This is a genomic window from Aquirufa nivalisilvae (genome assembly GCF_004307455.1).
GTDB lineage: Bacteria > Bacteroidota > Bacteroidia > Cytophagales > Spirosomataceae > Aquirufa > Aquirufa nivalisilvae.
In genome coordinates this window covers 230687-346029 of record NZ_SEWX01000005.1, presented here as the reverse complement: position 1 = coordinate 346029, position 115343 = coordinate 230687, and the positions used below count along the sequence as shown (strand labels likewise).

The 115343-nt window shown below is 36.3% G+C and carries 105 protein-coding genes, 2 tRNA genes and 1 other RNA gene (2 of these 108 running past the window's edge); 47 read left to right on the top strand and 61 right to left on the bottom strand.

Features of this window, described 5'->3' with window-relative positions; all coding sequences use genetic code 11:
* Both ychF and EWU22_RS08340 read right to left on the bottom strand, forming a co-directional pair.
* On the bottom strand, positions 1 to 12 hold the 5' end (the start) of the coding sequence (gene ychF, locus EWU22_RS08345; RefSeq protein ID WP_130925176.1) for a redox-regulated ATPase YchF. It extends 1092 nt beyond the left edge of the window; the window shows 12 of its 1104 coding nt (coding positions 1-12); it begins with the start codon at positions 10 to 12; the stop codon falls past the left edge of the window.
* 90 nt (positions 13 to 102) lie between these two features.
* Positions 103 to 420, bottom strand: coding sequence for a DUF3276 family protein (locus EWU22_RS08340; protein WP_109322876.1), 318 nt, complete (start codon positions 418 to 420; stop codon positions 103 to 105).
* A 176-nt stretch (positions 421 to 596) separates the two neighbouring features.
* On the opposite strand from EWU22_RS08340, the gene EWU22_RS08335 reads away from it, so the two are divergent.
* Positions 597 to 1196, top strand: a complete 600-nt coding sequence (locus EWU22_RS08335) for a septal ring lytic transglycosylase RlpA family protein (RefSeq protein WP_109322875.1) — start codon at positions 597 to 599, stop codon at positions 1194 to 1196.
* Entirely contained in the window at positions 1162 to 2046 is an 885-nt protein-coding gene (locus EWU22_RS08330) for a DUF58 domain-containing protein (protein ID WP_130925175.1), read from the top strand. The genes EWU22_RS08335 and EWU22_RS08330 overlap by 35 nt, the downstream gene beginning before the upstream one ends.
* Here the strand turns inward: EWU22_RS08330 and EWU22_RS08325 are convergent.
* Positions 2039 to 3490, bottom strand: coding sequence for a TlpA family protein disulfide reductase (locus EWU22_RS08325; protein ID WP_130925174.1), 1452 nt, complete (start codon positions 3488 to 3490; stop codon positions 2039 to 2041). The two genes, EWU22_RS08330 and EWU22_RS08325, sit on opposite strands and share 8 nt — an antisense overlap.
* A gap of 41 nt (positions 3491 to 3531) precedes the next feature.
* Here EWU22_RS08325 and EWU22_RS08320 point away from each other — a divergent pair, with 41 nt between their 5' ends.
* Positions 3532 to 4308, top strand: a complete 777-nt coding sequence (locus EWU22_RS08320) for a YdcF family protein (protein WP_130925173.1) — start codon at positions 3532 to 3534, stop codon at positions 4306 to 4308.
* On the opposite strand, the gene pfkA is transcribed toward EWU22_RS08320, so the two are convergent.
* The gene (gene pfkA / locus EWU22_RS08315) at positions 4305 to 5279 is read right to left on the bottom strand and encodes a 6-phosphofructokinase (RefSeq protein WP_130925172.1); all 975 of its coding nucleotides are present in this window, start codon (positions 5277 to 5279) and stop codon (positions 4305 to 4307) included. The two genes, EWU22_RS08320 and pfkA, sit on opposite strands and share 4 nt — an antisense overlap.
* 176 nt (positions 5280 to 5455) lie before the next feature.
* Between pfkA and EWU22_RS08310 the strand changes: the two genes are divergently transcribed.
* Entirely contained in the window at positions 5456 to 6526 is a 1071-nt protein-coding gene (locus tag EWU22_RS08310; protein WP_109322870.1) for a M42 family metallopeptidase, read from the top strand.
* A gap of 106 nt (positions 6527 to 6632) precedes the next feature.
* On the opposite strand, the gene EWU22_RS08305 is transcribed toward EWU22_RS08310, so the two are convergent.
* The 8 genes from EWU22_RS08305 to rhaT all read right to left on the bottom strand — a co-directional run bounded on the left by EWU22_RS08305 (position 6633) and on the right by rhaT (position 16169).
* The gene (locus tag EWU22_RS08305) at positions 6633 to 8783 is read right to left on the bottom strand and encodes a S9 family peptidase (RefSeq protein WP_130925171.1); all 2151 of its coding nucleotides are present in this window, start codon (positions 8781 to 8783) and stop codon (positions 6633 to 6635) included.
* 10 nt (positions 8784 to 8793) lie between these two features.
* The gene (locus tag EWU22_RS08300; RefSeq protein WP_130925170.1) at positions 8794 to 9291 is read right to left on the bottom strand and encodes a YdcF family protein; all 498 of its coding nucleotides are present in this window, start codon (positions 9289 to 9291) and stop codon (positions 8794 to 8796) included.
* A 50-nt stretch (positions 9292 to 9341) separates the two neighbouring features.
* Entirely contained in the window at positions 9342 to 10415 is a 1074-nt protein-coding gene (leuB, locus tag EWU22_RS08295; RefSeq protein WP_130925169.1) for a 3-isopropylmalate dehydrogenase, read from the bottom strand.
* 18 nt (positions 10416 to 10433) lie between these two features.
* The gene (locus tag EWU22_RS08290; protein WP_130925168.1) at positions 10434 to 11984 is read right to left on the bottom strand and encodes an alpha-isopropylmalate synthase regulatory domain-containing protein; all 1551 of its coding nucleotides are present in this window, start codon (positions 11982 to 11984) and stop codon (positions 10434 to 10436) included.
* Positions 11953 to 12543, bottom strand: coding sequence for a 3-isopropylmalate dehydratase small subunit (gene leuD, locus EWU22_RS08285; RefSeq protein WP_130925167.1), 591 nt, complete (start codon positions 12541 to 12543; stop codon positions 11953 to 11955). Before leuD ends, EWU22_RS08290 begins: the two co-directional genes overlap by 32 nt.
* A 20-nt stretch (positions 12544 to 12563) precedes the next feature.
* Positions 12564 to 13967: a 3-isopropylmalate dehydratase large subunit gene (gene leuC / locus EWU22_RS08280; RefSeq protein ID WP_130925166.1), complete on the bottom strand. Its 1404-nt coding sequence runs from the start codon at positions 13965 to 13967 to the stop codon at positions 12564 to 12566.
* A 120-nt stretch (positions 13968 to 14087) separates the two neighbouring features.
* Complete coding sequence (locus tag EWU22_RS08275; RefSeq protein ID WP_109322863.1) at positions 14088 to 15119, bottom strand: GntR family transcriptional regulator; 1032 nt, start codon at positions 15117 to 15119, stop codon at positions 14088 to 14090.
* Positions 15120 to 16169, bottom strand: a complete 1050-nt coding sequence (gene rhaT / locus EWU22_RS08270; protein ID WP_130925165.1) for an L-rhamnose/proton symporter RhaT — start codon at positions 16167 to 16169, stop codon at positions 15120 to 15122.
* Positions 16170 to 16383: 214 nt separating this feature from the next.
* Between rhaT and EWU22_RS08265 the strand changes: the two genes are divergently transcribed.
* Entirely contained in the window at positions 16384 to 18489 is a 2106-nt protein-coding gene (locus tag EWU22_RS08265) for an outer membrane protein assembly factor BamB family protein (protein ID WP_130925164.1), read from the top strand.
* Position 18490: 1 nt separating this feature from the next.
* Here EWU22_RS08265 and EWU22_RS08260 read toward each other — a convergent pair whose 3' ends face one another.
* On the bottom strand, positions 18491 to 19804 hold the full coding sequence (locus EWU22_RS08260) for a D-arabinono-1,4-lactone oxidase (RefSeq protein ID WP_130925163.1): 1314 nt from the start codon (positions 19802 to 19804) through the stop codon (positions 18491 to 18493).
* Between the two features lie 115 nt (positions 19805 to 19919).
* A tRNA-Ile gene (locus tag EWU22_RS08255) sits at positions 19920 to 19993 on the bottom strand.
* A 116-nt stretch (positions 19994 to 20109) separates the two neighbouring features.
* Between EWU22_RS08255 and EWU22_RS08250 the strand changes: the two genes are divergently transcribed.
* From EWU22_RS08250 to EWU22_RS08225, 6 genes are read left to right on the top strand one after another with little or no spacing between them, the layout of a single operon-like run.
* Positions 20110 to 20823: a DUF1003 domain-containing protein gene (locus tag EWU22_RS08250; RefSeq protein ID WP_130925162.1), complete on the top strand. Its 714-nt coding sequence runs from the start codon at positions 20110 to 20112 to the stop codon at positions 20821 to 20823.
* A 5-nt stretch (positions 20824 to 20828) separates the two neighbouring features.
* Positions 20829 to 22073 (top strand): HD domain-containing protein, encoded by a 1245-nt coding sequence (locus tag EWU22_RS08245; protein WP_130925161.1) that lies wholly within the window; start codon positions 20829 to 20831, stop codon positions 22071 to 22073.
* Between the two features lie 46 nt (positions 22074 to 22119).
* A complete protein-coding gene (lpxD, locus tag EWU22_RS08240; protein WP_130925160.1) occupies positions 22120 to 23142 on the top strand; it encodes a UDP-3-O-(3-hydroxymyristoyl)glucosamine N-acyltransferase in 1023 nt (340 codons plus the stop codon).
* Between the two features lie 17 nt (positions 23143 to 23159).
* Positions 23160 to 24554 (top strand): bifunctional UDP-3-O-[3-hydroxymyristoyl] N-acetylglucosamine deacetylase/3-hydroxyacyl-ACP dehydratase, encoded by a 1395-nt coding sequence (locus EWU22_RS08235; protein WP_109322855.1) that lies wholly within the window; start codon positions 23160 to 23162, stop codon positions 24552 to 24554.
* An 8-nt stretch (positions 24555 to 24562) separates the two neighbouring features.
* Positions 24563 to 25333, top strand: a complete 771-nt coding sequence (gene lpxA / locus EWU22_RS08230) for an acyl-ACP--UDP-N-acetylglucosamine O-acyltransferase (RefSeq protein ID WP_109322854.1) — start codon at positions 24563 to 24565, stop codon at positions 25331 to 25333.
* Positions 25334 to 25344: 11 nt separating this feature from the next.
* A complete protein-coding gene (locus tag EWU22_RS08225; RefSeq protein ID WP_130925159.1) occupies positions 25345 to 25962 on the top strand; it encodes an ABC transporter ATP-binding protein in 618 nt (205 codons plus the stop codon).
* Here the strand turns inward: EWU22_RS08225 and EWU22_RS08220 are convergent.
* The 11 genes from EWU22_RS08220 to EWU22_RS08170 all read right to left on the bottom strand — a co-directional run bounded on the left by EWU22_RS08220 (position 25955) and on the right by EWU22_RS08170 (position 40901).
* Positions 25955 to 26674 carry an ABC transporter permease gene (locus EWU22_RS08220; RefSeq protein WP_130925158.1) on the bottom strand — a complete coding sequence of 240 codons (720 nt, stop codon included), beginning with the start codon at positions 26672 to 26674 and terminating at the stop codon, positions 25955 to 25957. The genes EWU22_RS08225 and EWU22_RS08220 overlap by 8 nt on opposite strands.
* Before the next feature lie 4 nt (positions 26675 to 26678).
* Positions 26679 to 27224 carry a DUF4199 domain-containing protein gene (locus EWU22_RS08215; protein WP_109322851.1) on the bottom strand — a complete coding sequence of 182 codons (546 nt, stop codon included), beginning with the start codon at positions 27222 to 27224 and terminating at the stop codon, positions 26679 to 26681.
* A gap of 4 nt (positions 27225 to 27228) precedes the next feature.
* On the bottom strand, positions 27229 to 27750 hold the full coding sequence (locus EWU22_RS08210) for a hypothetical protein (RefSeq protein ID WP_109322850.1): 522 nt from the start codon (positions 27748 to 27750) through the stop codon (positions 27229 to 27231).
* Between the two features lies 1 nt (position 27751).
* Positions 27752 to 29035: a dihydroorotase gene (locus tag EWU22_RS08205; RefSeq protein ID WP_130925157.1), complete on the bottom strand. Its 1284-nt coding sequence runs from the start codon at positions 29033 to 29035 to the stop codon at positions 27752 to 27754.
* Positions 29036 to 29078: 43 nt separating this feature from the next.
* A complete protein-coding gene (gene gcvH, locus EWU22_RS08200) occupies positions 29079 to 29459 on the bottom strand; it encodes a glycine cleavage system protein GcvH (RefSeq protein WP_109322848.1) in 381 nt (126 codons plus the stop codon).
* Between the two features lie 74 nt (positions 29460 to 29533).
* Positions 29534 to 36616, bottom strand: coding sequence for a T9SS outer membrane translocon Sov/SprA (sov, locus tag EWU22_RS08195; protein ID WP_130925156.1), 7083 nt, complete (start codon positions 36614 to 36616; stop codon positions 29534 to 29536).
* Positions 36617 to 36684: 68 nt separating this feature from the next.
* A complete protein-coding gene (gene ruvA, locus EWU22_RS08190) occupies positions 36685 to 37272 on the bottom strand; it encodes a Holliday junction branch migration protein RuvA (protein ID WP_130925155.1) in 588 nt (195 codons plus the stop codon).
* Between the two features lie 2 nt (positions 37273 to 37274).
* Positions 37275 to 38705: a lytic transglycosylase domain-containing protein gene (locus tag EWU22_RS08185; protein WP_130925154.1), complete on the bottom strand. Its 1431-nt coding sequence runs from the start codon at positions 38703 to 38705 to the stop codon at positions 37275 to 37277.
* Positions 38706 to 38709: 4 nt separating this feature from the next.
* Positions 38710 to 40125 carry an Asp-tRNA(Asn)/Glu-tRNA(Gln) amidotransferase subunit GatA gene (gatA, locus tag EWU22_RS08180; protein ID WP_130925153.1) on the bottom strand — a complete coding sequence of 472 codons (1416 nt, stop codon included), beginning with the start codon at positions 40123 to 40125 and terminating at the stop codon, positions 38710 to 38712.
* A gap of 78 nt (positions 40126 to 40203) precedes the next feature.
* A complete protein-coding gene (gene tatA, locus EWU22_RS08175; RefSeq protein ID WP_109322843.1) occupies positions 40204 to 40410 on the bottom strand; it encodes a twin-arginine translocase TatA/TatE family subunit in 207 nt (68 codons plus the stop codon).
* Positions 40411 to 40481: 71 nt separating this feature from the next.
* Positions 40482 to 40901, bottom strand: coding sequence for a YkvA family protein (locus EWU22_RS08170; protein WP_161566815.1), 420 nt, complete (start codon positions 40899 to 40901; stop codon positions 40482 to 40484).
* A gap of 156 nt (positions 40902 to 41057) precedes the next feature.
* On the opposite strand from EWU22_RS08170, the gene mdh reads away from it, so the two are divergent.
* Positions 41058 to 41993, top strand: a complete 936-nt coding sequence (gene mdh / locus EWU22_RS08165; RefSeq protein ID WP_109322841.1) for a malate dehydrogenase — start codon at positions 41058 to 41060, stop codon at positions 41991 to 41993.
* A 47-nt stretch (positions 41994 to 42040) separates the two neighbouring features.
* Here the strand turns inward: mdh and EWU22_RS08160 are convergent, their stop codons facing one another.
* Positions 42041 to 43285 (bottom strand): ABC transporter permease, encoded by a 1245-nt coding sequence (locus EWU22_RS08160; protein WP_130925151.1) that lies wholly within the window; start codon positions 43283 to 43285, stop codon positions 42041 to 42043.
* A 146-nt stretch (positions 43286 to 43431) separates the two neighbouring features.
* Between EWU22_RS08160 and EWU22_RS08155 the strand changes: the two genes are divergently transcribed.
* Positions 43432 to 46392, top strand: coding sequence for an FAD-binding and (Fe-S)-binding domain-containing protein (locus EWU22_RS08155; protein ID WP_130925150.1), 2961 nt, complete (start codon positions 43432 to 43434; stop codon positions 46390 to 46392).
* A complete protein-coding gene (locus EWU22_RS08150) occupies positions 46389 to 46685 on the top strand; it encodes a DUF4286 family protein (RefSeq protein ID WP_130925149.1) in 297 nt (98 codons plus the stop codon). Before EWU22_RS08155 ends, EWU22_RS08150 begins: the two co-directional genes overlap by 4 nt.
* On the opposite strand, the gene EWU22_RS08145 is transcribed toward EWU22_RS08150, so the two are convergent.
* Positions 46680 to 47384, bottom strand: coding sequence for a uracil-DNA glycosylase (locus tag EWU22_RS08145; protein WP_130925148.1), 705 nt, complete (start codon positions 47382 to 47384; stop codon positions 46680 to 46682). The genes EWU22_RS08150 and EWU22_RS08145 overlap by 6 nt on opposite strands.
* A 4-nt stretch (positions 47385 to 47388) precedes the next feature.
* Here EWU22_RS08145 and apaG point away from each other — a divergent pair, with 4 nt between their 5' ends.
* Together apaG and EWU22_RS08135 are read left to right on the top strand one after the other, a co-directional pair.
* Positions 47389 to 47775, top strand: a complete 387-nt coding sequence (gene apaG / locus EWU22_RS08140) for a Co2+/Mg2+ efflux protein ApaG (protein WP_109322836.1) — start codon at positions 47389 to 47391, stop codon at positions 47773 to 47775.
* On the top strand, positions 47775 to 48221 hold the full coding sequence (locus EWU22_RS08135) for a hypothetical protein (protein WP_130925147.1): 447 nt from the start codon (positions 47775 to 47777) through the stop codon (positions 48219 to 48221). Before apaG ends, EWU22_RS08135 begins: the two co-directional genes overlap by 1 nt.
* 50 nt (positions 48222 to 48271) lie before the next feature.
* Here EWU22_RS08135 and EWU22_RS08130 read toward each other — a convergent pair whose 3' ends face one another.
* Entirely contained in the window at positions 48272 to 50068 is a 1797-nt protein-coding gene (locus EWU22_RS08130; RefSeq protein ID WP_109325037.1) for a DEAD/DEAH box helicase, read from the bottom strand.
* Between the two features lie 172 nt (positions 50069 to 50240).
* Positions 50241 to 51491 carry an OmpA family protein gene (locus tag EWU22_RS08125; RefSeq protein WP_130925146.1) on the bottom strand — a complete coding sequence of 417 codons (1251 nt, stop codon included), beginning with the start codon at positions 51489 to 51491 and terminating at the stop codon, positions 50241 to 50243.
* Between the two features lie 120 nt (positions 51492 to 51611).
* Between EWU22_RS08125 and hisB the strand changes: the two genes are divergently transcribed.
* The gene (gene hisB, locus EWU22_RS08120; protein WP_130925145.1) at positions 51612 to 52724 is read left to right on the top strand and encodes a bifunctional histidinol-phosphatase/imidazoleglycerol-phosphate dehydratase HisB; all 1113 of its coding nucleotides are present in this window, start codon (positions 51612 to 51614) and stop codon (positions 52722 to 52724) included.
* Positions 52725 to 52871: 147 nt separating this feature from the next.
* Here the strand turns inward: hisB and radC are convergent, their stop codons facing one another.
* Entirely contained in the window at positions 52872 to 53573 is a 702-nt protein-coding gene (gene radC / locus EWU22_RS08115; protein ID WP_130925144.1) for a RadC family protein, read from the bottom strand.
* Positions 53574 to 53658: 85 nt separating this feature from the next.
* The gene (gene rpsT / locus EWU22_RS08110; RefSeq protein WP_109322831.1) at positions 53659 to 53916 is read right to left on the bottom strand and encodes a 30S ribosomal protein S20; all 258 of its coding nucleotides are present in this window, start codon (positions 53914 to 53916) and stop codon (positions 53659 to 53661) included.
* 102 nt (positions 53917 to 54018) lie between these two features.
* On the opposite strand from rpsT, the gene EWU22_RS08105 reads away from it, so the two are divergent.
* Both EWU22_RS08105 and EWU22_RS08100 read left to right on the top strand, forming a co-directional pair.
* Positions 54019 to 54867 carry a zinc dependent phospholipase C family protein gene (locus EWU22_RS08105; protein WP_231962827.1) on the top strand — a complete coding sequence of 283 codons (849 nt, stop codon included), beginning with the start codon at positions 54019 to 54021 and terminating at the stop codon, positions 54865 to 54867.
* 19 nt (positions 54868 to 54886) lie between these two features.
* The gene (locus EWU22_RS08100) at positions 54887 to 56068 is read left to right on the top strand and encodes a class I SAM-dependent rRNA methyltransferase (protein WP_317127116.1); all 1182 of its coding nucleotides are present in this window, start codon (positions 54887 to 54889) and stop codon (positions 56066 to 56068) included.
* 56 nt (positions 56069 to 56124) lie between these two features.
* On the opposite strand, the gene lepB is transcribed toward EWU22_RS08100, so the two are convergent.
* The 6 genes from lepB to EWU22_RS08070 all read right to left on the bottom strand — a co-directional run bounded on the left by lepB (position 56125) and on the right by EWU22_RS08070 (position 61160).
* Positions 56125 to 57270, bottom strand: coding sequence for a signal peptidase I (lepB, locus tag EWU22_RS08095; RefSeq protein WP_130925142.1), 1146 nt, complete (start codon positions 57268 to 57270; stop codon positions 56125 to 56127).
* 1 nt (position 57271) lies between these two features.
* Positions 57272 to 58054: a phytanoyl-CoA dioxygenase family protein gene (locus EWU22_RS08090; protein WP_130925141.1), complete on the bottom strand. Its 783-nt coding sequence runs from the start codon at positions 58052 to 58054 to the stop codon at positions 57272 to 57274.
* Position 58055: 1 nt separating this feature from the next.
* Positions 58056 to 58775, bottom strand: a complete 720-nt coding sequence (gene dapB, locus EWU22_RS08085) for a 4-hydroxy-tetrahydrodipicolinate reductase (RefSeq protein ID WP_130925140.1) — start codon at positions 58773 to 58775, stop codon at positions 58056 to 58058.
* Positions 58776 to 58779: 4 nt separating this feature from the next.
* Positions 58780 to 59349, bottom strand: a complete 570-nt coding sequence (locus EWU22_RS08080) for a DUF5683 domain-containing protein (RefSeq protein ID WP_130925139.1) — start codon at positions 59347 to 59349, stop codon at positions 58780 to 58782.
* A 97-nt stretch (positions 59350 to 59446) separates the two neighbouring features.
* Positions 59447 to 60367 carry a ParB/RepB/Spo0J family partition protein gene (locus EWU22_RS08075; protein WP_130925138.1) on the bottom strand — a complete coding sequence of 307 codons (921 nt, stop codon included), beginning with the start codon at positions 60365 to 60367 and terminating at the stop codon, positions 59447 to 59449.
* A 13-nt stretch (positions 60368 to 60380) separates the two neighbouring features.
* A complete protein-coding gene (locus EWU22_RS08070) occupies positions 60381 to 61160 on the bottom strand; it encodes a ParA family protein (protein ID WP_109322824.1) in 780 nt (259 codons plus the stop codon).
* Positions 61161 to 61323: 163 nt separating this feature from the next.
* On the opposite strand from EWU22_RS08070, the gene EWU22_RS08065 reads away from it, so the two are divergent.
* Both EWU22_RS08065 and EWU22_RS08060 read left to right on the top strand, forming a co-directional pair.
* Positions 61324 to 62913 (top strand): peptide MFS transporter, encoded by a 1590-nt coding sequence (locus EWU22_RS08065; protein WP_130925137.1) that lies wholly within the window; start codon positions 61324 to 61326, stop codon positions 62911 to 62913.
* Positions 62914 to 62917: 4 nt separating this feature from the next.
* The gene (locus tag EWU22_RS08060) at positions 62918 to 63616 is read left to right on the top strand and encodes a VIT1/CCC1 transporter family protein (RefSeq protein WP_130925136.1); all 699 of its coding nucleotides are present in this window, start codon (positions 62918 to 62920) and stop codon (positions 63614 to 63616) included.
* Here EWU22_RS08060 and ggt read toward each other — a convergent pair.
* On the bottom strand, positions 63613 to 65304 hold the full coding sequence (ggt, locus tag EWU22_RS08055; protein WP_130925135.1) for a gamma-glutamyltransferase: 1692 nt from the start codon (positions 65302 to 65304) through the stop codon (positions 63613 to 63615). The genes EWU22_RS08060 and ggt overlap by 4 nt on opposite strands.
* A 123-nt stretch (positions 65305 to 65427) precedes the next feature.
* On the opposite strand from ggt, the gene EWU22_RS08050 reads away from it, so the two are divergent.
* Positions 65428 to 66681, top strand: coding sequence for an aminotransferase class I/II-fold pyridoxal phosphate-dependent enzyme (locus EWU22_RS08050; RefSeq protein WP_109322820.1), 1254 nt, complete (start codon positions 65428 to 65430; stop codon positions 66679 to 66681).
* A 156-nt stretch (positions 66682 to 66837) separates the two neighbouring features.
* Positions 66838 to 67017 carry a histone H1 gene (locus tag EWU22_RS08045; protein ID WP_109322819.1) on the top strand — a complete coding sequence of 60 codons (180 nt, stop codon included), beginning with the start codon at positions 66838 to 66840 and terminating at the stop codon, positions 67015 to 67017.
* Positions 67018 to 67073: 56 nt separating this feature from the next.
* Here the strand turns inward: EWU22_RS08045 and EWU22_RS08040 are convergent, their stop codons facing one another.
* Positions 67074 to 67478, bottom strand: coding sequence for a MaoC family dehydratase (locus EWU22_RS08040; RefSeq protein ID WP_130925134.1), 405 nt, complete (start codon positions 67476 to 67478; stop codon positions 67074 to 67076).
* Positions 67479 to 67541: 63 nt separating this feature from the next.
* Between EWU22_RS08040 and EWU22_RS08035 the strand changes: the two genes are divergently transcribed.
* Positions 67542 to 68393, top strand: coding sequence for a diacylglycerol/lipid kinase family protein (locus EWU22_RS08035; RefSeq protein WP_130925133.1), 852 nt, complete (start codon positions 67542 to 67544; stop codon positions 68391 to 68393).
* 430 nt (positions 68394 to 68823) lie between these two features.
* Entirely contained in the window at positions 68824 to 70242 is a 1419-nt protein-coding gene (gene dnaA, locus EWU22_RS08030; RefSeq protein ID WP_130925132.1) for a chromosomal replication initiator protein DnaA, read from the top strand.
* A 51-nt stretch (positions 70243 to 70293) separates the two neighbouring features.
* On the opposite strand, the gene recA is transcribed toward dnaA, so the two are convergent.
* Positions 70294 to 71355 carry a recombinase RecA gene (recA, locus tag EWU22_RS08025; protein WP_109322815.1) on the bottom strand — a complete coding sequence of 354 codons (1062 nt, stop codon included), beginning with the start codon at positions 71353 to 71355 and terminating at the stop codon, positions 70294 to 70296.
* Positions 71356 to 71518: 163 nt separating this feature from the next.
* On the opposite strand from recA, the gene EWU22_RS08020 reads away from it, so the two are divergent.
* Positions 71519 to 72307 (top strand): DUF3108 domain-containing protein, encoded by a 789-nt coding sequence (locus EWU22_RS08020; protein WP_130925131.1) that lies wholly within the window; start codon positions 71519 to 71521, stop codon positions 72305 to 72307.
* Here the strand turns inward: EWU22_RS08020 and EWU22_RS08015 are convergent.
* Positions 72299 to 73594: a cryptochrome/photolyase family protein gene (locus EWU22_RS08015; RefSeq protein WP_130925130.1), complete on the bottom strand. Its 1296-nt coding sequence runs from the start codon at positions 73592 to 73594 to the stop codon at positions 72299 to 72301. The two genes, EWU22_RS08020 and EWU22_RS08015, sit on opposite strands and share 9 nt — an antisense overlap.
* 183 nt (positions 73595 to 73777) lie before the next feature.
* Between EWU22_RS08015 and queA the strand changes: the two genes are divergently transcribed.
* From queA to EWU22_RS07980, 6 genes are all read left to right on the top strand, one after another.
* Positions 73778 to 74830: a tRNA preQ1(34) S-adenosylmethionine ribosyltransferase-isomerase QueA gene (gene queA, locus EWU22_RS08010; RefSeq protein WP_109322812.1), complete on the top strand. Its 1053-nt coding sequence runs from the start codon at positions 73778 to 73780 to the stop codon at positions 74828 to 74830.
* Between the two features lie 17 nt (positions 74831 to 74847).
* Positions 74848 to 75537, top strand: coding sequence for a 2-C-methyl-D-erythritol 4-phosphate cytidylyltransferase (locus EWU22_RS08005; RefSeq protein WP_130925129.1), 690 nt, complete (start codon positions 74848 to 74850; stop codon positions 75535 to 75537).
* A gap of 2 nt (positions 75538 to 75539) precedes the next feature.
* Positions 75540 to 77912 (top strand): efflux RND transporter permease subunit, encoded by a 2373-nt coding sequence (locus tag EWU22_RS08000; protein WP_130925128.1) that lies wholly within the window; start codon positions 75540 to 75542, stop codon positions 77910 to 77912.
* A gap of 1 nt (position 77913) precedes the next feature.
* The gene (locus tag EWU22_RS07995) at positions 77914 to 79098 is read left to right on the top strand and encodes an MFS transporter (protein WP_231962825.1); all 1185 of its coding nucleotides are present in this window, start codon (positions 77914 to 77916) and stop codon (positions 79096 to 79098) included.
* Positions 79099 to 79396: 298 nt separating this feature from the next.
* The gene (locus tag EWU22_RS07985) at positions 79397 to 81019 is read left to right on the top strand and encodes an NADP-dependent glyceraldehyde-3-phosphate dehydrogenase (protein ID WP_109322807.1); all 1623 of its coding nucleotides are present in this window, start codon (positions 79397 to 79399) and stop codon (positions 81017 to 81019) included.
* Between the two features lie 106 nt (positions 81020 to 81125).
* On the top strand, positions 81126 to 82517 hold the full coding sequence (locus tag EWU22_RS07980; RefSeq protein WP_130925126.1) for a Gfo/Idh/MocA family protein: 1392 nt from the start codon (positions 81126 to 81128) through the stop codon (positions 82515 to 82517).
* A gap of 191 nt (positions 82518 to 82708) precedes the next feature.
* On the opposite strand, the gene EWU22_RS07975 is transcribed toward EWU22_RS07980, so the two are convergent.
* Complete coding sequence (locus tag EWU22_RS07975; RefSeq protein ID WP_109322805.1) at positions 82709 to 84322, bottom strand: ABC-F family ATP-binding cassette domain-containing protein; 1614 nt, start codon at positions 84320 to 84322, stop codon at positions 82709 to 82711.
* A gap of 118 nt (positions 84323 to 84440) precedes the next feature.
* On the opposite strand from EWU22_RS07975, the gene EWU22_RS07970 reads away from it, so the two are divergent.
* Together EWU22_RS07970 and coaD are read left to right on the top strand one after the other, a co-directional pair.
* Positions 84441 to 85151: a DUF3822 family protein gene (locus EWU22_RS07970; RefSeq protein ID WP_161566814.1), complete on the top strand. Its 711-nt coding sequence runs from the start codon at positions 84441 to 84443 to the stop codon at positions 85149 to 85151.
* A complete protein-coding gene (gene coaD / locus EWU22_RS07965; protein ID WP_109322803.1) occupies positions 85141 to 85611 on the top strand; it encodes a pantetheine-phosphate adenylyltransferase in 471 nt (156 codons plus the stop codon). The genes EWU22_RS07970 and coaD overlap by 11 nt, the downstream gene beginning before the upstream one ends.
* Here the strand turns inward: coaD and EWU22_RS07960 are convergent.
* Complete coding sequence (locus EWU22_RS07960; protein ID WP_130925124.1) at positions 85581 to 86276, bottom strand: NUDIX hydrolase; 696 nt, start codon at positions 86274 to 86276, stop codon at positions 85581 to 85583. The genes coaD and EWU22_RS07960 overlap by 31 nt on opposite strands.
* 100 nt (positions 86277 to 86376) lie before the next feature.
* Here EWU22_RS07960 and pyrE point away from each other — a divergent pair, with 100 nt between their 5' ends.
* Positions 86377 to 87015 carry an orotate phosphoribosyltransferase gene (gene pyrE, locus EWU22_RS07955; RefSeq protein ID WP_109322801.1) on the top strand — a complete coding sequence of 213 codons (639 nt, stop codon included), beginning with the start codon at positions 86377 to 86379 and terminating at the stop codon, positions 87013 to 87015.
* A 1-nt stretch (position 87016) separates the two neighbouring features.
* On the opposite strand, the gene dprA is transcribed toward pyrE, so the two are convergent.
* Together dprA and EWU22_RS07945 are read right to left on the bottom strand one after the other, a co-directional pair.
* Positions 87017 to 88117, bottom strand: coding sequence for a DNA-processing protein DprA (dprA, locus tag EWU22_RS07950; RefSeq protein WP_130925123.1), 1101 nt, complete (start codon positions 88115 to 88117; stop codon positions 87017 to 87019).
* Positions 88118 to 88153: 36 nt separating this feature from the next.
* A complete protein-coding gene (locus tag EWU22_RS07945) occupies positions 88154 to 88483 on the bottom strand; it encodes a MerR family transcriptional regulator (RefSeq protein WP_130925122.1) in 330 nt (109 codons plus the stop codon).
* 126 nt (positions 88484 to 88609) lie between these two features.
* Here EWU22_RS07945 and alaS point away from each other — a divergent pair, with 126 nt between their 5' ends.
* Genes alaS through EWU22_RS07925 form a run of 4 tightly spaced genes read left to right on the top strand, consistent with a single transcriptional unit; the run spans position 88610 to position 94285 of the window.
* Entirely contained in the window at positions 88610 to 91246 is a 2637-nt protein-coding gene (gene alaS, locus EWU22_RS07940) for an alanine--tRNA ligase (protein WP_130925121.1), read from the top strand.
* 8 nt (positions 91247 to 91254) lie between these two features.
* Positions 91255 to 92229: an aminodeoxychorismate synthase component I gene (locus EWU22_RS07935; RefSeq protein WP_130925120.1), complete on the top strand. Its 975-nt coding sequence runs from the start codon at positions 91255 to 91257 to the stop codon at positions 92227 to 92229.
* A gap of 3 nt (positions 92230 to 92232) precedes the next feature.
* Entirely contained in the window at positions 92233 to 92832 is a 600-nt protein-coding gene (locus EWU22_RS07930; RefSeq protein WP_109322796.1) for an aminotransferase class IV, read from the top strand.
* Positions 92833 to 92851: 19 nt separating this feature from the next.
* Positions 92852 to 94285 carry an ATP-dependent DNA helicase gene (locus EWU22_RS07925; protein WP_130925119.1) on the top strand — a complete coding sequence of 478 codons (1434 nt, stop codon included), beginning with the start codon at positions 92852 to 92854 and terminating at the stop codon, positions 94283 to 94285.
* Between the two features lies 1 nt (position 94286).
* Here EWU22_RS07925 and EWU22_RS07920 read toward each other — a convergent pair whose 3' ends face one another.
* Complete coding sequence (locus EWU22_RS07920) at positions 94287 to 94787, bottom strand: MarR family winged helix-turn-helix transcriptional regulator (protein ID WP_130925118.1); 501 nt, start codon at positions 94785 to 94787, stop codon at positions 94287 to 94289.
* A gap of 104 nt (positions 94788 to 94891) precedes the next feature.
* Between EWU22_RS07920 and EWU22_RS07915 the strand changes: the two genes are divergently transcribed.
* From EWU22_RS07915 to EWU22_RS07905, 3 genes are read left to right on the top strand one after another with little or no spacing between them, the layout of a single operon-like run.
* Entirely contained in the window at positions 94892 to 95929 is a 1038-nt protein-coding gene (locus EWU22_RS07915) for an HlyD family secretion protein (protein WP_130925117.1), read from the top strand.
* A 4-nt stretch (positions 95930 to 95933) separates the two neighbouring features.
* Positions 95934 to 97517: a DHA2 family efflux MFS transporter permease subunit gene (locus EWU22_RS07910; protein ID WP_109322792.1), complete on the top strand. Its 1584-nt coding sequence runs from the start codon at positions 95934 to 95936 to the stop codon at positions 97515 to 97517.
* 4 nt (positions 97518 to 97521) lie between these two features.
* Positions 97522 to 98823, top strand: coding sequence for a TolC family protein (locus tag EWU22_RS07905; RefSeq protein ID WP_130925116.1), 1302 nt, complete (start codon positions 97522 to 97524; stop codon positions 98821 to 98823).
* Here the strand turns inward: EWU22_RS07905 and ald are convergent, their stop codons facing one another.
* Positions 98824 to 99909 carry an alanine dehydrogenase gene (gene ald, locus EWU22_RS07900; RefSeq protein WP_109322790.1) on the bottom strand — a complete coding sequence of 362 codons (1086 nt, stop codon included), beginning with the start codon at positions 99907 to 99909 and terminating at the stop codon, positions 98824 to 98826. It abuts the gene before it with no gap.
* Between the two features lie 215 nt (positions 99910 to 100124).
* On the opposite strand from ald, the gene EWU22_RS07895 reads away from it, so the two are divergent.
* On the top strand, positions 100125 to 100598 hold the full coding sequence (locus EWU22_RS07895) for an Lrp/AsnC family transcriptional regulator (RefSeq protein WP_109325031.1): 474 nt from the start codon (positions 100125 to 100127) through the stop codon (positions 100596 to 100598).
* Between the two features lie 40 nt (positions 100599 to 100638).
* Positions 100639 to 101010, top strand: a transfer-messenger RNA (tmRNA) gene (gene ssrA, locus EWU22_RS07890).
* Positions 101011 to 101038: 28 nt separating this feature from the next.
* On the opposite strand, the gene EWU22_RS07885 is transcribed toward ssrA, so the two are convergent.
* Genes EWU22_RS07885 through EWU22_RS07865 form a run of 5 tightly spaced genes read right to left on the bottom strand, consistent with a single transcriptional unit; the run spans position 101039 to position 104493 of the window.
* The gene (locus EWU22_RS07885; RefSeq protein WP_130925115.1) at positions 101039 to 102289 is read right to left on the bottom strand and encodes a DUF3570 domain-containing protein; all 1251 of its coding nucleotides are present in this window, start codon (positions 102287 to 102289) and stop codon (positions 101039 to 101041) included.
* A gap of 9 nt (positions 102290 to 102298) precedes the next feature.
* A complete protein-coding gene (locus tag EWU22_RS07880) occupies positions 102299 to 102511 on the bottom strand; it encodes a DUF4266 domain-containing protein (RefSeq protein WP_109322788.1) in 213 nt (70 codons plus the stop codon).
* Between the two features lie 9 nt (positions 102512 to 102520).
* Complete coding sequence (locus tag EWU22_RS07875; protein ID WP_130925114.1) at positions 102521 to 103462, bottom strand: FAD:protein FMN transferase; 942 nt, start codon at positions 103460 to 103462, stop codon at positions 102521 to 102523.
* Positions 103463 to 103466: 4 nt separating this feature from the next.
* Positions 103467 to 103877 (bottom strand): thioredoxin family protein, encoded by a 411-nt coding sequence (locus EWU22_RS07870; RefSeq protein WP_130925113.1) that lies wholly within the window; start codon positions 103875 to 103877, stop codon positions 103467 to 103469.
* Positions 103878 to 103881: 4 nt separating this feature from the next.
* Positions 103882 to 104493: a Rieske (2Fe-2S) protein gene (locus EWU22_RS07865; protein ID WP_130925112.1), complete on the bottom strand. Its 612-nt coding sequence runs from the start codon at positions 104491 to 104493 to the stop codon at positions 103882 to 103884.
* Between the two features lie 325 nt (positions 104494 to 104818).
* Here EWU22_RS07865 and EWU22_RS07860 point away from each other — a divergent pair, with 325 nt between their 5' ends.
* Entirely contained in the window at positions 104819 to 105772 is a 954-nt protein-coding gene (locus EWU22_RS07860) for a 3-keto-disaccharide hydrolase (protein WP_130925111.1), read from the top strand.
* A 72-nt stretch (positions 105773 to 105844) separates the two neighbouring features.
* Here EWU22_RS07860 and EWU22_RS07855 read toward each other — a convergent pair whose 3' ends face one another.
* From EWU22_RS07855 to EWU22_RS07815, 9 genes are all read right to left on the bottom strand, one after another.
* Complete coding sequence (locus EWU22_RS07855; protein ID WP_130925110.1) at positions 105845 to 106396, bottom strand: hypothetical protein; 552 nt, start codon at positions 106394 to 106396, stop codon at positions 105845 to 105847.
* A gap of 83 nt (positions 106397 to 106479) precedes the next feature.
* Positions 106480 to 107577, bottom strand: a complete 1098-nt coding sequence (locus EWU22_RS07850; RefSeq protein ID WP_317127115.1) for a glycoside hydrolase family 88 protein — start codon at positions 107575 to 107577, stop codon at positions 106480 to 106482.
* Between the two features lie 9 nt (positions 107578 to 107586).
* The gene (rhaM, locus tag EWU22_RS07845) at positions 107587 to 107901 is read right to left on the bottom strand and encodes an L-rhamnose mutarotase (protein WP_109322781.1); all 315 of its coding nucleotides are present in this window, start codon (positions 107899 to 107901) and stop codon (positions 107587 to 107589) included.
* Positions 107902 to 107987: 86 nt separating this feature from the next.
* Positions 107988 to 109004: a threonine aldolase family protein gene (locus EWU22_RS07840; RefSeq protein WP_130925109.1), complete on the bottom strand. Its 1017-nt coding sequence runs from the start codon at positions 109002 to 109004 to the stop codon at positions 107988 to 107990.
* A gap of 4 nt (positions 109005 to 109008) precedes the next feature.
* Positions 109009 to 110157, bottom strand: a complete 1149-nt coding sequence (locus tag EWU22_RS07835; RefSeq protein ID WP_130925108.1) for an Lnb N-terminal periplasmic domain-containing protein — start codon at positions 110155 to 110157, stop codon at positions 109009 to 109011.
* A gap of 6 nt (positions 110158 to 110163) precedes the next feature.
* Positions 110164 to 110835 carry a 16S rRNA (cytidine(1402)-2'-O)-methyltransferase gene (gene rsmI, locus EWU22_RS07830; RefSeq protein WP_109322778.1) on the bottom strand — a complete coding sequence of 224 codons (672 nt, stop codon included), beginning with the start codon at positions 110833 to 110835 and terminating at the stop codon, positions 110164 to 110166.
* A 186-nt stretch (positions 110836 to 111021) separates the two neighbouring features.
* Positions 111022 to 111109 (bottom strand) — tRNA-Ser (locus tag EWU22_RS07825).
* 21 nt (positions 111110 to 111130) lie between these two features.
* Positions 111131 to 111937, bottom strand: a complete 807-nt coding sequence (locus EWU22_RS07820; RefSeq protein WP_130925107.1) for a tRNA (adenosine(37)-N6)-dimethylallyltransferase — start codon at positions 111935 to 111937, stop codon at positions 111131 to 111133.
* A 45-nt stretch (positions 111938 to 111982) separates the two neighbouring features.
* Positions 111983 to 112894 carry a hypothetical protein gene (locus EWU22_RS07815; protein ID WP_145962624.1) on the bottom strand — a complete coding sequence of 304 codons (912 nt, stop codon included), beginning with the start codon at positions 112892 to 112894 and terminating at the stop codon, positions 111983 to 111985.
* 25 nt (positions 112895 to 112919) lie between these two features.
* Here EWU22_RS07815 and kduI point away from each other — a divergent pair, with 25 nt between their 5' ends.
* Positions 112920 to 113750: a 5-dehydro-4-deoxy-D-glucuronate isomerase gene (kduI, locus tag EWU22_RS07810; protein WP_130925105.1), complete on the top strand. Its 831-nt coding sequence runs from the start codon at positions 112920 to 112922 to the stop codon at positions 113748 to 113750.
* A 2-nt stretch (positions 113751 to 113752) separates the two neighbouring features.
* On the top strand, positions 113753 to 115343 hold the 5' portion of the coding sequence (locus tag EWU22_RS07805; protein WP_130925104.1) for a glycoside hydrolase family 88/105 protein. 305 nt of this gene lie beyond the right edge of the window; 1591 of the gene's 1896 nt are visible here — the first part of the coding sequence; the start codon lies at positions 113753 to 113755; the stop codon falls past the right edge of the window.

The window sequence follows — 115343 nt, the reverse complement described above, 5'->3', positions numbered from 1 at the left end:
CGTTAATCCCATAGCTTATTTAAAATGAAGCGCAAAAATACGCTTAAAAATTAAAAAAGCCCCTGTTTATACAGCGGCTTTTTATTAAATATTGTGTATTTCTTATTCCCACTTTAAATCTGAGCCACCAAACTCATCTTCATCGCGATTAAATTGTGTAAAATCTACATCTGGCATCAATTCTGTCTTCACATGATCAACTGCTTCTTTTAATCCATCCATGAATTTATCGAAATCCTCTTTGTAAAGGAACATTTTGTGCTTCTCATACACAAATCCATCTTCTTTCTGGTGACGGCGACTTTCTGTTATAGTTATGTAGTAATCTTGTGAACGAGTTGATTTAACATCAAAAAAATAAGTTCTTTTACCCGCACGAATTCTTTTGGAAAACAATTCTTCTCTGTCTCTTTCTTCCACTTTAAATAAGTATTTAAGTTTTACAATGCGTAAATCTACTATTTATTCTCAATCACTCAAAAAATATATTAGAAATTTACTGTCAAAAAATGTTCATTTTTTGTACAAAAGTTAGATAATCTTAAATTATAAGTATAAAAATTGCACAATAAGCGGGTTATTTGATAAGTTGCATCATGACTTCGTTTAGGATCATATTATTTACCCTAATCTATCACTTCCTATTTCAAGGCCAGGCACAAAACCTTGGAGATGAGAGTTATGGGATAGCATCCTATTATTCTCGAAGTTTTTACAATAAAAAAACAGCTAATCAAGAATTATTAAATAGAAAGGAATTTACTGCTGCGCATCGAATTTATCCATTTAATACCTTGGTGGAAGTAACTAATTTACAAAACAAAAAGTCGGTTATCGTACGTATTAATGACCGAGGTCCCTATAAATCCGGACGAATTATCGATTTAACTGAAATTAGTGCCAAACATCTCAATATTCGAAAAATAGGCCTAACTAAAGTTCGTTTGAAAATTGTAGGATTTGAAAATGAACAAATGCTCATCCCCTACCAGCATTTGGAAATGGAAACAAGTCCAAAATTCAGTACCAAATATTACCAAAAGACACGTTTAAAATACAAGAAGAAGTACCGCCTCAAAAGACATATTCGCAATCGTTCTTATTTAGTAAAAGGTAAAAAGAAAGGAACTGTGAATAAAAACAGAAAAAAGAAATTGACTCATGCTAAGAAAAGTAGCGGAAGAACAAGCAAGTAATACCCTAGCTATCATTGCTGAAGAAATAAGCCATGAATTATACCATGGTAAGCACCGAAGTGCTTTTCATGGATATTCATCAGAATTTAAAGAATATAAAGCCTACCAAATTGGCGATAATTTAAAGCAAGTAGATTGGAAATTATATGGCAGAACAGATAAACTATTCACCAAACATTTCCATGATGAATCTAATATCAGCGCTTACTTCTTCCTTGATTTGTCGTCCTCCATGTTTTTCCCCAGAGAAGATCTAGCGAAAATCAACAAATCGATTCAAATGATTGCTGTGTTATGTAAAATTTTACAGAAGCAAAGAGACAAATTTGGCATATTAGGAATATCGAATGAATTGATTTGGGAAAGTCCATTAAGTAATACTCAAGGGCATTTACATGAAATATATTCTCAATTAGAAGATCTACTAAAAAGAGAATCGGTTGAAGAAATTAGTCAATTACCTTCCATTCTCTCTAATAAAGTATCAGCTATTGGTCAAAGAAAAATCATTTTTATCTTAACCGATTTGTTAATGAATGATAAGGAGTATGCTTTATTTTTACAAAGTCTTTCAGAGATAAAAGCAAATAAAAATACCATTAAAATCCTTCATGTTTGGGATCAAAGTGAAAGACAACAGGAATATAAACCTGGCAATATTCTACAGTACAAAGACATTGAAACAAATCAAGTATTGTCTTTACCAATGGAGGAATGGAATCAATTGCAAACGAAGCAACATCATATTTTCATTGACCAACGGATAAATCCATTACTTAGCAAGGGATATCAATATCAATCGCTTTGTGTGAATGAAAGTTTGTTTGAACTTATAAGACAGGTTATTTAATACCTAATTCCCTTTGTCTATTTTCATAAAATGTGATAAAGTCTTGGATTTTATCTGTTGGAATTTTCTTTCCTATGATCCTTTTATTTTTATCCAAAACATAAATAATAGGTGTAGAATAGATATCAAAGGTTTGCAAGAAGTTGTTAAAATATTCTTCTTTCCCTGTTTTTGCATTCTGATGTATATCGATTCCATTATAAACGGACTCCATTTTATATTCCTTTATAAAATCAGTCCACTGTTGCTTATTCCTGGCAATGGATGTGGCCAAAACGGATATTTTCTTCGATTTAAAGTAGTTAGCTTGCGCCATTAATTTCGGAGTTTCCTCTTTGCAGTGACTGCAGTCTGGATCGTAGAAATATACCAGCGTATATTCTCCTGGAATAGCCGCAGTAGTCAATCTTTTACCAGAAGGGTCCGTTAAATACAATTCAGGAATCCGTTTTCCAATCAATAAAGGTTTCAAAACTTTAATACGATCACGCATTTGTCGTATGGTAGTTGTATCCCACAATGCTGGCTCTCCAACATAATACTTCTCTCCCATGTGTGCAAATGCTGCGTCTGTACCTACAATATTGGAATTTTCATAAGTACTAGAAATTTTATAAATGACATATCGTCTAACATCTCTGTTTTTGATTTTTGCCAACAATAAATCTGCATCTTTGGTGATGGAATCAGGCTGCTGAACGACCAAATCTTCAAAATACTTTTCTAATTTTTTCTGCAAAAATGGCGTACGAATGAAGCGTTCATCATTCAGATCTAAGTTATCAAAGAAATGCTTTTTATAATAGCTAAACTGATATTGGTAAAATTCAGAGCTATCCTTTGGCGTACTAAGCTTCTTTTTGAAAGGAGGTATTTCTGGTTCAAAGGTGGCTTTAACCAACTTAGAAACAAACAATTGCTTATTCTTCTCAAACCAAGATTGTTGATACTGTACAATTTCTTTTCGAATTGCTGCAATTTGACCTAGGTCTTTTCTTTCCATTTCTAATTTCCTCAAATCCACATATCTTTTACCCATTTCCTTTTGAAAGCTGAAAAATGCCTCATTTTCAGCCGAATTTTGGAACTTCATGTGGTTAATTGGATCAAGCGTGTCTGTTTCAAAGGAAAATTGGGTATTACCAATGATGATATCTAGGTATTTATTTTTAGAGAAACTAACTAAATATAAACCTTTAGGTAAATCTTCCTTGCCTTGAAATACAAAATTACCTTGTCCATCAGCTTGAGCTGTGTCTTTAATAACCTGTTGAGTTGATCCAAAATAATGGGCTAAATAGATTTCTCCGGAAGCTATTCCATTAATCTTTCCTTTAATTAAAAAGCCTGCCGATGACGCGGCTTGAGTGTTTGTCTTTTTTACTTGGGCGATTGATCCAAATCCGCATAGTAGAATGCTACATGCCAGAAAAAATACTTTCATATATTTAATTAAATTTACAGACTAACGAATCTAAAATTACAATGTTTTTCATACTATCTAAAATATTAGACATCTTACTTTCTCCAACTATTTGGATAATTATTCCGATGGTCATCGCCTTGCGTTTGAAAAAAGTAAAACAGATAAAAATTGCTATTTTCTCATCCATACTTTTGCTTTTATTTTTAACGAATGGAAGCATTTGCAATGCCCTACTTAAGAGTTGGGAGATTGATGCCCCCGATATTCCAGCAGGTAAAACCTATACTTGGGGAGTCTTATTAACAGGTGGAATGATTAAATATACAGATACTCATCCAGATCGTATCTCTTCAGGAGAAGCAGCTGATCGTATGATTCAAACCTTTCATTTATACCAACAAGGAGCCATTAAAAAAATACTCATTACCGGTGGAGAAACAAGTATTGCAAATTTGATGGTCGACCGATCCAATGAATCAATCAATGTAAAAAGATTACTTATAAAAATGGGGGTTCCTGCACGTGATATATTTGTGGAGAATAAGGCTAGAAATACATATGAAAATGCCTTGTATTCTAGTCAGATGTTAAAGAACTACTTAAAAAAAGATACTATTGTGCTTATTACTTCCGCCATGCATCTTAGACGTTCGATACTATGTTTTGAAAATAAAGGATTTAATGTTAGACCTTACGCTGCAGATATATTAAAAAAGGAGACTCCATTGAGTCTCCTTTCCTATTTTAAACCTAACGAAAAAAGTTTATCCATAAACTTTCAATTAATTCGTGAAGTTGTTGGTATACTTGTTTACAAACTCAAAGGTTATATCTAGGTCGATAATATTTCTACCATTCGAATTAAATCTTCCGAAACAGGTTTCTTTTTCGTGATAGTATCATGGAAAGGAGTGTAAACCAATTGATTATTCACTACACCGGCCATCACATTCTTTTCTCCATGTAAAAGACCTTCTAAAGCTCCCAAACCTAATCGACTAGCCAAAATACGGTCTGCTGCAGTTGGCACACCTCCACGTTGAATATGTCCTAAAGTAGTCACGCGTATATCCAGCTCAATCTTCATTTGATCTTTAATCTTTTGAGCCACTTTTTGAGCATTACCTTCTTCATCTCCTTCTGCTACAATGACAATAGAAGAGGATTTAGCCTTAGAAAATCCCTTTAGTAACGTTTCCATTACTTCACTCACTGGAGTTAAATTTTCTGGAATCATCACGGCTTCAGCGCCACCTGCAATTGCACATTGAATGGCTATATAACCTGAATCTCGTCCCATTACTTCAATAAAAAATACACGATCGTGTGAATCAGCTGTATCTCTAATTTTATCTATAGCATCTAAAGCTGTATTCACAGCTGTGTCATAACCAATGGTATAATCGGTTCCATATAAATCATTATCGATTGTTCCTGGTGCACCTACGCAAGGAATTTTAAATTCATTATAAAAGATTTCGGCACCAGTAAATGTACCATTTCCACCAATTGCCACTAATCCTTCAATTCCTTTAGCCTGCAACTGGTCATAAGCTTTCTTACGCCCTTCTGTTGTTAAAAACTCTTTAGAACGTGCTGATTTCAAGATGGTTCCACCTCTCTGAATTATATTACTAACTGATTGGGAATTTAATGGAATAATATCTCCATTAATCATTCCGTTGTACCCTCTTACTATACCATAAACCTCTACTCCATGATAAGCGGCACCGCGTACTATGGCACGAATACAAGAATTCATTCCTGGGGCATCTCCTCCTGATGTATAAACTGCTATTTTCTTCATCAAATGTTGTTTTACTAATAAAATGATAAAAACAATCCTTAGCCGGATAAATTTTCACTACTAACTACAAATTTAAGCTTTAAAATGGCTCTCCAAAACTCTTAAATTTATTTTTTCGATAAAATTCAAATATAAATTAGCCTTAGTAAATTGCAGCTTCAAAAAATATGTCAATTATGTCTCAAAAATCGAATGACTTTCTGTACGAATATTTAAATAATGCTTCCCCTACTGGTTTCGAAATGTCAGGCCAAAAAATTTGGCTAGATTATTTAAAGCCTTACTTAGATGAAAAAATCATTGATATATACGGAACAGCAGTGGCTGTCATTAATCCAGGGAAACCATATTCTGTCGTTATTGAGGCTCATGCCGATGAAATTTCGTGGTTTGTCAACTACATCGACGAGAATGGATACTTGTTTTTACGCAGAAATGGTGGATCTGATGCCTTAATTGCACCATCTATGCGGGCGAATATTCATACTAAGGACAAAGTAATCAAAGGTATTTTTGGTTGGCCTGCCATACACGTACGAGATACGACAAAAGACAAGGCGCCTACAGTGAGTGATATCTTTATTGATTGTGGTGCATCCAATAAGAAAGAGGTGGAGGAAATGGGCATCCATGTCGGTACTGTTGTGACTTTTGAGGATGGACTCATGGAATTGAATGAAAAATATTTGGTTGGACGTGCTCTTGATAATCGTATAGGAGGCTATATGATTGCTCAGGTGGCCAAACGATTGAAAGACAATAACATTGAATTGCCTTTTACTTTATACGTGGTAAATGCAGTACAGGAAGAAATTGGATTACGTGGTGCCGAAATGATTGTGAAGCGATTAAAACCAGATTTAGCCATTATTACGGACGTTACACATGATACACAATCACCTATGTACAATAAGAAGACTCAAGGTGATATGGCCTGCGGAAAAGGACCAGTGATTTGTTATGGACCAGCCGTTCAAAACAATGTGAGAGACTTCATTATCGATATTGCTAATGAAAACAAGATTGATTTCCAAAGACAAGCTGTTTCTAGATCCACAGGAACTGATACTGATTCATTTGCTTATGCCACAGAAGGTGTAGCTTCAGCCTTGATTTCTTTACCATTGAAATACATGCACACCACAGTTGAAATGATAGCCAAATCCGACATGGAAGCTGTTATTGACTTAATTTATGCTTGTTTATTGAAGGTAAAAGGAAATGAGGATTTTAGATACTTTAGTTAATCAATTTAGAATGTAAAATGTAGAATGTAGAATTATCACTTATCAATTATTAAAAAAACAAATAACATAACAAGTCATTCTACATTCTACATTCTTAATTCTACATTTATCTCAGGTACCGCTCAAAAAATTCATAAGTCCTCAACATCTGATCTAAGCGCTGACGGTTATTGCCAGCTCGAGTGATTTCATGTGTAGCACCTGGATGACGGACATATTCAACTTCACGCCCAATAACTTTTAAGCTTTTATACAACATTTCCGATTGAATCACCCCTGTTCTCAAATCTTGCTCTCCGTGAAATATAATCAAGGGCGTTCTGATATTTTGAACATAGGATAATGGCGACTCTTTGTCCAATATAATCCTAGTTTGTTTTTCCCATGGATAACCTCCAAAATAATTAGGAACTAATCTCCAAGCATTACCTTCCCCAAAAAAAGTGGACAACTCATACACGCCACGCTGTGAACAAGCTACTTTAAAACGGTTCGTATGGCCTAACATATAAGAAATTAAATAACCCGCATATGATCCACCTGTTACGGCTAGTTTAGTTGTATCAGCCCATCCTTCTGAAATTCCTAAATCTAGAGCCTGCATAACATCTGACATAGGACCTTGACCCCAATCTTTCACATTTGCCCCCATAAATTCCGCTCCATAACCACCACTACCTCTAGGATTGGAATAAACAATGCCATAACCTTTAGCCGCAAAATATTGAAATTCATGCCACATACTGGCTTCACCAGTCCCCCACATGGCAGTTGGTCCACCGTGGATTTCTAACAATAAAGGGTATTTTTTCCCAGATTGAAAATCAATAGGCTTCATGACCCAATAATCAACAACCAAGCCTTTCTTATTTTTAAACGATTTCTTGGTGGCTAAACTCAGTACTTTATCTTTCAACCATACAGCATTTAATTGTGTCAAAGCTATTTCGTTGGGATTGTTTTTTGAAAAATAATACAATTCAGAAGGATTCGAAATCTTTGTTTTGGCATAGATAAACTGCCCTTCATTTTGATCAAAGCCTAATACCCCATCTTCAGTATTACTTAACGTATTTAATTTATTATTGGTGATATCATATTCAAAAAGAGGTACTCCACCGTGATCTTGAGCAGTAAAATACAATTTCGATTCATCCTTAGACCAAGACCATTGTGTTATAATCCTGTCTAATGGAATTATCTTTTGATAATAAGCCCCTGGACTTAGGGCAATGATTTTAGCCACAGGACTAGGTATCCCTCCGACTTTTAACTCAAAAAAAGCCAAATATTTACCATTGGGAGAAACAGAGAGATTGCTATAACGATAGCCTGGTTTTTCTACTAAAGTTTGGAAAGATTTCGTGCTAACATCATATAAAGCAATCACGTTATCTAGTACTTTGTCAGGGTGTTTTAAGGTATCCGATGGTATGCATACCACAAATGTATTCCCACCATGTAGCTCTTTCATTTCTTCTACTCTCCGATATGGATTGGATAATAAAGTAGGTTTAGTACTTCCTGATATGGGAACTTTAAAAAATGCAACAACCTCTAACTCACTACTGGTGGTACTTTCTTCTTGAAAATCCAATTGATTAATGACTTTGGCCTTTTTATCTTTTTCATTCTGGATTAAATAAGCTCGTATTTCATCGATATTTCCATTGGGATTAGGCTTAATTGATTTGGTTTGAAAACTTGTCCAATCGTATCCAGGCTTTTCATGGGTCCATGAAGGAATCCATCTTGATTTATTATATAAAGAATCTGATAAAAATTCTTTGACAGATATAGTTGAACTAAAATAGATACTTTGCCCATCTTTTGACCATTCTGGAGCTGCAGCACCATATGGGATGGATGTGATAGAATAAGCTTCTCCCCCTTTTAAAGACAGTAAAAAAACTTGTGGTTTGTTATCAGTAGCAAGTCTGACAAAACTAATAAACTGACCATCAGGACTCCAGGAAGCAGATGCTACAGACAATTTACCTGATGTCAAGGCCCTAGTTTCTTTCGTTAGCATATCCCCAAGAAATAAATGCGTTTGATAGGTATACTCCCCCTTTTTATCGGGATCATCCAAGATGGATTTAACTAAATAAATATACTTTTTCCCATCGGGAGAAAATTGAGGTTGTGAAACTGTTTTGATTTTTAGTAAATCCGTTAATTCAATTTTCTGACTTGTTTGTGCCGTTAATGAGAAAATGGCTAATAAGAAGACAGAGAGAATAAGTAATTTTTTCATATTTGTTGATTTAAAAGTATAATCCGTTCTTTTTTATTTCAGCCAAAGCATGAGCTTCATGTGCAATTAATTGATCTAATTCTGGAATAAAAGATTGATGCTCCACTCCATAATATTTCTTAGAATAGCTTGGTAAAACTTCATCAAAAATCAATTTAACTCGAGGAACATGATATTGAGAAGTTAGAATATTAAGTGATTGAATGGAATAATTTTCGATTACTAATTTGCTTTTGACAGCATCATCAACAGTATTGGAAGATAGTGCCAGAGGTAAAAAATAGTTATCAGCCACTCCTCTTGATGCCAACTCCTGCTTCAATAGAGCTGCATGTGCCCAAGGACTTGTATTAAAGTGAGCACCAAATCCCCCAGTACAAAGTATAGGACGAGCTTGGATTTGAAACAATTCCCAGCAATAATTTACCCGATCCATAGCAATGGGGCCTAATTGACCATTAGGTAAATTGGGGGATCCTAAGATGATAAGTACTTCTTGAAATTGCATAAAAAAAGGTCTCCAAATTGGAGACCTAAATTTATTAAATATTGTTGCAATTAAAGCAATTTCAAAATTTCTTCACCAATTGCATCTGTGCCTAAAATCATGGATGGATCCGTTGTTTTATCAGCGATATCACGTGTGCGGAAACCTTTCTTCAATACTTGATCGATGGCAGAAATAATGGCTTCTGACTCTTCCTTCAAACCAAAGGAAATATCCAACAATAAAGCTGCTGATAAAACAGAGGCCATAGGATTAGCTAAACCTTTACCTGTAATATCATGAGCAGAACCGTGAATAGGCTCATATACGCCAGTTCCATCTCCAATAGATGCCGAGGCTAACATTCCCATAGAGCCTGCAATTTGAGATGCTTCATCTGTTAATATATCTCCAAATAAATTAGCCGTAACTACTACATCGAAACGAGTTGGCTCTTTAATTAATATCATAGCCGTAGCATCCACAAATTGGTATTCTACTTCTACGTCAGGATATTCTAAAGCTAATTTTTGAATTTCTTCTCTCCACAAACGGGATGATTCCAATACATTGGCTTTATCTACCGAAACTAATTTCTTACGACGAGTTCTAGCAGCATCAAATGCTTTACGACCGATACGTTGAACTTCATAGCGGCTATATTCAGCTACGTCATAAGCTGTATCACCATTATTTTTACGTCCTTTTTCACCGAAATAGATATCTCCAGTTAGTTCACGGAAAAACAAAATATCAGCACCTTTTAAGATTTCAGGTTTAATACTTGAAGCTCCTAACAATTCATCAAATAATTTAATGGGACGTAAGTTGGCATATAAACCTAATTCCTTACGCATTTTTAATAATCCTTGCTCAGGACGAACCTTAGCAGACGGATCATTGTCATATTTTGGATGACCTACAGCACCAAATAATACGGCATCTGAATTTTTCATTTTTTCCAATGACTCAGCTGGAAGTGGATCTCCCGTAGCTTCGATCGCTACGTGACCAATTAAAGCTTCATCATAAGTAAACTCATGATTAAATCGAGCTGCAATTTTGTCTAAAACTTTTTTACCTACAGCGGTAACTTCTTGTCCAATTCCATCACCTGGAACAATTAAAATATGCTTCTTAGCCATTTGTATTATTGTATGTTACTAAATCAAATTCAACATTTTTTGAGTTGCCTTAATGGCAGATACCGTTTGATCACAATCCAATCCACGGGTTATTAATTCTTTACCTTGATGAGACCAGGTAATAATGGTTTCACAAAGTGCATCAGAATCTCCTCCAGGTGGAATCCGAACAGCATAATCTTTCAATTGCGCCAATTTCTTACCATTCTTTTGGAATATAATCTCTAAAGCATTCACAAAAGCATCATATTGACCATCACCTTGCGCATGCTCTTCATAAACTTTTCCATCAATGGAAATCTTCAAGGTTACTGAAGGACGTAATTCTTTACTATGTGTTAAGACATAATTCAGTACCTGAACACGCTCTTCGATAGCTGAACTATCTAGAACATCTGAAATAATATAGGGCAAATCATTAGGCGTGACCACTTCTTTACGATCACCTAATTCAATGATGCGTTGGGTTACTTTCTTCAAATCATCATCTGATAATTGAATCCCCAATTGCAATAAATTGTTTTCGATATTGGCCTTACCACTGGTTTTACCCAATGCATATTTACGCTCACGCCCAAAACGCTCAGGCATTAAATCATTGTGGTATAAATTATTCTTTTTATCTCCATCAGCATGTATACCTGCCGTTTGAGTAAATACATTCTCCCCTACAACAGGCTTATTAGCTGGTATTCTGAAACCAGAAAACGTTTCGACTAACTTACTAACCGAGTATAATGATTTCTCCTCAACCGAAACCTCAACATCTTTTTGATAATCATTAATGACCGCAATGACACTGGCTAAAGGTGCATTCCCTGCTCTCTCTCCCATTCCATTCACTGTCAAATGCAGTCCATGAACACCATTTCTAACAGCTTCAAGTGCATTGGCCGTTCCTAAATCATAATCATTATGAGCATGAAAATCAAAATGAATATTGGGGTAACGGGACACTAATTCTGAGATAAATGCTGCCACTTCAGAAGGAATTAAAATACCTAAGGTATCTGGCAACAAAATACGGTCCACAGGTAAGGCACTTAAAAAATCCAAATAGGATAATACATACTCTTTGGAATTACGCATGCCATTGGACCAATCTTCCAAATAAACATTCACTTTTAATCCTTTGGAGATAGCTAGGCGAATGGTGGCTTCAACCTCACTAAAATGTTGCTCGGGTGTCTTTTTTAATTGAAATGTCAAATGGTTTAAAGAACCTTTGGTCAATAAATTCATGACTTTAGCCCCAGCATCCAACATCCAATTAACAGAAGTTCCTCCATCAACGAAAGTCAACACCTCTACCCTATCTAAAAGACCATTTTTATCCGCCCATTCGGTGATTTTTTTCACCGCTTGAAATTCACCTTCTGACACACGTGCGGAGGCAATCTCAATGCGATCAACTTTTAATTCAGTCAAAAGCAATTGAGCTATCGTTAATTTTTCACTGGCAGAAAAGGATACCCCGCTGGTTTGTTCACCATCACGAAGGGTGGTATCCATGATTTCAATATGACGTTTCAAGGAATTATCGATTGGAAGCAAAAGAAACGATTTCATCTTTCATAGCTTGTAAATAATCTATGTCGTCAAAACCATTCAATAAATTATGTTTTTTATAACCGTTGATATCAAAACTTTCAGAAGCTCCTGTGGAAACAATGCTAATACGCTGTTCTTCCAAATTCACTTCTAATTCAGCCTTGGGGTCTTTTTCAATGGCTTCGAAAATCTGATGTAAAAATTCGGGACTAACTTGTACAGGTAAGATACCTACGTTAATGGCGTTTCCACGGAAAATATCCGCGAAGAATGAAGAAACCACACATCTGAAACCATAATCATATATAGCCCAAGCTGCGTGTTCACGGCTACTACCTGATCCAAAATTTTTCCCTCCAACTAAAATTTTTCCTTGATAAGTAGGATTGTTCAATACGAAATCAGCCTTAGGTTGGTCATTTTTATCGTATCTCCAATCTCTAAATAAATTATCGCCAAATCCTTTCCGCTCGGTAGCTTTTAAGAAACGAGCTGGGATGATTTGATCTGTATCTACGTTCTCTATGGGTAATGGAACGGCAGAACTTTTTAATATACTAAAACTATCGTAAGCCATAATGGTCTAATTTTAACAACTTATAAAAACTCTCTAGGATCTGTAACTACACCGGTTACTGCAGCCGCAGCAGCGACTAAAGGACTAGCCAATAAGGTACGAGAACCTGGTCCTTGACGTCCTTCGAAATTACGATTGGAAGTACTCACTGCGTACTTTCCAGCAGGTATTTTGTCGTCATTCATAGCTAAACAAGCAGAACAACCCGGTTGACGTAATTCAAATCCTGCCTCAGTCAGAATATCAAAAATACCTTCATCCTTAATTTGCTTTTCTACAATATGTGATCCAGGAACAACCCATGCTGTAACATGATCTGCCTTCTTACGGCCTTTCACGATAGAAGCAAAAGCTCTAAAATCTTCGATACGGCCATTGGTACAAGAACCTATAAACACATAGTCTACCTTCTTACCAATCATGGCATCATCTTCTGCAAAACCCATGTAATCTAGGGATTTTTCATAGGTAGCAACTCCACCTTCAACATCCGTAGCTTTAGGAATATGTTTTGAAATACCCATTCCCATTCCAGGATTGGTACCATAGGTAATCATTGGCTCAATGTCTGATGCATTGAAATTAATCACTTGATCAAATGAAGCACCTTCATCCGTTTTCAATGTCTTCCAATAAGCTAATTGCTTATCCCAATCAGCTCCTTTAGGAGCTAATTCACGACCTTCGATATAATCAAAAGTTGTTTGATCCGGGGCAATCATACCACCACGTGCACCCATTTCTATCGATAGATTACAAACTGTCATTCTACCTTCCATGGACATATTTCTAAATACATCTCCTGCATATTCTACAAAATACCCAGTGGCACCAGAAGTAGTCAATTTAGATATAATGTATAAAGCTACGTCTTTGGGCGTCACTCCTTTACCTAATGTACCATTTACATTAATGATCATTTTCTTAGGCTTAGGCTGCATGATGCATTGAGAAGAAAGCACCATCTCAACCTCAGAAGTACCAATACCAAATGCAATAGCACCAAACGCTCCATGAGTAGAAGTATGAGAATCTCCACAAACAATAGTCATACCTGGCAAAGTAATACCATTTTCTGGTCCTACTACGTGAACAATACCATTCTTTGGATTTCCTAAACCCCAGTGAGAAATACCATATTTACTTGTATTTTTCTCTAACTGCAACAACTGATTAGCCGATAAAGGATCCTCTACAGGCAAATGCTGATTAATTGTTGGAGTGTTATGATCTGCCGTTGCAAAAGTTCTTTCAGGAAATAATACACCAATACCACGTGTCTCTAAACCTAAAAATGCCACAGGGCTAGTTACTTCGTGAATGAAGTGACGATCTATAAAAAATACGTCTGGACCATCTTCGATCTTACGAACGACATGAGAGTCCCAAACTTTATCAAAAAGGGTACTGGGAGAATTGCTCATTATAATAGAATTAAATAATTACCTAAATCAAGCTACAAAAATGCTACTTTTTTCAGGAAATTCAAAGGTTTAATTGCTCAAAAACAGAGTTTGGCCATATAATATTTGGCATATCAAGCCTTACAGGGAGGCTCGCGAAATCAGGCAGAAAGGATTTTCAATATGAACTTTAGAATTTGTTTTGATTAATTCTGCTGCTGTTCTGCCCAATTGAGCAAAATCCGTAGATATGGTACTAATACCTTTAAACAATAGCCTTTTCAAAGGAGTTTCATTGTAGGATATTAAACCAACATCCTCTCCCAAAACTAATTCTTTTTCTAAAATCTTCTCCAATAACATAATCAAGTCATCTTCCATGACATTGATATATGCCTCTCCAACAGCGGGAGTTATGGCATTAGCAGATGATACGATATCCATATCAAAGGCAAAATCTCGACAAAAATTAGTAAAACCTGTCACAATCTCCTGAGGATAATATGACGTATTCGGGAAAATCATTTTCAAAACATGGTACTTACTTAAATCGTCCTTGGCTTGAATTAATGCAGAATAGATATCTTTTTCAAAGTTTTCATATACTGCACCAAAGTTGCCTTGAATACCGGGTAATAATTTGTCCAATAAAATCAACTTCTCTTTAGGTAATTGATTAATCAATTCTCTGGCACTTTGCTCTCCTTCCATAAAATGAGGAATAATCACGATATGTGAATAATCTCGATCTCTGGATTGAATAATCTTCTTAAATAAGTTAAAGTCGTTGTTATAAATATAAAAGTCAATTGTCGCATTTTCCCCCATAGCTTCTACAAAGGAATCATATACTAATTTCTTGTGACCACTTAACTTATTGAATAACAAGAATATACGAAAATCAACTGGTAGCTTATCGATTTTAATGAAAAATCCTTTTCCTCGCACAGAGTCAATGACTCCTTTTGATTTCAAATAATTATATCCCTTCTCAACGGTGATTCTTGAAATATAATATTCAAAACTAACTTCATTAATGGAAGGCAAACTTTCTCCCTTTTTAATGCGCTTATTACGAATACCTTCAATGATGGAATTCGCCAACTGTTGGTATTTGGGTGTTGATGAAAACTCATCAATATGGATGACATCAAGAATGTTAGAATGACTCATTTATAAAGAATTACCTATACCTACAATGATAACGGACACCAAAATTACAACAATTCCTGCCATTACTGTCCTTAATGTTTGCTTAGAAACTCCTTTCCACTCCTTGAAATACAATCCCCAGAAATTAGAAGTTAAAATAATGGTAGCCATGTGTAAAATCCATGAGCTTGCCCCATTGCCTAATTTACTTTCTCCCATACCATAAAAGAAGAATTGAAGAAACCAGGTAGTTCCTGCCACGGCAGCAAAAGTATAGTTTCTACGTAAAGGAGATTCACTATTCAGGTAATCTCCAAAAGATTTATTGGTATAATTTAAATACATACACCAAATGAAATTGGTAGTAAATCCACCCCAAAGTACCACGATGAATATGACATTATTTTGAAATAATGGATCACAACCTTTAATAATGGCTTCATTCGCCATTAATTTACCTGCTTCAATTCCAAAATTGAAACAAGCACTTAATAAACCCGATATAGTGGCAACAATTAAACCCTTAACCAAATTAAACTCTTTGATACTTTCTTTTTTCTGCTCATCAGAAAGTTCATTCTCCTTCATCATTCCTGCTTTTCCACAGAGATATATACCGAAAATACACACCACAATTCCTAACAATACCAGTCTCCCTCCTGTGCTTCCTGCGATTTGAGAAAATGTAACACCTTCCATTCCAGAGAATTCACGGTAAATAGGAGGAACCAAAGCTCCAAAAATACTACATAAACTTAAGGCGATGGACATTCCCAATGACATACCTAAATAGCGCATAGCTAAACCAAAAGTCAATCCACCAATTCCCCACAAAACCCCAAAAGCATATGTCCAAAATAAAGTGCTCGAGTTAGCTTGTTGGATAATTTGCATGAAATCAGGAATAGTCAAGTAGGCTGCTACAAAGGGAACCAATATCCAAGAAAATACCCCTCCTACAATCCAGGCACTTTCCCATGACCAAACTTCAATCTTGCGATATGGAATATAAAAACTACCCGAAGCAAAGCCCCCTAAACTGTGAAACAACAAACCTAATAATGAACCCATTTGATCTATTTATTAATTATTTTGAAATATTCTTATGAAAGCACAAATAGGAGCATTTCTATCCTAAAAAAGAAATAGGCCTCTCCCATTTATCCATTTAATAAACCAAATTGAGGCTTTTGATTCAAAATTGGTTCGCTAATGTAACAGAAGAATTGATAAAAACAATTCAAGGCAGGCTAATGAAAGTGCTATTTATTATTAAATTAAGCCTATGAAAAATAAAACTGCTCCTCTTGCTGTCTTCTCAGTAGTCATGCTACTTATTGGCTCATCATTTTTCATTCCTCAGTCCAACGAAGACTGGCCATCCTATCTAGGCGGATCTGACAGAAATCATTATTCTAGATTGACCCAAATTAATTTGGACAATGTCAAGCAATTAAAAATGGCTTGGACCTATTCAAGTGGTGATTCAGGTCAAATTCAAGCAAATCCAATCATTGTTAAAGGTATATTATATAGTGTGAATGCTTCTGTTCAAGCTTTTGCATTAGATGCCGCCACAGGAAAAGAAATTTGGCGATTTGGAGATCCATTGAAAAATTGGGCAAGTACGAGTCGTGGAGTCAGTTATTGGTCAAATGGAGAAGAGTCACGAATCCTGTATACTGCTGGACCTAATTTATGGGCATTGAATGCTAAGACTGGAAAACCTATTCCTTCTTTTGGTCAAGAAGGTAAAATTGATTTACACACAGGTTTACCCGATATAGCTAAAGACAAATTTCTCGTATCTAATACCCCAGGTACCATTTATCAGGACTTGATTATTATGCCGCTCCGACTTTCTGAAGGAGAAGATGCTGCACCAGGTGATATTCGGGCATTTGATGTCAAAACAGGAAAACTTGTATGGACATTTCATACAATCCCTTACCCTGGAGAATATGGCTATACAACATTCCCTAAGGATGCTTATAAAAATACATACTTAGGTGCCGCCAATAATTGGGCAGGTATGGCTATCGATGAGCAAAAAGGAATCCTTTTTGTTCCAACGGGTTCCGCGGGATATGATTTCTGGGGTGGAAATAGACCTGGTACTAACCTATTTGCTAATTGTTTGATAGCCCTGGATGCTAAAACAGGAAAACGAATCTGGCATTTTCAAACTACTCACCATGATTTATGGGATCGGGATTTGCCTGCACCTCCCAATTTAATTCGAGTAAAGCATCAAGGGAAATACATCGATGCTGTAGCTCAAATCTCAAAACAAGGTTTTGTATTCTTATTCAATAGAAGTACGGGGAAACCTTTATTTCCTATCACAGAAAGGAAAGTTTCCACACATGGCCTGCCAGGAGAAAAGCCTTGGGGCACCCAACCCTTTCCCAGCAAACCAGCTCCATATGCTCGACAGTCATATGAAATTAGCCATCTTGATGTTAGTCCATACGCTGAAAACAAAGATGAATTAATTCAACAGCTTAAGAAATTCAAAAAAGACTTTTATGCCCCACCTAGTGAAGTCGGGACACTCATATTTCCTGGCTTTGATGGCGGTGGAGAATGGGGTGGAGCAGCGGCAGATCCAGAAAATGGGATAATATACATCAATAGTAATGAAATGGCTTGGGTTCAAAAAATGGAAAATCAAGCAGAAAAAGAAAAATTAAAAATAAGTAATGCCAAGAGGCTTTATCAAAATTATTGTCAAAGTTGTCATGGACCAGAATTGAAAGGAAATAGCCTAAGCGGTTATCCATCATTGATCAATATTTTTCAGCGGCGGGATAAAGCATTTGTCAAACAATTAATACAACAAGGCAAAGGCATGATGCCAGGATTTACTCAATTAAAAAATACAGAAATCGATGCCATTATTTCATTTTTGGGAAATGAAGATAAACAAGAAGTCCTAAGTCAAAATTCAGGTGCTAAAAGTAAAATCCCATACCGGATGGCTGGGTATAATAAATTTCTCGATTCAAAGGGAAAACCGGGTATTAGTCCTCCTTGGGGTACATTAAATGCCATTGATTTAAACACAGGTGAATACTTGTGGAAAATCCCTTTAGGAGAAGATATTGAATTAGCCAAACAGGGAATTAAAAATACAGGAATTGAAAACTATGGAGGGCCGTTGATAACTTCCAATGGTTTACTATTTATTGCAGCTACTAAAGATGGGAAATTCAGAGCTTTTGAATCAAAAACAGGTAAACTGGTTTGGGAAACCCTTTTACCTGCTGCAGGATTTGCTACACCTTCTACTTACATGGTTAATGGAAAACAATATATTGTGATTGCTTGTGGAGGCTCAAAATTGGGAACACCTAAAAACAATCAATATGTGGCTTTTGCTTTACCTTAAATTATAAATTTCGATTCAAAAACTCATTTCTCCAATGTCCTTGAGGATCTAAGCGTTTTGCTAAAGCCTGAAAATCCTTAAATTTTGGATAACGAGCATGTAGTTTCTGGGGACTCAAAGTAAATAATTTACCCCAATGTGGTTTTACTTCATACGGCTCTAAAGCTGCTTCAATTTTAGGTAATACTGCCATCACATTTTTGGTGTCAGGCTTCCATGTAAAATGTATAGCAATAGTATCTTGTTGATAAGCAGGACTTAACCAAAGTTCATCTGCAGCCATACTTCTAATTTCAGTCACAAATAAATAAGGCACAAAAATAGAATGTATAGCTTCTACGGCCATGATGGCTTGATAGGCATATTTTCTAGGAACAAAATATTCTGCCTGTAATTCAGCCCCATTACTAGGCGTAAATCCCATTTTAAAATGCGGAAGTCGCTCATACCAAGGACCCGAAATTCCCATTTGATCCGTGCAATTAATGGGAGAGTTAATTTTGATTGGGTGCAAATGAGTACTAGCTGCAGTGGCGCCAAAATACGTATTTACAGGGTGGATATTTTTCGCATCTGTACGTTTCTTGATCCACAATTGATTAATTAATTTTTTCTCCCAATGTGTAAACATGCTTACTGAATAACCTTCTTGATATATCTCATCAAAATGATCTTTCAATTGGTTCATCGATAAATTTTCAAAGACAAACTGACTAACTTCAAATTTCGGTTGAATTGCTAGAGCCATTTTGGTTACAATACCCAAAGCACCCAGATTCACAACGACACCATTAAAATCGGGATGACCTTGCTCCCATCTTTCCAAAGTTCCATCTGCCTTCATCATTTCAATGCCACGAACTGCCGAAGACAAATTACCATTTTTATCTCCTGAACCATGAGTAGCCGTAGCACATGCTCCTGCAACCGAAATATGTGGTAAGGAGGCTAAATTGTGTAGAGCAAAACCTTCTTTGTCTAATAATAAACCAAGCGTTCCATACTTGATTCCTGATTCAACCCAAACCCACATCTTTTGACGGTCAATGGATAGTAGTTTATCCAATTTTGAAGTAGAAATCAGTGTATCTGTTGAATTAGCAATGGTATTAAATGAATGTTTAGAGCCTAAAGCTTTAGGTTGTTTAGCGGCTAACACTTCTTTTCTTAATTCTTCAATGCTTATAGGGTATACTATCTTTTTTGCTGAATAAGTCAAATTTCCCGCCCAGTTAGTTTCTGAAGTAGCAGGAATATGAATTTGACTGGCCATAAAAAGAATGCTAGATTGTTTAATAAATTCTTGACGGTTCATGTTGCATTATTTTGTTTAATTATTTCTCAAAATATTGCAAAATTTTCAAAATACCATTAAATCAATGAATAAAAAAAGCAACACTCTATTTCAAGGTGTTGCTTTTTACATGGGGTGGACCAGCATGGGCTCGAACCATGGACCCCCTGATTATGAGTCAGATGCTCTAACCAACTGAGCTACAAGTCCGCATTGAATTGCTTCAACGAGCTGCAAAATTAAATAATCAAGAGCTTTTTAACTAATTTCCTTTATAAATTTATAATTTAAGGTTCAAACTAGCTTGGTCCCATCCATTTTCAACCATGAAAACAAAAACGTTCATCAGCGATCTATCCAAGAAAATTTACCCTATTTCAGAATTAGTTAATGGGACTAATATTCAAGAAGGGATTTTACAATTAATTCAAAGAGACTACCCCAAATTCAACTCAGAAAGCAATTTAGCTTTAAGCGAATTGAACATATTTCGGCAAATTTATTTATCAGATTTTCTTAAAAAGGAATCGGGTGATTTAACAGCTTTAGAACAAGTAGTCATCAAAAATGAAGCAGACCACCGTTTAATTACCCAAGCTGTGGACATGGAAGATTTTGGAGATTTAACCACTGGTCAAATAATAGCGGATAAAGTAGCCTCTTTTGGTGGTAGTTGGCGTTTTATCATTTCCTTCTTTGTATTTTTAGCCTTATGGATTTTAGTCAATGTCTATTTATTTATCAATAAAGGTTTTGACCCTTATCCTTTTATTCTATTAAATCTGATTTTATCCTGTATTGCTTCTTTGCAAGCACCTGTGATTATGATGAGCCAAAATAGACAAGAAGAAAGAGATCGAGAAAGGTCTAAAAAAGATTATTTAATCAATTTGAAATCAGAATTAGAAATACGCTTGCTAAATGAGAAAATAGATCATTTAATGATGCATCAGCAACAAGAATTGCTTGAAATACAAAACATCCAAGTTGAAATGTTAAATGAAATAACCAATTTGGTAAAAGATAAGAAAGTCCGCTAAACACTATGTACCCAACTAAAATTATCAATGACCCTATTTATGGCTTTATTAAAATCAATAACCCATTCATATTAAAACTCATTGATCACCCGTATTTTCAACGATTAAAGCGCATCAAACAATTGGGATTAGCCGAATTTGTTTATCCAGGTGCCCATCATACTCGATTTCATCATGCCTTAGGTGCCATGCATTTAATGGATCAAGCACTCAATAATTTACAAGCTAAAGGATACCCAATATCTGACGAGGAAAGAGAAGCCGCAGAAATCGCCATCCTCTTGCACGACATTGGCCATGGTCCATTTTCTCATGTATTGGAATATACCTTATTAGAAAATGTCCACCATGAGGCCATTTCACAAATACTGATGGCTACTTTAAATAAGCATTTTGAAGGAAGATTAGATTTAGCCATTCAAATGTTTTCAGATGAATACCACCGTCCATTTTTTCACCAATTAATTTCTAGTCAATTGGATGTCGATCGATTGGATTATTTAAGTCGAGATTCCTTTTACACAGGGGTTCGAGAAGGATTCATTGGTTCGGAAAGGCTCTTGTCTATGTTGGATTTAGTCAATGAAAAATTAGTTTTAGAAGAAAAAGGAATTTATTCCATCGAAAATTTCTTGATGGCTAGGAGGCTCATGTATTGGCAAGTCTATTTACATAAAACGGCCATTGCAGCAGAGAGCATGTTGATTCAAATATTACGCAGAGCTAAATATTTAATTAATTCTGGCGTACAATTAGAATGTTCTACCCCCCTATTTACATTTTTAAGCAAAGTGTACACTTGGGAAGAGTTTTCTAGTAGAGAATCTTTACTTATAGCCTTTACAGACTTAGATGATCACGATGTTTGGGCAGCCATAAAGAGTTGGAAATCAGCCGAAGATATCATCCTAAAAAATCTTTGTCAGCAATTTCTAACCCGAAAATTATTCACTTGCAAATTAGGAAGTCAACCTATTCCAAGAACTAAAAAACTGGAAATTGAGCAAATGATTCAAAAAAGTTTGGGTATAACTGCTGAGGAAGTGGGCTATTTTGTAGTGGATGGTTCTACAAGTAATGCTGCCTACATACAAGGAGACAATACCATCAAAATGGTCGATAAACAAGGGCAGGTCGTCGAGTTACTCGAAGCATCTGACTTACCGACAATCCAAGCATTAAGTAAGATTGTAAAAAAATACTATTTTTGTTGCCCAAAGAGCGTATATTTGCAAGGCGAATTACGATGATTGCGTACCTAATTCCATTATTACCTGAAAATCAATTCATCCCTGCATGAAATTTACTGTTGATCAAATTGCCGGACTAATTCAAGGAACAGTAGATGGGAATGGAGCTGATATTATTTCAGATTTCAGCAAAATAGAGGAAGGTAAATCAGGTTCAATTTCGTTTTTAGCTAATCCCAAGTACGAGGCTTTTTTATATGATTCGAAGGCGACTGCCATCATCATTTCACAGGACCAAACGTTAAAAAAGAAGCCATTAGCCACTTTAATACGTGTTGCTGACCCATATTTGTCATTCACTATTCTGTTACAAAAATACCAAGAGATGATGGCATCCAATGAAACAGGAATTCAACAACCCTCTTTCATTGACCCAAGCGCTATTTTAGGTGAAAACATCTACGTAGGAACGTTCACGAGCATTAATCGAAATGCTAAAATCGGTTCTGGTACTCGCATTATGAATAATGTTAGTATCGGTGTCAATGTGAAAATCGGAGAAAACTGCATGATCTATCCTGGAGTTATTTTATATCCAGACACGATCATAGGTAATCATTGTACTATACATGCCAATGCGGTCATTGGTTCTGATGGATTCGGTTTTGCACCTCAACCAGACGGTACATTTACAACCATTCCTCAGCTTGGTAATGTGATCATTGAAGACCATGTGAGTATCGGTGCTAATACCACCATAGATCGAGCAACCATGGGCTCAACCAAAATAGGTAAAGGCTCTAAAATAGATAATTTAGTACAAATTGCTCATAATGTGGAAGTTGGCCAAAATACAGCCATAGCTGCCCAAGTGGGTGTTTCAGGCTCTACAAAAATTGGAGATCATTGTTTAATTGGTGGTCAAGTAGGAGTTGCTGGACATATCAGCATTGCTCCCAATACCATTGTAACTGCGCAATCTGGAGTAACTAAAACTGTTAAAAATCCTGGACAAACACTTGGAGGTACACCAGCCTCCCCTAATGTAGATTATTTAAAAAGAAATGCACTTATTCGTCAATTACCTGACTTGTTTGAAAAAATCAATCAAACAATAAAAGTTGAGTAATTTGACATTAGATTCGTATGAACAATAAGCAACACACCATTAGTAAATCTGTCACTCTGAGCGGAGTGGGTCTTCATACTGGCGTTACAGCCACTATGACTTTTTTACCAGCACCAGCTAATCATGGTATCAAATTTCAACGTACCGATTTACCCGATCAACCGATTGCAGATGCTGATGTTGATTACGTAGTAGATACTTCTAGAGGTACCACCATCGAACATAACGGTGCGCGTATAAACACGGTAGAGCATGTTTTGGCTGCCATGGTGGGGATGGAAATTGACAATATTTTAATACAATTAGATGGCCCTGAACCTCCTATCATGGATGGAAGTTCCATCAAATTTGTAGAAGCATTAGAAGAAGCTATTCCCTTAGAACAAGAAGCTCATCGTAAATTCTTTGAATTACCTGAAGAAATCCGTTTTAAAGATTTAGATAAAGGCATTGAGTTAGCTGCTCTTCCTTTAAACGATTACCGGATTGCCGTAATGGTGGATTATAATTCTAAATTCTTATCCAGCCAGCATGCTAATTTAACGCACGTTTCTCAATTTAAAGAGCAATTTGCCATGTGCAGAACTTTCTGTTTTGTACATGAATTAGAAGTACTTTACAAAGCTGGCTTAATTCAAGGTGGAGATTTAAGTAATGCCATCGTGATTGCTGATCGTGATTATTCAGAAAAAGAGTTATCCCATTTATCTGAAGTTTTAGGAAAACCTAAAGTAAGTATTTCCAAAGAAGTGGGAATCTTAAATAATACCAACCTGCATTACAATAATGAAATGGCTCGCCATAAATTATTGGATGTAATGGGCGACTTAGCCTTAGTAGGGAGACCTATTAAAGCTCAAATTCTTGCTTCTAGACCTGGTCATGCGTCTAACGTAGAACTAGCTAAAAAGATCAAGAAATTAATGCTTGAAACGGAGAAAAACAAGGTTCCAGTTTACGATCCTAAACAACCTCCTATTTGTTCACACGAACGTATATATGAGTTATTGCCTCACCGTTATCCGTTCCAAATGATTGACAAAATCACTTATTTGGATGAAAATAGCGTGGTAGGAATTAAAAATGTCACCATGAATGAAAGCTATTTTATGGGCCATTTTCCCAATAACCCAGTTATGCCAGGTGTCATGCAAGTAGAAGCTATGGCTCAAACAGGTGGCATTTTAGTTCTTAGCTCCGTTCCTGATCCAGAAAACTATTGGCCATATTTAGTCGGTATTGAAAATTGTCGATTCAGAAAAAGCGTAATTCCTGGAGATACTGTTATCTTTCGTTGTGAATTAATTTCACCTATTAGAAGAGGAATTGCTAAAATGACAGGTAAGGCCTATGTAGCCGGACAAGTTGTTTGCGAAGCAGAAATGACCGCTAGTTTAGTTAGAAAATCATAATCTTACCCATGACATATCCGCTCACACATATAGATCCATCCGCAAAAATTGGCCAAAATGTGACAATTGATCCATTTACCATGATACACGGAGATGTTGAGATAGGTGATGGTACTTGGATTGGGTCAAATGTAACCATTTTCCCTGGTGCTCGAATTGGGAAAAATGTTCGTATTTTCCCTGGTGCAGTTATTTCTGCTATCCCCCAAGATTTAAAATTTGGTGGTGAAAAAACAACTGCAGAGATTGGCGACAATACTACCATTCGTGAATGTGTAACCATCAATCGAGGTACTGTTGATAAAGACCGTACCGTCGTGGGCAAAAATTGCTTAATCATGGCTTATGTTCATATTGCACATGATTGTCAAATTGCCGACAATTGTATTTTAGCCAATTCGGTTCAAATGGCTGGTCATGTTACCGTAGGAGAATTTGCCATCATTGGAGGCTCTACCGCAATACACCAATTTGCTAGTATTGGTAAACATGTCATGATCTCTGGTGGATCCCTTGTTCGTAAAGATGTTCCTCCCTACACCAAATCGGGAAGAGAACCTCTAACCTATGCAGGAATCAATTCCGTTGGTTTAAGAAGAAGGAATTTCTCCGATGAACAAATCGCTGATATTCAAGAAATATATCGATATATCTACCAGAAAGGATTGAATATCCAGACTGCCTTATCAGAAATTGAAGAACAGATTCGTCCATCTTTAGAAAGAGATGAAATACTTTCTTTTATTCGTAACTCCGAACGCGGAATCATGAAAGGATAAACCGTCAATTCATGAAAATTCTTGCCGAACATGTTGAAAAAAAATTCCGTCAAGAATGGGTTGTTCGCTCCTTTTCCTATTCCTTTGAATCTGGTCAATCATATGCATTAACTGGACCCAATGGTTCTGGAAAATCTACCCTATTACGCATATTAGCCCAATACTCATTACCTAGCAAAGGACAAGTATCATTCCTACATGATAATCAATCTAAAATAGAAGCAGATCAATGCCATGCTTTAGTTTCCTATGCAGCCCCATATGTAGAGCTAATTGAGGAATTTACCTTAACTGAACTATTGAATTTCCTCGTTCAATTGAAAGCTTTACCTAGTCAAATTTCATTGTCTCAATTTCAAGATTACATAGAATTACAGCCAGACAAATCTAAGTTCATAAAAAACTATTCTTCTGGGATGCGTCAAAAAATCAAATTGGGCTTGGCACTTTTGGGCGAAAGACCATTTCTATTTTTAGATGAACCTACCACCAATTTGGATGAAAAAGCAAAAAAATGGTTTTATCAAAAAATACAAGAGAATAGAGATCGATTGATCGTAATAGCATCCAACGAAGAAGCAGAAATTACTCTATGCGAACAAAGAATATCGATCTTAGACTTTAAATAAATTTCCGTTTCAATCGAAACAACAGTAGCCCGATGACTACTAAATTGAACCCCACAAAATAAGCCACATCAGCTAAGCCTAATACCCCCTTGGAGATATTCCGATAGTGGAAATTCAAACTATATAGATCAATATCGAAATTGGCAAATAAAGGAATTAAAGCCAGTTCTTGAGGACCTTGCCAACATATAAAGTTAAATGCTACACCAAGCACAAAGGCTAAGGCTTGTTTATTCGTTAAGGACGAAGCAAAAGCACTTAAACAAACAAAGGATAAACCTAATAAAATTAGGGAAATGTAGCCCCCTAGAATTAATGTTGAATCGTAATTATTTAGAGGACTTCCTAAACTTCCTAAAGAATACACAAAGAAGAGCGTAGGAATTAGTGATGTCAATACTACTGCAAATGTACCTATCACTTTCCCCAGCAGGATATCCCAATCTGAAACTGGCAGAGAACGAAGTAGATCAAAGGTTTTCAAAGCATATTCCTCAGAAAACAAGCGCATGCTTAATGCAGGAATAAAGAATAAGAAAAACCAAGGGGCTAATTCAAAAAAAACGCTTAACTCAGCAAATCCAAAATCCAAGACATTCCCTTCAAATACCCAAGTATAAAGGCCTGTAAGCAAATAGAATGCTAACATAAGCCCTAAACCAATAAATGAACTAAAAAATGATTGGTATTCCTTTTGAACAATAGCCCACATAGATTTATTCAAAAAATGGTTTCTCCTTCTTTAAAATGGCAGAAACAATTAATCCCAATAAAAAGATAAATAAAGTAGACATCAATACAATCAATACAAATTGAACTCCTGGGCCCATCATCATGGAAGAAACTTTCATTGCTTCTGTAATTTGACTTTCACTCAATCCTTGCTCTTCCATCTTCTCACGAGCTATATCCAATTGCTTTTGAAGTACAGTGGTATCGATGAAATTTAAATAAATGTAATTATACGCTCCCGAAGCTAATCCCCAAATTGCTCCTAGTAAGGTGGAAACTCCTAAACCCTGGCTATAACCTAAATATCCAGCATTTTGCTCTCTAAATTCTTTTAAAGTCAGGAATAAAATCGATGTATCAATTAATAAAGTAGCCAAAAAAGTAATCCAGCCAAGTGACTCTGAAAATTGATCTTCTAATCCTGTGTACTTGGTTAATAAGGTAAATAAAAAGCTTAATGTCCCCCCAATCAAACCCCATTTTAAGGCAATTAAGGATGATGAAGGTGTAGCATCGGATTGATTTTCCATAGTTTTAAGAACGTTTGTAGTATAATGATATAAGTAGATTGGGTAAAAAGGATAATGCTAACTTTTGAAAAAAATCATCTTTCGCAATGCTGAAGGCATTAATTTGAGATATGTTATTTTTCAATTCCAAAAAGTAGGATTGTCCTTCTTGCTGAACGATAACCTTTTGATATTGAGCCAATTCACTTAAGCTCAATCGAATATATTCATTTAAAATGTTTAAACCTTCACTTGATTGATAAAACCAATAAAAAAAACTATAAGTCAATATACTTACCAAAATGACAAAAACATATTGGTAAACAAATAAATGCAAAAAATGAACCGACTGTGTGTCGCGTCGTTTCATACCTCTTTGCACCAAAAACCACTGAAAAAACAAAACAATTACATAGCTTGGAGCCTTTTTCCCACCAATCGGAATAGTCCCATTTTGGTACAAAACATAGCAATAAACTAAAATTAACCCTAAAACCAATAAAGCTGCGATGACCAATTCTGGTATGCGTTTGAGGTTTAAAAACATATTAAAATGAGGTATAAATGGAACCGTTTACGACTCCTACAATCTGGTGATCAAAACGATGATTCAAAAATACTGAGTTCTTAGATTTGCTAAGCATCATGGATTCCTGAAACTCCATGGACTTATTTTCAACTAATACTCCTTTAGAAATATGTCCAAGCCCTAATTGGGAAGCTTCAATTCCTAATAATTTTGCAGGTCCGTGATGAATCCAAGAATCAATTGATGAAATATTTCTTTGTTTGGCAGCCTGCAAAAGTGCCAATAATAAAGTTTCTAACCCAACTACACCAAAGCTTGCTTGATCAAACTCAATCTCTTTTAATTCTATTTCCACAGGGTGATGATCTGATACAATGGCATCAATGGTACCATCTTTCAATCCATTCCAAAGTGCATCTTGATCTTCTTGTGTTCTAAATGGAGGATTAACCTTTTTATTGGTATCAAAATCAGCTAAATCTGATTCTGTAAATATCAATTGATGAATAGCTACATCCGAAGAAACAGATAATCCTTCTTGCTTCGCTTGTCTAATTAATGCCACAGATTCCTTACTAGACAAACAAGAAAAATGAAGTTTAAAACCCCCACTCCCATTTCCAAAACTATGACTTTGAACATAGCGTAACAAATCTAAATCGCGCTTTATGGAAAGAGTTTCCGTTAAAACAGGAATACCTTTTAAACCCATTAATGTACTTTGAAGTCCTTCATGAATTTGACCGTACATCGATAAACCCTCCGTGTCAGGTCTACTCACCATGGTAACCGGTAAAGTCTGAAGGTATTGCAAACATTTGACCATTAAATCAGTATTCTGTAAAGAACCTGAACCATGGCTAAACCACTGTGCTCCTGCCAGCTGTAAATCGTATAAGTCAGTGAAATTTTCTCCTTTATTATCGATAGTTAATGGAGCAATAGGATAATAATTTACTCCTTGAGATTGATTCCTGATGAACTTAATAGCTTCCGATTGCTGAGGTACAGGATTTCCTGTCGGTAAAAGAGCCAAATCTAATACACCTCCACGTAAAGCCGCTGCTTGTAAGGAATTCCAATCTTCCTTGAATTCACCTCCAGGTAATGTATGATGAACTCGTAAATCAACAACAGAAGGATACCAGCTTAGGTTTTCGCAATCAACAATCGTATCTGCAGAACTTGAAATGGAACTAGCAATTTCCTTCCAAATACCATTTTCAGCCAATAAGTCAACTTTTTGTTGAAAATACGACGAAGTACTATCTAAAATTAAAACGGATTTAAATAAAATGCGCATGGCTTTGGTATAAAAAAAAACCCTGAAAATCAGGGTTTTAAAATCAATGTGCTACAAAAGATTTATAGGTGGCCACATCCATTAATTCGGATAAATCACCTACATTACTTGGTTTTATTTTGACAATCCATCCTTCACCAAAAGGGTCAGAATTGATTAATTCCGGACTATTATTTAAGGCTGTATTAAATTCGATCACTTCACCCGCAACAGGTAAAAACAAATCTGATACCGTTTTAACAGCTTCCACCGTTCCAAAAACAGCATCTTTAGCAATACTCTTACCCACTGTTTCCACTTCAACAAAAACAATATCTCCCAATTCACTTTGCGCAAAATCTGTAATTCCTACTACTGCTACATCTCCTTCTAAACGAATCCACTCGTGTTCTTGGGTATATTTTAATTGTTCTGGAAAATTCATGTCTTTAGTTTAATTTGTTACGCAAAGGTCAATAAAGTTCTCATTTTTTGCAAATCGAATTTTCATCCATTTAGCTAATCCGATAAACTATATCGAATCTGGAATCCACCTGCCACAGTAGAACGATAGAATGAATTAGAAACCAATGGATTATTCATCATCTTATCAAAATAAGCCGTAACAGATAATTTATTATTAATCGAATAAGTAATCTGAGGTCTAAATTGGAAATTGATAAATCCCTGTGTTACGATGGTCTCAGCATCCAATTTTCTTTGCAATGTTCTCGTATCACGAATAGTTAAATTCATATTAAACCTCAAATCATTGGGCAATCGAACAAATGCTCCATTGATCTTAAATGGTATCAACATATTGGCACGAGTAAATCCTACAGACACCGTAAAGTCTTTATTTGACAGTTCTGCTACTTGTGAATTAGATAAATTCAATCCCACATTACGATCTTGATTATATTCTAAACGCAAGGATACACGACTTTTAGTAATGGCATTAAAACCAATCAATGGAGAAAATCTCTCAGAGAATGATATGGTACTCATCACATAAACAGGAATTAAAGTACCCGTTTTAGCATCAAAACGAGAAGATAATGGATACAATAAACTATTTAAAGTGAGGTTCAAATAATCATTCTCAAACTGACCATATTCTAAAGAAGAAATGAAATTACCTACATTATAGGTACTTGAATACATGTGAGTAATGGTAAATGAACTGAATTTCTTTTTCATCCAAGGCATTAAATTAATTCCATTATAATCCACTTTCCAGTTAGGTAGAGGAATATCATAAAATGGAGAATATTTAACGGTTTGAGCAGACACACCTGAATAAGCTGCAAAAAACGATGGAATTAATACATCTTGTGAATTGATATTATAACTCCCATCTGCTGCCTTAGCCCTATTCAATCGAGCTAATAACACATCTCGGTTAGATCTAAATTCATCAAAAACCAATTGAGGATCTTTAAAGGCTGTCAAAAAGGATAAGAAAGACATGGAATAATTTCCAGAACGCAAGGGATTCTGACTCACAAACTTCCCTCCTACGCTGGTTGGCCTAAAAAACTCTTGGTAATTATCTCCTCGATTGTAATTTCCTTCTAACTGAATTCGTAAATCTTTGTTAGGCTCCAATTGGGTGATATAACTGAATTTCGTATTCCTTAATTGAGTAAATGGTACATTTTGAACGGTACTCTTTGTCAACCAACCTTCCTGTGCCGCTTTAAATCGAATTCCATCATCTTGCCCACCAGTAACAAAATCTAGTCCTGGAGCAGAAGTATTACCATTCATACCTAATAAACCTGGCTGTTGTAAGAAACCTGGCAAGGTAGTTGATTCAATGACAGAATAATTAACTTGAATTCCTCGAAGTGTTAAAAACAATCGAGCAAACGTTTTTAACAATGATTTACTTGGAATAGCTATCTCCTCTTCATCACCAGGGTTTCTTGCTACATTTTTACCAATTGCCGCAGGAGTATTAGCCCATCTCAACGCTCTTATCCGATTATAAAGCGAGACAAAATCCACCTTTCCACTAATGGCTCTTTCTCTCGTATTTTTAATGATATTTCCAAAAGGCAAATCTAGAGAATCTCGTATATTAAATGAATTGGCATAATAATTATATCCTATTCGGTGGGTATAATCAGCATTCATCCAATCTGTTAATGGAAGTTTTTGTAATGGTAAACGCCAAACGATTCCTGCTTGCTGATCGAAGTTCTTAGCTCGTCCAAAAGATTTGATATTATTCATCACCGAATCTTTCTTGGCTTGTGTATCAATATCTCCAAAAGGCTCATCAATGATGGCATTCACCATCGTGTTATAATTGAAAATGACACTTTTTGTTAAATTCCAATTTAAGGCATACTGACGATTAAAGAACCAATACTTTTCAAATTGAGGTGCTACTCCAACAATATTTAAATCTTGATTTCTCAATTGAGTTTTAACGAAGCTACGATCCATCTCTGCTCTTACAGTAAAGGAGCTCGGTTTCCAATTGAAATTAAAATCTTTGATAATCTCCAACCAAGAAGAACTCGTATTCCATTTATTAAATGGTTCCCAAAAAGAACTATTGGTCGTAAATGAATACAATATACTTCCTCTTTGACTATACTGTTGATAAGCATGAATCATCGTGCTTGAGCGCAGCATTTCAGAATAAGCATAAGAGAATGTGAAATTTGAAAAATCCCACAAATAAGCTCGCTTAGACAAATTGCTCTTGACTTTACGTACATTGGTAAAGTTAAAACCTCTTCGTTCTGTATTATCTTCCACCAATTTTGCATAACCCGCTCCTTTAGTTTCTAAAGAATTAGACAAGAATATATCAGGATCTAATGGATCAAACTGTGGAGAAATATTTCGTATATCATAGGTGATAAAAAACGGAATACGGAATCCCCAACTTGCTGGCAAAAACTTCTCTAAATTTAAATTTGCCGTAATTCCATATTCTACATAATTTTCTCGAGAGCGATCGGAAATTTTGGATTGTACCCCTCCAAAACCATAATTCTTGAAACTACCATTCATCATGATTGTACCTAAATCCGCTAATTTCAAGCCCAATTTACCAACAGCAGCCTCTCCAGAAGTCTGATCAAAATCCGATGCGCGCAATTCATTCACCCAGATGCAAAAACTCTTTGGCCCATCTGTACTGATATTTCGCATACCAATTATCATGGTCATACTGGCACTTTGATCTGGACGCCCCATCACAGTCACTTTATATTGCTTACCAGATGAACTTGTCATCAAAATAGAAAAGCGTTCATTCAAGGATTTTCCTTGCTTATCGCGCTCCATTTTGGCTCGCTTAAGTAAGTCAAATTCAATATCAAACTCATTTTCCATCGGCCAAATTTCCAAATCCAAACTTTGTCCTTTTTGAGTTTGAGTTAAGCCCGTCGATTGAACTTCATAGTAGTTATCTGTCAAATCTGTACCGATTCGGATAAATGCAGCCACTTTTCCATTAATCTGATCTTGACTTTGCATGGAAACAAACATGCGAAGACGTTTGTAATTGATGAAATCAAAATTGGTATTTTTAAATACAGCACGGGCATCACCTGGACGTAGATTATCTACACATAAGCTCATAGATTGCTCATTTAATCGAGCATTATTGATGGTTGTAATGTCTTGATCTCGAACAAATCCTGGAGGAACTACATAAGGTATGGTATTCGTACCCTTGGAGGCTGGACCATTTTCTTCAATATTGACCGATGACACTTTGAATTTGGCATCATATGGCTCTGGAATATCCACTCCATTTTTCTTATCTAAATCACCCAAAAACTTACGATATGAATAACCCGACAATTGTAATTGAGCAAAACGTAATACTACAGGCTCTTGGAATTGAGTCAATAACATTCGGAAAAAGCGAATGGATTTAAAACTATTCATCCCTCCTACTGAGGTTGGCTTGTCCTTAATCGGTATCCTAAATAAATACCAATCTACCCCGTTTTCAGTAACCCGATCCACAATATATCCTTTACCTACTTCCAATTGACCAGGCTTCAAATCAATTTCATATTTGAAATAAGATTCTACTTCGTTGACAGTATTATCAGTATTTAAATCCTCCCGGTCAGGAACCATACTGTTAGCCTCCGTAAAATTGGTATTACTTGGGTTGGCAGTCGTAGGTGAATTATTCTCAAGACCCATAAAGTTCTTATATCGCTCAATCAAACTTTCAGTACCATTGAACTTTTCATTCAAATAATATTCAAAGTCGTCTCCAGCAGGGTCTTTTACTAATTTAGTGAGAGCTGTTTGATCGGTAACTTTCGTCCGTATTTGATTCAAATATTCTTTAAAATATGTTTCTTCCGAAACACTGGTACCTTCTGAAATTTGATTGGACAAGCCATCCAATCCAACATCTTGGGTCGACCTACCTGCTTGATTATCAAAGGCATTGATTACAAATTGTCTTTTCGGAGCTATTCCCCAAGGAGTAACCTCTACATTTTGAGATGGTCCCGAAGTTATTTTCTCTCCAGCTGGAATACCATTTTCAAAGTTGGAAAAACCATCAGGAATAAAGTCCTCTGAAATGTCCCCTAAGTGAAATACTAACTTACCTCCTGTTTCATTATTTTTATTCAAAATACCATCACGCACTTTTCCTTGCTCCCCTGCCACAAATGGATTCATTAACCAAAATTCAATTTGTTCAACATTCGCATTATCAAAATCCGTATCCGAATTAATAGCACGTGTGATGGCTCCAAAATTGTTTTTAGGATCACCTGCTAATAAACCTTTGTTAGTCAAATTCGTATTGAAATTATAAATACCTCTTTCTTGTGGAAAATAGGCAACGTCTAATACGCCTAATGGTAAATTGGTGATATTATTTGCAAAATCTTTATTGGGGAATAATCCCTTGGGAGTAACTACTCGCTCATAGGCATATGCATTCACCTTATTGGGATCAATACCTGGTATATCTAAGCCAAAACCTCCTTGTCCATAAATACTTGCATCAACGTTATAAGCAGAAATTTTAGCTCGTTTGAAATTAGAGCTTAAGTCTCTAGGATTGCCTAGGATAAATTCCTTTGGTGTTGAGGCTGGCTTCCAGAGGGTTGGTTGAGAAGAAAAATTATAAACTACCCGAGCCGCTTCAAAATCATCAATAAAAGCATTTCCTTGAACGCGATCATTCACATTGGGAATTAATTTGGCCACTTCTCCTTGAAAATCAATGACCGATGCTTCTTTAGTAGATACAATCGGTAAAGCATCTAAAGCACGGGTAAGGGCCATCGATTTACGAAATAAACTAGCATCAAAACCTATCAGGGTATTATTTACAGGTTCATTTCCGATGGCAACTCGACGAAAAAATGCAGGAGGGCTTTCACTCATATTTTGGAACGTAGCTCCCAAGTGAAAATCCGCACCTAAGTTATAATCCAAACGAGTTCCCAATAATGTTCGAACTTGATTGGAAAATAAATCAGGTTTCTCATAACAAATCTTTAATTCTCGTCCAGAAGAAAAAATACTCTCATTGATTATTTTAACCCTCCCAGACATTCCCTCCACAATAAAATCTGTACCAGAAGTCAACAATTGTCCACCTGCTGAAACAGTCACCGATTTAGCTTCCACACCAAAAGGCAACATGATATCACTGCCCATACCCGATTGGAAAGATCCTTTCAAGAAAAATTTATTTTTACCTGCTAACTGTAAAGCATCAGATTGCGTTTTACGGTATAATTCATCAAAGACATATTTATTAACCAAATTAGTCTCCGAAGGACCAAAATGAGATTTTAGATCTCTTCCAAAAGGCTCTAATACTGGGAAAATTATCCTTCCATTTTTTGCATCTATGGTCAAGTCTTCTACAAAGTCAAAGTTACCATCAGGTTGAGGGTCACCTGCAAAATTTAATTTATCCAAGCCCAATACCTTCACTAAAGGGATGTCTTTCAATTTCTCTCCTTCAATCAAATTGGAATTATCAATACCCGTCGCATCATCTTTATAAACAATCCGTAATTGGAAATTTTGCTTAGCTAAACCATTGGTATTCAATGAATAAATATTCTTCATCATTAAATCCCACATTGGATGGTACAAATTATTACGGATAGTAGAAGATTTAAGCATCTTTAATACCAATACTTCGTCATCTCTTCTTGCCTGATAATCTTCGGTTAACTCACCCACTTTATACTTTCTACCATTCAAGGTATACTCATAGGCAACTGCCAAAACTTCATCATTTCTCAAAGGAGAAACCAATGATAAATAACCTAAAGTAGGATGAAACTTAAATTCTCGTTCATTTAATCGCTTGGCGCCTTTTAACATATCAAAATCCGTACCTCTTTGTAAATTATAGGTAGATTCCAAACGGTAAGAAGCTTGATCTGATTTCCTTATTTCAGAATCATTCACCAATTTATCATAGAGCCCATTGTTTTTATTATCTACGGGTTGGTTGGGAATGATAGGGCTTAAGGTAGGGTTATTCGCACTATATGGAGCCGATTCCCCTAAATCTGAGAGAGAAATAAGGTTACGTAGTGTCTCTGTACTCTGCGTTCTATTGGTAACATACACTTCAACACGGGTAATGGTAATACCGGAGGAAAGCATGGGCACATTCTTCAATGCCTGTTCGTACTGATTTCTAAAATAGCTCGACAAGAAAAAATGTCGATTTTCGTCATATTGATCCGCTCGTATTTCAAATGATTTACCTTGTGCTCCACCTTTTAAGGTAATACAATCTTGTTTGGAACGTTGCTGGGCTGCAACAACTGTCACATCTAAATTTCCAAACCTCATTAAGGTCTTTAAACCAAATAAATTTTGGACACCAGGTATCAATTGCGAATTCAGTGTCCAAGAAGTATTTCCTAATTCAATATTTTGTAAAATATCTTCTTCCTGGGTTTTCCAGTTTAGTTTTAATTGGTTTTGAAAGTTGAAACTAGCTTTCGTATCAAAATTGGTATTCAAATTCAACTTCTCGCCAATCTTTCCTTGAAAGTTAATCTGAGCTTGCTCATTAAAAAACAAGTTTCCTACATACCGTAATTGAACTGGAATGGCTGGATTATCTACAAATTGGCCCATGTATCCAATGTCAAGCAACAAACTTCCATTGGGTTTAAAGTAAACTTCATTACCCCCAAAAATTCGGTCAATAGCAGGAGGTAATTCGATCTTGGGGAAAAGTCCACGAGATTGCAAAGAACTACTGCCATCTAAACTCTTAGAATAGGCATTCCAAAAACTTCGATTAACCTGTCGGTCTTGTTCTCGCGCATATTCTTGAAAAGAAAAAGGCCTAACAGGCTGAACTGCTATATTACCCAATTGCTGGGATTGAACTAATTGATTTTGGTCTTGAAATGATAAAGCACTTTTGGCACCTTTAATAGAATAGATGGAAAAAGGAGATTTCGGACTTTGTTGATATATACTAAATGGAGCAGGTGATTTGAGACTAAACCTTGGTCTTTTTCCACTTTTTTCTAGCGTAGAATCCTCCTCTAAAAACGTGTTCCTAAAAGCAGGAGTACCTTCTACTACTCCAATAAGTAGCAAAAATGCCATGCTTGTAATCAGAACACGAGATGCAAAATGTTTATGCACAATTATCTGGGAATCAATTTTAAACCAATTTAACGAAGAGCCAACTTAATTAATTGCTCAATAGAAGCATCTGGATTACTTTTTATTAAACTATCCAGACTTTTCTCAGCAACTCCTCTAGCAATTCCTAAGGTAACAAGTGCCGCTAAAGCCTCTTGTTTAACACCATATGATTGATCGTGAGAGGCTAAACCTGCCTCTACAAACATGGCATCCTTTTTACATTTGTCTTTCAACTCCAAAATGACACGTTGGGCTGTCTTAGAACCAATTCCTTTAATGGATTGAATCAAACCAATGTTTTCATTCATGATGGCAGCTCTAATTTCTCCAGAAGAAAAAGAAGATAACATCACTAAGGCTGTACTCAAGCCTATTCCAGAAACACTGATTAAATCTAAAAACAGGAATTTCTCATCCATACTATGGAAACCCACTAAAGTGTGTGAATCTTCCTTGATTTGAAGATGAGTGAAAAGCTTAATGGATTCAAGCCCATTTGCCAAACTATCATAAGTTTGTAACGAAATTTTGACCTCATAACCTACACCATTCACATCTATAATGACATGAGTCCGATCTTTATGAGCTAATTTACCTTGCAAATATGCAATCATCTTTAGGATATTCTTAGTCGCATTCCAGGTTTTAAGACCGCGGAACGCAAGCGATTTAATTTTTTAATTTTAGCCACTGTCAATCCATCATGCTTATCAGCGATATCAGACAAGGTATCACCTGAACGAACTAAATAATATTTTACTTTCTTCTTTTTAGAAACTAATTGTTTACTGGTCAATTTAACAACTGAAGTGTCAGCTACTTTAGCAATTGATTTAACGGGAAACCATTGCTTTTCCAAAACAAACAAATTTTGACCTTTTTTCAAGCGATTTCTTCTTAAACGGTTAATCCTTTTAAGTTCAAATACAGAAATCTCAAATTTTCGTGCTACTTCATAGATGGTCTCACCTTTTTTAACTTTATACCGAACTTTGACCATGCGCATTTGCATAGTAGCACTTGTATCAGTGGATAAAAGTGGTTGGATTGAAATAGCCGCCAATCCAGCAGAATCTAGTATCTGCTTTCTATTTAATTGAAAATATTCAGCTCTATTTTTAGGGATCTTTAAAACAAATGATTTAGAATCCTTAGGTAAATAATGAGTTAAAACATGCGGATTTAATTTTTTCAAGGTATCCATGGATATCTTGGCCAAAGAAGCAAAAACACTTAGGTTCAAATAACCATTGATTTGTAAGGTATCAGATGGTACATGGCTGGCCCAAGTTTCTGGATGAATAGCATGATCCCAATGATAATTCATCATGTAGGCCATAGCGATAAACTGAGGTACATAAGCTCGGGTTTGCTTGGGTAAACAAGGATAAATTCCCCAGAAATCATCCGACCCCTTACAGTTTCTAATCGCTCTTTTTACATTACCCGGGCCCGTATTATATGCTGCCAAAGCTAAGTGCCAATCCCCAAAAATGCGGTATAATTGCCTTAAATATTTGCTTGCCGCCTCTGTTGCTCTTTCTGGATCAAACCGTTCGTCAATATAAGAATCTACCCGAAGACCAAAATCTCCACGCGCCGTATAAGGCATAAATTGCCAAAGTCCGCCTGCGCCTTTATTAGATAATGCTTTGGGGTCAAGACCTGATTCTATCAAAGATAAATACTTCAATTCATCTGGAAGATTATATTGTTTTAAGTATTTCTCATAAATAGGAAAATACAAATCACGCTTTTCCAACATCCTTTGGGTAAAGTCCGACTTCCTAAAGGCAAAATATTCAACAAATTGATGTACGTAGAAATTATATGGTAAAGGAATTTGATTCCTCATTTGCTTCAAACGCCCTTCGATCAAAGCTGGATCAATCATCCAAGCTGTAGGAGAACCTTGCTCATATTGAGCCAAAGAATCAATTACTCGTTCATCTAAAATGGGCTTAAATGAATTCCATACCTGAGCTCTACTTATTGAATTAACAATAAGCAACAGGAACAATACACTATATAGGCTCTTCTTATTCAAGATATTAAACTAATTCTGTAGCTAAATTGAGTATGGCTTCTTCTTGAAAGACATCTGCCATAATTTGAAAACCCATAGGTAAAGATTGTGCATCTACTCCCATGGGAATAGAAATGGCTGGTAAACCCGCCACATTGGCCTGCACAGTAAATAAATCCCCTAAATACATCTGTAATGGATCTAAAGTCTTCTCTCCCAAACGGTAGGCTGTTGAAGATGTTGTCGGGGAAACTAAAAAATCATATTCCTGCAATAAGCTTTGGGTAAATTCTTTGATCAATCGACGTACTTTTTGTGCTTTTGTATAATATGCATCATAATAATCTGCACTTAAAACAAAGGTACCTAGCATAATTCTTCGCTTAACTTCCTCTCCAAATGCCTCATCTCGCGTTTTTTTATACATATCTAAAAGATCTTTGGTTGGAACTTCGGTTCTATGACCGAACTTAACCCCATCAAATCTTGATAAATTAGAACTCGCTTCTGCTGTTGTTAAAACATAGTATGTCGGCAATAATGCTTCCACATATGGAAAATCAACTCCTACCACCTCATATCCTTTCAACTTCAATTGTTCAAGTCGCTCAAAGAATGCCTTTTTTATATCCAATTGAAGACTTGGATGTTCAGCCATTTCTTTGATATATGCGATTCTTTTTCCGCTTGTAGGCTTCTTTTCCTTGAATTCATTTGGGGAAACCACGGTGCTATCTTGTCCATCAGCACCAGAAATATATTTCAATACTAAAGCTAAATCATCTACTTGAAGAGCCATGGGCCCAATGGTATCAAAAGAAGATGCATAAGCTATCAATCCCCATCTAGAAACACGACCATAAGTCGGTTTCAGGCCAGCTACACCACAAAAAGCGGCCGGCATACGTATTGAACCGCCTGTATCTGTTCCTAAGGAAATATGACACATATTGGCTTGAACAGCGACTGCTGACCCTCCTGAGCTTCCTCCAGCAACATGGGCCGTATTTTTAAAATTTAATACTGGGCCATAAGCTGAATTTTCGTTCGTGGATCCCATACCAAATTCATCACAATTTTGTCGTCCAATAACAATCGCATCTTGATCCAGCAATCTTTGTACGGCTGTTGCAGAAAAGGTAGATTTAAATGTGTCTAAGATTTTACTCCCTGCATAAGATCGATGATTCTCATAGCAAAGTAGGTCTTTAATCCCTATGACGAGTCCCGCTAATTCTCCAGCAGTACCTGATTGTAATTTCTGGTCTATAAGAGCAGCTTTCTCTAAAGCTTCTTCAGCATATACTTCCAAAAAAGCGTTCAACTTGGAATTATGTGCCTCAATTTGAGACAAATAATACGTTACTATGTCCACACAGGTCAACTGACCTTGGTCCAACAAATTTCTTAAATCACGGTATTTTAACTGGGATATATTCATCCAAATGGGGTATTCAATAAAACACAAAAGCATAGTTGGACAAGTCCAACTATGCAGATAAATAAGTCAAACAAAGAATTACTTCTTAGTCTCGTCTAGTTCTTTATTGATTTGATCTTTTACTTCATTTTTAGCATCCTGAAATTCACGGATACCTTTACCTAGTCCACGCATTAACTCAGGTAACTTCTTTCCACCAAAGAACAATAGTATGGCTAAACCTATTAATAAAAGCTCTCCACCACCTAAACCGTTCAAAAACAACAATATACTTGCTATGCTCATCATTTTCTGTATTTAAAAATTTTGTAAATATATTCAATACTAATTAAAAATCCTTCTTCTAAGGCCAAAGATTACATTTGTTTTTCAAATTCATCCAGTTCTTGTTTGATTGATTTACCTACCCATAAAACCAATGCCAAATCATCTGTAAAACCAATAATTGGCAATAAATCAGGTATGAAATCAAAAGGTGATATAAAGTAAATCAAAACGGCAGCAATTTTTGCCAGAGTTACCGCAGGTAGTTTACGGTAAGTTCCTTGAACATACGCCTTAATCAATTGACTAAACAATACAATGTAGTGATTTAACAAACGAACAACCGACAAATTACTTTGTGCAGCCGTTTCATTCACTTTTTGCAAAGCTCTTTTCACCAAATTTAACAAACCATATTTATTGTTAGCCATTAAGTCCTCCCCTTTATCCAAAGCTTCTTTGAAAAATTGGGAGCTCAAAATCCGATCAATAAAAGTGATTTTTCTAGTCATAAACATTGAATTATCCATAAATATACAAATTGGATACCAAAATCTAGCAGGTCTTATCCTTATTTATATAATCCTGATAGTTTTACAAATATTTAACTGTTTTGTCGTAATTTAGGGGAGTTTTTTGCTCATAAGAATCATTAAAATCACACAACAATGAAAATTACCGTAGTAGGAGCTGGTGCCGTAGGTGCTACATGTGCTGACAACATCGCTAGAAAAGAATTAGCCGATGAATTAGTTTTATTGGACATCAAAGAAGGTATTGCTGAAGGCAAAACTTTAGATATGTTCCAAACCGCCTCGCTTTTAGGTTTTGATACCAAATTAGTAGGTTCTACCAATGATTATTCAAAAACAGCTAATTCAGATGTAGTTGTCATTACTTCTGGTTTACCTAGAAAGCCAGGTATGACTCGTGAAGAATTAATCGGAGTTAATGCAGGTATCGTAAAGAGTGTTGTAGAAAATATTTTAAAATTCTCTAAAAACCCGATCATTGTGATCATTTCTAACCCTATGGATACTATGACTTATTTAGCTAAGTCGGTAGCAGGATTAGATAAGCACCGTATTATAGGTATGGGTGGAACTTTGGACTCAGCACGTTTTAAATGCTATTTAGCCAAAGCTATGGATGTGTCAATCAATGATATTCACGGAACTGTTATTGGTGGTCATGGAGATACAACCATGATTCCTTTGAAGCGTTTAGCTACGTACAACGGTGTTCCAGTTAGCCAATTCTTATCTGCAGAAACGCTAGATAAAGTAGCTGCTGATACCATGGTAGGTGGAGCTACGTTAACAGGTCTATTAGGTACATCAGCATGGTATGCTCCGGGTGCTGCAGGTGCTGCTTTAGTAGAAGCGATCGTACGTGACGAGAAAAAAATCATGGCATGTTGCGTTTCTCTTGATGGAGAATATGGACAGTCTGACATCTGCTTAGGTGTTCCAGTTGTTTTAGGTAAAAACGGTTGGGAGAAAATTGTTGACTATCAATTAACTGATGACGAGCAAGCTGCATTCAATAAATCAGCTGATGCCGTTCGTAATATGAATTCGGTATTAAGCACTTTGAGTTTATAATTCAAATTTGCCCCATACTAAAAAGGCCATCTTTCGATGGCCTTTTTCTATTTAGAGCGGATTGCAATAACTGGATCCATCTTGGCAGCGACCCAAGCTGGAATAATCCCTGATAATATTCCAATAAAACTAGATATCATTAAACCACTCATGATGTTTTTAAAACTAAGACTTAAAGGCAAAGCTTCTTGAGGTATAAGCGTAATCAAAACGACGAGGCCTATTCCAACTAAGCCTCCAATCAAACTTAAAAATACAGCTTCAAATAGAAACTGGAACATGATAAAATAATTCTTTGCTCCTAATGATTTTTGAATTCCAATAATATTAGTTCTCTCCTTTACTGAAACAAACATAATATTAGCGATACCAAACCCACCTACAAGTAAGGAGAAACCAGCAATCAAAGCTCCTGCTATATTAAGAACTGAAAATATCCCATCAAAAAACTGATTTAATCCATCCATTCGATTGATCGAAAATGAATCCTCTTGTTTAGGTTTAATAGAACGCAAACTACGCATCAAACCTGAAATATCTCCTTCTAAGTTTTGCTGGTTGACATCATCCTCAAATGCTTTAATGGAAATATCAGGCTGTGGTCTATCCTTTTGAAATATAGTAGCATAAGTGATATAAGGGATAATTACTTTCTCATCTGGTGTACCACCAAAACCCAACATATCATTTCCCTTCTTTTCAATTACCCCAATCACGGAAAACTTAATTCCATTCAATTTAATCACTTGACCAATCATAGATTCGCCATTAGATAGATTTTCTGCCACTTTAGAGCCAATTATGGCTACGTTTAAACCATTATCCGATTCAATAGGCAAGAAATACCTTCCTTCATTAATTGGACAACTCGTTACTTGATTATAATCATAACTTGCACCCGTAATATTGATATCCATACTACTACTTCCTCGATTAACAGAGGCAGTTCTACCTCCATCTATTATAGCAACAGCTTGTGCTGATGTTAGATTTTCTTTTAAATATTTAAACTCAGAATATTTCATCTCAGGACGGTTCAAATATTTCCACCAAGGGTAATTGTTTTGCATTAACCAAGGCCATTTTCCAACATATAAAACCCCTGATCCAGCAAAAGAATCGATCTCAGAACGAATCTTTCCATTCAATGAATCAACTGCCGTAAAAACCGCAACAATAGCAAAAATACCTACACTTACACCTAATAAGGATAAGGTGGTTCGCATGATGTTGGAACGAAGTGCTTGGTAGGCGAAAACTAAACTTTCAAATACTTGTCTTAGAAATTTCATAGCTATGAATTTGGGCAATAAGCTTAAAGTTACTAAGCTAATTCTATTTATATTCTTCTAATTATATGAATAGATGGTATAAACTTTGAATGGCAATATGTAGGTAAGACTGGATTTTTGTAATTTTATCATCTTAAATTAGACGCATGGCTTGGAGTCAACGAGAATATCACCTATTATCTGCTCATTTTGAGGGGAAATTATTTTTTGATGCATCTCAATCATCTCAAATAGCCAGAAAAATTTATGCAACTGATGCCTCAGTGTATCAAGTACAACCACAAGCTGTTGCAATTCCAGCTTCACAAAAAGACATCAAGCGTTTAATTCAATTTGCCAAAAACAACAAATTAGGCATTATACCCAGAGGAGCAGGAACATCATTAGCTGGCCAAGTTGTTGGTGATGGCATCGTGATGGAAGTATCTTCTGCCATGAGTAAAATCATTTCATTAAATAAGAAAGAAAAAACCGTTTGGGTAGAGCCAGGCATTGTGCGAGATGATTTAAACACATTCATCAAAAAAACCGAATTATTCTTTGGTCCTGAAACCTCAACCGCCAACAGAGCTCTATTGGGTGGAATGGTAGGAAATAATTCTTGTGGATTACATTCCATTGTTTGGGGTAACGTACGTGATCATTTAATTGAAACCAAGGCTATATTGGCTGATGGCACCGATATTTACACGCACCCCTTAAGCAATGAAGAATTTTACAAAAAAACGAGTCTTCAGAATTTAGAAGGTAAAATATACCGTGAATTACATCGCATTTTAAATAATCCTACCCTACAGGAATTAATCAGAAGCAAATTCCCTAAACCGAGTATAAAACGCAGAAATACTGGTTATGCCTTAGATGCCTTGGTGGAAATGCAGCCCTTTAATCCATTAGGTAAGCCATTTAATCTATCGGCACTCATCGCAGGATCAGAAGGTACATTGGCGGTAGTTCATTCACTTCGGTTGCAGTTGTTAGACATCCCCTCTCCCGACGTTTCTTTAGTTTGCGTCCATTGCCATTCCATTCAAGAATCGCTGCAAGCTAATTTAGTAGCTTTAGCTTGTCAGCCTACAGCGTCCGAATTAGTGGATGATTTTATCCTTTCATTTACGGAAGGTCATCCTCAATTCCAAAAAGACCGTGATTTTATTCAAGGTAAACCAGCTGCCATTCTAATGGTGGAGTTCCGAGGTGATGAAGCATCCAACAGTGAAAATAAAGCCAATCGATTTATCGAACAATTGAATGCTCAAAGTATTGGATATGCTTCACCTACATTGACTGGTGAAGAAATTTCCAAAGGTTGGGATATTCGTAAAGCAGGTTTAGGGTTAATTAGAAATATTATTGGTAAAAAACAGGCTGTAAATTTAATTGAAGATTGTGCTGTAGACCCCGAGGACTTACCTCATTACGTAGCTGATATACAAGAATTACTTCAAAAACATCAAGTACAAGCGGCTTTTTATGCTCATGCCGGAGCTGGGGAACTGCATATTGAACCATTCCTAGATTTAAAATCAGAAGATGGCAAAAAGCTTTTCCGTTTATTATTAGAAGAAACAGTCAAAATCCTTAAAAAATATCAAGGTTCTTTAAGTGGTGAACATGGAGATGGAAGACTTCGGGGGGAATTTATTCCTGAAATCATGGGAGCTGAAATTTATGATCTATTTCAAGAGATCAAGCATATCTTTGACCCAAACAAAACACTAAATCCTGGGAAAATAGTACATACGCCTCCCATGGATGAAGCATTCCGGATTCAAGATAAAAGCCCTCAAAAACAAAGCTATTTTTTCAATTATGGTGCATTAAACAATCCCCTTACCCTGGCTGAAAAATGCTCTGGTTCAGGAGATTGTAAAAAAACAGCTTTATCTGGGGGAACCATGTGCCCCAGTTATATGGCTACTCTCCAGGAAAAAGATAGCACTAGGGCAAGAGCCAACATGTTGCGGCAAATTCTAAGCTCTGATGTTGAAAAACCATTTTCTGAACCACAATTAAAGGAAATATTGGATTTATGTCTTTCATGCAAAGGTTGCCAAACCGAATGTCCTTCTGGAGTAGATATCAGTAAACTAAAAGCGGAAACACTTCAACAGAGTTATATTGATCATGGTACTCCTTGGAGAACCCAATTGATTGGCCATTTTCCTAGCATTCAAAATTGGGTAAGAAAAATATCCCCTCTCTACAATTTTGCCATCGAATTCCCACTTAGTAGTGTCATTATTAAAAGCTTTATGGGATTCTCATGGGAAAGAAGTCTACCTAGGGTTTCATTTACAAGCCTTGAAGAATGGTTTTCACAGTACAAAAAACGAATTAACCAAAGTGAGAAGCCTTTGGGCATGGTTTACTTTTTTGCTGATGAATTTACCAATTATAATGATGTAGCTATAGGCAAAAAAGCCATTGCTCTCTTAAATGAACTTGGGTATGGAGTAGAAATACCTAAAGGAATTATCAGTGGAAGAAGTTATTTATCAAAAGGAATGCTCATTGAGGCTAAGAAATTAGCCAATCATAATGTGCTTTCCTTAAAGAATATAATAAGTTCAGAAACACCATTTATCGGTTTAGAACCAAGTGCCATCCTTAGTTTCCGTGATGAAATTCCTGATTTAGTAGATCCTGAACTAAGAAATGATGCCCTCCAACTGAAAGATAACTGCTTACTAATCGATGAATTCTTAGCTAGAGAAATCAAATCCAAACGAATTCAAAAATCTTCCTTTGGAACAAAAACCAGAAAAATAATTTTACATGGTCATTGTCATCAAAAATCCATTGCAGGATTAAGTTCGACTCGACAAGTATTAGCATTTCCAGAAGGACATGAAGTAGAATTAATACCTTCAGGATGCTGTGGTATGGCTGGTTCTTTTGGCTATGAAAAGAAGCATTTCAAGATTTCTAAACAAATAGCCAACTTAGTATTATTCCCAACTATTTTATCCAAGCCAAGTTCAACCATTGTAGCAAGTAACGGTACCTCATGTAGGCATCAAATCAAAGATGGTATCGATAAAAATGCATACCATACTGTTGAAATTCTATATCAATCCTTAGCCAATCCTCAGATAAAAATATGATTCAATACAATTTATCGCTCTTTTTCGAAAATTCAGTAGAAGAAAAAGCTATTCTAGCCTTAAGAAAAATCATCGTCCCTGAAATAGAAAAGCAATCGTTTATCTCGCGCGTTTACTTGTTTGAAATCACCTCACACCAGGAACCTGATTCTAAAGGTTTTAGCTTACAATGTTGGATAGAACCTGAATTCGAAAAGCAATTGGAAATTATTGAAGCATTAGTTTCAGGCTTTCTGCTAGAAGAATTCCCCAATCAACATGTGTATTTTCCAAGTCAATTAAAGAAGCTATAGCCAGTTGATGGCCTTCATTTCATGGGCTACCAAGTATTCATTCGTTTTAGAAAATGGTCTATTACCAAACCACCCTCCCCTATTAGCTGACAATGGAGAAGGGTGAGAAGACTTGATCAGTAAATGCTTTTGTGGATCGACATGTTTAGCCAATTGTTGCGCGTAATTACCCCATATCAAAAATACGACATGTTCCTTTTCTTGACTGATTTTTTCAATGGCCATGGAAGTTAATTGCTGCCAACCCAAGTCAACATGTGAACCTGGTTTAGAATCAGAAACAGTCAAGATTGAATTCAACATTAAAACCCCTTGCTTTGCCCATTGACTTAAATCTCCATCTTGACTCTCCAAAAACACATCAAAATCCAGGTATAATTCTTTTTTAATATTTCTCAAAGAAGGAGGTAGTGGAATGCCAGGTGGAACGGAGAAACACAGACCATGTGCCTGCCCCTTGCCATGATACGGATCTTGACCAATGATAACTACTTTTGTGTCTGCAAAGGAGCATAGATTAAATGCATTGAAAATTGCATTGACTGGAGGGTATACTTCCTCCATGTGCATTTTTTCGGAAAGCTTGGATTGTAAAGAGTTAAAATACGATTCCCCTAATTCAGAAAGGAAAATATTTTTCCAATCATTCATTAGTAAATCAGGTAAATTTCGAACTATTTTACTTTCGAATTGATCCATAATTATGACAGAATCTATCACTAATGGTTTTTATATCGCGGTTGAGACACAGCACATGTCCGAATATGAAATACAAAAACCATACCAACATTTTTTCTCATACCAAATTACGATCAAAAACCTCAGCAAGCAACCTGCTCAATTAGTAAGCCGATTCTGGAAAATCCAAGATGGCTCTGGAAAAACAGAACATGTCAATGGCTTAGGTGTTGTGGGTCAACAACCCATCATTGAACCAAATCAATCGTTTACCTATACTTCTGGGTGCCCCATCATCGGAAATCTAGGAAAAATGAGTGGGCATTATACCTTCCTGAATTTAGAAAACCAATCCACTTTTTCTGTCAAGATTCCTCCTTTTGAATTAGCTCCAGCTTATATTTTAAATTAATGCGTTTATTTCAAAAATTCTTCTTTCGATTACAAGCTCAAACAAGTCATGGATTACATTCCCCATCTGTATTTAAATTATACACTGAGGTAATCAATCCGATTTTACAAAGGAAAATTTCAACGAAAATTAAAACGGATGAACTCATCCAAGGGATAAGCCAATTTTATGCTCAGGAAATAGATTTAGGCGAAGTATTTCCAATGGTTATATCCCATTTAAGTCCAGAGATTTATCAACAAATTGACCAAGATTTAATTCCCAAAGCCCAAGCTAATTCCATTATATTTATTTTGAATCCCTATGAATCTACCCTCAGCCAAGATATTTGGGATACTTTAGTGGATGACCCAAGAGTCATTCATAGCATAGATCTATTTGATATGGGTATCTTACGATTTAATCAGCTAGCTAGTAAGCAGCATTTTATGTTAAAAAAATCATAGGCATAAAAAAAGGCGACCACTGGTCGCCTTTTTCATCAATTCTCAAAGAATTATACGGGTTTAGCAATTTCAACTAAAACACGTTTTCCTTTAATTTGAGCTCCAGCCATTTTTTCTAAAACGACATTTGCATATTCTTTAGGCACATCTACATAGGTATGCTTATTTTCAATTTGAATTTGCCCTAGCACATTACCAGGAATTCCTGACTCTCCTGCAAAAGCACCTACAATGTTAGAAGGAGAAATTTTCTCATTGAAACCAATGTTAACAAACATACGAACCATGTTTTCATCGGAACGATAAGGTTTACCTTCTTTGTCATTTCTTGGTCCACGTGGCCCACGATCTCTGTCGCCACCGCGGTCATCACGTCCACCGTAACGAGAATCTCTCTCAAAGCGACCAGCGCCACGACGACCATCACGGTCACCGCCACGATCACCACGGTATCCACCGCGATCTCCGCGATCTCCTCCACGGTCATCACGACCGTATTTACGAGATTGACGTTCAAATTCTCCTTCAAGGTTTTCATCACCAAACTCATTCTTTTGAACACCCATGCTAATTTTCACTAAAGCAGCAACGATTTGCTCTGTAGTAAATCCAGCATGATGAAGATTCGTCAATGCATCATTGAATACATCTAAATCACCTTCTTGAATAGTAGCAGCTACACGTTCAATGAACATGCCTTTCTTAACACCTACTACATCTGTAAAGGTTGGTATAACTCCTTTTTCAATCTTTACCTTCGTGTAATTCATGATTTCGCGCAAACGATTTCTTTCTGAACCTACGACTAAAGTGAAAGCTTTACCAAATTTTCCAGCTCTACCAGTACGACCGATACGGTGTACATAATATTCTTCATCCAATGGGATATCATAATTGATAACTGCATCTACATTTTCTACGTCCAAACCACGTGCAGCCACGTCAGTTGCAACCAAGAAACCTACATTTCCATTACGGAAACGATTCATTACTTGCGTACGTTGAGATTGACGTAAATCACCGTGTAAACCTTCAGCAGCGTATCCACGCATAACCAATTCCTCGACTACCTCATCAACTCTTTTCTTCTGATTACAGAAAATCAACACCAACTTAAGGTTATAAAAATCGATTAAACGAGTTGTTACCTCCATTTTCGCACGTCCTTTGACATCAAAGTACAATTGCTCAATATTGACATTGGTAATTTCATTTTTAACCACCTTAACTAATTTAGGGTTGGTTAAATAACGGTTTGTTAAAGCCATGATAGGCTTAGACATAGTAGCAGAAAATAATACCACTTGACGTTCTTCTGGTATTTCTTGTAAGATACTTTCAATATCTTCTCTAAAACCCATATCTAACATTTCATCAGCCTCATCCAATACAATCATGGATGCCTGACCTAATTTCAATGCACGACGTTCAATTAAGTCAATCACACGGCCAGGAGTACCAACTACGATGTTAGCACCAGCCTTTAAGGACTTGATTTGACGCTCAATGGAGTCTCCACCATAAACAGTTGTTACCCAAACACCTTTAGTGAATTTGGATAATTTCTTTAATTCTTCAGTTACTTGAAGAGCTAATTCACGAGTAGGACATAACACGATGGCCTGAACATATTTTTCGAATGGAGCGACATGCTCAATCATTGGAATACCAAACGCGGCAGTTTTACCTGTACCCGTTTGTGCTTGGCCGATTACGTCACGACCTTCTAAAATAAATGGAATAGCTTCTGATTGAATGGGAGAAGCGAATTCAAAGCCCATTTCATTAACAGCAGCTAGGATTCCTTCCGAAAACGGAAGCGAATCAAAGCGAATTTGATTACTCATTTGTTGTTTTTTAATTACGTTGCCCGAACACATCCGTAATTAACTCTTGCCGATAGCCCTTTACCAGGGAAAAGAATTTTACAATAAATGTAAAAAAAGAGTTGTGAGGATGTATTTGTATTTCTAAAGCACAAAAGTACTTTAATAAAAAATGAGAAGCAAATAAATTGTATTATTTTAATACAGACTTCTTAGATAGAACTAAAAGGATCTGAGAGTTAATGGGTACAGAAGCCTCTGGATTCACATTGCTACTCGTGGCTTTTACCTCAATCCGTGTGGGAGAAATCCCTTCTCCAACTAATCGATTTTTGACAACAAATCCACGTTTCAGGCCTAATTTAGAATCATTTTCAGCAAAAGCGTAAATGCGAATATGCACATCTTTGTACTTATTTAAGCCTTCGACCATCTTCTTAAAAAAGGCATCATATGGTGAAACTAATTGATTGGTTTCAGCGTCAAAAGAAATTTCACTTACTCGCAGTTCACTAGATTCTGTATTCGTAGTATCTGTTAAATACTCAAACATAGGCACTAAAGCAGAAGTCTTAGGTACATCAAATGCCTTTCCATCTGGCCAACTTAAATGCGTCAATGAATCAGACGCAATTCTTGCGGAATCCGCGCTTAGTTTGGTCAAACTATCTCTAAGCTTAGCTAGACTATCAATTGGAATAATTTCTTCCGTATCTGCACTTACTACTTCTTCTTCCTTAGTCATCTTGTTATACACGACCCAAGCAATAACCGAAGCTACCAAAATTGATCCCAAGATAAGTCCAATTACTTTCCAATTAGTAGAAGAACCACCCTCATCATCCGGTTTCAAATCGATTTCATCCACATTACTTTGAAATGAACTTGATTCGTTCTTAAAAACATCTGATAAAAGTAAAATCTCAGATATAGGTACTTGTAATTTCTGTGGGCACAAAGCTGTAAAGTCATGCCTTTGTGCAAAAAAATGTTCTCCAAAGGAATTCCAATCCTTCATGTAAGCAAAATCAACCACTTTCAGTCGATTGCCGTATAATGCAAAACAAATGCCTAATCCCTTAACAACTAAAGAACTTTTACATCTCAATTCTCGAGAAACTAATAAGGCTATGGCACTTTTTTTATCAGGCATTAATATGCCAAATAAGCCCTCTCCATAAGATGAAATCTTGTCCCAATTAACACTAGCTGTTGAACCAGAAAAAATGACATCAATCTCCTTACTGGGAACAGCCTTATGATGTATGAAATTATATAAAGCATTGAAACGAATCTGATTTCGAATCAACTTTAAGGATGACCCTAAAATAATGGATTCCCAAACAGGTAATAATTCCTGTATTTTATCGACACTCTCGTTGGTTAATTGTGCTACACGTTGAATAAAAATCTCTCTCTCGCCAGCTTCCAAAATTGTAAACATCTGCCTCTTTGGGTATAATTATCCTCTAAATTACATTAGTATCATCACTTTTAGCACATATTGATTCGTATTTTTTTCATATTTCTTACTTCCATGAAAATGTATCATTAACTTTGTTGAATGAAGAAAGTATTATTCATTGACCGTGATGGGACCATTATCATTGAACCCATCAATGACCAGCAAGTGGATAGTTATGAAAAACTAGCCTTTTTGCCACAAGTCATTTCCAATTTGAAGAAAATTACGGAAATCACCGATTATGAATTAGTGATGGTGACTAATCAAGATGGCTTAGGTACCTCCTCATTCCCTGAAGAGACTTTTTGGCCAGCTCAAAATAAAATGTTGGAAATTCTTGCCTCAGAGGGAATTCATTTTGCTCAAATTCATATCGACAAAAGTTTTCCTCAAGACAATTTAAATACTAGAAAACCAGGTATTGGACTCTTAGGGGAATACTTCTCACCTGAATACGATTTAGCCAATTCCTATGTTATCGGAGATCGTCTGACAGATATTCAATTAGCTCAAAATTTAGGCTGTCAAGGTATTTTAATTGGATCACTGGAAGTACCTGCAGCCTTAGAAGCTTCTTTGGCTCTACAATGTGAGGATTGGAATCAAATATTTCAGTTTTTCCAATTGCCTGCTAGAAAAGTTTCTCACGATAGAAATACACATGAAACGAAAATCCATATAGAATTAAATTTGGATGGCAGTGGTAAGGCTAATAACCAAACGGGTCTTGGTTTTTTTGATCATATGTTAGATCAAATTGCTAAACATGCCAATATGGACCTTTCAGTCAGTGTACAAGGTGATTTACACATTGATGAGCACCATACCATTGAAGATACAGGCATTGCTTTAGGAGAAGCTTTTGCTTTAGCTTTAGGAAATAAGCGTGGCATTAATCGATATGGCTTTTTATTGCCCATGGATGATTGCTTAGCTCAGGTAGCTATTGACTTCTCGGGTCGGAATTGGTTGGTTTGGGAAGCTAATTTCAAGCGTGAAAAAATTGGAGAAATGCCCACTGAAATGTTCTCTCATTTCTTCAAATCATTTTCTGATGCCTCCAAATCCAATCTAAACATTAAGGCAGAAGGGGAAAATGAACACCATAAAATAGAAGCCATTTTTAAAGCTTTTGCTAAGTCGATTCGACTAGCTGTCCAAAGAGACGTAAATAATTTAAATTCTTTACCAAGTACTAAAGGCCTGCTTTAATTTTTTTAGTATTTTTGCACATCATTAAATATACAACTATGGGTTATTCAGGAGCAGCATTTTTTATTATTTTGTTCGCAATTTCAATTGTTATTGGTTCAAAACTTCAAAAAATTTATAAAGAAAGAGGTAAATAATCCTCTTTCTTTATAAACAGCCTTCATCGGCAAAACTGAAATACCCTTGAGCAGTTATTATTAAATGGTCCAAAATCTGGATATCCAACATTTTTCCTGCCTCTACAATTCGTTGCGTTAATTCACGATCTGCTTTACTTGGCTTTAATTGCCCAGAAGGATGATTATGAGCGATAATCAATGAGCTAGATATGGTATCTAAAGCTGATTTAAATAAAAGTTTTAAATCAACAGATGTACCTGCCACCCCTCCCATACTTAATCGTTGCATCTTTAATAAACTAGATGCTCGATTTAAATGCATCACCCAAAACTCTTCATGGTTTAAATCAAATAGATGAGGATGAAATAAGCGGTAAGCGTCTTTAGAACTTTGAATCACTTGAACAGCTTGGGATGCCTCATAAGACATCCTCCTACGCCCTAATTCCATAGCTGCTACCAACATAGTCGCCTTAGCCTTACCCATCCCCTTAAATTTCATAAAATCATGTAATGAAAAACGGCCTAAGGTACTTAAATTCCCACCAATCGAATTTAATAATTCATTAGCCATCTGTAAAGCTGATTTATTGGGAATTCCTGAATGGATCAAAATGGCAAGCAACTCATCCACCCCAAGTAGATCCTTTCCCACCAAATTCAACTTCTCTCTGGGTCTATCTTCAACTTTTAGTTCTTTGATAGTAAAGCTAGGGCCTTCGTACTTCATTGACTTTTTTTAAGCGAATGTAAGTACCTGAAACGAAAAAACCCCGCCATAGGCAGGGTTTATCAAGTATATGATAATCGTGCTATTAAGCAGCGACTTTGTTAACCAACTTAGCTAATTTAGACTTCTGGTTGGCAGCTTTATTCTTGTGGATGATGTTCTTCTTCGCCAATTTATCCAAAGCTGAAGAAACTTGTTTGAACAAATCTACCACTACAGATGAGTCCGTAGTCAATCTCAATTTCTTGATCAATGTACGAGTAGATTTATGCTGATAACGATTGCGCAAACGCTTTGCTTCATTTGCCCGAATACGCTTTAGTGCTGATTTATGATTTGCCATTTTTAACTAAAAAATTTCTATTCTTTTGAAAATTGAAATGCAAAGGTAAACAATATGATTTATACTCACAAGGTTTTGCTCAAAAAAAGCCAGATAATTTACTTGATTTCTAGCCTATTTTTATTCTTCAGCCCCAATATATCCGCAAATCCTTGGGGATTTTACGCTCATAAAAAAATCAACAAGCTGGCAATCTTCACCTTACCTCCAAATTTAAGTAAATTTTACAAAAGACATCTCATCAAAATAGAAGAATGGGCCGTACTTCCCGATCAAAGAAGGTATATTTTAGATGTTGAAGCAGCTCGTCATTATATTGACCTAGATCAACACACTTCTGCCATACAATACGCATCATGGGAACAAGCGATGAAAAGATTACCTGAGGATAGCCTTCAGAAACATGGAATCGTTGTATGGCAAATTCCAAAAACACATCAACGACTGATTCAAGCTTTTAAAAATAACGACACAGTTCAAATCATCAAATTATCAGCAGAATTAGGTCATTATGTCGCTGATGCCCATGTTCCTTTACACACTACTTCCAATTATGATGGACAAAAAACAGGACAACAGGGCTTACATAGTTTTTGGGAATCTAGAATACCTGAATTAATTGGAGATGCGCTAGAAGATTGGATAGGACCAGCGAAATATGTAGATAATACGCAGCAAGCTGCTTGGGATTGGGTTGTTCAGGCGCACCAATTAATTCCAACTTTATTAAAAAAAGAACGAGAACTAAATCAAATAACTCCAAACAATAAAAAATACAGTTTTGAAAAAAAAGGAAATTCCTTGGTTAAAACTTATAGTAAGACCTATAGCCTAGCCTACCATCATTCCTTAAATCAACAAATTGAGAATCAATTTAAATCAGCCATTCAACACCTTGGAGATTTACTATTTACTGCTTGGATATTAGGTGGACAAAGTGATTTTAAATAAAAATGTGCAATTTTGCACCATGATAACAGAGCATAGTGTACATTTAAAACGAGGTAAAGATGCCCCGGTAAGAAGATTTCACCCTTGGATATTTTCAGGAGCTATTTACCAACAAAGCCCAAATTTACAAGATGGTGATTGGGTCAATGTATTAAGTGACAAAGATGAATTTCTAGGACTTGGTCATTACCATGCAGGAAGTATTGCGGTGAAAATCGTTTCATTTACACCTGTAACAGATCTACAAGATTTATGGGTTCATAAAATTGCCAGAGCTTGGGAGCTCAGACAACAATTAAATTTTACAGATACCAATGCTTTTCGCTTAATTCATGGAGAAGGTGATGGTTGTCCTGGATTGATCATTGATGTTTACCAAGATGTAATTGTTTTCCAAGCGCATACCATTGGCATGTATCGCAATAGAGAAGCTATCGTAAACGCCCTTAAAATTGTTTTCTGGGACTTATTGAAAGCGGTTTATGATAAGAGCAAAGAAACATTACCTCCTAACTTTGCAGCAAATTGTCAGAATGATTATCTGTTTGGAACAGCCACTGTTCCCCATGAAATTCAAGAAAATGGAGTCCATTTTTCAGTCAATTGGGTTACAGGTCAAAAAACAGGCTTCTTCTTAGATCAACGGGATAATCGTGCATTATTGGCTCATTATGCCAAGGATAAGCACATATTAAACACTTTTTGTTATTCTGGAGGATTTTCTCTTTATGCCTTAAAAGCAGGTGCTGCATCAGTAATTTCACTCGATGCTTCTGCCAAAGCTATTGACTTAGTCAATGCAAATATTAGCTTGAATAAGTTTGGGAAAAAGAAACATGAGGCCATTGTAGGAGAAACACTCCCCTATCTTAAAAATAATCAAGATGAATTTGATATCATCATTTTGGACCCACCTGCTTTTGCCAAGTCCATTAGTACGAAACATAAAGCACTTCAAGGATATCAAAAGATTAACCAATTGGCGATTCAACAAATCAAGAAAAATGGTCTAATATTCACCTATTCTTGTTCCCAAGTCATTACAAGAGATTTGTTTTTAAATATGCTCGTTGCGGCTGGAATTGCAGCAGGCAGAGAAATTCAAGTAATACATCAAATGACCCAGGCTCCAGATCATCCAATTAACTTGTTTCATCCCGAAAGTAATTACCTAAAGGGATTTGTATTACGAGTAATATAAAAAAAAGGCCATCTTAGAATATATCTGAGATGGCCTTTTTGATTTAGATGCAAAGATTAGTCCACAAATCTAAATATTCTATTCCAACGAATTTTACCCGAGAAAAGTCCTTTGCTAGGATCTAATGACATCCAAACAAAAACCGCCTTGCCCACAATGTGATCTGAAGGAACAAATCCCCAGAAACGAGAATCAGCCGAGTTATGACGATTATCTCCCATCATGAAGTAATAATCCTGCTGAAAAGTATATGAAGTCAATGCCTTCCCTTCTTTCATTAATTTGCCCCCTTCTAAGGTAATATCTTTGTTCCCTTCATAGCTTCTAATAGCTTCCTGATACAACGGTATTGTTTTAGCATCTAACTGAACTGTCCAACCTTTCTTAGGAACTTGTAAAGGACCAAAAAAATCTCTATTCCACTTAAACTGGGTAGTATCATGAGGAAATATATCTAAATAAGTCACTCCTTTAGGATCTTTAAATGAACTATAATCGATCTCCTTTTTAAAAGGTAATTTCATGATTTCATCTAAATGTTTCTTACTGGTATTCAGCTTATACCCTACTAGTTGATTGGTGGAATCTGCCAATGGCAACCAATCAGAAGATTCAAAGCTTGCATCAGCTGAATTTCTAATTCCGTATTGATCAAAAAATGTTTCATCTAAATCTTCTTTCGTCTTTAAGAAAACAGGGTGCTGCATTCTTTCAGGATTTTCTAAAGCCTTACCATTGATAAAAACTTGTTGATCCCTTACCTCTAACACATCTCCTGGAGTAGCTACACAACGCTTTACATAAAACGTACGTAGATCTAGTGGCGCATCCCCGTCTTCTTCCCAATTTGGCGCATTAAATACAACAGCATCGCCTTTCTTGACTTCAGTGAATCCAGGAAGTCTAAATACGGGTAAATCTAACCAACGCAAATAGGATGGTAAATTAGTAAACCAAATTTTTTGGTGTGTCAATGGCAGCTGTAAAGGCGTTTTAGGAGTTCTAACTCCATAATGCATTTTACTTACAAAAAGAAAATCACCCACCATTAAGGAACTTTCCATCGATGGAGTTGGAATGGTGTATGCTTCAAATAAAAAGAACCTGATTAATGTAGCTGCTACGACAGCAAAAGCTACAGAATCCAACCATTCTCTAAAAGCCGACTTTTGTTTAGGATGTTTATTTTCCTCTTGTTTCATTTTATTTCTTTTTCAAAAATTTATCAATCAACTCTTGAGATGGTTTGTGTATATAGGGATGTGGAAACCCTCTCTCAATGAAGTCTGGATCAAGCATGTTCGTATAACGAAAATGGCATGACCATCGTATTTCATTATTGGTAATTACTCCTGACTCATGTACTAACAAAGTAGAAAATACCGCTATATCTCCTGCTTTCAATTCAGGTTGTAGCCTTGGGTAGGAATTTCGATCAAATGGGACTTCTGCAAAACCATTGTCTATTTTGTCTGTCAAAGGTCCTAATTTATGTGAACCTGGATAAAAAACAACAGGTCCATGTTCCACTTGCACGTCCATCAAAGGAATCCAAACTACCACAGAATCAGAAGAAGATAGCATAGAAACCCAATCCTGATGTAATGGTGTTTTATAAAAGTGCTCAGATTTAGCCAGTGAAGGATGATTAAAAAACAAAACTGGACGAGTACACATATTGGGCACTTTCATACCGATATCGTGCATCAATTGTATCAAATCAGGATGAACAGCAATTTGATATAATTCAACTAAACCTGTTTGAATTAATTTACCACAATTGATAAACTCATCAATATGATTTTCAAACAATTGAACCATTTGGCTCAAATAATCCCCTTGAATACCAAAGTGATCAAACTGTATTTGAAAAATTTGCTTAGCAGCGGCCTGTAATTTTTGTATTAAAGCAGGGTCAAAAAAACTAGGAATAACTACAACTCCTTGTTCATCCAGCTCCTTTTTTATGAATTCAATATCGTGCATATTAATCCAATTTTAACATATCGTCCATACCTAAAACACCTTTCTTATCCTTCACCCATTCCGCAGCAATTACGGCACCTAAAGCAAATCCCTCTCTACTAAATGCTTCATGAGTCATTTCAATTTGATCTACTTTAGAAATATATTTTACCGTGTGAGTACCTGGTTTAGTAGATTCTCTTTGTGACCAAATAGCTACTTGATTACTTTGAGGTATTTCATTATTAACCCATGAATCTTTGGCTGGTAAAGCCTCAATAATACCTTCAGCAATGGTTATTGCTGTCCCGCTAGGAGAATCTTTTTTCTCCGTATGATGAATTTCATTGGTATAAATTTCATACTGTGCATGCGGAGCCATAAGCTTCGCTAAATGCTTATTTAAGGCAAAAAACAAATTTACACCAATGGAATAATTGGAAGCATAAAAGAATGTGGAATCGTATTTTTTTGTTAGAGCTTCTACTTCAGATTTCTTTTCTAACCAGCCTGTCGTACCACAAACCACAGGAATTTGTTTTTCTAAACAGATCAAAATATTAGCATAAGCCGAACTTGGATTAGAAAACTCAATTGCCACGTCCACATCTTGCTTGCTTAAACCAAGCAAATCGTTTGGGTTATCTACATCAATTTTGGCTACAATTTGATGGCCTCTACTAAGCGCAATACGCTCTATTTCCTTTCCCATCTTGCCATAACCAATCAAAACTATTCTCATTCTTTTACTTTTTAAAATTAAATGACAAAGATACGCCAGAAACTAAACCATTTGAAAATGACTGATATTCAAATGTCGGTTTTATTTTCAACGTAATGTCATCTGATACATCAAATGTTTTCAAATGGGCACTAACATTGGCATCCACTACATTAAATGCCCATGCCAAAACCATCCCAATATAGGTATAATCTCTATTTCTTCTATACCCGTCGTTTAATCGTTTTAATTGATTCACATCTAAATCGCGTACCAATCCATCTTCATATGGAACAGCTACAGTAGCTGGAGGTACATAAGTTGGATCATCTGGATGTGGAGATGCGATATAGTAATAGGCTCGATATTTCTCATATCGAACATTATTATAATTAGCGATAATTCCCAAAGTAATAAATGCTCCTGCCACTAAAGGCAACTTCCAATATTGTCGATTGTAATATTGCCCCCAACCTGGAATCATTAAAGATTTCAATGTCGCTTGACGAGGAATAATTTTATAGGGAATAGTTTTTTTGATTGGTATGCTGTCCGCCTTAAGAGTATTGACTTTAACCACCGTATCGATAGGCATATCGTTCGCCCTAGTTGCCCATGAGCAAAGAAAAATAAGGAAAAAACATATAATGGCCCGACTCAGTTCGGGGATAGTGGCATAACTCATTGATCGACTACTGTACAGCTTTCAAAAGTTTTAATAGCTCTTCTTTCGACTTAAAACTTACCTTCAACTCTCCTTTTCCTTCATCGTTCATTTTGAATGAAACGGGTGATTGAAAAAAACTAGCAAAAGTTTGTTGAATTTGTTGTAACTCAGCCAAAGGAAGTGTTTTAGTCTCATCGGGTTTTCCCATGTTAGGATGAGCCGACTGCCTAACTGCATCTTCTAATTTTCGAACTGACCATTCTTCAGAAATAGTCTTTTGAAAAAGAACATGTTGTAATTCTGGATTCTCAACAGAAACCAAACAGCGTGCGTGTCCCATCGAAATTTTAGCATCACGAATGGCAGCTTGAATAACGATCGGTAATTTCAGCAAGCGCATGTAGTTCGTGACATTGGAACGACTCTTCCCTACTCGATTACCTAAATCTTCTTGCTTCAACTGACATTCATCCATCAAGCGTTTGTAAGAAAGGGCAATTTCAATGGCGTTTAAGTTTTCACGCTGAATGTTCTCAATCAACGCCATTTCGATCATTTGCTGATCATCTGCTGTTCTTACGTAAGCAGGAATACTCTTTAATCCAGCTAATTTGGATGCTTGTAAACGTCGCTCTCCAGATATCAATTGGAATTTCTTAGGAGCTATTTTTCTTACCGTAATTGGCTGTATAATCCCCTGAATACGAATAGACTCTGCCAAGTCAGCTAAAGCCTCTTGCTCAAAATGTTCTCTGGGTTGGTAAGGATTGGTCTCAATGTATTCTAATGGAATTTCATCCATCAAATTGACTCCCTCTAAACTACCTGCAAATTCGGAGGAATGCTTAGACGTATGTGATACATTTTCAGAATCTTCCAGCAAAGCGCCTAGACCTCTACCCAAACCTATTCTTTTTTTTGAATTTGATTCTTGCTTTGCACTCATATCTTAAAATCTACTAAACAGCCTGTAATAAGCCATTTTTGGTGATAATTTCTTTTGCCAAATTAAGGTAGCTAATGGCTCCCTTACTCTCTGCATCATGCAAAATAGCAGGTATTCCAAAACTTGGTGATTCTGATAAACGAATATTTCTAGGTATTATGGTCTCAAAAACCATATTTTTAAAATGACTATTAACTTCATTCACCACTTGATTGGACAAGCGAAGACGTAAATCATACATGGTCAATAAAATACCTTCAATCATCAAATTAGGGTTCAACCGAGATTGAATAATTTTAATCGTATTCAACAACTTCCCTAACCCTTCTAAAGCATAATATTCACATTGAACGGGAATAATTACCGAGTCTGCTGCTGTAAGACAGTTGATCGTAATTAGACCCAAAGAAGGAGAACAATCCATGATAATGAAATCATACAAATCTTTAATTTCAGCTAATGCATCACGCATTCTTGCTTCTCGATTATTCAAATTAATCATTTCAATCTCCGCACCAACTAAATCTATATGTGAAGGAATGATATCTAAATAGTCTAATTCCGTAGAGACAATACTCTCTTTTACTTTGGCCAAACCAACCATGCATTCATAAATGCTTTGGGTAATTTCTTTAGGGTTCAAACCCAAGCCAGAAGTAGAATTAGCCTGTGGATCCGCATCAATAATGAGTGTCTTAAATTCTAAAGCTGCTAAAGAGGCAGCTAAATTAATAGCCGTGGTCGTTTTACCAACTCCACCTTTCTGATTAGCGATAGCAATGATCTTACCCATGGTTAAAAATCTGAAGAATTATAAAGACAAATGAAGGACAATATTACAAAATATGTTTCACATCTGGGTTCATTTTTTCTCATCAACTACAAGATTAAATCATGAACAGTGCATCAAATTTTGTAACATTCTTGTAACTTGGTATTTGTATTCATCAACCTTTATGTCAGAAAACACAAGCAGTCATCCAAAAGGCCTTTATGTTTTGTATTCCACTGAAATGTGGGAACGATTCAATTTCTATGGAATGAGAGCCTTACTCTCCCTCTTCTTAGTAAACGCTCTTGCTTTTAAACAAACTGACGCATCCATCCTTTACGGTGGATTTTTAGGTTTAAGTTATTTAACCACCATGGCTGGGGGATATATATCAGACCGTTACCTTGGAAATAGAAATTGTATTTTGATTGGTGGGCTTATCATGGCCATTGGTCAATTGTTCATGTTCTCTTCTGCTAGTTCTTTTGAACTCGATTTAGATCTAGCTCAAAACTTAATGTGGGGAGGTTTATTCTTTCTAATCATAGGAAATGGCTTTTTCAAACCTAATATTTCGTCGATGGTTGGACAACTCTACCGTAAAGGAGATAATCGACTTGACGCAGCATTCACCATCTTTTACATGGGAATCAACACAGGTGCATTATTAGGCATGTTGATTTGTCCATTTTTAGGTGATGTCAAAGTAGATGGAGTTCGAGTATTAGATGCCTTCAAATGGGGCTTTTTTGCAGCTGGAACTGCTATGTTAATTGGCACAATCTCCTTTTATTTCCTCAAAAACAAATTCATTGTAGACCCAGATGGACGCCCAGTTGGGGAAAAACCCTTTTCTACAAATGTTGCGCGACCGGTTGATGGAGAAACAGAGAAAGCTGAATTTAGCTCCCAATCAATCTTTAGTGCAGTCATTTTATTCTTCATTTTAATATTCACCTTTCATTACTTTTTCATAACGGAAGAACCTAATATCATCAAAGATTGGATTTATCCCGTCATCTATTCATCTGGTTTAAGCTTGGCGTTTTTGATTATTACCGACAAAACCATCACTAGTATTGAGCGAAACAGGATTTTAGTGATGTATATCATTTCCTTTTTTGTCATATTTTTTTGGGCTTCATTCGAACAAGCAGGTTCTTCATTGACATTCATTGCTGACCAACAAACCGATTTGCATTTTTTAGGGATTGAGCTCCCTCCTAGCTCTGTACAAAATGCCAATTCATTTTTCATCATTTTACTCGCATTCCCTTTTTCTTGGCTTTGGATTTGGCTAAACAAACGTGGTTTAGAACCTAATTCACCAGCCAAACAAGCCATTGGCTTACTATTACTTTCTATGGGCTACTTGATTATTGCCTCCCAAATCAAAGATTTAGGAAGCAATAAACTGGGGGTTATTTGGCTGATTATCATGTATCTTTTTCATACTATGGGTGAATTATGTTTATCACCCATCGGCCTTTCCTTAGTTTCTAAATTAGCCCCTAAACGTTTTTCATCTTTGTTGATGGGCGTATGGTTTTTAGCTAATGCAGCTGGTTACGCTCTGGCAGGAACCTTAGGTGCATTATTGCCCCCAGCAGAAGCTGTAGTTGGACAAGTACACTTCCCTAGTTTCTTAGGATTTGAAATTCATAATTTATATGAATTCTTTATGTTATTTGTCACTTTAACTGGCATTGCGGCTGTCATCCTTTACATATTAGCCGTTGGACCTTTAAAACGTATGATGCACGGCATCAGATAATTCTATGCACGGACCAGATCACCACCTACACGAAAAACATTTAAAAAGCTCTGATTTCCTAACCGATGTCGTCATTGGTATGTCAGACGGCCTGACAGTTCCATTTGCTTTGGCAGCTGGACTTTCTGGTGCCGTTTCTAGCAATGATATTGTTACGACAGCAGGAATTGCGGAAATCGTAGCAGGCTCCATAGCTATGGGACTAGGTGGTTATTTAGCTGGTATGACAGAAAAGGAACATTACGAAGCCGAATTAGCAAGAGAATATGATGAAGTAGAGCGAGTACCTGATCGAGAAAAGGAAGAGATTAGAGAAGTATTTGAAGATTATGGATTAAGTCCTGAGGCGCAAGAGATTGTAGTCAATTGCATTGCGAGCGACAAAGACAAATGGGTTGATTTCATGATGCGATTTGAATTAGGCTTAGAAAAACCTAATCCAAATCGTGCTAGAAATTCCGCTTTAACCATTGGCATTTCTTATGCTCTGGGAGGCTTGATTCCATTACTACCCTATTTTTACCTAGACAAACCAGAAGATGGCTTAATTTATTCAGCAATCATCACCTTATTGGCCTTGTTTGTATTTGGGTATTTTAAAAGTAAGATAACGGGTCAACAACCTATTATCGGAGCTCTTAAAGTCATGTCTATTGGCGCTGCCGCTGCTGGTGCCGCCTTTATGGTTGCTAAACTATTTTAATAAGCTGAAACAGTATCATCCCCTCTGGAATCTGCACCTCCTTGCAGCTTTCCATTGGGTAAAACTAAAATCCCCTCTACCAATCCCAAGCCATTGACTGGCACCATTTTGTATTTCTTTTCATTTAAGCGATTTAATTGCTCCGAACTAAATCGGTTTCTTTCAAATAATACTTGGTCAGGTAACCACTGATGGTGAAATCGGGGGTATTCAACAGCTTGTTGCATATTCATACCCATTTCTAAAGTATTCAAAATAACTTGAAATACCGAAGTAATAATGGTAGAACCACCTGGTGTACCCACTACCATTTTTAATTTTCCATTTTCTTCCACTATGGTTGGCGTCATACTAGAAAGCATTCTCTTCCCTGGTTGAATCTCATTGGCCTTAGAACCAATCAAACCATACAAATTGGGTGAGCCCGCTTTTGCACTGAAATCATCCATTTCATCATTTAGAAGAAATCCTGCACCTCCAACAAATACTTTACTCCCATAACTATTATTCAAAGTAGTGGTAATTGAAACTGCATTCCCTTCTTCATCTACGATAGAATAATGTGTAGTTTCAGGACTTTCATATCCGGGAAATTGACCTGCTGAAATAGAAGAACTTAAGGTTGCTTTATCAAAACTAAAATCCTTCATTCTCTGTTGAATGTAGGATGGATTCATCAATTCTGTCTGTGGTACTTTCACAAAATCAGGGTCTCCTAGCCACTTAGCTCGGTCGGCGTACACTCTTCTTTCAGCTTCGACCATTACCTGAAATGTCGAATCAGATTGAGAACCCCATGTGGAAATAGGGAAAGGTTCAACCATTTTCATCAATTGATTCAATGCAATACCTCCGCTTGATGGCGGCGGCATGCTGATAATTTTCTTGCCTTTATATTCAAAATTGACAGTATTTCTCCAGGCAGCTTGGTACGATTTCAAGTCTTTTTTTGTCATGATACCTCCCTGACGCTTCATTTCTTTGACTAAAAGTCTGGAAGTCTTACCTCGATAGAAACCTTTCGATTTTCTTTTGGCGATACGTTCCAATGATTGAGCTAAGTCCTCTTGAATCAATAAATCTCCTTTATTCCATTTCTCATCATTTGCTTTAATCATGTAATTCTTATCAACATTAAATTTCAGAAAATCAGCTTTCTGTCCATTTAAGCCTCTCGCTTCCTTCTCTGTTAAAACAACTCCTTGACGAGCTAAATCAACAGCAGGCTGAACTAGTTCTTTCCATGGCAACCTCCCAAATTTTTGATGCATAGCTTCCATGCCAGCTACAGCGCCAGGTACACCTACTGAAAAGATACCCGCTTGACTTTTACCAGGAATGATAGCGCCTGTTTCATCTAAATACATATCTCTAAAAGCCTTCAGTGGTGCTTTTTCTCTGAAATCTAAAGCAAAAGTCTGAGCCAGCTTATCGCGATAAACCAAAAAACCTCCTCCACCAATATTACCGGCAGCAGGATGACAAACCGCTAAAGCAAAATTGACGGCCACGGCAGCATCAATGGCATTACCACCTTTTTTCAAAATAGCTAAACCTACTTCACTAGCTGCAGGGTGTGTAGAGACCACCATTCCTTTTGTAGATTCAACCAAAGGTTTACTGGTTTGTGCAAAAATTGAATTACCTAAAAATAAGGCAATAAGAACAAAAAGCTTAGTTTGTTGCATGTCGATGAATTAAAATTGAAAACAATCAATTATTAAAAGCTCAAGCGTGAGCGTTGTCATAACAAAAATATAATTTAACTTTGTGAATATTTTAAGTTTTTTTAATTAAAACAGATACTTACAGTGGATATTTTCGAGAAAGTTGTTAAAAACATGGGGCCAATTGGTGCTCATGCGCATTACTCCCACCATTATTTTTCATTTCCAAAGTTAACTGGAGAACTTGGCCCAAGAATGACATTCATGGGAAAAGAGATGCTCAACTGGTCATTAAATAATTATTTAGGCTTAGCAAATCACCCAGAAGTAAGAAAAGCAGATGCGGATGCAGCAGCAAAATATGGTTTAGCTTACCCTATGGGAGCTCGAATGATGTCTGGTAATACTGATGAGCATGAAGAATTCGAAAGACAGTTAGCCGAATTCGTAGGAAAAGAAGATTGTTTCTTATTAAACTACGGTTACCAAGGTGTTATGTCTATCATTGAATGTATGGTAGATCACCGCGATATTATTGTGTACGATGCTGAATCTCATGCTTGTTTGATCGATGGTATTCGTTTACATAAAGCTAAAATGGGCGACTATTATAAGTTCAATCACAATGACATGGATTCATTGCGCAAGAATTTAGAACGTGCTACGAAAAAGACCCAAGAGACTGGAGGAGGAATTTTAGTGATTACGGAAGGTGTATTTGGTATGTCCGGAAAAGTGGGTTCATTGGATAAAATTGTGGAGATGAAGAAAGATTTCGACTTCCGTTTATTAGTCGATGATGCTCACGGATTTGGAACAATGGGTGCTAATGGTAAAGGAGTGGGTGAATTTTTAAACTGTACGGACGGTATAGACTTATATTTTTCTACGTTTGCTAAATCCATGGCTGCCATTGGAGCATTTGTAGCTGCCCCTAAGGACATTATCATGTACTTAAAATACAACATGCGCTCCCAAACCTATGCAAAGGCATTACCAATGCCATTTGTGATTGGAGGAATGAAGCGTTTGGAATTAATCAAAAAACATCCAGAATTGAGAGAACGTTTATGGGAAAACGTACGCTCCTTACAAAAAGGTTTAAAAGAAAAAGGTTTTGACATTGGTGAAACTCAATCTCCAGTAACTCCTGTTTTCTTACATGGTGAATATGATATTGCAGCAGTAACTTCTTTGGTAAGAGACCTACGTGAAAACATGGGTATTTTCTGCAGTATTGTGGTATATCCAGTAGTACCCAAGGGGCAAATTATGTTGAGAATTATCCCAACTTCTTCTCATACTCAAGCAGATATTGACTATACTACCGAATGTTTTGCTGAAGTTCAAAAAAGATTACAAGAGGGTTATTATAAGGTTTTAAATGCCGCAAAATAAGATTTATTGGCCATTTTTAACTTTTTTAACTTTTTTTTGGGTTTTTTCATAGAAATAGTTTGTATGGATTAAGTTTTTTGTTAAATTTCGCCTTATAAGCGCTTCAAACAGCGAAATAAGACAATCTATTTTTACAACCTACAAAATCAAATTATTATGAGCAGATTTGCACAAGTGAAAGACCTCGTTTTGTCATTAGAATCAGATTTCGAAAAATTCTACGATAAAGGAAACCAAGCAGCAGGAACACGCGTTAGAGGTGGCTTACAGCAACTAAAAACTTTAGCTCAAGAAATTCGTACTGAAGTTCAGAATCAAAAGAACTCAGGAAAATAATTAGTTTAATTTCTTGATTAAAAAAAGCCCGTTACTAAGTATCGGGCTTTTTTATGTTAGAACTTTTCCGCGTTCATTGCTTTGGCAACACCATCTACCATCAACTTGCCTCTCTCCTTGTCAAATACCTGAGTCTGAATTTCGGCTGTATGTTTAATTGGGTCAATGCTGGTGACCGTAAACTTAGCTTGATAAACTAAGTCCACATATAATGGTCGCTTAAATTCAGACAATTGACTTAAGTATACACTACCTTGTCCTGGAAACTCCATTCCCATCACTCGAGAGAAAACACTGGCAATGAGCGCTCCATGAATAATGGGCTTTTTAAAGACTGTCTGTGCTGCAAATTCTTCGTCCCAATGCAAAGGATTAAAATCTCCTGAAATTTTACAGAAATCATTGACTTGCTCTTGATTAAAGCAAAATTCAATTTCATAACTATCTCCGACTGAATACATATTGAAGGTATATTAATTAATAATGAAAAATAGAGTCTAACTTTGCAATTGAAATTTAAAGGCATGATCCACTTTATTTACAATCCCAACTCTGGAAGCAAAAGTAATGCAAGTAAAAAGCAAATGCTTCAAAAATTAGAAAAGATTGAAAATAGTCAGGTACATTTAACTCAATATGCTGGTCATGCGCATGATTTAGCCCGTAAAGCAGTACAAAATGGTGCTCAAAAAGTAATTGCCATAGGTGGAGATGGGACTATACATGAAATAGCAAGTGCTCTCATTGGTACCAATACGGCACTTGGCATTATACCCATAGGATCAGGAAATGGTTTAGCAAGACATTTAGGTATCCATTTATCTTTTACAAAAGCATTACAACAAGTCATTCAAGGCAATGAAATCTTGATCGACGTAGCATTCTGGAATCAAGACGCATTTTTTTGTACCGCAGGCATAGGGTTTGATGCAGAAGTGGCCCACCAATTTGCCAAAGGTGAAAAAAGAGGATTAATCAATTATATAAGATCTTCCATTAAGTCAGTTCTTCAATATCAACCAATCCAAATTCTTCAAAAGGATGAAACAAGGGAAGATATTTTCTCTATGACTTTTGCCAATGCTAATCAATTTGGCAATAATGCATTCATTTCCCCCTACTCAAATCTACAGGATGGAAACTTTGAAGTAGTGAAAGTAGAACCCCTAACTATTTGGGAATCAGCTCAACTTGGAATTAGCCTATTTTTAAAAAATATAAGTCAACATAAAAAAGTATCGATACAATCCTATCAAAGATACGATTTCAGCGTCCCTATTGGCACTTTATACCATATGGATGGAGAAAATTTGCAAACGAAAGAATTACATCATACCATTAAAATTATTCCCAAATTTTTGCGTGTAATTTTATAGATTAAAAAAAATCTCAATTTGCTCCACTTCTTCGAATTGCCTTGTAACTTTCTGACTTACAATAGTTTAACAAAAATGCATTCTATTCAAATTTAGACCTTGTTTAAATAACTACGTTTTTGATTCAAAATATTTTTATTTTTTTTTCTTATATTTTTTCAAGCCAAAACACACCAGAAGTACATAAAAATTGAACAATTTTTAGTTCCAAATTTTAATGCACTTTTTTTACTAAAAATAAGTTGAAAATATTTTTTTTTAGATTTGGAACGACCTTGAATTTTACTATTTTTGTCTCCCCGCTTAAGTGAAGCTTTATCGTTTCTCTAGGTACCCAAACCATTATTTGAAATTTTAAACATTTGAAGTATGTCTTCTATGGCTAATACTTCAACGAGGAATTTTTGACCCTAAAAAAAAGGATTTTTATATGCAAATGGAAGTAACTGAATTGTGGAATAAATGCTTAAGTATCATCCGTGATGATATTTCTGAGCAGAGTTTCACTACTTGGTTCAGCCCAATTGTCCCTTTAAAATTTCAAAATAACACACTGACTATTCAGGTTCCTTCTCAATTTTTCTATGAATGGTTAGAAGAAAATTTTGTTTCTTCATTGAGAAAAGCAATAGATCACACCATTGGTCGACAAGGTATGCTGGAATATTCCATCATCGTTGACAAAGGGGATCGTAAAAACCCTCCTTTATCATTTAACTTACCGACAACGAATCAGCAGAATTCTAGTAAAGATTTCCCTAACAATCCTGTAGCTAAAAGTCCATTTCAATTTAAAAACCTGGATTCATTAGAATTAGATTCTTATTTAATTCCCAAATACACCTTTGATAAATTCATTGAGGGCGATTGCAATCGTTTAGGACGTGCTGCTGGAATGGCTGTGGCGAATAAACCAGGTTTGACATCTTTTAATCCTTTAATGATTTATGGTGGTGTCGGATTAGGTAAAACCCACTTGATACAAGCAATTGGTAATGAAATTAAACGGCAGTTTCCAGAGAAATTTGTGCTTTATGTTTCTACTGAGAAGTTTACCAATCAGTTTGTCAATGCTATTCGCAATAATTCCATTGAAGCATTTACCAATTTCTATTTACAAGTAGATGTACTTATCATTGATGATGTGCAATTCTTGTCAGGAAAAGAAAAGACTCAAGAAACATTCTTTAATATCTTCAACCACTTACATCAATCAGGAAAACAAATCATCTTGTCTTCTGACCGTGCACCACGTGATTTAGCTGGTATGGAAGACCGTTTATTAAGTCGATTCAAATGGGGATTAACAGCTGATTTACAACAACCAGATTTTGAAACCCGTATTGCTATTATTCAGAAAAAATTGCAGGATGATGGCATTCAAATTGATTTTGAAGTATTAGAATATCTTGCTCATTCTATTCAAACAAATGTAAGAGAGCTAGAAGGTGTCATTATTTCTTTAATGGCTCAAGCTTCCTTAACCAGAAAAGAGATTGATTTAGAATTGGCGAAATCTACCTTGAAAAGCATTGTCAATGAGCAAGAAAAAGAATTAAGTGTAGAAAATATCCTGGAAGCGGTAACTCATCACTTCTCCGTTGAATTGAGCACTTTACAAGGTAAATGCCGTAAGAAAGAAAATGTATTCCCTAGGCAAGTAGCGATGTACATGTTAAAGGAATTAACCAATCTTCCTTTGAAATCAATTGGTTATCACTTTGGCGGAAGAGATCATAGTACTGTCATTCATGCGGTACAATCCATCTCAGAAGCCATGGAAACAGATAAATCAGTCGAGAAAACTGTCAAAAAACTATTCAATCGTTTTAATCTTAACGCCAACTAAAAAAGTCTCCCGAAAATCGAGAGACTTTTTTAGTACTTGACATTTGACAATTTATTCTTCAATAGCTCCGTCCTTATCTAACAAGACAGAATCATCTCCTTTTACTTTCTCTTTAATTTTAGCTTCTAATTCATCCATTAATTCTGGATTATCCTTGATTAAATCTTTCACTGCATCACGACCTTGGCCTAATCGGTTTCCATTGTATGAAAACCATGATCCTGATTTATCAATAACGCCTAAATCTACTCCTAGATCCAATATTTCACCGGCTTTTGAAATACCTTCTCCATACATAATATCAAATTCAACTACTTTGAATGGAGGTGCCAATTTGTTTTTAACCACTTTCACACGGGTACGATTACCTGTGATAGAATCTGCACTTTCCTTGATTTGACCCGCTCTACGTATATCTAAACGTACAGAGGCGTAAAATTTCAAAGCATTACCACCCGTAGTCGTTTCTGGGCTACCAAACATGACACCAATCTTATCACGTAATTGGTTAATGAAAATACAGCAACATCCTGTTTTATTGATCGTTCCAGTCAATTTACGTAAGGCCTGCGACATTAAACGAGCTTGTAAACCCATTTTTGAATCTCCCATCTCTCCTTCTATCTCAGCTTTAGGAACCAATGCTGCAACTGAGTCAATTACAATGATATCAATCGCACCAGAACTAATTAAATGTTCCGCAATTTCCAAAGCTTGCTCACCATTATCAGGTTGAGATATTAATAAATTTTGCGTGTCAATACCCAATTTCTCTGCATAAGAACGATCAAAAGCATGTTCTGCATCCACAAATGCGGCAATTCCTCCCGCCTTCTGCGCTTCTGCAATGCAATGCAAGGTTAATGTTGTTTTACCTGAAGACTCTGGTCCATAAATTTCAACAACCCTTCCCCTTGGCACTCCACCAATACCTAATGCTAAATCTAAACCTAAAGATCCTGTAGAAATAACAGGTACATCCATGACTTTACTGTCTGAAAGGCGCATGACCGTCCCCTTTCCATAAGCTTTATCTAATTTTTCTAAAGTGGTTTGTAAGGCTTTTAATTTTTCAGATGTTGCGCCTTGAGCTTCGCTCGCTTGTTTTGCCATGGTATGTTGATTAATAAAATGGTATGGATAACTATCACAAATTTGTTTTGTATTTAGCTAAACAAAAATAGGAAATAGCCACTAATATTTAATCAAATTACTTGATATTCTATACTCTTATTTCATTAATACTTATCTTGCCAGAAATTGAGCCTTCTACCCTTTGAAAACAAAAATTTTTGCCTATTTCTTTTTATTATTTTGCCTATCCATCACGTCAAAAGCACAAGACAAGGATGTACTTTTAGGTGGTGAGCAGTTGAAATACCGAATACATCTTGGATTTATTAATGCTGCCGAAGCTCAGATAAAAAGCAGTCCTAATTTGGGATCCGTTAGACAGATTCCTACCAGGAAAGTAGAGATAGAAGGAAAGACAGTAGGTATATTCAATGTTTTCAGTCCACTCTTAGACATATGGGTATCTTACATGGACCCAAGTACTTTATTGCCTATTAAAGCAGAAATGAATAAAAGAGAAGGGCGGTACAAAAAACAAGAAGTAATTGATTTTTACCACGACAAAGGAATAGCGCAAATTTCCTCCCCACAAAATACCCCCAAAGATAAGAACCTAAGCATTTCTAACTCCATGTTAGATTTAATCTCCGGTTATTATTTTCTACGTAAAAAGAACTTACAGGAACTAGAAATTGGTCAAAAGATGAGTGCCAAAATACTTGTTGACGGCCAAGTTTATGAAATTTGGTGTATCGTAAAAGGCTTTGAAAAGGTAGAAAGTAAATTTGGAACAAAAAATTGTATCCGAACCTCATTGGTGTTACCTAAAAACAATTTGTTTCAAGACAAAGACGCCATTCGACTATGGATTAGCCAAGACAGCTATCAGATTCCATTTAAAATGGAAGTAAACCTGAAGATTGGATTTTTAAGCATCGATTTAGAAGATTATAAAATAGCTGGCAAAACCATTTATACGGCACTACCCTAAAGCTTCTTTATAGGCAGCCAATACTCGTTTTCGAGCAAATTCATGATCAACGATTGGCTTGGGATAATGAAACTCCTGAAACTCTGGCACCCATTTTCTAATGTAGCTTAATTCCTTGTCGAATTTTTGAGTTTGTAAATAAGGATTGAATACTCTAAAATATGGCGCTGCATCGCAACCTGAACCTGCAGCCCACTGCCACCCTCCATTATTCGCTGAAAAATCAAAATCCAATAATTTCTCAGCAAAATAGGCTTCTCCCCATCTCCAATCTATTAATAAGTGCTTAACCAGAAAACTAGCCACTATCATGCGCACACGGTTGTGCATAAAACCTGTTTGATTCAATTCACGCATGCCTGCGTCAACAATTGGATAGCCTGTTTGTCCGTTTTTCCATGCCTCAAACTCCTGTTCATTATTTCGCCATTTCATGCGATCATATTCTTTTCTAAAAGCTAAGCCTTGTCCAATATGAGGAAAATGAAAAGTAATATTGAAATAAAAATCCCTCCAAATCAATTCATTTAGCCAAGTTTCTGACTTTCCTAGTGCTCTTTTGACTAATTCTCGAATCGAAACAGTTCCAAATCGGAGGTGGACAGAAGCATGAGAAGTAGCATCTAAACCCGGATAATCGCGGTTCACCTGGTATTGTCGAATTATGTCATCTGAAAAACTCAATGAAGGAAATTGAAATCCAGATGGTTGAAAACCCAATGTATTTAATGCTGGCATTTCAAATGAGCCACGAACATAATTTGACAAATTTTCTGATTCAAATTGCCTCCATTCGGTATTTGCTAACTTTTCTTTCCACTTTCTTGAATAAGGAGTAAAAACCGTGTAGGGCGTATTTTGCCCAGTTAAAACTTCATCCTTTTCAAAAATGACTTGATCCTTAAAACTATGAAATGATATTCCTAAGTCCTCAGCCCATGTTTTGATGTCAGAGTCCCGTTGAATAGCATAACTTTCGTAGTCATGATTGGTGTAAATATGTTTGATAGTGTAATGCTGTGCTAATGATTTAAAAGTAGATAAAGGATTGTCATGTAATACCATCAAATCGCCACCTCGTTCCTGAATATCACTTTTTAAATTTGCGAGTGCTTCATGAATAAATTCAACTCGGGCATCTTTTTTATTTTCTAATTTATCTAAAATATTAGGGTCAAAAATAAAAATAGGCAAAACAGGAAATGCACTACTTAAAGCTTCAAAAAGCCCGACATTATCCTTTATACGCAAATCACGGCGAAACCAAAAAACAGAAATCTCATTCATTCTTACCAATTTACACTAGGTAAACTGACATGGCTATTGATTGTTTCAAAAAATTACCTTGACAAGCCCCCCTTGAAAAGTGTATATTTGCAAATTGTTTTTTTAATTCAAAAATAAATGAACGATTGAATTAATTTTTTACGTTAATTAATTCTACGTTTTTCATTTTCAAACCCCATACGAATGAAATTATCTGAATTCAGATTCGATTTACCTCAAAGTTTAATTGCCTTACATCCAACAGATAACCGCGAAGACGCTCGCATGATGGTTGTAAATAGAAAAAACAAAACCATTGAACATAAGAAATTCACTGACATCGTTGATTACTTCGGAGAAGGAGATGTGTTAGTAACCAATAATACGAAGGTTTTCCCTGCGAGATTGTATGGAAACAAGGAAAAAACAGGCGCTCAAATTGAAGTGTTTTTACTTAGAGAATTGAATCGTGAACATCGTCTATGGGATGTTTTGGTAGACCCTGCTCGTAAAATACGCGTTGGTAATAAATTATATTTTGGAGATTCTGATTTAGTTGCCGAGGTTATCGACAATACTACTTCACGTGGAAGAACAATTCGTTTCTTATATGATGGTGACCATGATGCTTTAATGGCAGCTATTCACGAATTAGGAGAAACTCCACTTCCTGAAGAAATCCGTTCTAAGAGAGAAGCTACCCCAGAAGATGCTGAGCGTTTTCAAACCATTTATGCTGAGCATGTGGGTGCTGTGGCTGCTCCAACAGCCGGATTGCACTTCTCGAAGATCATCATGAAAAAAATGGAACTTAACGGCGCGCAGTTCACTCCTATTACCTTGCACGTTGGTTTAGGTACTTTCCGTCAGGTTGATGTAGAAGATTTGACTAAGCATAAAACAGATTCTGAACATTTTATTATCAATCAAGATACTTGTGATTATGTCAATCAAGCTATTGACAATAAAAAGCATGTATTATCTGTTGGAACAACAGTAATGAAAGCATTGGAATCATCTGTTTCTGCTAGTGGTCACTTAAAACCAATCAATAGCTGGACAGATAAATTCATTTTCCCTCCATACGAATTCAAAATACCTACTGCTTTATTAACTAATTTTCATTTACCTGAGTCTATACTTTTGATGATGACTTCGGCGTTTGGAGGATATGAATTAATTCATGAAGCATACCAACAAGCCATTAAAGAGAAGTATCGTTTCTTTAGTTATGGTGACGTTATGTTAATCATCTAACTAAAATCGGGTTTGTTTTGAAGAAATATGCCATCATTGTAGCCGGAGGTACTGGACAGCGAATGAAAAGTGCCGTTCCCAAACAATTTTTGCTCCTTCAAGGCAAACCCATTTTATTCCATACTCTTCTACAATTCAAAAAAGCATTCGCTGACATTGAATTGATTTTAGTTTTACCTCAGAATCAATTCTCTACTTGGCATTTACTTTGTCAAGAACATCCTGAAATTCTACAACAATGTCCACATCACTTAGTGGAAGGTGGCGCTACTCGTTTTCATTCTAGTCAACAGGGTATTCAAGCTATTCAGGAAAATCAGCAAGCTTTAGTAGCTATTCATGATGGTGTTAGGCCATTGGTATCTATAACTTGTATCCAGCAAGCTTATCAACATGCTGAAGAACATGGAAATGCCGTATTAGCCGTTTCTAGTAAGGATTCGATTCGTCAATGGGATAATAACGAAAACGTATATCTTCCTTTAGATCGAACACAAATTAAACTCATTCAAACACCGCAGATATTCGAATTTTCTCTTTTAAAAAGAGCATTTCAACAAGAATATCAAGATTCATTTACGGATGATGCGAGTGTGGTGGAATTATTAGGAATTGATATTCACTTAGTGGAAGGAAATTATTCCAATATTAAAATTACAACCCCTGAGGATTTGCTGATTGCTGAAGCATTGACTCAAAAAGTATAAACATGAAAAACGCCTGGGATTGGATTGGATCCAATATTTTAAAACATAAAATTGCTATTCTTTTTGTTTTAGCTCTTCTAACTGTAGGGCTTATTTACAAGGCTTCGCAAATTCAATTAAGTTATGAATTAGCTAAAATATTGCCTAAAACAGATGAGCGCTTTCAGCTTTATGAAGGCTTCAAAAAGAAATATGGAGAAGATGGCAATGTGATGGTGATAGGTCTAGAAAACCCACAGCTTTTCACTCCTGCCGAATTTGATGCTTGGAAAAAACTAAGTCAGGATATCAAACAATTAGCCGGGATCAAAAACATTTTATCCTTATCCAATTTACCAGAAGTATATATTGATAGCACGGACAAAAAGTTTAAAACTAGGACCATTTGGGATGCCAATTTACCTACTACACAAGAGCGCTTAGATACCTTAAAAAGTAAAATTAGTCGATTACCCATTTTTACTAATTTCTTATATACAGATGACTACAAGGTACATTTATTGTTAATTACCTTAGATCAAAAAACAATTAATGATAAAGGTAGAATCACTTTAGTTAAGAAAATTAAGCAGTTAGGAGAAGAATATCGATTATCTACCAAACGAGATATTCACTTCTCAGGAATGCCCTTTATTCGTACGGAATATACGTCTCAAGTAACGAAAGAACTGATTATATTTCTTGGCTTAGCCATCTTAGTAACTTCACTCATCTTATTATTCTTTTTCAGATCCATACAGGTCGTGTTTTTTGCCTTAATTGTGATTCTAATTGGTATTCTTGCTTCATTAGCCACCATTGTATTTCTAGGGTTTAAAATCACTTTACTTTCTGGTTTAATACCTCCCCTCATAGTTGTGATTGGTATACCCAATGTTATTTTCTTATTGAATAAATACCATGAGACTTACATACAGACACAAGACAAGCTTTTTTCATTGAAAGAAAGTGCTTCTAAAGTAGGTAGAACCTTGTTCCTAGCCAATCTTACTACTTCCATTGGATTTGGGGTGTTTAGTTTTACAGGTTCAGGATTATTGGTTGAATTTGGGATTGTAGCTTCTGTGAATGTGATGTTTACTTTTTTATTATCCCTTCTATTAATTCCTATTTTCTTTAGTTTCTTAGCACCACCTCGACCAAAAGATTTGGCTCATTTTGAATCTAAAAGAGTTAATTTATTCTTGATTAGAATTGAAAATTGGGTTTTAAATCATCGAAAATCCATTTATGGAACTGTCATCTTTTTGTTGATGGTGTCCGTCTACGGTTTATTGCAAATAAAGGCCATTGGATTTATTGTCGATGATTTACCTCGTGAAAATGCGATATACACGGATTTAAAATTTATTGAAAAGCATTTTCATGGCATCATTCCTTTCGAAATTTCAGTAGATGCTAAATCACCAGGAAAGGCATTAAGTCCTGAAATTTTATCTAAAATGAAAAGGACAGAGAAGCTCATGGCAAAATACCCTGAATTCACTACGGGACTTTCCATTTTGACAGCTACTAAGTATTTATACCAAGTGTATCGAGGTGGAGACCCCAAATATTTCACCCTTCCAGGGATTGACGAATTGAATAAACTGAAAGACTTTCAATCGAGCTTATCAGGCAAGAGTAATCTATTTGCTGGATTCATCGATAAAGAAAAGCAGCACACCCGTATTTCTTACCAAATGGCGGATGCAGGTACAGTTAGAACGAAAGAATTATATCAAATTTTACAACCTAAGATTGATAGTATTTTCAGAACAGATCCTGAAACTGGAGAAATATTGGCTAAGGATAATCCCAATGCTTATCAAGCTGATGTTACAGGGAATTCAGTTATTAATTCATTTAACACCGAATATTTACAAAAGAACTTAATTGAAAGTACCATTACGGCAATTGTCTTAATTTGCCTTCTGATGGCTGTTTTATTTAGGTCATGGAAAATGGTGTTAATATCAACTTTACCTAGTTTAATTCCTTTGATTATTACAGCTGGCTTAATGGGATATTTCAATATTGCATTGAAGCCAAGTACTATCCTTATCTTTTCGATTGCTTTTGGTATATCCAGTGATGGGACTATTTATTTCTTAACCAGGTATAAAGAAGAGTGGCTAAAGAATCAAATGAATGTAAAAAGAGCTGTACAAATTACGATTCAAAAAACGGGGGTATCGATGTTTTATACAGCCATGATTTTATTTTTTGGCTTTTTCATCTTTACGGCTTCTACCTTCAAAGGAACACAGGCTTTGGGCATTTTAGTTTCCATTACTTTATTGATGGCAATGATTTGTAATCTGATTCTATTACCTGCCTTCTTAATGGGCTTGAATAAAAAAGAAATCGACACCATCATAGAGGAGGAAATTTAGGATGGAAATACAAGAAGAGAAAATTTATACCATACCCTTCTGGTTACTTTGTACAAGTAATTTTTTATTTGCGGCCAGTTTTTCCATGATTATTCCCGAGCTTCCAGATTACTTGGCTGCCATGGGAGGAAGCGAATACATTGGATACATCATCGCTCTATTTACCTTAACTGCAGGACTCAGTAGACCTTTCTCAGGAAAATTAACAGATCACATAGGTCGTGTACCTGTCATGGCCTTTGGATCCATCGTTTGTTTTATCTGCGGAGGTATTTACCCGATGGTACATACCGTTCAAGCCTTCTTATTTCTGCGTTTTATTCATGGTATGTCGACCGGGACGAAACCCACTGCCACAGCAGCCTATGTCGCCGATATTATTCCTGAACATCGCCGTGGAGAAGCTCAAGGAACATTAGGGATATTTACTGCGACAGGCATGTCTATTGGTCCAAGTATCGGTTCTGGTTTAGCTAATAGTATTGGATTACAAGCCATGTTTTATGTTTCTTCTTTATTTGCTTTAGCTTCCATTGTCATTTTAATGAAATTGGAAGAAACTTTGCCCAAAAGCATGAAAAGCAAATTTTCACTAAAGCTATTTAAAATCAATTGGAATGATGTATTTGAGCCCAAAATAGCTCCCGTTTTTTTGATCATGATTTTGATGGCTTTCTCTTCGGGAGTAGTGGTTACTTTACTTCCTGATACCACCAAATTAGTGGGTTGGCATAATAAAGGGCTCTATTTTACGATTTACACAATCGCTTCCATTTTTGTCCGTTTTTTCTTTTCAAAAAGTTCTGATAAACATGGAAGAATACCTGTATTGATCATTTCTTGTGCATTTTTAATTGCCGCCATGTTTCTTTTAGCATTTCCGGCATCTGCATTAACCTTAATTATTTCTGCCATTTTATTTGGCATATCATGGGGTTTTTCTACGCCCACCTTAGCTGCCTGGACTACGGATTTAGCCCATAAAAATCACATGGGAAGAGCCATGGCCACCATGTACATTGCTTTGGAAATGGGAATTGGAATTGGTGCGTTTTTGTCAGGATTATTATATAAAGGATTTAGTAAAATGATCCCTCTTCCCTTTTTCATTGCTGGATTATTAGCTAGTATTGCATTGGTAGTATTATTAACATTCAGGAAAAACTGGACTAGAAATGGAATTTGAAACCTATTTAATCAGTAAAAAAATAGATGCATTAGCTTTTAAAGCTAATGACATCGAACTCTTTTCTACCTGGCTTTACGAATTTAGTCAACTACATGAAGCCAGCTTTACAGATCAAAAGCGATTTCAGATCAATCGAATCAGGAGAAAATATCCCTTGAATTCAGAAATTAACCAATAGCTATTTTAGAATTTTTATAATATTTTCACAAAATAGTATTACTATTCAAATAATACATGCCATGAATTCTTTGAATAGTTCAAATAGCTGAAATTTGCGACAATAAAAATATAACCTATGCAATCGAGTGAATTAGAAAAACTGTTTCCCAAAGAAGGAGAAATTCCCAAAGAATATGATTTGGTCAAACCGATCGAACAAAGAGAATATTTAGTGAATGGAGAGATGCGCCAATGGAAAGGCAAAACTCAAGATGTTTGGTCTCCCATATATATTAAATCAGAAAAAGGATTCGAACCTAAACGAATTGGTTCATATCCAATAACTGATGCTACAGATGCTATGGAGGTTCTTTACGCAGGTGTAAAAGCATACTCCAATGGTCGAGGAGAATGGCCATCCATGTCAGTTGACAAACGCATTGAATGTGTGGAAAAATTCACACAAAAGATGATTTTGAAGCGTGACGAGGTAGTTAAATTATTGATGTGGGAAATTGGAAAATCATTGACTGATTCACAAAAAGAATTTGACAGAACTGTCCAATACATTTACGATACGATTGGTGCCTTAAAAGACATTGATAGAAATTCTTCAACTTTCTTAATTGAAGAAGGTATTATTGGCCAGGTTCGCCGTTCGCCATTAGGAGTGGTATTATGTATGGGACCGTTTAATTATCCATTAAATGAAACCTTTACCACCCTAATCCCAGCATTAATTATGGGTAATACGGTTTTATTCAAACCCCCGAAACACGGTACATTATTGCACTACCCCTTATTGGAAGCATTTAGAGAATCTTTCCCTGCAGGAGTAATTAATACTTTGTATGGACGTGGAAATTCCATTATTCCCCAATTGATGGAATCGGGCAAAATTGATGTATTAACTTTAATTGGTTCATCTAAAGTAGCGGATAAATTAAAGAAAATGCACCCTAAGGTGAATCGTTTACGTGCCATTTTAGGATTAGATGCCAAAAATGCAGCGATTGTGACGGAAAGTGCTCAGTTAGATAATGCAATCAATGAGTGTTTATTAGGTTCATTATCATTCAATGGTCAACGTTGTACTGCTATCAAAATCATCTTTGTTCATAGCAGCTTGGCTGAGGCATTTAACAAAGGATTAGCTGAAAAGATTGAAGCCATTAAAGTTGGAATGGTATGGGATTCTGGTGTACAAATCACCCCTCTTCCTGAGCCGAATAAACCAGCTTATTTGAAGGAATTGATTGAAGATGCTAAGTTGCATGGAGCCAAAGTATTGAATAAACATGGCGGAGAAAATGCCAAATCTTTATTCTTCCCGGCTTTATTGTATCCAGTAAACAAGAAAATGAAAGTTTGGTCAGAAGAGCAATTTGGACCAGTAGTGCCAGTGGTGCCATTTGATGATATCAATGTACCGATTGATTATATCCACGAATCATCACACGGTCAGCAAGTGGCTATATTTGGAACAGATCCAAACCAAATTTCAGCTTTAATAGATGAAACGGTAAATCAAGTTTCTCGTGTTAATATCAATGCACAGTGTCAACGTGGACCAGATTCCTTCCCATTCACTGGTCGTAAGGATTCGGCAGAGGGAACACTTTCTGTTACAGCTGCTCTGCGTTCATTCTCCATTCGTACCGTAGTTGCGACCAAAGCAACTCAGGCGAATAAGGATATTGTGAATCAAATTGTTGAAAATCAACAATCTAACTTCTTATCGACACGATTTATCCTTTAAGAGTTTAACGTTTTTTCAAGAACCCTAATTTTTCCTTTGCAGGTTAGATTAGGGTTTTTTATTTCCAGATAATTTGTAATTTGGAAAACACAAAAGCTACAAACACATGGAAAAAAGTAGACGCCAATTTATTCAATCGCTCAGTGCTGGTACATCCCTCCTTCTGGGAGGAATTCCTTTGCTAGGAGCTGATGAAAGGCCATTGCCACAGATATTAGAAAAAATTAAAGTAAGTCCAAACGACACCATTCGCATAGGATTGATTGGATCAGGTATTATTGGTCATTATGATACGACAACAGCACTTAAAGTGCCAGGCGTAGAATTGGTGGCAGTAGCCGATTTATACCAAGGTAGATTAGATCGTGCACAAGAAAAATGGGGTAAAGATATTTTTGTAACTAGAAATTACAAAGAGATTTTAGCCCGTAAAGACATCGATGCTGTATTAGTTTGTACGAGTGACCATTGGCATGACCACATTACGATTGATGCGCTTAAAGCTGGTAAACATGTGTATTGTGAAAAACCGATGGTTCACCATGTGGAAGAAGGATTAGCTGTTGTTGCTGCCCAAAAAGCAAGTGGAAAAGTTCTACAAGTTGGTTCTCAACGTGCAAGTTCTGTCGTATTTCAGGAGGCCCGTAAATATTATCAACAAGGAACCATTGGTGAAATAACTTATGTAGAAGCTTATACTGATCGAAATTCAGCCAATGGCGCATGGCAATATTCCATTCCGACAGATGCTAGTTTGCAAACTGTTTCATGGGATACGTTTTTAGGAGATGCACCTAAGGTGCCATTTGATCCAGTTCGCTTTTTCCGTTGGAGAAATTACAAAGCCTATGGAACGGGAGTAGCTGGTGATCTATTTGTTCATAATGTTACTGGATTACATACGGTAACCAATTCATTAGGACCAGAAAGAATTTATGCTCAAGGTGCCCTAAATTATTGGAAGGATGGACGTGATGCATATGATTTATTAACTGGATTTATGACTTATGGAAAAACGGAGAATCATAATGCCTTTCAATTCATGACCCGTGTCAATTTGGCTGATGGAGCTGGTGGAGGTGAAGGGACTCGACTAATTGGTACAGAAGGTGTTATTGAAGTGAAAAATAGAGGCATTAAAATCAAGCATTTCAAAAGAGCTAAAGTAGCTAGTATGGGAGGATATGATTCTTTGGAAAGTTTCCCAAAATCCATGCAAGACGCCATGTTAGCTGATTATAATGCTAAGTATAGTCCAGATGATAGAAGAATGAAAGTATTGGATGAAATAGAATTCAATGCCCCTCAAGGTTATGATGACCGTTTAGATCACTTTATCAATTTCTTTGATTCGATTAGAACTGGTAAACCTGTATTTGAAGATGCCTCATTTGGATTAAGAGCGGCTGGACCTTCGGTTTTATGCAATACATCCGTGGAAATAGGCAAACCAATTGAATGGGATGCTTTGAATATGAAAGTAAAAAAAGCCAAGTAATTGATATTGATTATCAACTACTTACAGCTTGAATTTGAATTTTTCGAATAGCTTTGTTCAGTGAGCATTGAAACTGTCATCTTAGAGCTTAGATTTGTCAACTTTTAAAAAGTTGACAAATCTTAAGTTGACAAATCGTAAGTGACGATTCTTAAGTGATAAATCAGAGTTGACAAATCTAAGCTCTAACTTTATAAATTAACCCGCTGCGATTTTACTGTACTATCAGTAATGAATTCATCATAGGTCATTAATTTATCTAGACATGATTTTGAACCAAGTTCAATGACACGACTAGCCACTGTGTTAGTCAATTGGTGGTCATGACAAGTGAATAAAATAGTTCCAGGAAATTCAATCATCCCATTGTTTAAAGCCGTAATTGACTCTAAGTCCAAGTGGTTAGTTGGCTCATCGAATAAAAGCACGTTTGCTCCCGATAACATCATTCTGGAGAACATACAACGTTGCTTTTCTCCTCCGGAAATTACTGTACATTTTTTCAAAGCTTCATCCCCTGAAAACAACATTCTTCCTAAAAACCCTCGAATAAAACTTTCATCTTTTTCGGTAGAATACTGACGTAACCAATCCACCAGATTCAATGAGTCATCTTTAAAGTAAGATGCATTATCATTAGGCAAATAGGTTTGAGTAGTTGTAACTCCCCATTTAAAATCCCCACCACTAGCCTTTCTTTCTCCCATTAATATGTCAAACAGAGCTGTAATGGCTAAGGAATCTTTGGCTAAAAAAGCTACTTTATCACCTTTATTAATCGTAAACGATAAATTAGAGAAAAGAGTAATTCCTTCTTCTGTTTTATAGGACAAATTATCAACACTTAATAATTGATCCCCAGCTTCACGCTCAGGCTTGAAATTGATAAATGGATACTTACGAGATGAAGGTTTAATATCTTCCACTTGTAACTTATCCAACATTTTCTGACGAGCAGTAGCTTGCTTAGATTTGGCTACGTTAGCCGAGAATCGACGAATAAACTCTTCTAGCTCCTTACGTTTCTCATCAGTCTTCTTATTTTGATCTGTTCTTTGTCTTGCTGCTAATTGAGATGATTCATACCAAAAAGTATAAGTTCCACCATACAGCTGAATCTTTCCAAAATCAAGATCCGCAATATGCGTACATACATTATCTAAAAAGTGACGATCGTGAGAAACCACAATCACTGTATTTTTGAAATTCTGTAAATAGCCTTCTAACCACATGATGGAATCTATGTCCAAGTTGTTCGTAGGCTCATCTAGTAATAATATATCTGGATTCCCGAATAATGCTTGCGCCAAAAGCACTTTGACTTTCTCCGATCCATTGATATCTTTTAATAATGAATAATGAATATCCTCTTTGATCCCTAAACCGCTCAATAAAGTAGCAGCTTCTGATTCAGCTTCCCATCCATTTAATTCAGCAAATTCCGCCTCTAAATCAGCTGCTTTGTTACCATCCTCCTCTGTAAAATCCTCTTTCATATAAATGGCATCCTTTTCTAACATAATGTCATATAGGCGTTTATTACCCATAATGACCGTCTGAAGCACAGGAAATTCTTCGAATTCAAAGTGATTTTGCTTTAAAATCGACATCCGCTCGCCAGGATTCATGCTAACGCTTCCAGTCTGAGAATCAATTTCTCCAGAAAGAATCTTTAAAAATGTAGATTTACCTGCACCATTGGCACCAATCAATCCATAACAGTTTCCTTCCGTAAATTTGATATTTACTTCCTCGAATAATACTCTCTTCCCAAATCGTAGGGAAACATTAGACACCTGTAACATAGCGTATTTAATTAAATAAGGCGCAAAATTACTCAATTTGAGCCTAGAAAAAAATGAATATTTTTATTCCTATCCCATATTTTTTTTGCAATTTCAACCTCTATACCTAACAATAGCCTTGGAAAAATTGAATTCCTCTTCTGATGTTGACTCCTTGAACACACTTGTTCTCCATTTGCACGAAGATGGATTAGAATTCCAATATGGCCAGGAATTAAGCTCAGGCCATATTGAATGGAACAAGTCGAGTAAAATTCAAAAGGATTTTTGGGAGAAAAAAGGAATTTCGCCATCCAATTTAACCCATGTTGAAGTTTTTCTTTGCCATCAACATTTTTTGCTTATTCCTCATAAATACGACAGTCGCATTTATCGAATCGGTTTTTTAGAAAAAGCATTAGGCGAAGAAACCTTAGTTGGACAAGAAATTCATGGACAAAATATTCCATCAGAAGCAGCCAATTTACTCTTTTTAATTCCAAGTGAATGGAAAGATTTAATAAGTTACTGGTTTCCTTTGGCCCAAATATCCTATCATCATGAGTTAGAACATCTCCTGTTACATTCTCAAAATAACGGATTAAGCATTTCTATTTACCGCCATCAGGCTAACATTGTATTAAGAAAATCAGGCAAATTAGTATTAGCCAATATATTTCCGTTTTCAAAAGCCACCGAAATAGCTTTCTACATTCACTCGATTCGTGATAGTTATTTTTTAAAATGGAATCCAGCCAGTATTCACTGGTTTGGTGAATTAGATTCTATCTTAGCCGAAGAATTAGCTCAATTTAAGATTTTTACCCCATCCATTTCTCATGAAGCATAGAACTGCTTTTTTTCCTGGTTCCTTTGATCCTTTTACCAAAGGCCATGAAGATATTGTTTTAAGAGCATTAGCCTTATTTGATGAAATTGTCATAGGCATAGGACACAATTCAAGCAAGTCTAGGTATTTTTCTTTAGAAAAAATGAAGGAAGCTATTGAGAAAACATTTGAAGGAAAACCTATTCGCGTAGTAACATATCAAAATTTAACTGCTACTGTAGCAAAAGAAGTTGGGGCCCGTTTCATCATTAGAGGATTAAGAAATACAACGGATTTTGAATATGAAAACTCTATTTCGCAAGTAAATAGGCACATTAATGAAGAATTAGAAACCGTATTTTTAATTACTTCACCTCATTTAGCTCCCATAAGCTCTACCATCATCCGAGACTTGCACCGCTATGGTAGCTCAATTAATCAATATTTACCTTATAATTTAGAAGAAGAACAAAGTAATTGAAATCGGTGAATGACATAACGTATCGAGCTATATGTATTTGTCATGGCTTTATTCATAGCAGCTGGTCCTAACCATTCTACTTTTTCAATATTTTCTTCTTTCTGAGGAATTAGCTTCGTATTTACAATTGAATTCATTAAATACCACTTCGTTTTCTTTAGTATTCGCTGATTCTTATGGGTATAAGTATGGTAGGTAGTACAAAGTTTTTGATCTAAAACTGCCTTAACATTACATTCTTCCTCCACTTCTCTAACTGCTGCCTTTTTAAACTTCTCTCCTTTTTCAAGCTTTCCTTTGGGCAAATCCCATTTACCCAATCGTAACATCCACAACACCTTATCCTCTGAATTTAAAACCACACCACCGGCCGCTTCCAACAACTGATACATGCCAAAAATCCTTTGTTTGAAAGGTTTTATATCCTTTACTAAAATATAAACGGAATCAAAAGTTGCACCTGGCTTTTGGTGTAAACCATGTATCAACTTCTCCATTTGGTCTAATGTCAAATTCAAAATACACGTATGCCCTTTAAAATCGGATAATCTCACGGGCTGAAGGCGAGCATCAATGACTAATTCGAATTCATCCCCTAATGGTATGGCATGTTTTTTTGATTCCTTGTAAATACGAATCGGACGGTCGTCTATAAACAATATCATAGTTTGAATTCAGAATTTTAGTTGGCAAAAATAGAATTAAATAATGAAAGATAACTTGAATAAACTATTTTTGTATCTATAATCTTTGAAACAAATTCGTATGCCTGATTTTACTATTTCACAAGAAGTTGCCCAACACCTTTTAAGCGTAAAAGCTATCCAATTAAGACCTGATCAACCATTTAAATGGGCTTCTGGATGGAATTCTCCGATTTACTGCGACAATCGCATTTCTCTTTCCTACCCTGAGGTAAGAACTTACATTAAAAATTGTTTATCTGCAGCCGTTAAAGCCTATTTTCCTGAGGTTGAAATCATCGCGGGTGTAGCTACTGCAGGTATCGCACAAGGGGCCTTAGTGGCTGATTATTTGGATCTTCCTTTTTGTTATGTAAGACCAGAGCCTAAAAAACATGGTATGGGTAATCAAATAGAAGGACATATCGACAAAGGGCAAAAAGTTGTTTTAATTGAAGATTTAATTTCCACAGGAGGTAGTTCATTAAAAGCTGCCGCTGCTTTGCAAGAGGCTGGTGCCGAAGTCTTAGGAATGGTAGCCATCTTTACTTATGGTTTCCAAATCGCAGAAGACAATTTCAAAAACCATGGAATACCTTGTATTACGTTAAGTAACTATGATGTCTTGATAGATGAAGCGGTTAAATTAAATCACGTTACAGAAACTCAATTAATGACATTACAAGATTGGAGAATCAATCCAAGTGAATGGCGTAAGTAAGTCATTTCAATACATATCGATGGCCTGGCAATGTTTTTATGAAACCTTGAAACTCCAAGTTCAACAAAAGCATTGCCAGTTGATTGATTCCTTTTTGCAATTTCCAAGCCATTTCATCCATAGCCAACACCTTTTCTTGGTGTAACAAAGCCAAAATTTGACTCTCATCATCTGTCAATTGACTCCACAACAGGCTTTTATTCTTCTCTATTTTATTTGGATTTGATTGCCAATTTAATTGTTCCTTGCAACTGAGCCAATCTGTGAAAATATTGGCTTGGTTTTTCTGAATCAAGCGATTGCAACCTTCTGAGAATACTTTTTGCAAATTTCCTGGTACTGCAAATACTTCTCGATGGTAGTTGTTAGCATATTCTGCCGTAATTAATGCTCCACCCTTTTCTGCTGCTTCTACCACTATCGTCGCATCTGACATGCCAGCAATGATTCGATTTCTCATTGGAAAAAATCTAGGATCAGGTTTTTGATGAAATGGGTGCTCTGATATAATCCCACCCAATTCCATCATTTGATGTGCATACTTAATATGTAAAGAAGGATAAATTCGCTGAAATCCTCCTGCTAAAACAGCAATAGTTGGCACATTCATTTCTATACAAGCTTGATGTAAAGCTATGTCAATTCCGTAGGCCAATCCACTAACAAATAATACATCATCATCTATTGATTCCTTAACTATTTGATAAGTAATCTCTTTCCCATATTCTGTTGCCTTTCTAGTCCCTACCAATGCCAATACTTTCTCTTGTTGAAAATTGACATTTCCCTTAAAATACAACAACAATGGGGCATCATATAATTGTTTTAAGCGATTAGGATATCCCTCATCCAAATAAAAGAATAGTTGTATTCGCTCCTTAATACAATCAGAATATATTCTTTCCGCTTCTTTCAACACCAGATTGGACTTAACCTCGTGGGCAATCATGGGTCCAATGTGGGGTACTTTCTGTAAAACAGAGGTGGTCGAATGAAAAACTTGTTTGGCTGATCCTAAGTAAGATATGAGTCGGCGAGCATTGACTATGCCAATTTGAGGTACTAAACTTAGAGCTATTTGAAATACTTTTTCTTCCTCCATTGGGATTTAAATGAATCATTTCCCGAAAGAAAAAAATCATTCTCCCAAATCCTCGCGAAGTCCTTGTAAAAACTGTCGAATTTCAGTTAACTGATTAATTAATGGAGTATTTATATTTTTCGCTTCTCCTCGGTGATTAATAGCTTGTTTAGCTCCCTCAATCGTTAAACCTTTTTCTTCAATCAACTGAATCAAAACTTTAATCTTCTCAATATCCTCAGGTGTATATTTCCGAATTCCGCTGGAGCGGCGTTTAGGCATCAAATGAGGGAATTGAGTTTCCCAATACCTCAATTTAGATGTTTTCACCTTAAAAATCTCGGCGACTTCAGAAATTGAATAATACTGTTTACTAAACTGCTCCATCTAATAAATTAAAACCTTGTTATGATGCAAAATCAAGAATTCGAATAAAAACACGTAATTTTGCACTTCCTTTGATTAGAAAAATCAGGAAGAAATAAAATTACCCATAATTTCGATATTAAACCAATGACTTCAACGGAGATCCGCCAGCATTTTTTAGCTTTTTTTCAATCGAAAGGACATTTAATTGTACCATCTGCCCCATTAGTTGCCAAAAATGACCCTACCCTATTATTTAATAATTCAGGGATGGCTCAATTCAAGGATTTTTTCTTGGGAAATGGTACTCCTCCATCGAAAAGAATTGCTGACACACAAAAATGTCTTCGTGTTTCTGGAAAACATAATGACCTAGAAGATGTAGGTTTTGACACTTACCATCATACGATGTTTGAAATGCTAGGTAACTGGTCTTTTGGTGATTATTTCAAAAAAGAAGCTTTGGCTTGGTCTTGGGAATTATTAACAGAAGTCTATCAATTACCCAAAGAGCGCATATATGTTTCCGTATTTGAAGGAGATGCCAAAGATGGTGTCCCTTTTGATCAAGAGGCATTTGATATTTGGAAAGCCATTGTCGGAGAAGAAAGAATCATCCTTGGTAATAAAAAAGATAATTTCTGGGAAATGGGTGAAACCGGCCCTTGTGGACCTTGTTCTGAAATCCATATCGACTTGAGAAATCAAGATGAAGTGGATCGAATTTCTGGAAAATCCTTGGTTAATGCTGACCATCCTCAGGTAGTGGAAATTTGGAACAACGTTTTCATGCAGTTTGAACGTATGGCTGATGGGTCTTTGGTTTCTCTCCCTTCTAAGCATGTCGATACTGGCATGGGCTTTGAACGACTATGCATGGCGATTCAAGGAAAACAATCCAATTACGATACGGATGTTTTCCAAGGCAGCATTCAGCATTTAGCTAAGAAAAGTGGAATAACTTACGGTCAAGATAAATGGACCGACATAGCTATGCGTGTAATCTCTGACCATATTCGTGCCATTGCATTTTCTATTTCGGATGGACAATTACCTTCCAATGCCAAAGCAGGTTATGTCATTCGCAGAATTTTACGTCGTGCCGTTCGGTATGGATATACCTATTTAGGCTTCAAAGAGCCATTCATGTATGAATTGATACCACTTTTAGCTCAGCAATTCAAAGGAGTTTTTGACGAACTTATTTCGCAAGAAGCGTTTGTTGCTAAAGTGATTTATGAGGAGGAAGTATCATTCTTAAGAACACTTTCCACAGGATTGGTGCGATTGGATAAATTAATGGAAGATACTCAAGCGAAAGGAACTCAAATTTTAACTGGTGAAGATGTATTTGAATTAAATGATACCTATGGCTTTCCAGTAGATTTAACCGCATTGATTGCCCGTGAAAAAGGCATGGATATCGATGAACCTGGATTCCAACTTGCCTTAAATGCTCAAAAGAACCGTTCGAGAAAGGACGCGGGCGCTAGCGCAGAAGATTGGGTTATCTTATTTGATAGTGATGAAGTTTCCTTTGTTGGATATGATCATGCTACTTGGACTACTCGTATAGTGAAATACCAAAAAGTGCAGAATAAAGCGGGTATACAATATAAAATTGTTTTAGAAAGTACCCCATTTTATGCTGAATCAGGTGGACAAGTGGGTGATTCAGGATTTTTAGTTTTCAAAAAATCAGGTACAAAAATTGAAATATCTGATACAAAAAAAGAAAACGATTTAATTGTACATTGGACTTCAGATCCAGCCATTGAACAGGTGGCACAAGAAGAGGAAGTAGTAGCGCAAATTGATGAAACCAGAAGAAAAGCCATAACGAATCATCATAGTTCTACTCACTTAATGCAAGCTGCCTTGCAACAAATTCTAGGCAAACATGTAGCACAAAAAGGTAGTTTAGTCAATGAACAATTATTACGTTTCGATTTCTCTCATTTCCAGAAAGTGACAGATGAAGAATTGAAGCAAATTGAAGATATGGTCAATGCCAAAATTGTGGCCAATATCCCTCTATTGGAAGAAAGAAATGTACCGATTGCACAAGCCAAAGAAAAAGGAGCTATGGCTCTATTTGGTGAAAAATACGGTGATTTCGTCCGTGTAATCACTTTTGATCCAAATTATTCGGTAGAACTTTGTGGAGGAACCCATGTGAATTCAACTGGGGAAATTGCCTTGTTCAAAATTTTATCTGAAAGCTCAGTAGCCACAGGTGTTCGACGTATTGAAGCGGTTACATCTCAAAAAGCCTTTGAATTATTGAGTGAACAAGCTGCTCAATTAGATCAAATCAATGAACTTTTAAAAGCTCCCAAAGATATCATTAAAGCAGTAGTTAGCTTGATTGAACAAAATTCGAGCTTACAAAAGACCATTGCCCAATACCAAGCTCTGGAGATTAAATCATTGAAATCTTCATTAACGCAGCAAATTTTAGGCAAAGGTGAGCTCCTATATTTAATTCAACAAGTGAACGTTCCCAATGCGGATGCCTTAAAAAACTTAGCCTTTGACTTGAGCAATGAACATCAAAATTTATTCTGTTTATTAGCTGCTGAAATAGAAGGTAAAGCCAGCTTAGCCTTGGCAATCTCGAAAGAACTTGTTACGTCCAAATCCTTAGATGCTGGAAAAATTATTCGTGAATTGGCCAAAGAAGTACAAGGTGGCGGAGGTGGTCAAGCATTTTTAGCTACTGCAGGAGGACAAAAACCAGAAGGAATTCCACAAGTAATCCAAGCGGCTCAACAATTCATTTAAAATTAACCATGAAGGACATTCCTTTTATCTCTCTTGATCAAGCAGCCTTGGGCATGGATCAATGGGGTGTGGAGGGACGTCCTTTTGTCTTTATTTGTGATTACCTAGGCGAAAATGTTTGGTGGGGAACTGAAGAAGATGCCCAAAAATGGGGAATCAAATTTGAGTTCAACCAAAAACAAAGCACAGGCTATCTAGGAGAAATTCAATTCGATAAATATCCAATTAGCTACAAAGATTACTTACAAAAGTTTAATCAAGTTCAATCAGGTTTAAAACGTGGGGACTCATTCCTAGTGAATCTCACCTTCCCTACGCCCATCCAAACTAATCTTAGTATTGAAGAGATTTTTTTGCATGCTCGGGCTAAGTATAAATTACTCATTCAAGATCAGCTTGTTGTTTTCTCTCCCGAACCATTTATTCACATTGAAAACAATAAAATTCAAGCCTTTCCTATGAAAGGAACTTTAGCTGTTAATGAAAAAAATAGACCTGATGATTTACGTATTGATGCAAAAGAACAGGCGGAGCATGCTACAATCGTTGATTTAATCCGAAATGATATTAGTCGAGTCGCCTACCCCATTCAAGTTGAAAAATATCAATACATTGAACAAGTAAAGACTCATAGTCAGGATTTATGGCAAATGTCTTCTTTGATTTCTGGAGAAATAATGCCAGAATTCAAAAATAAATTGGGAAGTATTCTAAAAGCCTTATTACCAGCAGGTTCCATTACAGGAGCCCCAAAAGCCGCAACCATGGACATTATTAAAAAATCAGAGGGTTATGAGCGAGGGTTTTATACTGGAATTATGGGAAAATATGATGGAACTACCTTAGATTCAGGAGTTTTGATTAGATTTATAGAACAAATTGAAGAAAATTTAGTTTTTAAAAGCGGAGGTGGAATTACCGTCTTCTCTGATCCTGAAAAGGAGTATTTGGAATTAATCCAAAAAGTTTACCTACCAATTTAAAAAATGCCCACATTTTTAGAAACCGTTCATGTTTTAAATGGCGAAACACTTCATCTAGATTATCATCAAAAAAGAATCAATGATGTCTTTCAGTTTTACTATCCAAGTTCTCCTGTTCTAAACATTCATGATTTTTTTGCAAGCTTAGAAATTCCTCAGCAAGGAAGTTATCGTACGAGATTGGTATACCGAACAGATTGGGAATTTCATGAGTTTATACCCTATCAATCAAAAAATATCTGCAAATTAACGATCGTTCCTACAGGTGATTATGAATATACCTTTAAGTATGCCGATAGATCGCATATCCTGAAAAAAATAGCCGAACATCCTGAAGCTGATGATATCATCTTTTCTAAAGATGGAAAATTACAAGATTCAAGCATTGCCAATTTAGCATTCAAGCAGGGAGATGCCTGGTATACTCCTAAAGAACCTTTACATTGGGGAACCACTCGTAGGAGATTAATTGATGAAAAATTAATTGAAGAAAGAGATATTTTAGAATCAGAATTAAAAGATTATAGCCATATCTGCCTTATCAATGTATTTAGGCCGCTTTCCATGGAAAACGCACTTTTGCTTCCCGATTCAATTGTGTAAATTGTGTCTTCTTTAAGACATGAATCCTTCCAAAAGTCCTTCTTTTCTGTTGCATCAAAAGTTCCCCTTTGAGCCTACACCCTCACAGACAGCTTTGTTTCAGAAATTAAATGACTTTATCATCAACAAAGACGAATGGGGAGCCCTCACCTTTATCATCAAAGGATATGCAGGGACAGGTAAAACGACGGTCATTTCTACCCTCATTAAAATATTAGCTAGCTTCGGTTATAAGACCCAATTATTGGCTCCAACGGGTCGAGCCGCCAAAGTGATGGCGAATTATGCCAAGAAAAAAGCATTTACGATCCATAAAAAAATATACCGACAAGTCAGTAATCCAAATTCAGGAGCCCTCGTGTTCCAGCGAATGAATAATTATGCAATTAACACTGTTTTTATAGTTGATGAGGCATCCATGATTACCGATGAGTCTGATTTTGGCTCCAATAGTTTATTAACGGATTTAATTGAATATGTTTTTACAAATCCAGAAAATGGGCATACAGGCAACAAATTAATTTTTGTGGGTGATACTGCCCAGTTACCTCCAGTAGGTAAAAGCCTCTCTCCTGCTCTTTCCAAAGACTATATCAGCAGTGAATTTCATATGGAAGTGATGGACCACGAATTGACGGACGTCATGCGACAAGATATAGATTCCGGGATTCTGTACAATGCGACCAATCTCCGTGAATTATTGAATCAGGCTTCTCATCAAATTCAATTTAATACTAAATCATTCAAAGATTTTTTCAAAATGTCTGGAGAAAAAGTCGAAGATGGTATGCAATATGCCTATCGGAAATTTGGGAAAGAAGAAACTATTTTGCTTACTCGGTCAAATAAAAGTGCGGTTCAATACAATGAATTTGTTCGGAGATCTATTTTGTATCAAGAAGATGAAATCAGTTCTGGAGATTTATTAATGATTGTTCGAAACAATTACCATTGGTTGGATGAAGATTCTCCAGCAGGATTCATAGCAAATGGTGATTTTGTAGAAGTAATGAAAATCAAAAGACAAGAAGACATGCATGGTTTTCGGTTTTTGAATGTAAGTCTACGCTTGTGCGACTATGAAGACCATCCCGAAGTGGAAGCAAAAATATTACTAGATACACTTCACTCAGCTGAGTCTGCCTTAGGAAAGGATGCTAATAAAAAGCTATATGATTCAGTATGTGAGGATTATGCTCATATAACCAAGAAAAAAGAAAGAATGGAGGCTATTAGAAAAGACCCCTTTCTTAATGCTCTTCAAGTCAAATTTGCCTATGCCTTAACTTGTCACAAATCACAAGGTGGACAATGGAAAGCTGTTTTTGTGGATCAAGGATATCTAAAAGAAGAACAAATTGATGCTGAATATATTAGATGGTTATACACGGCTATTACACGAGCCACTCATGAACTATTTTTAGTTAATTTTCACGAACGCTTTTTCCCCTAAACTAGATTTTTGTACTGGCTATTTTGTCATTGATACTATCGACACTCTCCAGTTCATCATAGTGAGATACGATTTCAGTTAGAAGCTGATTTAACTGCGCCAATCGTTCTCTACCAATAATTTCAGCAAATTTTTGCTCGATATGAGTTCTAGATTTCATTAAATCTTCCAAAAATTGATTACCTTTCTCTGTACAAAATAAGAGAGTGGAACGTAAGTCTTGAGGATGAATTTGAGAAATCAGGTAACCTTCTTGAATAAGCTCATTGACCAACTTACTCATAGCTTGCTTACTCACTTTCGCTTTTTTGGCCAAATCAGTCGTAGTTACTCCCTGTTCAGCAAGATTCATTAAAACAATGATATGCCCTATTTTGAAGTTTTCATAACCTAAACTTCTTAAATAAGTGCCATTCATTGATTGAACAATACGATAAGATTTTACCAAAAGTCTTGATAAAAACATGTGCTGGGGATATTCAATTGGTGTAATCTGGTCCATGGTAGATTATTCTATCATGCAAAAATACAAAAATAAAATAATTAGTCAACCAACTTGACTTTATTATAAATGCTTCTTTACTTTGCAACACTAAAAATCGTACCATGTCTACTCAACAAAAACCAAAATCTCATCTTCCTAAAATCATTTTAGCGGTAATCTTAGTTGTAGGAGGTTTTTTCGGTTACAAGAAATACCATTATGCTACTACGCATGAGGATACCGACAATGCTCAGATTGAAGCCTATTTCATTCCAGTATTACCTCGAATGGCAGGATTTGTAAAAAAGGTCTATGTGAATGATTATGATCAAGTAAAAAAAGGTCAAATCATTTTAGAAATAGATTCTGATGAAGCAGCATTAGCATTGGAAGAAATGCAAGTGGAAGTTGATCAAGCAAGCTCTGACATAGAAAGTGCCAAAGCTAATTTAACCAACTTAACAAAAAGTATTGAAGCACAACAAAGCCAAGTAAAATCAGCAGAGTTAGCCAATAATAAATACAACCGCGATGTTACCCGAAATGCGGCTTTGGAGTCAGCTAAAGCGATTACCCGTCAGCAATTAATTGATAGCCAAGATCTGGCAGAACAATCAGCCATTAAATTACAAGGGGCAAAAGCTGAATTAGTAAGCACTCAATCTAGAATAGGCATCTTACAAGCTATGTTACATAAAGCCGAGATTGCATTAAAACTGAAAAAGGTTAAAGTTCAGCAACAACAATTGAAATTAAGCTACAATAAAGTTTATGCTCCTGCTGATGGTAAAATTGGCAAGAAATCAGTTGAGCCTGGCCAATTCATTCAAGTTTCACAACCATTGATGACGATCATGGATGACAGTCGCTATTGGGTGGTGGCTAACTTTAAAGAAACTCAAGTAGAATCCTTACGAGTTGGCATGGGAGCCGATATTAAAATTGATGCTTACCCTGATATCACCTTAAAAGGTAGAATATTATCCATTTCTGAATCAACAGGTGCCAAAACAACCTTACTTCCTCCTGATAATGCGTCGGGAAACTTTGTTAAAGTAACACAACGCATCCCTGTGAAAATTGAAATTCTGAACACCGATAAATACAAGGATATTTTACGAGCAGGATTATCATTAGATGTTTCGGTTCCCATAAACTAATACCATGCAAAGGCCTCAGGGATTCGCAAAAATCATCATCGTTCTCACGACGATTACCGCAGCTGTCATGGAGTTGTTGGATACCACGATTGTGAACGTGGCCCTCAACCAGATAGCCGGAAATCTTGGAGCAACGATTGAAGATATAGCCTGGGTAATTACCAGTTATGCGATAGCCAACGTAATTATTATCCCGATGACGGGATTTTTAGGAGAATATTTTGGTAGAAAAAACTACTATTTAGGCTCTATGATCCTTTTTGGTATTGCCTCCTATTTTTGTGGGATGAGTGATAGCTTATGGGAATTAGTCTTTTGGCGTTTTTTCCAAGGTATTGGAGGAGGAGCCCTACTTTCCACATCTCAAGCTATATTATTTGATGCATTCGAAGTAGAAGATCGCCCAATCGCATCTGGTTTTTTTGGCATGGGTATCATTCTTGGCCCATCTTTGGGTCCTGTGTTAGGTGGCTACTTAGTGGATAATTACGAGTGGAACGACATTTTCTATGTTAATATCCCTGTCTGTATATTGGCAACTATTCTAACCATTGTTTTCATTGATCGAAAAGAAGGCGAAGGTCAACATCGAAAGACCATGGAAATCGATTACATAGGAATAGCCTTATTAACCTTGGGAATCGGAAACCTGCAGTATATTTTAGAAAAAGGAGAATCTGAGAATTGGTTTGAGTCAAGAACCATCAACACCATGGCAGGATTATGTGCCATTGGATTGATTGGATTCATTTGGAGAGAATTAACCACCGAACATCCAGTTATCAACTTAAAGATATTCAAGAACAAAGTGTTCGCCATGAGTACGGTATTTAACTTAGTGAGTGGTTTTGGTCTATTCACATCCGTGTTCATTTACCCCATCATGGTTCAGCGAATCAATGGCTTAAGTTCAACAGAAACTGGTCTATCCTTGATGTATCCGACATTACTTGGTGTCATCCTATTCCCTATGATTGCCAAATATTTGTCTTTAGGTGGTAAGCCTATTCCTGTTATGGGAGTTGGGATCTGCATATTCATCATATTTGGTTTTATTGGTGGGTCAGCTACTCCAGAGATGGGCCGTTGGGATTTCTTCCCCATGCACCTCTTGCGTATGATGGGAGTAGCTATGTTGCAAATGCCTTTAATTAATCAAGCCGTTGCTGGATTAAAACCCTCCGAATATCCTGCTGGAATTGCCTTGAGTAATATGATTCGACAATTGGGAGGTGCATTTGGTATAGCAGTTGCTAATAATTACGCGACACACCGTGCAGCCCAACATAGAACGGATTTGTTAGCCAATATTCAAGTGGAAAATCCTTTATTCCAACAAAGAATCCAAGGATTGACACAAAATATGATGCAAAAAACGGGGGACTTTGTTCGAAGTGGGGAGGCTGCATATCGACAATTAGATGCCATGGTAAACAAGCAAGCTTATTATTTGGCATACTTAGATACATTCCGTTTAGTGTCCATTTTATTTATGTGTATACTACCTTTCTTATGGTTATTACGTACCCCTAAGAAAACCAAAGAAGAATTAGAAAAAATCATGAAAGCCAGTGAAGAGGCTCATTAATCATATGAAAAAATATATCTTACTCTTATCCTATACTTTGTTGAGCTCGGCTGTAATAGCTCAATCAAAGGGACTACCTGAATTAATTCAAGGTATTTTACAACATTCTCCAGCTTTAAAAGGACAAAGAAACCTGATAAAAATGGGATTAGTAAAAACTCAAATTCAGGAATCTTACGGAAAACCTGTGATTGGTGCTGAAATTGGTGTTACACGAATCGATCCTGTTGCCAAGGCTAGTTTTAACTTTGGTGGAGCCAATTCAACCCTACAGTTTCAACCTAACATGAATTACAATTCTCAATTTGTAGCTAATCACGTATTATATGATTGGGGAAGAAATGCCATGGCCATTGAAAAAACACGTTTAGAAACACAATTAAGTCAAGCGCAAATTGAGCAACAGGAATTCCAATTGGGTTTTCAAATTGCTAATTTATACCAACAAATTGTTTTCAATAAAAAAGCGATTCAAGTACAAAAATCACAACTGAAGCGCCTTGAAAGTAATTTTCAGATCATTATAAAGCAATTAGCTTTGGGAGAAGCCATTGAATATGATAAAATAAGTCAGCAAGTAAAAATTGCGAATCAAGAGAGTAAAATTTTAGAATCAGAAAATCAGGTGGCTCGCATGTTGGACTATTTAAGTACCTTATTAGGTGGCAATGCTGAGTCATATTTAGTTGAAAATCCTCAAATTTGGCAAGCTCAAACAGCCAAACCAATTGAATCATTTACAAATCCAGAGATTACTCAAATTAAGGCTCAGGAGGAAATAGTTAATAAGAGCATCGAATTAGCTAAGTCGGAGAATACCCCTACCCTGGCAGGATTAGCTACCTTAGGCTTAAAGAATGGATATGTTCCTAGAATAAATGGAGAAACACCCGCTTTTGCGGATGATTTTAAAGTAAATAGCGTTTTAGGCCTTAAATTAAGCATTCCTATTTATTCAGGAAAAAGAGGGAGCTACCAAACAGAATTAGCTACCATTCAAAAAGAACGTGTTGCTTTTCAATTAGAAGATGCCCGTGAAAAATTAGGTACTGAGTGGAGACAAGCTCAATTGAATCATCAAAACTACGTAAAGAAAGCTGCTACCCAGAAAGAGGTTGTTGCACAAGCCCAATACGCCTTAGATTTAGCAAATACGCGCTTTAAGCAAGGCTTAATTCGCCGGATTGAATTAGACCAAGCAGAATCTATTTTAGAAGAATCCCAATTGATGCAAGCTCAGTTTGATTATCAAGTGAACCTACAACAATTGGAATTATATAGAATACAGGGAATTAAAATCTGGTAATTATAAATCAAACAAGATTGCCAAGGCGGGATTTTGCAATTTACCCTCGTAAATCGTTAATCCATTAGCTAATGCTTGGTTATGAGTACATGCTACATTCCAACCTTCTTTGGCTATTTGTTGGACATAAGGTAATGTTGCTTGAGTCAATGCTAAAGTAGACGTTTGAGGTACTGCCCCAGGCATATTAGCTACACAATAATGAAGAATTCCATCTATTTCAAACACGGGATTCTCGTGCGTAGTAGGTCGACAAGTTTCTATACATCCACCTTGGTCCACGGCTACATCTACTAGTACAGTACCTGGACTCATTCTTTTTAAATCTTCCTTTTTGATCAGGTGCGGTGCCTTTGCCCCATGTAAAAGTACGGCTCCAACGATTAGGTCGGCTTGAGGTAGATTATCTTGTATAGCTAACGAAGTAGAATATTGGGTAGACACATTGGCAGGTAATATATCTTCCAAATAACGTAATCGAGCTAGATTAGTATCCATAATTGTAACATTTGCTCCAAGACCAGCCGCCATTTTGGCAGCCTGTGTACCAACTACTCCTCCTCCCAAAATCACCACATTTGCAGGTTTTACCCCAGGAACTCCACCTAACATTTTACCTTTCCCGCCTTGGGCCTTACCTAAAAAATAGGCTCCCACTTGAATGGCCATTCTACCAGCCACTTCTGACATCGGAATTAATAATGGGAGACTTTTATCTGGTAATTCCACGGTTTCATAAGCAATACAAATCGCTTTACTAGCAATCATTGCTTGGGTCAATTCTTTGGATGCGGCAAAGTGAAAATAAGTGAACAGAATCTGGCCCGGTTGAATCAGTGGAAATTCTTGCGCTAAAGGTTCTTTCACTTTAACAATCATTTCAGATTTCTCATAGACTGATTTAGCATCTGGTAAAATTACAGCTCCAACTTGGGTGTAAAAATCATCTGAAAAACCAGAACCAACACCTGCTTGACTTTGAACATACACTTGGTGACCTTGAGCCACCAAGGATTGAATTCCTGCAGGCGTTAAACCTACTCTGAATTCTTGATTTTTTATTTCTTTAGGGACGCCAATGATCATGATAATTTGATTTTAGCTTGTTATAAAAAAAGAACGGCCAACGAAAAATTTCGCTGGCCGTTACCTTTGATGAAGTATAATACTTTACAAATATAAAAAAGACGAAAAATATTTATGTATATCACATATAAAAAAGGAATTATTTCTGTTAAATGTATTTTAAAAGGAATTTATTCTATAAATTAACTTTATGTAAACATAAATCCGAAAAAATTATGGCTTCCAAACTCATCCTAGACGCTCTTGATTTAAAGATTTTAAAAATCATTCAAGGAAATGGCCAAAAGAAACTCAAAGAAATAGCTTCCCAAGTCAATTTATCTCTATCTCCTACCCATGATCGTATCCGAAAATTGGAAAAAGATGGATATATCATGTCTTATGTAGGTTTGCTTAACAGGAAAATGTTGGACTTAGGTTTATTGGTTCATTGTCAAGTAACTTTAGAAAAGCAGAACCGTAAAAATTTCAAAGAATTTGAACAAGCCATTCAAGCATTTCCAGAAGTATTATCATGCCATTTGGTTTCAGGGAACTTTGATTATTACTTGATGGTTGTAAGTTCGGATGTAGAAAGCTACAACCGCTTTTATCAAGAGAAATTAGCTGTACTTCCTACTGTCGCTCATATCAATAGTTTATTTGTGATGGATGAAATAAAACAAAGTACAGAATTACCTATTCCTTGACAATGGGCTGTATAATGTTGTACCTTTGTATTTCTATTATGGGGTCGACCGGTTTTGACAGCTTATGTCGGTCGGTGGTAAGCACGTCGGGAGTTGTAGGCATTTCCTGTTTAAAAAACCTTCGAATTATAACTGGCAATACACAGTATGCCATGGCTGCTTAATCTTAGAGATTAATCAATTTGCCATCGTTCAGCCTTCTCCAAACTCTGCCGAGGAGGGCATCTGAGCGTCGACATGCAGAGTCGATAAGTTCGAATTTCTCTACGAGCTTGTTAGTATCCAGAGGATAAGTTGAGAGTTTGGGTCTGATGTGAACCCGCTTTTGATCGAAAAAGAATCACAGCTAAACGTGTAGAAAGCTATTGTTCGCTAGGTTTGGACGAGGGTTCGAATCCCTCCGACTCCACAAAAAAATCTCCCAGAGCTGGGAGATTTTTTTATTTAATCTTAATATGTGCTGAAATACTATGGCCATACATGCCATTAGATCTGGAATAATACCCATATCGAATTTCTAAGGAGCTCCAATTCAACAATCCTGCGATACCTCCAGGTGGTGCTAAACGAATTCCCATTCCAACAAACTGACTTGTAAAACTAGAAATATCATAATCAGAAGTATAAAATAATTCAGAAGGCTCATGCTGTGCATAAGCTTTAAAGTACTTCACTGCTGTTTGGGTATTAAATCGGTAAAATGGGCTAATGGAGAAGAATGGGGTAATCTTATATGGGATTTCTAAATTGGTGGTATGTGCAGTCATTCCCCAATCATCCACATAAGCTCGATAAAAAGCACGAATAACCGTTCTATCTCCCGCGAAATAACTCAATCGTAAACCAATAGGTAATTTAAATCTGGTTCCAGGTAGTTTCTCCACGGTTTCATTTCCATTGGTAAAGTATACCCGATGAAAGGGAGTACTCAACAGACCTTCCTGATAACTAGGCTCAATGATTGCCATTACTTGTAATCGTTGATTAATTACTTGCGACAATGAAAACGATGCATTGTAGGAGTTTCTGGGTTTATATGCAATTCCCCTTTTATCTCCTTCTGCGCCAGAAGGGTAAGTCAATGGCCTTAATTCCGAAGGTAAAATAGCCATATAAGTATCAAAAAAAGCACCTCCTTTAATCGAGAATTCTCGATTTTTATCCTTAGAAAGCTTAGTAATAAACGCATTAAAACCATGAGATTTATAATCATATTCCGTGGAATAGGAATAACTAAAACCATGTGTGGTTCTTAAAACATCATCTTTCACCGACCAAGATAAACTTGGATAAATATGCGTATCCTTTCTGGATGCTGAAGAAACCGTTAGAGGGTCAATTTTATCAGAAGAAGCTGATGAATAAAAATCAATATTCATATCTGCCGTAAAACTGTGCAAACGGTTAAAGCGATCTAATTTTGAGAAACGTAACTCAAAAGAATTGGCAAAATCTGTCAATCGCTCGGTGCCAATTCCACCTGTGATAGCAGAATTATTTCCATCTTGAAAATAATATCCACTAACAATATTGGCTTCCTCAAATTTCAAGGTCCTTTTCTTGTAAATCGAAGAAGTATCCGATGATGAAATAGATGCAGCATTCCTTTGGTTGAATGTCAAATACTCTTGCGAGCGTGCCCCTTGCAAATATGAACAGTAAAGACCTATGCTTAATATTACTTTTTTCATGACATCCTTTTAATTACAACCGCAACCTCCCCCGCTCTTACCACCATTGGCTCCTGAAGCTCCTTCCCGATAGAGATAAAAACTTTGCTCGAATTTCTCCGATTTTCTAGATGACAATTCCATTTCTGAATCATTGATTCTGCTCTTCTGAAACTCCTTCACAGAAGTACATGATTGCAAAAGAATTCCAAGAAATAAACCCAACCAATGGTATCTCTTCATAAGTCTATGTTATTTTAACAATTCTAATTGTTGCTTTTTAATGCTTTCTGAATAAAACACCTGATTATCATCGTCGATGATTACACAACCTAAACCAGGTATTTGATTTATTAAATCTAATCCAATTGAAACTCCCATCACGGCTATAGGCGTAGTTAAGGCATCAGCCAATTCAGCAAACGGGGCAAAAACCGTAACACTCTTTATACCTTGAATTGGATAACCTGTATTTGGATCTATCGTATGTGAGTATTTTTTACCGTCAATCACGACAAATTTTTCATAATTCCCAGATGTAGCCACGGATGAATTTTTCAAATCAAAATGAGCTATTATTTGATTGGATTGATCTGGATGAACAACGCCAATTGACCATGGTTTTCCATTTTCCTTATTACCCCAGGCACATAAATCACCCGATGCATTCACCAATCCATGTTGGAATCCCAACGATACTAGTAGAGCCTTAGCTCGATCTGCCGCATAACCTTTGCCTATTCCTCCAAAGCCTAATCGCATTCCTTTCTTTTTCAAAAAGACACTCTTATTTTGAACATCTAATTCAAGCTGCTGATAATCAATTAACTGGACGGATTGTTTCGCTAATTCAGGACTAGGTAATTGAGTCATTTTTTGATCAAAGTTCCAAAGACTTTTATCCATAGATCCATAAGTCAAATCAAAAGCTCCTTGAGTCAAATCCGAAATTCGTTGAGCTCTCTGAATCAATCCAAATACCTCGGCATCAACGATTACTGGTGAAATTCCAGCCATTTCATTAATTTGATTCGTCTGAGAATCAGGTCGATAAGTACTTAATAATTGCTCAATACGCTGAATTTCTAGTACAGCCTTTTCTAAGGCTGCCCGAGCGTCCAATTCATTTGACCCAACGACCGCTAAGTCGAAACGGTTACCCATCAATAAATCTGTCCTTTTAAAAAGAGGCATTCGGTTATCGGTATTGTTTGATTTCAGCTAAAAACTTAGCAACAGATGGTTGGTATCCCTCCCATTCCTTTAATACTTTGCCTTGTTCATTGATTAATAAAGTCAATGGGAATTTGCCTGAACTATTGTATTTTTCTGCCAAAGCATCATTCTTAGCTTGCTGATCTTTAGCTAATTGATTCTTCTTTAACCTAGGAAAATCAGCACGAATTAATTCCAAATTGCCTTCTGCAAATGCAGTAAATTCTGCCGATTCAAAGACATCTTTCTTTAATTTAATACAAGGACCACACCAATCAGATCCTGAAAAATTCAATAATATGAGGCGATGCTGTTGTTTAGCATTTTGTTGAGCAGTGGAAAAATCACTACCCCAAACCAGTAAATTCAAAAATATGTGAAATAATAAAGTCATAGGATTATGCAAAAATTACAAGAGTTTTACCGTCGTTCGCTGTTTTGTAAACCGTTAATCCACGGCTTCCTAAAGAATTTAAACCTTGGCCAGCTAAAGAAAAACGAGCACCGTGGTCGGTACAATAATATTCTGTGCGATTGAAAATAATTCGTTGCTTGGGTTCATGGGAACAAAGGTTTTTGGCAGCGACATATTCACCCGCTGAAACGCAAGCCACGACTGTTCCACTTGAAATAATATATCCACCCGCGGTTTTTAATGCGCTAGCCGTCGAACTTGTTAAATCCAATTTCAGCACATAGCTTTTGATGGCATTTAATTCATCTGTTGTGATTTTACCGACCGTCGTTCCTGCAGTAGCAGTACTTCCTCCACTCGTGCTTCCAGATGTTGAACCACTGGTACTTCCAGAAGTTGAGCCAGTACTTGTAGCAACTTGTGAGGCTTTGGTACTATCTAAAGAAGTAACTTGTTGTCCATTTTTATTAATAATAAGTGGTTCTAAAATGGCATCCTCTTTACGAGTACAAGCTGCTAAAATAGCCATCAATGCTGACCCTTTAAAACCAATGGATTTGAGGAATTGATACCTACTATACTTTTCTTGATTCATCTAAACACGGAATTAATATGTCGGTAAAGCTAAAATTTTAATTGTTAACAAGAAATAGCCCAATTCATGAAAAACACAGTAAGTCGATTAAAAATGAGATTCCGACGACCAATCTGGGTATGAAAAGGTCCTAATTTATCAAATTGATAATTTAATTTTAAAATAAGTACATCAGTCAATTTTTTAGAAGGAAAATTCAAGCAGATTTCAAACATTGTACTTCACTAACAGGATAACACCTATCTCGTTTCAATTTTATTGTAATTCAGATTTAAAACAATGAAAAAATCGTAAATTCAAAGTTCAAACAATACTCAATTTTACTATGAAACAAAGATTCATTCAATTCATTAAAGCGACTTTCATGCTATCCATGGTTAGTTTATCCTTTGGAACCTTAGCACAGGTACCAGCAGGACACTCGGTGGTAGAAGGAAGATGGGATATCACCATTACTAAAAGAAATGTAACTACTCCTGCTTGGTTAGAAGTAACTCATTCTGGCTTAAAGACATTAACTGGCCATTTTGTAGGAGATGGAGGAAGTTCTCGACCTATCTCAAAAGTCAATTTTGCAAATAATATTGTCTCATTCAGCATTCCTCCACAATGGGAAAATTCAGAAAAAGATTTAATGTTAGAGGCTGAATTAAAAGATGATAAATTAATGGGCACATTAACAACACCATTAGGAGAAAAATTCCGTATTCTAGGTGTTAGAGCTCCAAGATTATGGAGAGAAAAGGCTCCAGTATGGGGTACTCCAATTACCCTTTTCAATGGCAAAAACATGGATGGATGGCAAACTTTAGGCCCAGACAATCAATGGGTAGCTGAAAATGGAATTATGAAAAGTCCAAGAACGGGGGCAAATATACGTACAGTTCAAACTTTCCACGATTTCAAATTACATGCTGAATTCCGAGTTCCTAAAGAAAGTAATAGCGGTCTTTACTTACGTGGTCGTTATGAAATCCAAGTAGCAGATAGCAAGGGATTAGAACCAGCAAAAGATCAATTGGGTGCCATTTATGGATTTGTAGCTCCGCTAGAAAATGCAGCTAAAGAAGCTGGAGAATGGCAAACTTATGACATTGAATTAGTGGGACGTAATATCACCATCACATTGAATGGAAAAACAGTTATTTACAAAACTGAAATCCCAGGAATCACAGGTGGAGCATTAGATAGTAACGAAGGAGAACCAGGTCCTATCATGATTCAAGGTGACCACGGTCCTGTAGAATACAGAAATTTGATTATTACTCCAGCGAAATAAATGTAAAATGAAGAATGTAGAATGTAGAATTGTTTAGCTTTTCTTCACTCTACATTCTTAATTCTACATTCCTCACTCTGCCTTTCTTGGTAAGTACCAACCTAACCACAGTCCACATAATCCCCAAGAGATTATTAGATCTATAAGTTCTGCTCTAAGGTCAAATACGGGATACCAGATATGTTGGGTATATGGAGAGTTCGTAAATACGATTATCGCAATAATTAAACAAAGACCTAAAATATCGCGCATCTTAGGCGTTTTTAATTGTTTAATTAGGTAAATAACTAGCAATACTAAGAAAATATCCACGATTAAACCTCGAATCATATTATCCTGCATGGAAATTTGATAGTTGGTATAATATTGAACTCGAGCCCAAGGTTTACCAGTTACTTTTTTAGCAAATTCCTCTGCTTGAGCCATATTTTGCTCGTTTTCCATCCGAGGTAAAATATATCCACCCTCTTTTTTGAGGTGCTTATTCAAAGAAATCATTACACTATCTTGATTGGCAGTGTACATTTGAGATGGCTCATGTAGATTAAAAGCTACATGGGAGGCTGCTTGCCAAAAGAAGATGATTAGTCCTCCTACAATTGCCCCAATAATTGTTCTTTTCATGTTTTTATAATTTAGTCTGCGCTAAAATTATAAAAAAAATCAGAAAACATAGAATTAATTTGATTTTAACATTTCAGAGCCGGCTAAAAGAAATAGCTTCCCAAGCCAAAATCTTCAAAATTTGGCACCGAATTAAATGTAACAGGTTGAGAATCTTTAGGTTCCTTCCCTGTACCTTGAACATAACCTAAAAAACCATTTGGATGAACACATTTGCTCATCGCTTCCCAAGCCCTATCGGCAGCTACTTGATATTTTTTATCCTTCAATATTCGATGGCGAAGAGCCCATTTCATCCCATATACAAACAATGCAGTACCTGTTAATTCAGGGCCACCAAAATGACTTTCATCTTTTAGGCTTACATTCCAAAATCCATCATTTCGCTGTAAAGGAAGTAATGCTTCTGACATATCTATAAAATCTCGGATATATTCTTCTCGGTGCGGTGCCTCAGCAGGCATCACTTCTAACGTTCTAATCAAGGCAGCATATACCCAAGCATTTCCACGTGACCAATAACAATTTTCACCATTGGGTTCTTTGTAAGGAGGAACAAAATCCTTATCACGCCACCACAGGTGCTCTTGTGGATTATATAATCCTTTGCCTCCATGATTGTATTTAGTAAATGCATATAAATCATACATTTTTTCATAATATCGGTTATCATGAAAACGAGTACCTAATCGGGCAAAGACAGGCATACTCATTTGCAAACAATCCACCCAGGACCAATCATCTGCTTTTTGAGAAGCCAACATATGATCGATATTTGTTTTAATAGGTTTGATTCTGGCTGAATCACGTTGAATATCAAACAAATCCAAATAGACTTGCCCACATGCTTGATTATCCGCATTTCTTGTTTTCAAACCATCTCGTAATCCCCATTGATGAAAAGTCCCCCAGTCTGTCATGTATTTCAAATCAGATTCTTTGGGGTCAATTTTATAAAGTTCCATGAGTCCTTCATAATATACAGCTCTAGTCCAAATATTCGAAGGACGCGTTCTATCGGGACTAACAATCACTTGCCCTACATCAGGCCATTTCTGTTTAAAATAGCTATTAGCCAAATGCATTTGAGCTAAAATCTGCTTTTTATTAGGTTTAGCAAAGCTTGTAAATAGTACAAAAAATGCTAGAACCAAGCTTAAAGTGAATGACCAAATTTTCATCTGAAGTGATTATGCTAAATAAAAAACGGATGGAATTTCAACGGATTTGGGAGAATTATCGGGATTACTTTCCATGATATCTGCCATATAGGCCCACCACTTTTGCATGATGGGTAATTGAGGTAAATTATCTAATTGGCTTAAATCTTCTGCCTCTAAATATGCAAAAAGCACTAGGGTCTCAGGATCTAGGAAAATGGAATAATTTTGAACACCTACAGACTTCAATAATTCAGCCAATTCTGGCCATATTTCATCATGTCTTCTTTTATATTCAGCTTCTTTACCTGGATGAAGAAACATTTTAAGGGCCTTTCTTTGCATATTGTAATGGATCTAACTGTTGAAAAAAGTCAATAATTCAACAATTCTACTCAATCAATTAAACAATGCCAAAGAAAAGAATTGAACTATGACTTGATGGCTTTTTCAAAACGACTTAAGTCCTCATCACCAAACCCTAAATGAGTAACAAACCGAATGTATTCAGTACCAAAAGGTGAACATTTAATGCCTTTTTGAGCTAATTCAGCTACTTTGATGGTGGAATTTAAACCTTCTCGTATTTTAACAATCACGATATTCGTAACCACAGGTAATGTTGATTCTACCCAAGGTAATGTGGAACAAATTTCCGAGATAGCTTTCGCTCTTTGGTGGTCTTCTTGAAGTCTTTCCACTTGGTGATCTAATGCAAATATCCCCGCAGCAGCAAGCATTCCCGCTTGTCGCCAACCTCCACCTAATCGTTTTCTAATCCTCTTAGCTTTTTTAATAAAAGCTTCATTACCAACCAAAACAGACCCGACAGGTGCTCCCAAGCCTTTTGACAAACAAATCGAAATGGAATCAAACCATGCCCCAAATTGAGATGGAATTTGACCAGTTACAGCCATGGCATTAAATATGCGTGCACCATCTAAATGAAGTGGTATTTCTTTTTTCTTACAAAAATTTGAAATTTCATCTAAGCTTTCACTGCTGTAAACACTTCCCCCTCCTTTGTTCACCGTATTTTCCAAACTCACCATAGCACTTTCACAGGCATGTATATCATCCGGTGAAATAGCTGCTTCAATTTGAGATTTAGTCAAACGTCCTAAATCCCCTTTCAATAATTTAACAGAAGCACCTGCATTGGCCATGATACCTCCACCTTCATATAAATAGATATGCGATAACTCATCACAAATCACTTCCTGACCTTTTGAAACGGTAGCCGAAATAGCCATTTGATTACTCATCGTTCCCGATGGACAAAACAAAGCGGCTTCTTTATGGAACATATTAGCCAATTTGGACTCCAAAGCCAATACACTCGGATCTTCTCCAAAAACATCATCCCCTAATGGTGCCGAAAACATGGCATCGCGCATCCCTGGGGTTGGTAAAGTGAAGGTATCACTTCTCAATTCAATGATTTTCATGAAGCTATTTGGAATAAAAACGAGATAAAAAGAACAAACGAATCAATAAGGGCAAGGCAATAATAAATAGGCCATAAAAGAGATAACCTGAAATTAAGCTGGCAATAAAAGCGACAAGAAAGGCCAATCTGACGTATTTGAGCCAAAATCCTCCAGTTGCATTTTTAGCAAACCAAAAGACCAAGGGGAAATGTATCGGCCATAATATCAAACAACTTACATTATAGGACATCACTTCATGATCGGTAGCTGTAGCCAAAAAGAATATCAACATCCCGAATAATCCATAAATAAGAAAAAGAGCAATATCCAAGCCAAAGAGCAAGCCTTTCTTATGCGAAAAGCGTAAGGATAAAAACACCAAAACAAGCGATAATGTCAGCAATACAGGAAGAGGTCCAAAGGGATCAAAACCAGTCATAGGATTTGGCTGAGATTCGAACAAGGTCAAGGATGCTTCTACCAATTTTTGATTATTGAAGCTTGCTTGAGCTGTAGCTATTTCCAGATTATCAGGCAAATAACAAGATTGAGAAGCATTGGCTTTTACATCAGAAGGTAAACCCAAAGCCATGTTCATCCCAAAAGTAACCCAAGCAGTAGTAGGCAAATATCGGTTCATCCAATCCCGATAAGAAAGTCCTTCCAAGCGGGTCATTTTATCCCATGGATATGCACCTGGGGCAGCCTGCTCAAATATATCCCGAATACGGGTGGCGCAGTTGTCATAGAAAAACTTATATTGATAATAGCGGTTTTCAGGCAGGTAATTCTTTTCTAAAGCTTGAAATATTTGATTACGTTGAGCTTCACTCAATGCTAAAACCTGTTCCCTTAGTGTTCGATTCTCGTACTGTGAATAATAATTAAGCACATCGGACATATTGTTGTATGACAAAGAATAGGGCAAAGTGCCTTTTAAAAATTTCCAATAAAAATTTTCAGTTTGAAAATCAAATGTACCATAGCTATATGCCCTATCTAAACCTGTAGCTGGGTCATATACACGAATTAGGGTATGTCCAAAATAGGAATACAATTCTGTACCAGGAGCAATCGTCACCAAGGACACGCGCGATTGTGAACTTAGACTATTTTGGGCCCAAGTTGAGCTCATCAAACAGCTCAGAAACAACACATATAAATACTTCATAAAAGCTTATTTACCAGCAATAATTAAAACCATTTCGCCTCTAACTTTATCAGGATGTTGATTCAAATACAATAATACTTCAGCCGCCGTTCCTCGAATCATTTGCTCATGCATTTTAGATAATTCTCTTGCAAGCATAACCTGCCTTGCTTCTCCTAAAAACTCCACAGCTTGTTCCATCGTTTTCACAATTCGATGAGGAGATTCATATAGCACAACTGTCTTATCTTCTTCAGCAATAGCTTTCCAACGCGTCTGACGACCTTTTTTGTGGGGCAAAAATCCTTCAAAAATAAATCGATCGCAAGGGAATCCTGAATTCACTAAAGCTGGGACAAAGGCTGTGGCTCCCGGTAAAGTCTCCACCTCTATTCCTTGTTCTACACAAGCTTTGACCAATAAAAAACCAGGGTCTGAAATCCCTGGAGTACCTGCATCGGATACTAAGGCCATCGACTTCCCTGCTAATAACATCTTAATAACTCCTGCAACCCCAGCATGTTCATTGTGCGCATGGTGTGCAAATAAGGGCTTATTGATGTTTAAATGTTTCAATAGTTGACCCGTATTACGCGTATCTTCAGCCAAAATACCATCCACTTCCCCTAAAATCCGAATAGCTCTTAAGGTAATATCTTCTAAGTTTCCAATGGGTGTAGGAACAATGTATAATTTCATGCAATGAAAATACTACATAAATATGAATTTCTTGGGAGGAAGAACAATTATGAAGAATAATTTACCTTCCCTTAAGATTCGAAAAAGACAAGGATAAGATGGATTGATGAAATGTTATTAACCACCAATGATGTCAGGCAATTTGAAGATTTTAAAACAAAAAAAGCGCAAATTTCTTTGCGCTTTTGGTAGAGGGTGAGGGATTCGAACCCCCGGGCCTGTAACAGCCAACAGTTTTCAAGACTGCCTCGATCGACCACTCTGACAACCCTCTGTCTCAAATTGAGAATGCAAATTAAGGCCTTTTTTCGATTTTAAGCAAGTCCTTTGACAAAAAATCCTTAAAAATTAATTGAGAAATCATCCAATCGACTGCTTCTGACCGCGTTAAATTTTCAGGAATCCATTGAATATCAATACCTGAACGTTCCATTTTACGGAAAAAAGTCATTTGCCTTTTAGCAAACTGATGAATGGCTACTTCTAGTCCTCTTTCCAGTTCATCTCGACTAATTTTCTTTTCTACATAATCAGTTAACCATTTATACTCCAGTCCTAACCAACGTAAATCGGCTGGCTTGACACCCTCATTTAGCAGATTCTCAACCTCTTGTATCATCCCTTCATCTAAGCGCTGAAATAGTCGTTTCGAGCAATTTGTTCTTCTTGTATCCCATGAAGGCTGTAATCCAAAAACGATGCTTGAACGATCCAATTTCAGAGGTGAATCTAAAAATGGAGGAGGGCTAGAAAATTGATAGCTAGCCAAAACTGCGTCGATGTACAAGCCCGTACCCCCGCATAAAATGGGATATTTCTTATGATCATCAATGACTTTTAATGCATCAAAAGTATCCTTCTGAAAATGCGCCACAGAATATGGATCTCCTACTTCTAAAATATCGATTAGATGGTAAGGGACGACATTTTCGTCTTGCCCATATTCCAATAAATCTTTTCCAGTTCCAATATCCAAACGACGATACAATTGCCTAGAATCGGCTGAAATTATTTCTCCTCCGATTTTCCTAGCTAATTCTACTGCCAAAGCAGTCTTGCCACTAGCCGTAGGTCCAAGAATAGTAATAAGTGGAAGTGACATAAAAATCAGATAATCAATTGGCAAGGATTCTTGCACAAAATTGCGTCAATTTTCTGGAAAATAGATGCGTAGTTTTTTATTTCCTGCAGTACAAACGGTCGCCTCATCCCAAGAACGACAAATGACTCGGTCTCCTTGGTCGTTTATGTTATATAAAATAGGCTTAGTCAACTGGACTTCTTGAAATCCAATCGATTGATAACCTTCGCCCCTATTCCATTCCAAATCGATGTAGGTCATGATATTATCCACCTTTTCTTCTTGCTGATAATATTGAATCATCTTACTCAATCCGCCGACAATACGTGTTCCTAAAATAGAACAAAAGCGAATTAGCTCACCTGAAAGTTTTCCTTCAAAACCTTTTTCCTTCATCAGCATGGGTTTTGCAAAGGCAGCCACTCCCACCAATTTTTGCTCTCCCAAAAAGTATTCACTTGATATATTCCGAAATTGACGATGCAGCGGTACCACTAAACCATAAAAACTTTTAGCTTGTACTTTACCTAATAGATGCTCTGCTTCTAAAAATGTATTGGCTATATCTTTAGCAATAGGAACAACCCGTAAATCTCGAGCAAAAATGGACTTATAGCCTAATTTACGGTATTGAAAATATTTCTTAATCCATTCGAAATGCTTGTACCAAATATCTTCCCAAATTCTAATCCATTCTTTTGATCCACCTGTTTGCTCTACATACTGTTTTTGCCAGGTTAATGTATCTGTATTTTTCTTCATTACTTGGTAATCGGCCAAAGAGATACATTGAACATAAATTGAAAGCTCTGGCAAATACAGGGTGCTAGGACTACTATCTTTAACTATTTCTACCGTTAACTCGATTTCCCTAAAAAAAGAGGACACATCATCATAGAAATTAATAGGATATACCATCATGCCATTAGAAATTGCGCCTAAAGATAGCTGCAATTTGAGTAGAATATCTTCTGTCATCTCTTTCTAAACTAAAATTAATCACATGAACTATCGATTTGAGGCGAGTAGAAAAGAAGTATCCACCTTTACTAATCAAGAATTAAGGGACCAGTTTTTGGTTGAAAATATATTTGAAGCAAATCAAATTCACCTTACTTACACCATATATGACCGCATGATCATTGGTGGTGCAATGCCTGTATTGGGTGATATCAAATTGCCTAACCCTGAAAAATTAAAGGCCAATTTTTTCCTTGAACGCAGAGAATTGGGAATTATCAATGTAGGTGGACCAGGAATCGTGAAAGCGGATGGACAAAACTTCGAAATATCTAAATTAAGTGCCGTGTACCTAGGTAAAGGAACACAAGACGTAAGTTTTAGTTCTGTCTCAGCCAACGAGCCTGCCCAGTTCTATTTACTTTCTTCACCTGCACATGCCACCTACCCTAATGAAAAATTAGACCGAGAAAATGTGGTGACAGTCAATGTGGGTTCATTGGAGAATTCCAATCATAGAACCATTTACAAATACATTCACCATGATGGGATACAATCTTGTCAATTGGTCATGGGCTTAACCATTTTAGAACCTGGCTCTATCTGGAATACCATGCCTGCTCACGTGCATGACCGTAGAATGGAAGCCTATTTATACTTTGATGTAAAACCTGGTCAAGCTGTTTTACATTTAATGGGTGAAACCAAAGAAACGAAACATATCTGGGTTCAAAATCATCAAGCTGTGATTTCCCCACCATGGTCAATTCATAGCGGCGCAGGTACTCAAAACTATTCCTTTATTTGGGGTATGGCTGGTGAAAATAAAGATTATACTGACATGGATTTTTCTGAAATTACTGAACTACGTTAAATATGAAAAAAGCGCTTTTAGGTATTCTTAGCTATTGTTTACTAGCTCCAGCTTGGGCACAAAACACTCCATACTCTACTCAAATGGCACAATCTTTGATGCATACACATCAAGATTCCATCCAGGTTAAAATTGGGAAGCCCGCTACTTGGGATTATGAACAAGGCTTATTCCTAAAGGCGCTTGAACAAGTTCATCAAAGAACCGGTGACGCTTCTTACTTTCAATACATTCAGAAAAATATCAATAGTTTTATCAACGAGAAAGGAGATATTCGCACGTACAAGTTTTCTGAGTTCAACTCTGATAATATCACCACAGGCAGACTACTACTTTCTCTTTATCAGGAAATAGGAGAAGATAAATACAAAATTGCAGCAGAGCAATTACGCTTACAAATCAGCAAACAGCCTAGAACGAAAGAGGGAGGATTTTGGCATAAAGATCGCTATGCAGACCAAATGTGGTTGGATGGTTTATACATGTTAGAGCCATTTTATGCCGAATACAGTCATGTTTTCCATGAAAACAATTGGGATGATATTGCTCTTCAGTTTCAACTGATGTATAAAAATGCCAAAGACCCTAAAACGGGACTTTTATATCATGCTTATGACCATGAGCGCAAGCAAGCTTGGGCAAGTAAACAGACAGGATTATCTCCTAATTTTTGGGGAAGGGCCATGGGCTGGTATGCGATGGCTTTAGTGGATGTATTGGACTATTTTCCTTTGCAACATCCTAAAAGAAATATGCTGATTAAGCAATTGAATGAATTAAGTGCTGCGCTTGTAAAAGTGCAAGATCAATCTACTGGACTTTGGTACCAATTACCCATATTAGGTACTCAAAAAGGGAATTACCTAGAGGCATCCTGTGCCAATATGTACGTATACGCCTTTGCGAAGGGGGTTCGCAAGGGCTATCTTCCCTCCTCTTATTTGGCTGCATCTCAAAAGGCTTATACTTCTATCCTAGAAAAATTCATCACCAAAGATGCTCAAGGTTATATTCATTTGGAGAAAACAGTGAGCGTGGGTGGATTAGGTGGCACACCTTACCGAGATGGTAGTTTTGCTTATTATATGTCGGAGCCTTTAAAAACAGATGATTTAAAAGGCGCAGGTCCTTTCATAATGGCCTCTTTGGAAATGGAAATTGCTAAAGAATTAGGTATTGGAAAAGGTAAAAAGGTGGTTTTAGATTATTATTTCAATCATGAATTCCGTAAAAATAAACAAGGCAACATAGAGCGATTCCATTATACTTGGGAAGATAGAAAAGATTCGGGATTTCAATTATTAGGAGTTCAGACGGAGCAATTGGGTGCTAAAATTGATAGTTTAACTCAAGCTCCTACTGTGAAAAACTTAGCTGGGGCCCAAGTTTACATCATCGTAGATCCAGATAGCCAAAAAGAAACAGCAAAACCTAATTACATGCGTACCCAAGATGCGGATGAAATCGAGAAATGGGTAAAAGCTGGTGGAACATTAATTCTCTTGGCTAATGATACAACTAATTGCGAAATACCGAAATTCAATACCTTAGCTAAAAGGTTTGGAATGGAGTTTGTGGGTCCTAACTTAAACA

Bases quoted from the DNA above. Each gene is read 5' to 3' on its own strand.
- ruvA (WP_130925155.1), bottom strand. From the start codon at position 37,272: ATGATTGCATATTTGCAAGGTAAATTAGCTCATAAAGATCGGACTCAT.
- recA (WP_109322815.1), bottom strand. From the start codon at position 71,355: ATGGCAAAACAAGCGAGCGAAGCTCAAGGCGCAACATCTGAAAAATTA.
- EWU22_RS07925 (WP_130925119.1), top strand. From the start codon at position 92,852: ATGAATCCTTCCAAAAGTCCTTCTTTTCTGTTGCATCAAAAGTTCCCC.
- EWU22_RS08045 (WP_109322819.1), top strand. From the start codon at position 66,838: ATGAGCAGATTTGCACAAGTGAAAGACCTCGTTTTGTCATTAGAATCA.
- EWU22_RS08075 (WP_130925138.1), bottom strand. From the start codon at position 60,367: ATGAGTGCAAAGCAAGAATCAAATTCAAAAAAAAGAATAGGTTTGGGT.
- EWU22_RS08290 (WP_130925168.1), bottom strand. From the start codon at position 11,984: ATGAAATCGTTTCTTTTGCTTCCAATCGATAATTCCTTGAAACGTCAT.
- lpxA (WP_109322854.1), top strand. From the start codon at position 24,563: ATGACATATCCGCTCACACATATAGATCCATCCGCAAAAATTGGCCAA.
- EWU22_RS07975 (WP_109322805.1), bottom strand. From the start codon at position 84,322: ATGTTACAGGTGTCTAATGTTTCCCTACGATTTGGGAAGAGAGTATTA.
- lepB (WP_130925142.1), bottom strand. From the start codon at position 57,270: ATGAAACAAGAGGAAAATAAACATCCTAAACAAAAGTCGGCTTTTAGA.
- EWU22_RS08300 (WP_130925170.1), bottom strand. From the start codon at position 9,291: ATGCAATTTCAAGAAGTACTTATCATCTTAGGATCCCCCAATTTACCT.
- dnaA (WP_130925132.1), top strand. From the start codon at position 68,824: ATGCAAATGGAAGTAACTGAATTGTGGAATAAATGCTTAAGTATCATC.
- EWU22_RS07855 (WP_130925110.1), bottom strand. From the start codon at position 106,396: ATGAAAAGAACAATTATTGGGGCAATTGTAGGAGGACTAATCATCTTC.
- EWU22_RS07885 (WP_130925115.1), bottom strand. From the start codon at position 102,289: ATGAAAAAAGTAATATTAAGCATAGGTCTTTACTGTTCATATTTGCAA.
- EWU22_RS08335 (WP_109322875.1), top strand. From the start codon at position 597: ATGACTTCGTTTAGGATCATATTATTTACCCTAATCTATCACTTCCTA.
- EWU22_RS08035 (WP_130925133.1), top strand. From the start codon at position 67,542: ATGATCCACTTTATTTACAATCCCAACTCTGGAAGCAAAAGTAATGCA.
- EWU22_RS07880 (WP_109322788.1), bottom strand. From the start codon at position 102,511: ATGAAGAGATACCATTGGTTGGGTTTATTTCTTGGAATTCTTTTGCAA.
- EWU22_RS08245 (WP_130925161.1), top strand. From the start codon at position 20,829: ATGTACCCAACTAAAATTATCAATGACCCTATTTATGGCTTTATTAAA.
- EWU22_RS07840 (WP_130925109.1), bottom strand. From the start codon at position 109,004: ATGAAAATCATTGAATTGAGAAGTGATACCTTCACTTTACCAACCCCA.
- tatA (WP_109322843.1), bottom strand. From the start codon at position 40,410: ATGAGCATAGCAAGTATATTGTTGTTTTTGAACGGTTTAGGTGGTGGA.
- EWU22_RS08155 (WP_130925150.1), top strand. From the start codon at position 43,432: ATGGCTTGGAGTCAACGAGAATATCACCTATTATCTGCTCATTTTGAG.
- hisB (WP_130925145.1), top strand. From the start codon at position 51,612: ATGAAGAAAGTATTATTCATTGACCGTGATGGGACCATTATCATTGAA.
- EWU22_RS08065 (WP_130925137.1), top strand. From the start codon at position 61,324: ATGTCAGAAAACACAAGCAGTCATCCAAAAGGCCTTTATGTTTTGTAT.
- radC (WP_130925144.1), bottom strand. From the start codon at position 53,573: ATGAAGTACGAAGGCCCTAGCTTTACTATCAAAGAACTAAAAGTTGAA.
- EWU22_RS07985 (WP_109322807.1), top strand. From the start codon at position 79,397: ATGCAATCGAGTGAATTAGAAAAACTGTTTCCCAAAGAAGGAGAAATT.
- EWU22_RS07875 (WP_130925114.1), bottom strand. From the start codon at position 103,462: ATGCCTCTTTTTAAAAGGACAGATTTATTGATGGGTAACCGTTTCGAC.
- EWU22_RS08060 (WP_130925136.1), top strand. From the start codon at position 62,918: ATGCACGGACCAGATCACCACCTACACGAAAAACATTTAAAAAGCTCT.
- EWU22_RS08215 (WP_109322851.1), bottom strand. From the start codon at position 27,224: ATGGAAAATCAATCCGATGCTACACCTTCATCATCCTTAATTGCCTTA.
- mdh (WP_109322841.1), top strand. From the start codon at position 41,058: ATGAAAATTACCGTAGTAGGAGCTGGTGCCGTAGGTGCTACATGTGCT.
- gatA (WP_130925153.1), bottom strand. From the start codon at position 40,125: ATGAATATATCCCAGTTAAAATACCGTGATTTAAGAAATTTGTTGGAC.
- EWU22_RS07995 (WP_231962825.1), top strand. From the start codon at position 77,914: ATGGAAATACAAGAAGAGAAAATTTATACCATACCCTTCTGGTTACTT.
- EWU22_RS08260 (WP_130925163.1), bottom strand. From the start codon at position 19,804: ATGAACCGTCAAGAATTTATTAAACAATCTAGCATTCTTTTTATGGCC.
- EWU22_RS07820 (WP_130925107.1), bottom strand. From the start codon at position 111,937: ATGTCACTTCCACTTATTACTATTCTTGGACCTACGGCTAGTGGCAAG.
- kduI (WP_130925105.1), top strand. From the start codon at position 112,920: ATGAACTATCGATTTGAGGCGAGTAGAAAAGAAGTATCCACCTTTACT.
- ald (WP_109322790.1), bottom strand. From the start codon at position 99,909: ATGATCATTGGCGTCCCTAAAGAAATAAAAAATCAAGAATTCAGAGTA.
- ggt (WP_130925135.1), bottom strand. From the start codon at position 65,304: ATGCAACAAACTAAGCTTTTTGTTCTTATTGCCTTATTTTTAGGTAAT.
- sov (WP_130925156.1), bottom strand. From the start codon at position 36,616: ATGGCATTTTTGCTACTTATTGGAGTAGTAGAAGGTACTCCTGCTTTT.
- EWU22_RS07945 (WP_130925122.1), bottom strand. From the start codon at position 88,483: ATGGAGCAGTTTAGTAAACAGTATTATTCAATTTCTGAAGTCGCCGAG.
- EWU22_RS07930 (WP_109322796.1), top strand. From the start codon at position 92,233: ATGCCCACATTTTTAGAAACCGTTCATGTTTTAAATGGCGAAACACTT.
- EWU22_RS08205 (WP_130925157.1), bottom strand. From the start codon at position 29,035: ATGCGCATTTTATTTAAATCCGTTTTAATTTTAGATAGTACTTCGTCG.
- EWU22_RS07860 (WP_130925111.1), top strand. From the start codon at position 104,819: ATGAAACAAAGATTCATTCAATTCATTAAAGCGACTTTCATGCTATCC.
- EWU22_RS08135 (WP_130925147.1), top strand. From the start codon at position 47,775: ATGCGTTTATTTCAAAAATTCTTCTTTCGATTACAAGCTCAAACAAGT.
- EWU22_RS08130 (WP_109325037.1), bottom strand. From the start codon at position 50,068: ATGAGTAATCAAATTCGCTTTGATTCGCTTCCGTTTTCGGAAGGAATC.
- rhaM (WP_109322781.1), bottom strand. From the start codon at position 107,901: ATGCAAAGAAAGGCCCTTAAAATGTTTCTTCATCCAGGTAAAGAAGCT.
- EWU22_RS08160 (WP_130925151.1), bottom strand. From the start codon at position 43,285: ATGAAATTTCTAAGACAAGTATTTGAAAGTTTAGTTTTCGCCTACCAA.
- EWU22_RS07935 (WP_130925120.1), top strand. From the start codon at position 91,255: ATGAAGGACATTCCTTTTATCTCTCTTGATCAAGCAGCCTTGGGCATG.
- leuB (WP_130925169.1), bottom strand. From the start codon at position 10,415: ATGGCTAAGAAGCATATTTTAATTGTTCCAGGTGATGGAATTGGACAA.
- EWU22_RS08040 (WP_130925134.1), bottom strand. From the start codon at position 67,478: ATGTATTCAGTCGGAGATAGTTATGAAATTGAATTTTGCTTTAATCAA.
- EWU22_RS07960 (WP_130925124.1), bottom strand. From the start codon at position 86,276: ATGATATTGTTTATAGACGACCGTCCGATTCGTATTTACAAGGAATCA.
- EWU22_RS08080 (WP_130925139.1), bottom strand. From the start codon at position 59,349: ATGCCTATCGATACGGTGGTTAAAGTCAATACTCTTAAGGCGGACAGC.
- EWU22_RS08265 (WP_130925164.1), top strand. From the start codon at position 16,384: ATGAAAAATAAAACTGCTCCTCTTGCTGTCTTCTCAGTAGTCATGCTA.
- rhaT (WP_130925165.1), bottom strand. From the start codon at position 16,169: ATGGGTTCATTATTAGGTTTGTTGTTTCACAGTTTAGGGGGCTTTGCT.
- dapB (WP_130925140.1), bottom strand. From the start codon at position 58,775: ATGAGAATAGTTTTGATTGGTTATGGCAAGATGGGAAAGGAAATAGAG.
- EWU22_RS08330 (WP_130925175.1), top strand. From the start codon at position 1,162: ATGCTAAGAAAAGTAGCGGAAGAACAAGCAAGTAATACCCTAGCTATC.
- EWU22_RS08150 (WP_130925149.1), top strand. From the start codon at position 46,389: ATGATTCAATACAATTTATCGCTCTTTTTCGAAAATTCAGTAGAAGAA.
- EWU22_RS08125 (WP_130925146.1), bottom strand. From the start codon at position 51,491: ATGTTTACAATTTTGGAAGCTGGCGAGAGAGAGATTTTTATTCAACGT.
- pfkA (WP_130925172.1), bottom strand. From the start codon at position 5,279: ATGAAGAAAATAGCAGTTTATACATCAGGAGGAGATGCCCCAGGAATG.
- gcvH (WP_109322848.1), bottom strand. From the start codon at position 29,459: ATGAATTTTCCAGAACAATTAAAATATACCCAAGAACACGAGTGGATT.
- apaG (WP_109322836.1), top strand. From the start codon at position 47,389: ATGACAGAATCTATCACTAATGGTTTTTATATCGCGGTTGAGACACAG.
- EWU22_RS07815 (WP_145962624.1), bottom strand. From the start codon at position 112,894: ATGACAGAAGATATTCTACTCAAATTGCAGCTATCTTTAGGCGCAATT.
- EWU22_RS07835 (WP_130925108.1), bottom strand. From the start codon at position 110,157: ATGAAGTATTTATATGTGTTGTTTCTGAGCTGTTTGATGAGCTCAACT.
- EWU22_RS08220 (WP_130925158.1), bottom strand. From the start codon at position 26,674: ATGTGGGCTATTGTTCAAAAGGAATACCAATCATTTTTTAGTTCATTT.
- EWU22_RS08210 (WP_109322850.1), bottom strand. From the start codon at position 27,750: ATGTTTTTAAACCTCAAACGCATACCAGAATTGGTCATCGCAGCTTTA.
- EWU22_RS08070 (WP_109322824.1), bottom strand. From the start codon at position 61,160: ATGGGTAAGATCATTGCTATCGCTAATCAGAAAGGTGGAGTTGGTAAA.
- coaD (WP_109322803.1), top strand. From the start codon at position 85,141: ATGAAGCATAGAACTGCTTTTTTTCCTGGTTCCTTTGATCCTTTTACC.
- lpxD (WP_130925160.1), top strand. From the start codon at position 22,120: ATGAAATTTACTGTTGATCAAATTGCCGGACTAATTCAAGGAACAGTA.
- EWU22_RS08310 (WP_109322870.1), top strand. From the start codon at position 5,456: ATGTCTCAAAAATCGAATGACTTTCTGTACGAATATTTAAATAATGCT.
- EWU22_RS07980 (WP_130925126.1), top strand. From the start codon at position 81,126: ATGGAAAAAAGTAGACGCCAATTTATTCAATCGCTCAGTGCTGGTACA.
- EWU22_RS08235 (WP_109322855.1), top strand. From the start codon at position 23,160: ATGAACAATAAGCAACACACCATTAGTAAATCTGTCACTCTGAGCGGA.
- EWU22_RS07870 (WP_130925113.1), bottom strand. From the start codon at position 103,877: ATGACTTTATTATTTCACATATTTTTGAATTTACTGGTTTGGGGTAGT.
- EWU22_RS07895 (WP_109325031.1), top strand. From the start codon at position 100,125: ATGGCTTCCAAACTCATCCTAGACGCTCTTGATTTAAAGATTTTAAAA.
- pyrE (WP_109322801.1), top strand. From the start codon at position 86,377: ATGCCTGATTTTACTATTTCACAAGAAGTTGCCCAACACCTTTTAAGC.
- alaS (WP_130925121.1), top strand. From the start codon at position 88,610: ATGACTTCAACGGAGATCCGCCAGCATTTTTTAGCTTTTTTTCAATCG.
- rsmI (WP_109322778.1), bottom strand. From the start codon at position 110,835: ATGAAATTATACATTGTTCCTACACCCATTGGAAACTTAGAAGATATT.
- EWU22_RS08305 (WP_130925171.1), bottom strand. From the start codon at position 8,783: ATGAAAAAATTACTTATTCTCTCTGTCTTCTTATTAGCCATTTTCTCA.
- dprA (WP_130925123.1), bottom strand. From the start codon at position 88,117: ATGGAGGAAGAAAAAGTATTTCAAATAGCTCTAAGTTTAGTACCTCAA.
- queA (WP_109322812.1), top strand. From the start codon at position 73,778: ATGAAATTATCTGAATTCAGATTCGATTTACCTCAAAGTTTAATTGCC.
- leuC (WP_130925166.1), bottom strand. From the start codon at position 13,967: ATGAGCAATTCTCCCAGTACCCTTTTTGATAAAGTTTGGGACTCTCAT.
- EWU22_RS07910 (WP_109322792.1), top strand. From the start codon at position 95,934: ATGCAAAGGCCTCAGGGATTCGCAAAAATCATCATCGTTCTCACGACG.
- EWU22_RS08320 (WP_130925173.1), top strand. From the start codon at position 3,532: ATGTTTTTCATACTATCTAAAATATTAGACATCTTACTTTCTCCAACT.
- EWU22_RS08100 (WP_317127116.1), top strand. From the start codon at position 54,887: ATGATAACAGAGCATAGTGTACATTTAAAACGAGGTAAAGATGCCCCG.
- EWU22_RS08015 (WP_130925130.1), bottom strand. From the start codon at position 73,594: ATGAATGAGATTTCTGTTTTTTGGTTTCGCCGTGATTTGCGTATAAAG.
- EWU22_RS08090 (WP_130925141.1), bottom strand. From the start codon at position 58,054: ATGCACGATATTGAATTCATAAAAAAGGAGCTGGATGAACAAGGAGTT.
- EWU22_RS08225 (WP_130925159.1), top strand. From the start codon at position 25,345: ATGAAAATTCTTGCCGAACATGTTGAAAAAAAATTCCGTCAAGAATGG.
- EWU22_RS07850 (WP_317127115.1), bottom strand. From the start codon at position 107,577: ATGAAAATTTGGTCATTCACTTTAAGCTTGGTTCTAGCATTTTTTGTA.
- EWU22_RS07920 (WP_130925118.1), bottom strand. From the start codon at position 94,787: ATGGACCAGATTACACCAATTGAATATCCCCAGCACATGTTTTTATCA.
- EWU22_RS08000 (WP_130925128.1), top strand. From the start codon at position 75,540: ATGAAAAACGCCTGGGATTGGATTGGATCCAATATTTTAAAACATAAA.
- EWU22_RS08170 (WP_161566815.1), bottom strand. From the start codon at position 40,901: ATGACTAGAAAAATCACTTTTATTGATCGGATTTTGAGCTCCCAATTT.
- leuD (WP_130925167.1), bottom strand. From the start codon at position 12,543: ATGGCTTACGATAGTTTTAGTATATTAAAAAGTTCTGCCGTTCCATTA.
- EWU22_RS08145 (WP_130925148.1), bottom strand. From the start codon at position 47,384: ATGGATCAATTCGAAAGTAAAATAGTTCGAAATTTACCTGATTTACTA.
- EWU22_RS07915 (WP_130925117.1), top strand. From the start codon at position 94,892: ATGTCTACTCAACAAAAACCAAAATCTCATCTTCCTAAAATCATTTTA.
- EWU22_RS08250 (WP_130925162.1), top strand. From the start codon at position 20,110: ATGAAAACAAAAACGTTCATCAGCGATCTATCCAAGAAAATTTACCCT.
- EWU22_RS08275 (WP_109322863.1), bottom strand. From the start codon at position 15,119: ATGAGTCATTCTAACATTCTTGATGTCATCCATATTGATGAGTTTTCA.
- EWU22_RS08325 (WP_130925174.1), bottom strand. From the start codon at position 3,490: ATGAAAGTATTTTTTCTGGCATGTAGCATTCTACTATGCGGATTTGGA.
- EWU22_RS07865 (WP_130925112.1), bottom strand. From the start codon at position 104,493: ATGAATCAAGAAAAGTATAGTAGGTATCAATTCCTCAAATCCATTGGT.
- EWU22_RS07905 (WP_130925116.1), top strand. From the start codon at position 97,522: ATGAAAAAATATATCTTACTCTTATCCTATACTTTGTTGAGCTCGGCT.
- rpsT (WP_109322831.1), bottom strand. From the start codon at position 53,916: ATGGCAAATCATAAATCAGCACTAAAGCGTATTCGGGCAAATGAAGCA.